Raw genomic sequence first — 115343 nt, forward strand, 5'->3', positions numbered from 1 at the left:
GGGATGGATATTTCTTATAAAGGGATATGGGGCTATGCTCCTTTGATTGTCTCATTGAATAGAACCCGCGAACCCCTTTACATTGTCAATCGATCAGGAAATGCGCCATCTCACCTTGGATCAGCCCACTGGATTGATAAAAGCCTTGACCTTGTTTGCCCTGATTTTGAAAAAGTGATACTGCGCGGGGATACAGATTTTAGCCTGACCGGCAATTTTGACAGATGGGATGAAAGGTGCACCTTTATCTTTGGTATGGATGCCAAAAAGAATTTGATAAAAAAAGCCTGTGATATCTCAGAAACAGAATGGCAGTTGTTCAATAAACCTCAGCGGGTGATAAAGACTCAGGAACGTGAAAAACCGGAAAACATAAAGGCCCAGGTAGTAAAAAATAGAAAATTTAAAAATCTTCAGACCGAATGCGAATTTTTTGCTGAATTTGAGTATCAGCCGGGAAAATGCCAGAAATCATATCGAATGATCGCTATCAGAAAAATAATCAATGTCTCAAAAGGAGAGGAACAACTTTTTGATGATTGTCGATTTTTTTTCTATATCACCAATGACCAGGTCAAAAGTACGGAATCATTGATTCATCTTTATCGGGATCGGGCAAACCATGAAAACGACATTGAACAGTTGAAGAATGGAGTTCAAGCCCTGAAAGCGCCTTCAAACACACTGAATTCCAATTGGGCCTATATGGTCATAGCCGCCTTGGCATGGGATCTCAAAGCATGGTATGGAATGTTGATGCCTTACCGGGTTCTGGGGAATCAGATTATGAAAATGGAATTTAAGCGATTCATCCGTACCTTTATTAATATCCCATGTCTGATTATCAAAAAATCCAGAAAAATTATATATCGGGTTGTCGGCTATAACGATCAAGTGAAACATGTTTTCAATTTCCTTTTCCTTTTGAAAAAATTTGAATTTTCATAATCAAGGGATAAACGGACAGCCATTTCAAATGGGTTGAAATGGTGAGTCATAACCCAATCATAGCAAAAGGAAGGCTCCAAGTGATCATAGCTAAAAATTGTAACACAAATATTTCTCAGGAAGAGTTGCGCCCTTTTTTTTCTTATTTTTTTCAATTATGCTACAAAGGTATCCTTTTAAGAATATCGAAGCTGTCCGCGATCGAACTTTAATGAACACGCTTGTTTTAGGGCTAAGGCAGAGCCGCCCCTCCGATGGGCAATAGGAACCGGACAATTGAGCTGTCTACAGTTTCGGTCCGGGACCATTGCCCATCGGGGGGGCGGCGGTATAATACCATTTGGCTCCGCGTCTACGACCCTATATTTGTTGTGTCCGCCAGGACATGTGGGTTATATTTAATTATGATATTTTGACTCGGGAGATGTCATTGAAACATTGTTTTAGGCTCACACTTTTCCTGCTGCTTTTTTTACATCCGTGCATGTGCTCTGGAAACGAAAAAGCTTCCCAGACGGCAAAAAATCTGCACCCCCCAGGTCATGCCCTCCCTGTGCCCCCTGTCCTGCGCATGGGAATCCATGTTTCAAAATTTAATACCCTGGACCCCCACAAGGCAGCTTCCACCAGTGATCGAATTCTGGCGGACATGATGTACAACGGGCTCATTCGTTTTAAACCGGGCAACTCCCGACAGATGGAACCGGATCTGGCCGTGGAAATTCCAGAACCCGTCATGGTCAGGGGCAAACAGACCTGGACCTTTCAATTGAAAAAAAACATTTTTTTCCAGCAATTTCCCGGCGAAACAGCGGAAAAAGTCACGGCCCTTGATGTGTGCAAATCCTTTATCAAAGCTGCTGATCCCCAACGATCTGCCTATGCCGGTGGCTATGAAGGTATTTCCGTGACGGTCACCGGCCCCCATACCCTTAAATTCACAGTGGATCCCCCCCAGTCTCCATTGCTTTTTCTTCCCAAGGTGATTAATTATGCCGGGGGATTCATTGTAAAGGAGACCGTTGATGAAAAGGGCATGCTGCGCCTTAAGGGAACCGGTCCCTTCTACTTTATCAATGAACCGGATGAGACCCATCTCCTGCTGCGTGCCCATGATACCTATTTCCGGGGAAAGCCCCTTCTGGAGGGCGTGGATATTCATTTTTTCCCCGATGCGGATCACCGTTTATCAACCATTGTGGACAAAAAAATGGATATTATTGTGGGAGAGGTCAATGCCAGATGGCTCCAGCGAATCAAGGACAAAAAGGATCTCAGGCTGGACAGTTTTGGGGTGTCGGAAACCGTGAATATCTATTTCAATACCCAGAACACCCCTTTTTCCGACATCCGGGTAAGAAAAGCTGTGGCCTATGCCGTGGACCGTGATCGATTTTTAACCCTTTTTGGACCGGGACTGGTTCACCCTGTATTTTCCCCCATTCCCCCATATATGCCCGGGGGATTAAAGGAAAAAGAGATAAAAGCATTGGGACTGGATTATAAAACTGACATTGATAAAGCCAGACAATTGATGGCCAAAGCAGGCTTAAAAGAGGGATTCAGCATAGATGCGGTGATGTCCGAGGTGGGGTCTTTTTCCAATAATTATAATACCCTTAAAGCACAACTTGCTGCCATTAACATCACCATGAACCTGCACCTTGTGGATCATGCCGTCATGTATCGCCTCATCCGCCATGATTTTAATCCCATTGTGATTTACAAAGCCTTTCGACCCAACACCGACGAACTTTTAAGCCGATTTTTCCATTCCAGCGCTGCCATATCGTCAGGAAAAAGCCCTGCCACTAATTTCAGCCATTACAACGGCATTGATCAACTCATTGAAAAAGCCCGGCAGGAACGCATCACCTCCCGGCAGATCAAACTGTGGGAATATGCCCAAATCAAGCTTCTGGAGGATATGGTGGTTTACCCCCTTCACCATAAAAATCAGATTTTTGTTCGCTGGAACACCGTGGATTACGGTCATCCCATTGTGTCCACCATGGCCCTTTATCCCCAATTCACAGAATTGACAACCCTTCATTCCCGGGAAAACATTGATTAATGAAAATTCATCATAAATTATTGGGGGTCACCCTGCCCATTGCCCTTGTTGCCCTTCTCATGGGTTCCTATGCCACATTTCATCTTTCCCGGCAGGCCCTGCACCAAATTGCCCAACGCTGGCTGGAAACCCGTCTGGATGAGGCCATTTCAGTTATCCATCGCCAGGAGACATTTTTGAGAATGTACGGCATCACCAACATCCACGCCGGAACCCACAAGGCCCAATACGATGCCAGGCAGGAGGTGTCTGCCATCCAGATCGGCGAACGCGGTTATGTTTATATTCTTGATCTTAAGGGAAAACTTCTGTTCCATCCCAATGCCGAACTCATTGGCAGCTCCATGGAGCAGACCCCGTGGTTTTCCCTTATTCAACAACAAAAAAAAGGAAAACTCAACTATACCTGGCAGGGGGAAAAACATCTGGCAATGTTTGACTTTTTTGAGCCCTGGGGATGGTTTATCGTGGCAACAGATCCATACAATGAAATTTATGGATCACTGAATAAAACAAGGGACTATCTTCTGAGCATGGCCCTGTGGGGGTCCATACTGATTTCTCTTTTCATCATTGTCATGACGCGAAATATTTTCAACCCCCTGCAACTCCTTGTAAAGGGCGCGGAAATGGTGAAAAAGGGAGAACTTGACATTGAAATTCCCGTTAAAAGCAATGATGAGATGGGCAATCTCACCCGGATTTTCAATGCCATGGCCCAGGAGTTAAAAAAAAACCTGGAAACCCTTCAATCATCGGAGCAGCAACTCCATTACCTGAATTCGCAACTGCTCACGGCCCAGGAGGATGAACGAAAAAGAATATCCACGGAACTCCATGACGAGGTGGGACAGTCCCTCACTGTGATGAAGCTGAAAATGATCATGATGGAAGAGGGATTAGCCCCGGAAAATCATGCCATAAAAAAAGAGTACGAGGAGATGGTTCAATACATTGACATGACCATTGAAAATGTCAGGCGTCTTTGCCGGGATCTGACCCCCACGGTGATCACTGATCTTGGCCTGGCAGCAGCGCTGATGTGGCTCATTGAAAACATGGAGCACCATTTTGATATTTCCGCAGACATTGACCTTAGCAATGTGGATGAGATACTATCCCTGGAGCGACAGCTTCTGGTGTATCGCATTTTCCAGGAATCACTGTCCAACGCAATGAAACATGCCCGGGCCACCCGGCTTGAACTTGCGGCCACCCAGTCCCGGCACCAATTGATCTTTTCCATTAAAGACAACGGTAAAGGGTTTGACATGGGCCGGGTGCGATGCAGAAACTTTGAAGAGCGGGGCCTGGGCCTTGCCACCATGCAGGAGCGGGCACGCATGCTGGGGGGCAACATGGAAATAGAAACCCGTCCCGGATACGGAACCCGATTGCAATTTACCGTACCTGTTGATAAAGGAAGTAAACATGGAAACCTATAACATCATATTGGCCGACGACCACAAACTGCTGCGCCACGGCATCAAGCAGATCATTGAAAAAAACAAAGCAATCAAGGTCATTGCCGAGGCCGGTGACGGACTGGAACTTTTAAAACTGCTGGCCACCCATAGCCCGGACATGATTGTTCTGGACATTGCCATGCCAAAGCTGCGGGGCATTGAGGCGGCCATTGAGATTAAAATGCTCCATCCCCACATCAAAATTCTCATCCTTTCCATGCACAAAAGCCTTCAATATCTTCACCATGCCCTGTCCGCCGGGGTGGACGGGTATCTGTTAAAGGAGGATGCCCCCCGGGAGCTTTCTTCGGCCATTGACACCATCCGCAACAATGACACCTATATTTCGCCTTTAATGAGTAAAGAGCTTAACAATGACATTGCCCAATCCTACCGCACAGGCAAATCATCCACCCCTTTTGAGCCTTTGACCCTGCGGGAGCGGGAAGTGCTTAAACTGATCTCAGAAGAAAAATCCAACAAGGATATTGCTGAACTTTTGAACATAAGCCTGGCCACGGTGAAGCACCACCGGGCCGCCATTAAAAAAAAACTGAATATAAGAAAAACTGCCGGGCTGGTTAAATATGCCATTCGAAAAGGGCTTACCACTCCGGGATAAAGAATGGTCACTTGTGACCATGCCGCTTTACACACAAATGCCCCCACATCTTTTATCCTTTTAGTGAATTTACAATGAACACCCAATTCATGTAATTTGCATGAAAGGATCAGAGCAGAAGATCCGGCCACACCTTTGTGGTCTGGAAACGTGGGAGACTTCCCACCCCATATTTTTCGTAATGGCGTTACGATATGTTTAATAAAATTTGAGTGTACCTTTTTTCGAGTACCCCACTGATCCAGCTATATTTTATATGGGCATATGGTTCCATGCGGTGAAACAAAACCCGGGAACACGGAGGTACCTCTCCCAAAAATAAGACAGAAAGTTGACATACAACCAAGTATGATTTTGCAGTTAACCCTTAATTACCCCTTAGTAAACAGGAGAACTTTTAGTATGAAAAAAATCAGTCTCATCATCTGCACACTGTTCTGCATGACCCTTTTGACCTCTGCAACTGCTTTTTCCGCAGGTCGAATCTTTTTTGGCATCGCCACCGGCGGCACCGGCGGTACCTACTACCCCCTGGGCGGCATGCTGGCCCAGATGATCTCCAACAAAGTGGTTATCGGCGATAAAAAACTGTCTGCCACCGCAGAAACCGGCAATGCTTCCGTTGCCAATGCCACATTGTTAAGCCGTGGCGGCATTGAATCTGCTTTTGTGGCTGCGGATATTCTGGATGCCGCTTATAAAGGTATCAAACAATTTGAAGGCAAAGACCTTAAAAACATCCGTGCACTGGGTGCTCTTTATCCCGAAGCCGTTCAGATTGTTGTACGCAGCAACTCCGGTATCAACAGTTTTGCAGACATCAAGGGTCACTCTGTCTCTTCCGGTTCTCCCGGTTCCGGTCAGTGGCAGCTTTTGGGCGATCTCATGGTGGCCCATGGAATGGATCGTAAATCCCTTGCCGAAGATTATTCCTCCTTTTCACAGTCCGTTGAAAAAATCAAAGACGGTAACCTGGATGCCTCTTTAATCACCGCCGGTACCCCCACAGCTTCCATCATGGAACTTGCCAATTACCATGACATCAAAATTATACCCCTCACCGGTGCCCCCATCAAAGAGCTGCAAAAGGTTCAGCCTTACTACGCTGACACTATTCTTCCGGCCAATACGTACAAAGGCCAGACTGAAGATGTGAAAACCATTGCCGTTCGTGCCATCTGGGCCACCCATGCAGACCTTGATGATGCCACTGCCTACAATGTGGTCAAAGCATTGTATGAAAACACAGATACCCTTGCCAAGGTTCATGTAAAAGGAAAAGAGATCTCTTTGGAAACCGCCCTGGAATCAGTATCTGTTCCCCTGCATCCCGGTGCTGAAAAATACTATCGGGAAAAAGGGCTGATCAAATAAGATGAAGTCCATGTTTACAGGCGCCTTTGTGAAAACAGCCCTGCTTTTGCTGCTATTCATGACCAGCGCCTGTATTCCGTCATACACGGAAACCAACACCACCCACATGCCGGGGTATTGTCTGACCGTCAGACAATACCCCGGCATGGACATTCTGGCATCTTTCCCCCTGGAAAAAGAAACCCGATTTGCCCTGTCCTTTATTCATTCTGTTACGGTTACACCTGTGCGGGATAACTATGAGATAACCCCGGAAGGTATCTGTCAAACATCTGAAATTTTTGAATCCCATTGTGCAGGCCTGCCCTACAGTGACCGGGAAACCAATGCCACAAAATGGGAACAGAAAAACGGCAAATTCATCCTGCACATGGAACGAAAAATCCCCAGACTGGTAGTGCGCACGGATAAAAACTATAAAAACAGGCTGCACCTGTCAGGCCGGACCATAGATCTGAATCAATGGGAAGATCAGGCCTTGCTGCTGGACGTTACACCGGTTGATACACACTATAGAAGAGGAACACAATTATGACTGTGGATGTTAATAATCATCTAAAAAAAGAAGGACCGCCGCCGGTGGAAGAAGAGCGGCTCATGGATGCCTCGGATGTGGAGGCCATTGTAAAAAAATATGACGCAGAATCCAATTTCCGAAACCTTGGCGGTATCACAGCCAAAATAACCGGGGTTCTGTGTATTTTGTTGAGTCTTTTCCATGTCTATACGGCAGGCTTCGGTCTGCTCAATGAGGTGATCCACCGCACAGTGCATCTGACCTTTGTGCTGGGCCTGGTGTTCCTGGTATTTCCCCGGAGAAAACCTGGCAAACTTGTACATGATTGGGGCTTTGGCCTCAGTTTTGCCGCATTTTACCTTTTCCTTGCCTGGCAGCTCATCAACAGATTTGACGGGGACCTCTCCCCCCTGGCCCAGGGTGGCATATCACTGATGATCGGTTTTATTGCCCTCACAGCCCTTCCCCTGCGTCAGTTTAAGGGAGAAGGGGATGAACTGTCCTTTGCCGACTGGCCCCTGGCCATTGCCGCCGCAGGCATCTCCCTTTATCTCATTGTTTTTTTCAAACAGATATTCATCGTCAACATTGGCTTCCCCCAGATTGAAGAGTATGTCATGGGACTTCTGGCCATCATCATGGTCACCGAGGCCTGCCGCAGGGTCATGGGCAACACGCTTCCTGTTATTGGCGGTATTGCCATGCTGTACGGTCTTCTGGGGCCCTGGCTCCCCGGCGTGCTGGGCCACCGGGGATACGATATCGTTCGCATTGTGGAGCACCTCTACCTTGGCACAGAAGGTATCTATGGCGTGGCCGTGGGTGTTGTGGCCACTTATGTATTTCATTTTGTACTCTTTGGCGTCATGGCCCAGGCATCGGGTCTTGGGCAATTGTTCATTGATCTTGCCATGATTCTTGCCGGTAAATATGCCGGTGGACCTGCCAAGGTCTCTGTTGTTTCTTCGGGTTTCTTTGGCATGATTTCCGGTTCCCCCATTGCCAACACCGCCACCACAGGCTCCTTTACCATTCCCATGATGAAGAAAAACGGTTTTTCCCCGGAATTTGCATCAGCTGTGGAAGCATCCTCCTCCTGCGGTGGCCAAGTCACCCCCCCCATCATGGGTGCATCGGCCTTTGTCATGACGGAAATGCTGGGTATTCCCTACAATGAAATTATTCTCATTGCTATTATTCCGGCCCTGTTTCACTATCTTGCCTGTTTGAGCATGGTGCACATGGAAGCCAAACGTCTGGGCCTTAAAGGGATGGCAAAGGAACAGATCCCCCAGATACTCCAGGTTCTGAAACGCTCCTGGCACTTGATGATTCCCCTGACTGTCATGGTGACCCTTTTATTGATGCAGTTCACCCCCTATCTTGCCGCTTTCTGGGGCATCATTCTCACGGTGGTCTGTTCCTGGATTCCTCCACTTACCAAAAAAATGGGCTTTGGGGATCTGGACGACTCCAACACATTGACCCCCAGACGTATTGCCGACGGTCTGGACGAGGGTGCCCGGTATGCCCTTGCCATTGGAGCCGCCTGTGCCTGTGTGGGATTTATTCTGGGCATGATCACCCTGACCGGCATGGGATTTAAATTTTCCGGTGCAGTGCTGCAGATTGCCTCGTCCATGGGAGCTGCCCTTTCTTCCTGGGTACCCTTTGGTTTGATCACGGCCCATGGCTCCACCCTGTTCTTTGGTTTGATCATGGTGGCCATTGCCTGTATCGTCATGGGTGCCGGTATTCCCACCACGCCCTGTTATATCATCCTTGCTTCCATTGCCGGGCCTGCCCTTGACAACCTGGGGGTTCCCCTGGTGGCCACCCACTTTTTTGTCTTTTATTACGGGGTGCTGGCCGATGTAACACCGCCTGTGGCCCTGGCAGCCTATGCCGGTGCAGGCATTGGCGGGGCAGATCCCATGAGAACCGGGGTTACGGCCTTTCGCCTTTCCATGGGTAAGGCCCTGGTACCTTTCATGTTTGTCTATGCCCCAAGCATGCTGTTCATTAACTTTACCTGGATGGAATTTTCCCTGGCCATCATCAGTGGGGTCCTTGGGGTGATTGCCCTGTCTGCTGCCTACATCGGTCACTTCAGAAGTGAAATTACCTTCTGGGGAAAGACCATGCTCACTGTGGGGGGGCTCCTGCTGGTCTCCAGTGATGTAAAGGTTATTATTGTGGGTTCCATTATGGTTCTTACCGTGCTGATTCCCAAATTCATGAAAGCAGAATCCACAGCCGTCATGGAAACAGCTTAAAACATGGTGCAATGTCAAATTGCGATTTCAGAACAACTGATTTTATTTAAATAGAACAAAACGGCAATGCTCAGATTCAGGATGATGCATCATCCTGAATCTGAGTTTAATTGTGCAATGATTGATTCAGCACAAACATGCCGGAACAACCCAGGTAAAACAAAATGGGCCATAATCTGAAAATTCAGATCATGGCCCATTGATATTTTGGCATCGGCCAAAGGAACTGTATGATCAATGATCATTTTTTTTTATTCTAACGGATAAGGCAGATCTTAAAATATGATCAAACAGACAGATGCTGAATCCAAATTCAATCTAATCAATTTAAATTATAGATTTTTTTTTATTTTAAAACAAATTGATTTAAAAATTAACAAGGGCATGCCCAGGCTCGGAATATAAATTTCAATTTCGTGGCTGTTTCAGCACAAAACGTGGCACAATCACCACATAGAGCTATAAAGCCAATATTATCAACAACTTGCTATCACACACCTTTTCAAGGGTGGCGATTTGACCACATTCCATGTTTTCATTCTTTCTGAACAAAATTCATACAATAAAATTATTATATCAAAAAAAAGACTGAAAATAAAATACCTTATGATTTTTTTTTATTTCATGGCATTCCCATTGCAATAGACAGTAAGAGAAAGAGACACCCGTCTGACCATAAAAACAAAGCATCCTTATTATGCTTGCTATGCAAAATTAGAAACAAGAGATTGATTCGCAAAGTGTGATGAACCCAACGGCGATCCACCGGAATCAGCAGAATAAAATAACGCCATCGCAATAGGAGAACTTATCGTAATGAATTTTTCATCAAAAATTTCCAGGGAATATCAGAGCAAACTAACAAATGCTGAAAATGCAGTTCAGGTGGTTAAATCCGGCGATTGGGTTGATTATGGTGCATTTGCTACCAATCCGGATCTATTGGATGCCGCATTGGCAAAACGGGTGGATGAACTCCAGGATGTTAAAGTAAGATCCGTGACATTTCCGGGAAAAGCCAAAGTCGCCACGGCGGACAAGGGCCAGGGGAGTTTCATCTATAACAACTGGCATTTCAGCAGTGGAGATCGTATTAACCATGACAATGGAAATGGCTATTACATTCCCTTTGTATACAACGAAGGGCCGTCCCATTATGAAGAGGAAGGAACCCTCCGCACCGATGTCTGCATGATGCGCACCACCCCCATGGATGCCTTTGGTAACTTTAATTTTGGTGTGGGAAATTCATTCCAAAGGGCTATCCTTGAAAATGCAAAGACCATTATTATTGAAACAAATAACACTCTGCCCCAGTGCCTGGGCGGCACTGGAGAATCCATTCATATCTCCGAAGTGGATTACGTCGTGGAGTCAGACAATAAACCTATTTTAACCCTCGGTGCCCCCCCCATCACTGAAATTGACGAAAAAATTGCAAATTATATTGTGTCAGAAATCCGCGATGGTGCCTGCATCCAACTCGGTATTGGTGGATTGCCCAATGCCGTGGGAAATTTAATTTCCCAATCTGATCTCAAAGATCTGGGGGTACACACAGAAATGCTGGCAGATTCCTATCTGCAAATGTTCAAAACGGGCAGGATCACCAATTTAAAGAAAACACTGGACCCGGGACGCATGGTATACACCTTTGCCCTGGGAAGCCAGGACCTTTATGATTTTATAGACAATAACCCCAAATGTGCCAGCTATTCCGTGGGATACACCAACAATCTGGCCAATATTTCAGCCAATGACAATGTGGTGTCCATTAACAATGCCATTGAAGTAGATCTTTATGGCCAGGTTTCTTCAGAATCTTCAGGTTTCCGTCACATCACCGGTACCGGAGGACAATTTGATTTTGCCTATGGGGCCTATCACTCCAAGGGAGGAAAATCCTTTATTTGTCTCTCTTCCACAGTAACCGGTAAAGATGGTGTGGTCAAATCCCGCATCAGGCCTATTTTTGATCCCGGCAGCATAGTTACATTGCCAAGGACCATAACCCAGTATGTGGTTACAGAATACGGCAAGGTCAACCTCAAGGGTAAATCCACCTGGGAAAGAGCCGAAGCCCTCATCAGCATTGCCCATCCCGATTTCAGGGATGAACTGATCCGGGAAGCCCAGGATATGAAAATCTGGGTCAACCGCAATCGCAAGGACTGTATCAACGCAGCAGCATAATTGCCACAGACAGATCCTGTTTTGATGTAAATCTTAATTCTGATCCGGCTTTGCCCAATCTGACAGACACAACGAATATTGAAATACGCCTCTGATTTTCGGAGTATTTCATATAAAACTCAACTTTCGGTGTTCGCATTTCGTGGTGGGGTCAGGCTTTCGTTATTGACATTATCGAGGCTTTTTTCGTTGGCAAAGGCCTTGGTCGATAACATCAATAACAAAAGCCTGACCCCGTCGGCACACTGACCCCATCGGTACATTTAAAAATGCCAGCTTTGAAATGAAGCCCGAAAGTTGAGATATAAAAAAAAACATTAAACTAACATACTAATATTCCAACGTTTTATGAGGAAGGAGCAAGTAATATGGCGCAACTAATCGCAGACAGAAGAGACATTGATTTTGTACTCCACGAACAACTGGAAGTTGAAAATTTAACAAAAGCGGAAAAATTCAGCGAATTTGGTAAAAAAACCATTGATCTCATCGTGTCTGAAGCCAGGAATCTGGCGGTGAAAGAGATGCTCCCCCTGCAGAAACCCAGCGACGAAGGATGTGAATTTAACAATGGCGAAGTAAAAGTTCCCGAAGGTTTTCACAAAGCCATGGAAGCTTACAACGAAGGCGAATGGCTTGCCATGACCGATGATCCCCAATGGGGTGGACAGGGCATGCCCAAAAGTGTGGGCATGGCAGCCAACGAATATTTTTACGGTGCCTGTAACTCTTTTATGCTGTACAATCTGTTGACCCACGGTGCAGCCAAGCTGGTAGAAACATTTGGTACTGACGCACAAAAAGAGACCTATCTTAAAAACATGCTTTCCGGAAAATGGGCAGGTACCATGCTGCTCACAGAGCCCGATGCCGGATCTGACCTGGCGGCTGTATCCACCATTGCAAAGGACAACGGCGACGGCACCTACTCCCTTGAAGGTAATAAAATATTTATTTCCGGCGGCGAGCACAACCTAACGGAAAATATTATCCATCCTGTGCTTGCAAGGCTGGAAGATGCGCCTGAAGGCATTAAAGGAATATCTCTGTTCCTGGCTCCCAAGTTTCTGGTAAATGAAGACGGCACCCCTGGGGAATTCAACAATGTGGTGTGCACCGGTATTGAAGAAAAAATGGGACTCCACGGCTCCTCCACCTGCTCCCTGGAACTGGGGGGAAAAGGTCAGTGCACCGCCACCTTGCTTGGAGAAAAAAACAAGGGCATGGCAGCCATGTTTCTGATGATGAACGAAGCCCGTCAGATGGTGGGTCTCCAGGGATTTGCCAATGCCTCGGCATCCTATCTCTATGCCGTGAATTATGCCAGGGAAAGGGTACAAAGCAAGGGGCTCACAGATCCTGTGGGTTCCAAGGCCATCTCCATCATTAATCATCCTGATGTGAAAAGACAATTGCTCATGATGAAATCCTGGGTGGAAGGTATCAGAAGCCTTATTTATTATGGTGGATTATGCCATGACCGCATTGCCATTTCATCGGATGATGCAGAAAAGAAACAGCTCTCCACATTGCTTGAGGTGTTAACGCCCATTATCAAAGGATATGTGACAGATAAAGCCTTTGAGGTATGTAACCACGGCATCCAGATTTATGGCGGTTATGGATTCATAGAAGAATTCCCCGTGGCCCAGCTGTTAAGGGATTCCAGAATTTTCATGCTCTATGAAGGCACCAACGGCATTCAGTCCATGGATCTCATGGGCCGTAAACTGACCATGTACAACGGAGAACCGTTTAAATATTTTCTGGAACAGGTTCAACGGGTGATCTCTGTATCCAAAACAGTGGATGAAGTGGCCCCCATGGCCGACAGCCTGGAAAGCTTTTTTGCAGAATACACAGAACTTGCCCAGCATCTTGCCCACATGCCCCAGTCGGGTAAAGTACTTGATGCCTTTGCTTTTTCCCATCCTTTCATGGAAGTAACAGGCGATCTTGTCATGGCATGGATGCTGCTGTGGCGGGCAGGTGTGGCAGCACCTAAAATCGGTAAAAAGAAAAAAGACACCGCCTTTTATCAGGGTCAGATTCAAACGGCCCGATTTTTTATCAACACTATTTTGCCCATCACCCGGGGACGTCTTGATGCCATCCGCAGGGGTGACGCCGTTGCCGCAGAAATGGAAGACGCGGCCTTTGGGGGAAAATAAAACCGGATAAATTTTCAACATCGGCTATGGGCAGGCCAAGGTCAAAATAAGGTCTGCCTGTGGCAGTTATAAATAAATGGGGGCAGATTTGCATTATTGGTATTGTGATCCCAAACTCATGGAAATCCTGGCAAACAACAATAATCCCAATAATGCAAATCCAGGCCCCCTACAAATTCGACCCTCATTTCCCATCCGCAATATATAGACCCACACACAAAAAAACAGAGCAACATATTGTGGATAAAATTTTACAGACTGACTTTTTACAGGGGCATCAACCTTAACTCTTGATTTTATAAAATGACGTGTTAATTATGTTAATTATGAATAAAGATTTGAAACATAACACCGCCCCTGAGCATGACCTGGAAGCATTTGTAAAAGCCCGGACAGAAGTCCTTCGTCAAGAAAAAGAGATGTATCGAAGTGTCTTTGAAAATACGGGCACAGGCACCATCATCATTGACAATGACATGCTCATCCTTTTTGCCAATGCCCAGTTTGCGGCCCTGACCGGGTATGAAAAAAGCGAAATTGAAAATGCCATGCGCTGGTCAGAATTTGTCATCCCCGAAGACAATAAAAAAATGCAGTATTACCACTATGGCCGCCGCAAGGGAAGCCCAGACATCCCCACTGAATATGAATGCCGCATCTTTAACAAAGATGGAGATATTAAAAATATCTACATGAAGGTGGGCATGATTCCCGGAACCACCCGCAGTATTGCCTCTTTCATGGACATCACCCAGCGAAAGGTGGCTGAAAAACGCTTAAGTGAAAGCGAATCCCAGCTCAAAAGTATTGTCAGTGCCTTTGAAGGTTTTATTTTTACCCTTTCCTGGGATTATAAAATCACATTCATGAACACCACTTTAACGGCCCGGGTGGGATATGATGCCATTGGTGAAAAATGCTATCGCGTGGTCCATGGCCTGAAATTTCCCTGCCCCTGGTGTCAATTAAAGGATGTCTTCATGGGGGAGGTATCCAAAAGAGAAGATAAAAGCCCCCGGGACGGGAGATGGTACTCTGTAATTCAATCCCCGAGTTACAGCCGGTTTGACAAAGTTTCCGGGGTCCAGACCATCATGATGGACATCACCGAGCGAAAACAGCAGGAAGAAAAAATAGCAGAACATGCCAATTACTATCGAAGTGAAAATAAAATACTTCGTTCTGTGATGAAAGACCGGTACCGTTTTGGGGAAATCATCGGAAAAAGTGCCCCCATGCAAAGCGTATATGACCTTATTTTAAGGGCTGCTGCCAGCGATGCCCATGTGATTATTACCGGTGAATCAGGCACAGGAAAAGAGCTGGTTGCCAGCGCCATACATAAATTAAGTTCCCGTTCCAAGCATAAATTTGTTCCAGTCAATTGCGGTGCCATCAGTGAAAATATCATAGAAAGTGAGTTTTTCGGATACCGCAAAGGTGCATTCACAGGCGCAGACAAGGATAAAAACGGATTTCTGGACACAGCAGACAAAGGCACTTTGTTTCTGGATGAAATCGGGGACATTGGCCTTAACATACAGGTTAAACTGTTAAGAAGTATTGAAGGCGGCGGATTTACCCCGGTGGGGGGCAATGAGTTGAAAAAACCGGACCTTCGCATTGTGGCGGCCACCAACAAAAATCTTAAGAACCTGGTAAAAGAAGGCCTTATGAGAGAGGATTTTTTTTACAGAATTAATATCATCCCCATTAAGCTGCCTCCATTAAGGGAACGGAAAGAAGATCTGCCCCTGTTGATTCGCCATTTTCTATCAAAATATGATAAAAATCTGATCCCCCCCATGGACAAACATGTCATGGATGCCTTTATCAACCACAACTGGCCGGGCAATGTCAGAGAACTGCAAAATACCCTGGATCGGTATGTGACTTTAAATGAATGTGAATTTCTTGATACCTTTGCAGAGCCGGAACCCCATGGGGATGAGAGTTTACATCCCCAGGACATGGAAGCCGGACCGGGGGATAAAAATTTAAATGAAATTCTGGCCACAGTGGAAAAACGCATCATCACCAAGGCCCTGGAAGATAACAGATGGCTGAAATCCAAAACCGCTGCCTGCCTTGGCATCCACAGAAAGACCCTGTTCACTAAAATGAAAAAACACCGTTTGGAATAAATAAAGCTCATAACGCTTAATCGTTAAAAACCTGTCCCTGACAAAAAGATCACACAACAGACCTGTATGTGCTTTTCTGAAAACAAACCTTTTCAGTGGCATCCCCCCATTTTTTACCCTGCTCCAGCAGCTGAAAAAACAGCTCACTGTCTTTTACCACACGTCCCCCCACCACATCCACCCCCCGGGCAAACACAGGATCAGGAAAATAGCCTGCCGTGGGTCCCACAATGGAGACAAATGCCCCGGGATCACAATGTGTCATGATATTATCCAAAGAATTGTTTAATATGGTGGTACTTGTGCAGAGTACTTTATTGCATGTTTTCAACTCTCTGGGGTCCAGAGTGATGTTCAAACGGGGGAATTTTTCCTTTAATTCCGGTTTTTTTTCCAGAATCACAAGATCGGCCCCTGTTTTTTTAATGGCCCCCATGAGCGGCATGAAAAGCCCCACCATACCGATGCGATCCCCGGCACAAAGATTCAAAAGCCCCAGAGAATCACTGGTGCTGTCCACTTCAACCCCCATCTTCACCATGGCAAAATGAGAAATGGCATTGATGGCAGCCAGGCTGATCATCTCTTTAACCGGATCATCAGAGCCAAACTCCAGGGCAAAGGCAACAGGGTCTTTACCGATGAATTGGTCCGGATGCAGTTTATTATATAAATCAGCCCCCGTTGCATCCCCAATCAACACAAAGCTGATACCTGCTGCCCCCTGCCCAAGCCCCATGGCCATGAACTCGGCGTTTCTGGGTTGCCCGCCCCGGTACAGGGGAGGAAAAAACATTTTGTCAATGGGCGGAACGGAAAACCGATCTGCCAGGGTTGTTATAATTTTTCGAAATTCATCTTTCATAGCCATTATATTATCTCCCAACTCCACATAAATTATGATTCTTCCGCAGCGCCTTAGGCAGCCCTGCTCTGTTTGTTTTGTGTTATCGATCATTTCTCTGACAAAGTCAATTCTTGCAACTCAAAATTATTCGCTTGACTAAATTTAATCAATCGTATAGATTTCATAGTGATAATGAATCACATTCACCGGCCAAGGAGCAATATGGGTACCTACGCGAGCAGTAAACAGACCAGAGAACTCTTAATCAATGCAGCAGGAGAACTGGTGGCACAGCTGGGGTTCAGCAATGTTTCCACCAGAGCCGTTGCTGATAAAGCAGAACAGAACATCGGCAGCATCCATTACCATTTCAAATCAAAGGACAACTTGTTCCAGGCCATGATCAAAAGCGCCACCCAGCCGGTTCGAAACAATCCCCTGGCCGGTATTATCAAGGCCCATGAAAAGGACTTGGACTCCCCGGAGGGGCAGTCAAGGATGCTGCGCCGCATCATCCATTCCAAGATCAAAGAAATTTTTAACTCCCAAAGACCCTGGTGGCATAACAAAGTTATTTATCAAGTCCTCCGGGCCGAGGAAAATCTCTTGAAAATCATGCGGGATGAGGTGATCAAGCCGGAACTGGCAGCCCTGGAAAAATTGTTTTTATCCATTGATCCCACCATGGACAAAGACGACGCTTTTGTGCAGACAGTTCTCACCATGTCCCCCATCATCTACCACGCTGAAAATGCAGAAAATATTTTAAAATTCATGGGTAAAAAAATCTATGCAGACCATTATCTTCAAAAACTTGAGGATAAAATCGTACGTCAGAACCAGCTGCTTCTGGGATTGCCCCCGGATGGACAATAACGGAAGTGGGGTCGGCCTGCCAATGATTACGGGTGCCCCAATTATGACCAAGCTCGATAATGCAATGGCATGATGGGTCCCGTGACTGCCCTTGGCAGAACCGTGGGGGCCATAATACCATTTTCAATATTTGTTGTGTCCCCCAGGACATGACCAGGATAAGAACCCCATCAAGGAAAATCTCATGAAAAAAACAATATTTATTCTGAGCACCCTGGCAATTGTCATGCTTGCCTCGGGGGTGGCCTTTACCCAGAAAATTAAAAAAAATGCATCCGGGGAGCCCACAGGCATTTCCCAGGTAACACCGAACTCGGTACCACAGATATCCCATAGCGTTATCCTGGAAAAACTCACCATGATCCAGATGGAAAACAGCAAACAATATCCCGGAACCGTAAAGGCGTGTAAAGAAACCCGCCTGGCTTTTCGGGTGGGGGGGCCTTTGATAAAAGTTAATGTCAAAGCCGGGGACCGGGTAAAAAAGGGGGAGATCCTCATGCAGATTGACCCCCGGGATTTTAAGGATAAAATCGGTGTACTGAATGCACAGCTGGGCGGTGCCCTGGCCCGTCTGGATAATGCCCGCCAGGATTTTCGTCGCATGAAACAGCTCTTTGATGAAAAGGTGATTCCCCAGGCGGATTTTGACCGTGTGACAACGGGCAAAGACACGGCAGCATCCGGGGTAAAAGCCATCCGGGCTCAATTGAACATTGCCCGGCATCACCTGGAATACACCACCTTAAAGGCCCCTTACAACGGCATCATTACCCAGACCCACATTGAAAATTTTGAAATGGTGGCACCGGGCCGGGTGATGGTGGGGCTCCATGATATTTCAAACCTGGAAATCAACATCAATGTGCCGGAAAACGAAATCATCAACCATCCCCTGGAATCGGGCAAAAAGGCCTGGGTGAGATTTCCCTCCCTGGGTCAACAACAGTTTTCCGTAACTTTAAAGGAATGGAATACCACAGCGGACAGAGCCACCCGCAGCTATGGCACCACCTTTACCCTGCCCCGGCCCCGGGGGATTCAGATTTTCCCCGGCATGACCGCAGAAATTCAATGGCCGGGAAGCAAGGATCAAAATCAAACCCTCACCATTCCCTCCAAGGCCGTTGTCAATGACAGCACAGGCACCGCCCATGTGTGGAGATTTGACCCCAAAACCGCCATGGCCGCTAAAACCCCTGTGATGCTGGGAGCCCTTTACGGCAGCTCACGGGTGGTGGTTAAATCAGGATTGATGCCCGGTGATCTCATTGTCACCGACGGGATGGATTTCATCACCGATACAATGAAACTTTCCCCCACCCTTGCCAACACCGGCACCGCCCGGACAAGTTCACAGGAGCGCATTCAATGAACTTTGCCGCATTTGCCCTGCGAAAACAGACCCTCATGGTGGTGCTGACCATCATGGTTGCAGGTATGGGACTCATCTCCTTTGAAAAACTGGGACGCCTGGAAGACCCCACGTTTACCATTAAAACAGCATTAATCATCACCCCCTACCCCGGGGCAAGCCCCCTTGAGGTGGAAGAAGAGGTCACCCAGACCATTGAAGAGGCCATCAAGGCCATGGGCCAGGTCAAAGAGATCTACAGCACCTCAAAGGAAGGATTGTCCTTTGTGTATGTGGACATGAAAGACACCTACACAGCCCCGGAACTGCCCCAGATCTGGGATGAACTTCGCAGAAAAATCAATGATGTGCAAAGTGCCCTTCCCCCGGGGGCCGGCCCCTCCATTGTCCGGGATGACTTTGGGGACGTATACGGCGCATTTTTTGCCATCAGCGGAGACGGCTGTTCCCAGGCCCAGCTCCGGGATTATGCCCAGTTTCTGAAAAAAGAGCTGCTGTTATGTAAAGATGTGGCTAAGATTGATTTCTGGGGCATTCAAAAGGAGGCTGTTTACATTGAATTTGAACGGGCCAGAATGGCAGAACTTGGCATTTCCCGGGATCTGATTTACAGAACCCTTCATCTTCAAAATGTGGTGCAGCAAAGCGGCCATGTGGATGTGGACACCGAATACATGCGCATCACCCCCACGGGTGAGTTCAAAGATGAATCTGCCATTGCAGATCTTCTGGTGGGGGGCCCCACCGGCTTGATCCGCCTGGGGGACATTGCCACTATTTACCGGGACTACATGGACCCGCCCCGGAACCTGATGCGTTTCAACGGCAAACCTGCCATTGGTCTTGGCATATCCACCGTGGCCCGGGGTAACGTGATCACCATGGGGGACTCGGTTGCTGAAAAACTTAATCAATTAAAAAGCAAGCAGCCCCCCGGCATGTCCCTGGATATTATCTATTACCAGAGCCGGGTGGTTACGGCATCGGTGAATGCCTTTTTAACGAACCTGGCCGAAGCCGTGGCCATTGTCATTGGCCTTTTAATGTTGTTCATGGGATGGCAAAGCGGGTTTCTCATCGGCATCACTCTGATTTTAACCATCCTTGCCACCTTGATCGGCATGTTCGTCATGGGCATTGATCTTCAAAAAATTTCTCTGGGTGCCCTGATTCTGGCGTTGGGTATGCTGGTGGACAATGCCATTGTGGTGGCCGACGGCATCCTGGTGCGGGTCCAGGGGGGAAGCCGCAGACGGGCCGCTGCCATTGATGTGGTCCATGACAATGCCTGGCCCCTTTTGGGCGCCACCCTTGTGGCAATTCTTGCCTTTACGGCCATTGGGTTTTCTCCGGGCAACGTGGGGGAATTTTGTCGCTCACTGTTTGATGTCATGGCCCTGTCCCTTTCCATCAGCTGGATTGTGGCCGTCACGGTTACGCCACTGCTTTGCATCTGGTTTTTAAAGGTGCCCGGAGAGTTTGACCACAAAAAGCCCCATGACGGCCCCATTTTTCGTATATACCGCACCCTGCTCAGGACCACCATCCGCTTCAGGTTTGTGACAGTGTTCATCACACTTATAATCCTGGCAGGTGCCATGATGGGATTTTCCCGCATTCCCCAGGCCTTTTTTTCTCCGTCCACCCAGAAATATTTCTTTATCAATTATTGGAAACCCCAGGGCACCCATATCCAGCACACCTCCCAAGACATGAAAAAAATTGAGGCCACCGTTTCCCGGATGCCAGGCGTTAAAAATATAACATCATTTGTGGGGGAAGGGGCCATGCGCTTTATTCTCTCCTATGATTATCAGGTGCCCAATTCAAGCTATGGGCAACTGGTGGTGGAGGTGGACGACTGCCTTCTCATTGATGATTTAATCCAAAAGACAGAAACCTATTTAAATGCCAATTTTCCCGATGCCGAACCCCACTGCCTGAAAGTGATCTCCGGACCTCCCATTACCTATCTTGTGGAGGCCCAGTTCCGGGGACCGGACATTGCGGTTCTCCAACACATGGCAGCCCAGGCCATGGAGATCATGCATGACACCCCCAACACCCGGGATATCAGAACGGACTGGCGCCAGCAGGTACGGGTAATTCGTCCGGAATTTTCCGAGTCCCAGGCCCGGCGCATCGGGGTCTCCCGCAGTGATCTTTCCCAGGCCCTGCAATGGAATTTTGGGGGTGTCATCACCGGGGTTTACCGGGAAAAGGATGAACTGATTCCCATCATCACCCGCCCCCCCCGGCAGGAACGAAACTCCGTGGACAACCTTAAAAATGTCCAGGTATGGTCTTCCCTTGGTCAATCCTTTGTGCCCATTGGCCAGGCCATCACAGATGTACGGCAGGAGTGGGAATGGCCCCTGATTAAACGTCAAGATCAGCAGCGGGCCGTCACTGTAAAGTGCAATCCTGTTCAAGGCAATGCAGAGCCTTTACGCAGCGCCATGAAAGAACGCATGGCCGCCATTGAGCTGCCTGCGGGATATACCATGACCTGGAAAGGTGAATTCAAGGAATCCAATGACGGCAGGGAGCCCTTGAAAAAAATATTTCCCCTGTGCATTCTTGGCATGTTCATCACCGTGGTGGGGCTTTTTAACTCCATCCGTCGGCCGTTGATCATCTTTCTCACGGTTCCCCTTTCCATCATCGGCATTGTCGCAGGCCTTATTCTGGTGGGCCTTCCCTTTGGCTTCATGGCCATCCTGGGATTTCTTGGGCTTTCTGGCATGCTCATTAAAAATGCCATTGTGCTGGTGGAACAGATTGAAATCTGCCTGCGATCGGGCATGGCACCTTTTGCGGCCATTCTTGATGCTGCCATGAGTCGCATGCGGCCGGTGTTCATGGCATCGGGCACCACCATTCTGGGCATGGCTCCCCTGGTCTATGATCCCATGTTTTCTGCCATGGCTGTGACCATCATGGGCGGGCTTTTGATCTCCACCATATTGACCTTGATTATTGTGCCGGTGTTTTACAGCATTGCCTATAATATTAAATGGAAACCTGACCGAAATGCTTAAAACAACCCAGGAGTGATGCCGCATTGGTTGGATGGCTATACGGGTATGGCCTGTGGGACACACCGGATGTAGGGTCGTAGACGTGGAGCCAAATGGTATTATACCGCCGCCCCCCCGATGGGCAATGGGCCCGGACCGGAACTGTAGACAGCTCAATTGTCCGGTTCCTATTACCCATCGGGGGGGCGGCTCTGCTGGGGTTGCCTTGGAGGTTCTATTTTCTAATAAAACCCACATGGCAGTAAGCACCGGCCACAACGAAGATAGAAAATGGCTGTATGCCGCCCCCGGGGAGGGGTAATGGAAGCGACCCGGAACTGTTAGACAGCCCAATTGTTCTCTTCCATTACCCCTCCCCGGGGGCTCTGCTGAGGTAACCTTGGAGGCTATCTTTTCATATAAAAAAAAAGCTACAATACAAAATGGAGGCGGTAATTCTTTCCATGGGCTGAAAAACCCAAGGGTTCTTTGCCGAATTTTTTATGAAATATAATATACTGATTACGATAATTTTTATTTTCCAGGCAGCCTTGGCCCAGGCCGGGGGCACCCCATCCGCAGACCCTTTACAGCTTCCCCAGGGAAAATTGACCCTGGAGCGGGCCTGCGAAATCACCCTGAAAAACAATCCCGGCATGGCACAGGCAAAGGAGCGCATTAAAAGGGCAAAGGCTGTGCTTCGTCAGGCAAACTCCGCATGGAAACCCACCATCACCGGCAGTGCCGGAGCCATTGCCATCCAGGCCACAGATCAACCGGACTGGATGCAGACCGTACGGGTGGATGAAGCCTTTAATGAATATTCTGCCGGTATTCAAATGGTATGGCTGCTGTTTGACGGATTTTCCCGGGAGGCCAATATTCTGGCCTCCCGCCATGCCATTGAACAATCAAAACAAGGGCTTCATGAGGTTCAAAGGCTTCTGATAAAGGCAGTATCCGCCACCTTTTACCAGGCCCGGCTGGCCCTGGAAAAAATGACCATTGCCCGGCAAAATCAGCAATTCAATGAAGTCCTGGAAAAGGATGCCCGGATAAAATGGCGGGTGGGAACGGCCCCGGAGGCCGAAGTGATGAACTTTTCGGTGAGGGCCCTCCAGGCCCGGAGTGATTATCTGGCGGCCCAAAGGGATTTTAAACTCACCTGCACGGCCCTTGCCCGCCTGATGGCCCTACCCCAAAAAAGGCTTATAACAGCAAAGATGTTTCCTGAAACAAAGGCCCAGGTCATTGAGAAACATACACAAACCTATGAAAAAGCATTGGAACAGGCCATGGTTTCCCGGCCGGATTTAAAGGCCGTGGATGCAGGAATCATGGCGTTAAAAGAAAAACTCCGGGCGGAAAAGGGGAGTTATTTTCCCAAGGTCTATTTTGTGTCCGGTTTAAATTACCTATACCAGCAGGACAAGGTGTTGGTGGATGAAGAGGAGCATAACACCTATGCCGGGGTGAATTTAAAATGGGATCTTTACACCGGGGGAAGACGCCAGGGAAAGGTGGAAGCTCTGGCCGCTGATCTCAGGGGGCTTGAAGAAAAACGGCGGGAAATCCTCCTTACCGTGGATGCGGAAATACAGCAGGCCCTGGACGTGGCTGATACCGCTTACAATACATGGAAAAACCAGGAACAGACAAGGACCCTCACCGAAAAGGTCAGAAAACATGTGGAAAAAGCCTACCGGGCCGGTGTGGCCACCCTCACCCGTCTCAATGAGGCCCAGACCGATCTTGTGCGGGCATCGGGGGCTGCGGCTGCCAGCCGGATTCTTTATCGCATTGCCCTGGTTGATTTGAATGCGGCTGTGGGGGGTGTGCCCTTGAAAAGGTAAGGTTACAGATCATGCGCGTCCGGTGAAACGCTTGGTGTGCAATTTTTTTCTTAATGCTCGTTTTTTGGTTACCTTAGTGTACCCCAAGCTATCAGTCAGAAAAATCGAAATCAGGATAATATTTTTGAGCACATTCCGGGCAAATCCCATGACTGAATTCTGCATCGGAATGATTATGAATATACGCTTCGATCTGATTCCAATATCCCTTGTCATCACGAATTTTTTTACAATGTGAGCAAATCGGCAAAAAGCCACTCAATGTCTTGACCTTGGACAACGCTTTTTTCAGATCCGCCATGGTATGATGCAATTTGATGTGCAGATCCACCCTGGCCTTTACCATTGGCGGATTCAGTGGTTTTTGTATAAAATCCACAGCACCTGCTTGAAATCCCTTTGCAGCATCCTCTATTTCACTGATCGCTGTTACAAAAATAACGGGAATATTTTTTGTTTTTTCATTGGCTTTAACTCTTTCACAAACCTCATATCCGTCCATACCGGGCATCATGATATCAAGCAAAATCAAATCCGGCAGTATATCTCCCTGTAGCTTTTTAAGGGCCTGTTCGCCGTCCTTGGCAGGAATAAAGCGGTAATTGTCGCCCAGAGTTTCCATGAGTGTATGCAAATTTGCCGGGACATCGTCCACAATAAGCAAGGTTGGTTTTATGGGGTCTGTTTCCATCAGTTGATTTCCTTTTTCAACCCGTCGGTAATAAGTTCTCCTGTCATTTGGTCAGGTCAATTATGAGAACTCAGGACTCTTGGGTTTTTAATTTAAGAATTAATTTTGTTATATAATTTAACGCGTTGTCATCTTCAAAATCATCCATCATTTGGCATATTCTTTCCATGTCCGCCTGGAACGGGGTGCCTGAAAGAAGACTTAAAAGACTCTTGATTTTCTCCATGGCCCTGGCGTAATCGGTTCCGACCTCCTTTTTGACGTCAATTAAAATGGCCTGGACGTTTTTCATTTTAATCGTGCCTTCCTGCCTGTTTTCACCCGTGGATGCACAAACCGTTCTCCATTGGTTTGCCAAAGGGGTAAGGCCCAAGACAATTTCTTTGAACTGACGCTGATAATCCAACCATTTGTCGGGGTCAACGGCACCGGCCAGGGCAGCCTTTTCTAATTCACTTGCCGCATCAGACAGGCCGTTTAAGCCCAGATTTCCGGCCACCCCCGCCATGGAATGGGCTTCGCTTCGTAACCTATCCATATCCGAAGCAGCAAAGGCAGATTCCATCTTTCCATTGATATCGCTCCGATTATGATAAAACTTCATCAGCATACGCCAATATCCATCCGGGTTATCCCTGAATCGACTGAGCCCACCTTTAATATCAATGCCCGGAACAGGCTCAGTTAAAAAATCCGATTCTGCTGTTTTTTTAACTCTCAAAGGTGATTGTGGCAGTTGTCGTTTTTGGGGAACAATCCACTTCACAAGGGTTGAAAACAGCACCCGGGGATCAATGGGTTTGGAGATAAAATCGTCCATGCCTTTGGCCAGGCAGCGCTCCCGGTGTTTTTTCATGGCATGGGCCGTCATGGCGATAATGGGAACTTGACGGACAAGTGGAGACAATTTTCGGATTTCCCCGGTGGCGGTATAACCGTCCATTTCCATCATTTGGACGTCCATAAGTACGGCATCGAATTGATGAGATTCACCCCTGTTTATTATGGTTTCAAGGGCTAATTTTCCATTCTCAACCGGGGTTACAAAAAATTGTTCATGTTCCAGCAGTTCCACAGCGATCTGCCGGTTGATTTCATTATCTTCCACAAGAAGAATATGAGCCCCCCGAATCATGTCCAGACCCTCCACTGTAAGGCCCTTCATCTCCTTCGTATTCCGGGGAACTGAAAGCTCTTTTTGGACATGTTCATGCCGCCCAAAGCATGCCGTAAAGCTGAAAGTGCTTCCCCGGCCCAATTGACTGGTCACCGAAATTTCACCATCCATCATTTCCACAAGTTTTTTGCTGATGCTCAGGCCCAGTCCTGTGCCCCCGTATTTTCGGGTGGTGGACATGTCTGCCTGGGTAAAGGAGTGAAAAAGCGCCTGGGTCTGTTCAGGATTCAAGCCGATGCCGGTGTCTATGATGTTGAACTGCAGCGTTGTTTTCCCATACAAGTCCCTGTGTTCCGGTAGCACACCTGAAATTTTTTTCATATCTCCCCGGCATCGCACCTGAACAATGATCTGACCCTTTTCAGTGAATTTAACTGCATTCCCGGTGAGATTGATCAAAATCTGTCTCAACCGCAAAGGATCTCCCACAAGTCCCCGGGGGACATCTTCAGCAATGTCAAAAATGACATCCAATCTTTTTTTCCGGGCTTCCCAAAGGATAAGATGGGATAATTCGTTAAATGTATCCTCCAGATTAAATTCAATGGACTCCATTTCCATATGCCCGGCTTCGATCTTGGAAAAGTCCAGGATGTCGTTAATAACTATGAGCAGGGCCCGGCTTGAAGATTTTATTTTGGAAATGTAATCCCTTTGCCTGGTGGACAGGGATGTTCGCAGGGCCAGGTCAGACATGCCCATAATGGCGTTCATGGGCGTTCGAATCTCATGGCTCATATTGGCCAGGAACTCACTTTTGGCCTGGTTGGCCATTTCAGCGGCTTCTCGCTTTTTATGGGCGGCTTCGTTTGCCTTGCGTTCTGAAATATCCACAAGGGAACCTTCAAAAACAGGATGCCGCCCTACCCGGTCATGCACGCTATGGGCAGATAACATTGCCCAGAAGATATCCCCGCCTTTTCGGTAAATCTGCGCCTCAAACCCGTTGACCCTGCCCTTTTTCTTTAATAATGCATAAAAGTCATCAAAGACCCGGGGGGTAACAAACATATGCCGGGTGATGCCCTTGACTGTGCATAACAGATCATCAATGGAAAAACAGCCCATTAACTTTACCAAAGCAGGATTGGCATCCATAAATTGACCCTGCTCATCCACTTGGAAAATACCTTCCATGGCATTTTCAAAAATACTCCGATATTTGTTCTCACTTTTTTGTAATGCATGGGTACGTTGTTGTACCAGATCTTCCAGGTTCTCATTAATGGTTTTCAACTCAAAATTGGCATCTTCCAGGGCACGGGTTTTATCATTTACCTGGATCACCATGCCGTTATATGCCTCAATTACCTGACCTAATTCATCCATGGAGGAAACAGGTACAGTTCCATTGGCCCGGTCCCCCTGAAAATTCCGGATATACCACAAAAGATTTTTCAACGGCATCCCAACGGTTTGTCTGTACGCAAAAACAACACCGGCAATCACCGCCATGATAAGCAACAAAATCAATGCACAATCCCTAAGAATGGATGGAATCATTGCCTTTAGAATACTGGCTTCCTCCGTACAGACAATCAGGGTGCCAAGCCTTGTCTTATCGGGATCTAAGTAGTGAAGAATGGGCATTTCCAGCAAACAGAGATCATCAGGAAAAGCATTGTCCCTTGATAAACCAAGTTGAAATGATCGGTCTGAGCCGGAGACATTGACTGAAATGCCGGAAAGAAAGGGATGTTTAATCATTCCCTTTAAATAGATTTCAAGCTCTTCATAACGCATGCTCCACAGCATATCTCCAATGGCAAAGGACTGGGCTGCGGCATAATCTTCTACGGCCTTTATTCTTTGTTGCTTTTTTTCCTGAAAAGAAAAAACGGTGGTTAGCACCATAAAAACAAAAGCGATGATAAACACAGAGGGCAGGACGGCCAACAGAAATTTTGTCTGTATATTTTTTACATTCTTCAACATGAAATCAACAATCTCTTCCACAGGGAAGATATTTTTTCATGATTTTTTCAATCACCCCTCTCTCAACCAGGTTAATGACTGCCTGATTGATTTTGCTTAGAAGCTCAAGGGCTCTTGGAGATTCCTTTGATATATAAATCGGGAATCCCCCACTTTTAGCACCGGGAAGCCGTTGAAATGTGACTTCCTCAAAAAGAATATCCTCGCCGGTATATTTATATCCAATGGGCACCGCCGCATTGACCAATAAAATATCCCCCCGGCCTGCTCTGAGCATTTCAAAGGCTGTTTTTAAATCCCTGGCGCTTTTATCAATACCGCCAATGCCTATGAATTCATCTTTATCACAATAGTGGTAGTCGCTGTAACTATAGCCGTGAACCCCCAGAACTTTATATTTTTTAAGATCATCGGCCTTTTTGATATTCGGTCCGTCAGGAAACTGTTTTTTGGAGTACCAGTAACTGGCTGTTGTAAAATATATGGGAGATGTCATCCAATAGTCTTTTGCACGGCTTTCGTTCCATGATCCATTGAATATTTCAAATTTTCCGTTTTTGCCGTAATCTTTTACTTCCTGTAGGCAGCGTTTCCAGGGGCACAGGGTCAACTTGAATGTAAATCCGGTTTCCCTGGATAGTGCATCCAGCACATCAATAAAGGCTCCCTGGGGTATTTTTTCTCCATTTTTTTCAACCAGGAAAAGATAAGGCGGCCACAGTGCTTCATCATCGCAGACATTTACAATTAAATCGGTTTCAGTGTTTTGGTCAGCAAATGCGCTGTGATAACAGCAGAACAGAGACAAAGCGATTATCCAAAATATTGATTTTTTCATTTTAATTTCCTTTTGGACTTGAGAGCGGGGCATTTTAAGCTCGCTTTGATACTAAAAATAAATTATTGCGTTAAAAGACGGGAGGGAACAACGGCTGCCGGAAGATTTTTTGAGGTTGAACCAAGTGACGTATTTAAATTTTTACTGGATAAAATGGATTATCCGGCACGACCGGGAAATTGTAAAAATCAGTTGCTTAGAGGTTGGTGGGCGACGTTAGCACCAACCCCGGTAGGTGTATCTGAACTTACTCAGTCCAGTTATCCTCTAATAACCACAATAAGCAAAGCCTGACCCCACTGATGCGGTTAGTGTGCACCAAGCTCTTTTTCTATGCGCTCAGCAAGAAAGATTTTTAAAAGCGATTGATATGGAACATCTCTCTTGTTTGCTAAAAGTTTGAGTTCCTCAATCATAGTTTCCGGAAGTCGAAGAGATATTTTTTTTACTGAAGGCTTGAGATTGGAGAATATTATTTTTTCAGCTTTATCCCAGTTAACGTAGTCTGTAGAATCATGCGTTGCCCAAAACTCTCTTTCTTCATCTTCGTTCTTAAATTTTGGTATTTTTTTACTCATTAGCATACACCTCTCTTTCTTTTCGACTCATGTCTCGCGCTGAAATGACGCGAACACGGTTGTTTCTAACAGTAAAGGCGATGAACAGGGTTCTTTTTGAGTCTGTTCTTCCAAGTGCATAAAATATTTTTTCTTCCTCTGAATGTTTTATGTCATCTTGGATTACAAGCGGTCTGTTAAAAAATATCTGCTCGCATTCTGCAGGGCTAACTTTATGTTTCAGCCAATTTTTATTTATATTGCCATCATCCCAATCAAAACCATTACATTGTTTCAATATTTCAATGTATATCTTATCCATGTCTTAAGTATATATTCAGGATGCACAATTTTCAAGTTAAAATATTTATTATGAGGCCTAATGCCGAATTGAGGAGTGAGTCTTATGGTTTGTCTGCTCCAAGATCAAAAGAATGTCGTAGGCCACGTTTACCGGGCCAGCTTTGCCAAGATGATTTAAAACGCTTGGTGTGCATTTTTTTCGAGGCTCAAACACTTAGTTGACAAAATGGCATAAAACTTGATATTTTGTCAACCAGGAGGTGATAATCATGATCAATGAATTCGGCAGACGACTATACTCTGCAAGAAAAATGGCAGGTTTGAGTATGGCGGCCTTGGCAGAAAAATCCGGGGCTGTGGTAAGCAAGCAGGCCATCAGCAAATATGAGAAAGGGCAGATAAATCCCGGCAGTGAGGTTCTTATAGCCCTGGCTAAGACCCTGGACGTCAAAGTGGATTACTTTTTTAAACCATCACAAATAGCCATTGCCGGTCTGGAGTTCAGAAAAAGATCCAAATTGACCAAAAAGGCAGAAGAGCAGATCAAATACAAAACGCTGGATTTCCTCCAGAAATATTTGGAAGTAGAAGAGATTCTCAATATCCGGACCCCTTATGTGAATCCTGTAAGCCAACCTCTAATAAAAACTCAAGCCGACATTGAAGCGGCGGCACAGGAGATACGTGAAAAATGGAAATTGGGGCAAGGGCCGATTCCCCATCTGATTGAACTTCTTGAAAACAAAGGGTTCAAGGTGTTTGAAGTCTGTGATTTTGAGCATTTTGACGGTCTGTCCGGTTTTGTATCGGAAATTGATCTTCCGGTGGTAGCGGTTTATAAAAACAGCAACTTGGTTCGAAAACGGTTCACAGTGGCCCATGAGCTGGGACATCTGCTTCTGAATTTTTCTCAAGCTGAGGGTCAGAATGTAGAAAAACTCTGCCACTCCTTTGCCGGTGCCCTGCTGCTGCCCGAGGCGGTCATGCGCAAGGAACTGGGGCAAAAGCGATCCAAGATCACCCTGTGGGAACTAAAAAAATTAAAAGGGGTTTTCGGAATTTCAATCCAGGCCATCATGGCCAGGGCCAGGAGCCTTTCCATCATCTCGGCCACCACCTATAAGTCTTTCTGTATCTATGCCAGAAAAAAAGGATGGCACAAGGACGAGCCCGGGGAATACCGAGGCAGGGAGGTGGCCAATCGTTTCAAGCAAATAGTGTACCATGGGACTGCCGAAGAAATTATCAGTTTCAGTAAAGCTGCAGGCTTTTTAAATAAATCTGTTTCTCAATTGGATCAAGAGGTAAAATTTATCGTATGATTGTCTTGGTAAATGATGCCAATATTTTTATCGACCTTTTGAAAATTGACCTGATAGACCTTTTCTTTAAGCTGCCATGCGAGTTTCACGTCACGGACCTGGTTTTGGCCGAAATTCATGAGGCCAATGTTGCGAAGCTGGTTGTATATATTGATGATGGCACGCTGCATAAAAAAACATTTACCTTTGAAGAATTGATGCAAATTCAATCTCTTGAGTCAAAATATAAAGCCCTTTCGGTACCAGACTGTTCATGTCTGTTTCAGGCTAAAATTTTATCCGGACGGCTTTTAACCGGAGACGCCCCTTTGCGAAAATATGCATCAAAGGATAAAATTCCTGTTCACGGAATCCTATGGATTTTTGATCAACTCTTGGAACATAATATTATTACACCGCATCATGCACATGACAAATTGACAGATTTGATTAACCGAAATGCACGGTTACCAAAAGCCGAATGCCGGAAAAGGCTAAATAAATGGAAATAACAACCCAATGATCCCGTCTGTACTCACCTTAAACGTTGAGCAAGGTATTAAAGAATTTTACTGCTCTCTCCGCTCTGCCTCCCCCTAATCCGTTATAATCAACAAAATTGGCATCTTTCAGGGCACGTGTTTTATCATTTATCTGGATATCACCATGCCATTATATGCCTCAATTAGCGGCCCTAATTCATCCATGGAGGTAACAGGCACAGTTCCATTAACTTGGTGAAAATTCAGGGCATACTCCCGGGTAAATATATAGACCAAAATCGAAAGCAAAACAGATCTGACTCCACCCAGGATTGCCCCATGTTGCGATCAGGCCTTTTCTATTTCACGGCACCTGACATCTTTGGGTCTACTTGCCGGACAATGCCCCGACAGCTGCCGTGCAGATGGCCACAGCAGATTCGGCATTGTTGGCTGAGAATTCCTGACCATCCTTGATAAAAACGGCAGACCACTGGGTCTCGTTCAGGCTTTTGGGACAAAGGTCTTTCAGCCGAAAGGAAAATCCTTTGGCTTCCAGTACTTCAGATAGTTGCAACGCTGAGTGAATGTCATGGGCCACGTTTGCCGGGACGGCTTTGCCAAGGTGATGTTTAAGCTGTTTTTCCAGTATTTCGGGTATGGAATCGGACATTGTATTCTCCAATATGGTGGTTTTGGGTTCATGTATGAAGCATGGATATCCATGCATGGTGGATATTCAAACACTGGAGGCTGTCCGGGTCAATGCTTTTAAAAATTTTATTGAATCAGAATTCGAATGGGATGTAAATCAAAGGCAAAACCGGAGTACCATTTAAGAGCGCCCCCCAAAAATGACAATAAACTACCCGCAAATCAATACAACCATTGTTATTTCTTTTTCTGTTCCCATCAATGGCAACGGCAATAAATTCCAGATAATACCAACGTCCTCTTTAACAGGCAAAACCTCTAAAAGTGATGTGCAATGGTTAAACATATACGGAATATTATTGTCATAAAAACATACTAAAACAGTTCCTGAGTATTCAATGATTTCTCCTGGTAATTGTTTTTGAATCTGTTTTTCCGCGCTATTTATGATTTCTGATTTGGAGAGAGTTGGCTCCATGGGAATGGTTATAACCCCCAAATGTCCACGCCCTTTTTTGCGTAAAAAACACCGCATTTCATCAAATTTGAGATTTATTACTCCATGCAAGGCAGGCATCATGGTTATTGATACCATTGCGGTGAGATTACGAAGCAAGGATTCATCATCGTCTAAAAACACATATAGATCGGTTGCATGGACCAACCGCTGATAATCTTTAACACCAAAAAAATTATCCTTTCCGATCACAATACCGACGCGTAAACAATCATCCCAATATTCGGAAATTAATGAATCATAAATGTTTTCTTTTATAAAATTATCTTCAACAGATACAATGAAAAATAAAACATCCATGCCATAGTAAATTATACCCCGAGACTCACAAAAATTATTTCCTTTTTTATCCTCCAGAGTTTCAATAAAATGCCAGATTAGAGAATATGCGTTGTTTTCTGTCAATTGCCTTACGGCAGGATGATGGATGGCTTTTTGCCCCAATATTATTCCCTTTCCATCGGCTTTTTGATAGTCATCGTTAGTTTCTACAAAACAAAAACTCATTTATTCTCCTGAAAACTTATTGCTGCAATGACGGGTATTCTTCATTCCTGCTTTACATCTTCATAAGGTGATACCCATTTAAATTAATGCATCAAAAGGGCAGCATGGCAATCATTTCCGAAAGACTTTTTACAAGTTGTCCCCGGCCTTGATTGATATATATACCCATCTGGGCGATAAAAGAATAGGCAATTGCAAATTGTGCCAGTGCGAAGACGGCCAAGGTAAACTGACTGATGCTGAAAATACCGATGCCAAATTGAGACAGGGTAAAAACACCGCAGGCAAATTGGCCAATGGCAAAAATCCCCTTTGCCGGTACAGGCATTTTATTGGGTCTGAACTTAAATGAGATGTGAAGCAGAGGCAAACCCAGCAGAGTTGCCCTTGATTTATACTCAAACCCCCAGCCGTCCCATTTATCATGAGAAGGATAAGGCGCCCCACACTGGGGACACATTAGGGCCTGGTCTGAAATAGTGTGTTGACATTCTCTGCAAGGTTTCATAGATCTCCTGTCAAATTAAGCAATGACAGCTCAATTGGCCGGTTCCTATTGCCCCTGGGGGGGGGCTCTGCTGAGGTTGGCCGGAAGTTCTGTTTTCTAATAACCGCCACAGGCGAGCCGTGTTCTGATCTCGTTGTGCCCATAACAAAACATGAAAGATTGTCATATTTATCTACCCTTTCATATAAAAAAACTCAACAGCATTGGAGAAATTCATGAAAATAATATGTCATGGCGACAGCCTCACCCAAGGGGCAGATCTTGAAAAAATGTATACTTGGACCTCATTTCTGGAACGAAATTTCAGGGTTCCAGTGTTAAATCATGGAATCGGTGGAGACACCACAGCAGGGATGTTAAGCCGATTTTCCCATGAGGTGATTCAGCAGCAACCGTCCCTGGTGATTCTCATGGGCGGCACCAATGATTTATGGTGGGATCTGGAAATAAATTTGATTCAGGCCAACCTGTCAGCCATGGTTTCCCAGGCCAAGTACCATGAAATTGCCCCGGTAATAGGACTTCCCTTGCCCATCTGTATTGAAAAGGTTGAAAAACAGGATTGGGAACCGCCGGCCAAAGGATATGAACATCTGTCCACCCAGATACACAAACTGGTAGAAGCCTTGAAAGCCGCAGCCGTGCAATGGGAGATACCGATATTGGATTTTAACCGTCCATTTTTAGATGATGAAAATACAGTAAAAAACGATTTATTTCTGGACGACGGCGTCCATGCAGCAAAGGAAGGACACCGGATCATGGGCCTTTATGCAGCCACGCGTTTAAGGGAATTGTTTCTTTTCGCCTAAATACGTATGCAACACCTCAACCCGGTCGGTCATTACTTCGATGTTCTTCAGTAATAAAAGGAATTTAAAAATTCGGTTCTTCTGATCGTTCAACCAAATAAATTCCCTATAAAATCAATTGGAAGGTTCGAGTTATTTAATGCTGCCCTGCCAACAATGTATCAATATTCTATTGGTCCGACCATTATAAGACGTTCTGCTATTTCAGACACAAACCACCTATTTTATTCCTTGACAAAGTAATTTTTGTTTTTAATTATGCAATATTTTTATGTTTATTTTTTTTAAAAGGATTTGACTTACATTTAAAACCAAAATAGGTATAAAAATACTCACTGAGTCACAGCTTAAAAAAAGAATGGATGTGTAAATGGAATGAAGGTGATGGGCTTTGCGATTCTTGCCATGATCGGTGATATTGTAGGCTCATCGGAATTTTTTCTGGGATTGCCGGTGTTTCTGACTCAAATGGCATACTCCAGAGGTTTTGAGCGTGAAGCAGATGACTATGCCTTGCAACGGCTCCGGCAAAAGAGCATCCCCACCGAGCACTTCGTCCGACTCATGGAACGGATAGATCAGAAAATGGCAAAGATAGCCAATACGTCGAATAAAAAATGGTTGAATTATCTGTCAAGCCATCCCGATACAAAAAGACGGCTTGAAGCATTCCGGAACGAAACCAGATGATTTATCAGACAACAAGAAAGGAAAACAGATCGTGCGAACTCAACACTCCGAAATAGAACACTTTTTCAAACAAAGCATAAGGGAATCACAGGTTGATTGGCCGGTTCTTGTTACCCCTCGAGGGGGCTCTGCTGAGGTTGCCCGGAAGTTTTGTTTTCCAATAAAAAAATTACGAACGGATCATTTCAGGGCTTAAACAATTTTTACCGCCAAATTTTAAGAATTGTTTGGTTCCACCGTTGTTTTCAATGACATCCAGCACCCGGGAGTCATTTTTTTCAAAGGTGGCACCAAAAATCATTTTGATATTTTTATACTGTAGCATTTCCGGCAACATAATGGATGAGGGCCCCAGCATATAGATACGGCATCCTTCCGGGGTGGCATTAACTATGTCAAGGAAGGTATCAGAAAATACAGAAGTGGAGGTGAGGATCACCACATCTGCTTGTTGTAAAGTATTCTTCTGATCTTCCATGTCCGTCAGCCGATGATCTGTTTTGATCATATCAAAAATTGTAAGAGGTATTTTGGCTTTTTCAAATTTCTTTACAATGGGCTTGAACAACCCTACCATGACAATATTCTTTTCTTTGCTAAAGTCCAATATATCCCAGATATCATCTTCCTTGGACTCAAACCCATGGTAATTATGGCAGGCATTGAGATAAGCTGTATAAATGATACGATGAGAAATTTGTGAAAGGTCCGGAGAAGCAATTTTTAAATCTGGAATAACCGCTGTAACATCGTTGCCAAAATTAGCGCAAACTCCGATGTGGCCGTTTGTTAGAATAACTGCTGTGTATTTGTTACCGGAAACGATGTTCTTAATGGCCTGGCAATCATAGCCATACAAGTTTATGAACTGTGAGAGTGGTTCTTTTTTAAGTGTCATTTAGTTCTCCTTTTTAATTTCAGCTTGGGATGGGGACAAATATAATTAATATAAATTTCTGGCTCTCCGAGCTTTTCCGTGGTTGACAATATCATTGTTTTGTGACTATGAGCTCCGCCCCTAAAGTATCTAATAAAATCCGTTGCCTCAGGTGCTTAATGTTGAAAATTCCATAGTATCTCCGTTTGACAACTTCGATTTTATTGTTAAAACCCTTCACAAAACCACTGTTGCAACGGTTGTTAAAATAATTTTCAATCTGGGCCTGGAATGAATTTAGAGTTTTCAAAAAGGTATCATAACAATTCAAATCGTTTTGCATTACCTTCTCTTCCAATTCCTTAAAGGCTGCGATGGCCTCCTGTTTTGTATAGGACTTTTCAAAAATGTCAGTCATGGCATTTTTGAGTTGATAGGCTTCTTTCAAATCCGGACTATACCCAAATGCTATTTTGAAAATGCCTTTTTCTGTTTCCGTTAGTTTGTCAGGGTTCTTTCTAAGGGAGTCAGATCTTATTGATTTACCATTTTCAAAACTCAGACCACCATATCTTATGAATGGCATATTGGATAAACGGTAAATTGAAAACTGCTGAGTCCCTAAAAGCCCATAATAACCCTTTAAGCTGTTTGTAATCATCCACAGCCCAGCTCTTTTTTGATTCTATATGCTTTTCTCCTAATCTTTCCTTCAAACAGACATCTTTGATGTTACTGTTTATCAAAAATTGCAATACATGGTCTTGATATGTTTTTGTATAGGATTTTCCAGGAGCACGCCATGGAAACCTTTCCGTTGTTGTTGGCTCATTGTCACAATCTAAGCATTGATAACGGCGTGGCCGAATTTTTAGATACACTTCTCTTCCAAGAATCGGTAAATGTCGGATCATAATCCATTGATCATATCCTCTGAAGTGGCGAATTTTTTTTCCGCATTTTCGGCAAACTCCACTTTTTTTTGTGCTGCGGAGTTCAATGACATAATCCCCGTTATTGTCACGAGAAACACTCAAAATTTCAACATCTGGAAGTTCTAAATCCAACTCAATCCCCATAAGCCCTCCGTTTATAATTGAGTTGCAAAATATAAGCAAAGTATTATCCGTGAACAGTACTCAAATTACAATCCCGGAAATTATCGGAGAGCCAAATTTCTTGGCAGCATTCATTGGTCGAAAAAATGAGAATGCGTCTTAACCAGCTCATGTTTCAATCCTTGTTGTTATGGATCAAGGTTTGACGGAATTTAACACCTCAAACAATTATTAGCAACCGCTCGTTTTAATCCTTATTGTGGTGGATCAAGGTCTGACGGCGGACCCGGATGCATAGACACAGCCGCCCTCTGTCGTGGTTTCAATCCTTGTTGTCGTGGATCAAGGTCTGACGGGCCAGCAGTTTTTTGCGTGTGGTGATGCCGTTGTTGTTTCAATCCTTGTTGTCGTGGATCAAGGTCTGACGGCCACTTATACCTCCACCAGTTTGATGGCATTAATCCGGGTTTCAATCCTTGTTGTCGTGGATCAAGGTCTGACGGGGAGCCACAATGGAAGCCATGCACTCGCAGTCAATGGTTTCAATCCTTGTTGTCGTGGATCAAGGTCTGACGGGCTTCAATCTGCTTTTGGAGGTTTTTAATGTATCAGGGTTTCAATCCTTGTTGTCGTGGATCAAGGTCTGACGGGTCATCAGCAAACACAAAAGCCTTAAGTTGGCAAAGTTTCAATCCTTGTTGTCGTGGATCAAGGTCTGACGGGTGATACCCAGGCCAGGGCCACCACTCTGAGCGTAATGTTTCAATCCTTGTTGTCGTGGATCAAGGTCTGACGGATAGAAAAACAGTTGGACACCATGAAAGACGGCATGGAGTTTCAATCCTTGTTGTCGTGGATCAAGGTCTGACGGTGTGATATCTGATTTCAGGATCAAGCCGTCGTCATTGTTTCAATCCTTGTTGTCGTGGATCAAGGTCTGACGGAACAGCATTCATTCCCTGAACAACGGCCCACTCAAGTTTCAATCCTTGTTGTCGTGGATCAAGGTCTGACGGCACGCAAATAACGAAATAACAATGTCTGATTTCTTAAGTTTCAATCCTTGTTGTCGTGGATCAAGGTCTGACGGATCACCGCCCCCGGCTGTTGCGGCCGCATTCCAAGGGTTTCAATCCTTGTTGTCGTGGATCAAGGTCTGACGGAGTATCTGTACCTGTCTGCTCCCAGTCATAGCCGTGTTTCAATCCTTGTTGTCGTGGATCAAGGTCTGACGGCCAAAACCGAATGCGTTATTTCGGATTCCCCATGTGAGTTTCAATCCTTGTTGTCGTGGATCAAGGTCTGACGGTTGGATGTTTGCAGCGGTGGGCAGGTGTTCTTGAAAAAGTTTCAATCCTTGTTGTCGTGGATCAAGGTCTGACGGGATCCTCATTTAAGCTGGCTTGTGCCTGCCGAAACATGTTTCAATCCTTGTTGTCGTGGATCAAGGTCTGACGGAACACAAGACGAACCAGCGACATGGTCTATCTATGGTTTCAATCCTTGTTGTCGTGGATCAAGGTCTGACGGAAAATACCATAGGTGCAAGTTTTAGAGCGCATCGAGGTTTCAATCCTTGTTGTCGTGGATCAAGGTCTGACGGATTGTGCCGTTGGGCCTGGCTGTAATCTCATCTGTAGTTTCAATCCTTGTTGTCGTGGATCAAGGTCTGACGGGGAATATGGAAAAATAGGGCATTATTCAAATACCCTGTGTTTCAATCCTTGTTGTCGTGGATCAAGGTCTGACGGGATTTAATGATTTCCCGGAAACCTTCATTCCGTTCTTGTTTCAATCCTTGTTGTCGTGGATCAAGGTCTGACGGTATCTGATTCGGAACCGGAAAATCTTGACCCGACAGAGTTTCAATCCTTGTTGTCGTGGATCAAGGTCTGACGGATGGAAAACTTACCGGGAAAAGCAATAAATACAAGCAGTTTCAATCCTTGTTGTCGTGGATCAAGGTCTGACGGAATCAATATGTGCCTTGCTGTGATCCGGGAAAAAATGTTTCAATCCTTGTTGTCGTGGATCAAGGTCTGACGGTTATGTTCAGATCGCCTGATACGTCTGCTGCGTTAGTTTCAATCCTTGTTGTCGTGGATCAAGGTCTGACGGGGATGGGCCGGTGAAGGGAAGTTTTGGGCATTGAAGTTTCAATCCTTGTTGTCGTGGATCAAGGTCTGACGGGTTAATGTGATTGATTGATTGTTCTCACCCTCATCGTTTCAATCCTTGTTGTCGTGGATCAAGGTCTGACGGTTATTTTCATGCCATTATCATACATGATGAGGCCAGTTTCAATCCTTGTTGTCGTGGATCAAGGTCTGACGGGATGTTGAACATCATGGACGAATATATCAAGTTTGTTTCAATCCTTGTTGTCGTGGATCAAGGTCTGACGGCCGAACCATCCCATGCAGAGTTTGCAACCCTGATTTTAGTTTCAATCCTTGTTGTCGTGGATCAAGGTCTGACGGACCTTGTCCCGTCTGCAAGCTTGCCCCAGCCAGCCTGTTTCAATCCTTGTTGTCGTGGATCAAGGTCTGACGGAAACTCCCCAAGGATTCCCAGTCACCTAAGTTGTCAGTTTCAATCCTTGTTGTCGTGGATCAAGGTCTGACGGCCTCCGTGTGCTTCACTATTCGAAAAGGCCGGGATGTTTCAATCCTTGTTGTCGTGGATCAAGGTCTGACGGCAGACAACGGGTTGGCAGTCGTGCTTGAGAAATTGGAGTTTCAATCCTTGTTGTCGTGGATCAAGGTCTGACGGCCCGTATCTTCCGTGGCTGAAATGGTGGGCACTTTTGTGGTTTCAATCCTTGTTGTCGTGGATCAAGGTCTGACGGCTCTCAGCCCCATTACATACGCCCCCAGCTCCTGGCAGTTTCAATCCTTGTTGTCGTGGATCAAGGTCTGACGGTTTTGTATGTGGGCATTTGATGACCTCCACTTATTTTTTGTTTCAATCCTTGTTGTCGTGGATCAAGGTCTGACGGACACCCAATCACTGTGTCATCAGTGGTGGTATCAGAGGTTTCAATCCTTGTTGTCGTGGATCAAGGTCTGACGGACTCCGCTTTCTGAACCATCCCCTACTAACAGATCAGTTTCAATCCTTGTTGTCGTGGATCAAGGTCTGACGGATTGAAAGAGTTCTAAGCCCAAGAGCATCAATTTTGTTTCAATCCTTGTTGTCGTGGATCAAGGTCTGACGGATGTTTGATATGGGTGTGCCTTTCAACCAGCTAAAGTTTCAATCCTTGTTGTCGTGGATCAAGGTCTGACGGCTTGGACAATTACAGATAGAGTTTCTTTTGCATCTTGTTTCAATCCTTGTTGTCGTGGATCAAGGTCTGACGGATTCTGCGAGCGTCAGTTTGCGTTTGCGCTTCTGGAGTTTCAATCCTTGTTGTCGTGGATCAAGGTCTGACGGTTCTATTGAAATACCAAAAGAAAACGAAGAGGTGAATTGTTTCAATCCTTGTTGTCGTGGATCAAGGTCTGACGGTTCACCGCCACTGGCATCCAGGTCCCCCTGGAGGAGTTTCAATCCTTGTTGTCGTGGATCAAGGTCTGACGGAAAAAGAAAAGACGCTTGCGGAAGCCGGTGTTAAGGGGTTTCAATCCTTGTTGTCGTGGATCAAGGTCTGACGGAAGACATGATCACCGAGCTGGGCGGCCAGGTGAATCGGGTTTCAATCCTTGTTGTCGTGGATCAAGGTCTGACGGTCATTACAGAACCTCTGCCTCGATAATGGATTCCGCGTTTCAATCCTTGTTGTCGTGGATCAAGGTCTGACGGGGTCCACGGCCCCGGCATACACACGCCCTGTTCCATGTTTCAATCCTTGTTGTCGTGGATCAAGGTCTGACGGTTACGCCTGGCTTTGCCTGGCGGGGCAAGAGGAACTGTTTCAATCCTTGTTGTCGTGGATCAAGGTCTGACGGTCAAGGATACATACCCCCTTGGCGGGGCAGCCCCGTGTTTCAATCCTTGTTGTCGTGGATCAAGGTCTGACGGTGCCTCTGAAAATTGATGATCTGCTGCGGCCTATGGGTTTCAATCCTTGTTGTCGTGGATCAAGGTCTGACGGTAGATACAACACCCTCGCCTATTTGTGCTGCAATGTAGTTTCAATCCTTGTTGTCGTGGATCAAGGTCTGACGGCTGGTAGGGCTTGGGAAAGTTGGAAAATTATTTGCGTTTCAATCCTTGTTGTCGTGGATCAAGGTCTGACGGCACCAGAACAGAAGCTCAAGAAACAACGTTTTTCTGTTTCAATCCTTGTTGTCGTGGATCAAGGTCTGACGGGGGGTGATTTGTTGTCATGGTAGGCTCCTTTTGTATGTTTCAATCCTTGTTGTCGTGGATCAAGGTCTGACGGTTGGGAAAAAAACATAGCCAAAAAAGGAGATTCTTTAGTTTCAATCCTTGTTGTCGTGGATCAAGGTCTGACGGGGTGGGCCTCTCCCTGCCAAATCCATGGTTAAAGTGTTTCAATCCTTGTTGTCGTGGATCAAGGTCTGACGGTTTAGCATTCCCGGGGATACGCCCTCCGACTGAAGTTTCAATCCTTGTTGTCGTGGATCAAGGTCTGACGGCAGCTCGAACAGGCTTTCGTCTATGAGCCATGGGGTATGTTTCAATCCTTGTTGTCGTGGATCAAGGTCTGACGGAAGATGACCAGGGACCCCGACAGCGGTGGACCTTTCAGTTTCAATCCTTGTTGTCGTGGATCAAGGTCTGACGGGGCGGCGGTCATTTCTGAGAGTACCGGGATTTCTATGTTTCAATCCTTGTTGTCGTGGATCAAGGTCTGACGGAGGCGGCGGTTGCCGGGGTTACGGACACCAAGACTGCTGGTTTCAATCCTTGTTGTCGTGGATCAAGGTCTGACGGATTCCTGGACTTCTTCTTTAAGTTCCGGATTGTTTTGTTTCAATCCTTGTTGTCGTGGATCAAGGTCTGACGGCTTGTAAATCAGACAGAGCCATTCCTTGTTCATTTAGTTTCAATCCTTGTTGTCGTGGATCAAGGTCTGACGGCTTTATAATGAGGGTTGCACAAAAAAAAGAACTGTAGTTTCAATCCTTGTTGTCGTGGATCAAGGTCTGACGGCCCAGCCCCGGTGTTTGCCGGGAAATTAATCTAAAAAGTTTCAATCCTTGTTGTCGTGGATCAAGGTCTGACGGACATAAAATCACCAGGCTGTTGAGCCAAATGATCAATGTTTCAATCCTTGTTGTCGTGGATCAAGGTCTGACGGTTGCCCCGGCGGGCCATACCAAGTTACTGGTGGTGAGTTTCAATCCTTGTTGTCGTGGATCAAGGTCTGACGGAAAAGGCAGCATGGTATGAATGTAGCCACTGCCAGAGGTTTCAATCCTTGTTGTCGTGGATCAAGGTCTGACGGTGACGAGGCATGACCGATAACATGGGGGTAAGAGGTTTCAATCCTTGTTGTCGTGGATCAAGGTCTGACGGGTTACCGGATCGTCAGATGACCTTGGTTCTGGCAGTAGTTTCAATCCTTGTTGTCGTGGATCAAGGTCTGACGGCGGTAGCTGACGGCCCCTCTTTGTTGGTCTTTACCAAAGTTTCAATCCTTGTTGTCGTGGATCAAGGTCTGACGGGGGCTCCTCCACCGCAATGGGCACAGTAGTAAATCCGGTTTCAATCCTTGTTGTCGTGGATCAAGGTCTGACGGCACGAGACACACCACCTATTCCGGTCTTTTCTAAAAGTTTCAATCCTTGTTGTCGTGGATCAAGGTCTGACGGTGGCTTAATCAGATCAAGGGAGGCTTTCGACAAGAGTTTCAATCCTTGTTGTCGTGGATCAAGGTCTGACGGGATTGCGACCTCCCTTGTGTCGGAAAAATAAAATGTTTCAATCCTTGTTGTCGTGGATCAAGGTCTGACGGACGAACTCACAAAACGTGGCTATCGATACATAGAACAGTTTCAATCCTTGTTGTCGTGGATCAAGGTCTGACGGAGAATTAAACAGGCACTCGTCAAGGAAATAGATATCAAGTTTCAATCCTTGTTGTCGTGGATCAAGGTCTGACGGCGGGGCTGTGCAGGGCGGTCAAGACGCGAGGGTGGTGGTTTCAATCCTTGTTGTCGTGGATCAAGGTCTGACGGCCCCATCCCCAGGCTTGCGGGAATTGGGCAGTGGGGTTTCAATCCTTGTTGTCGTGGATCAAGGTCTGACGGGGTGATGTAACGGCAGGCAATATAGCATCTGGGATGTTTCAATCCTTGTTGTCGTGGATCAAGGTCTGACGGAGGTTGAAGTGTGGCTGATTGATCGGTATGTGATGTTTCAATCCTTGTTGTCGTGGATCAAGGTCTGACGGGGCTCTTTAGCAATCATGGCATTTGAACCCCGAGCAAGTTTCAATCCTTGTTGTCGTGGATCAAGGTCTGACGGAAACGGCTCCTAAAATTATTGCTTCCTTGCAGTCCGGTTTCAATCCTTGTTGTCGTGGATCAAGGTCTGACGGGGAATGACCACATCAGGTCAACGCTCAATCTTGAGAGTTTCAATCCTTGTTGTCGTGGATCAAGGTCTGACGGCTATATTTGATTTGCTTGGGTCCAATTCCAAAAAATGTTTCAATCCTTGTTGTCGTGGATCAAGGTCTGACGGTTCAAGGCCGTGAACAGGATATGTGGTGTTAAACATGTTTCAATCCTTGTTGTCGTGGATCAAGGTCTGACGGACAAACCACGGCCTTAAAAACGAGCTCGTAACGGGTTTCAATCCTTGTTGTCGTGGATCAAGGTCTGACGGTAAGGGGATACCGCAATGGACACGGATCCAAAGAAAGTTTCAATCCTTGTTGTCGTGGATCAAGGTCTGACGGCTTGGGCTCGGCAAACTTCACTTCCTGACCAGGCTTGTTTCAATCCTTGTTGTCGTGGATCAAGGTCTGACGGCGTTGTACCTGACCCCAGAATTACTCCCCCCTAAAAAAGTTTCAATCCTTGTTGTCGTGGATCAAGGTCTGACGGGAGAGATGAAGAGCGCGATGGCGGATGGATCAATGGAGTTTCAATCCTTGTTGTCGTGGATCAAGGTCTGACGGCGGCTGCGCGAGGTGATCAAACGCATGGAAAATTTGGAGTTTCAATCCTTGTTGTCGTGGATCAAGGTCTGACGGCGTAATGGTTACGCTCACAAACACGGAGGCCCACGCAGTTTCAATCCTTGTTGTCGTGGATCAAGGTCTGACGGAGAGGATCAAAAAATTAGGTACCGATCTTGTAACTTGTTTCAATCCTTGTTGTCGTGGATCAAGGTCTGACGGCGCTGGGCAGTCGTGTCTTCCCGGTATATCCGCATGTTTCAATCCTTGTTGTCGTGGATCAAGGTCTGACGGTTCTGGTTTCGAGTTCTCATCAGCATCAACTTTCACGTTTCAATCCTTGTTGTCGTGGATCAAGGTCTGACGGTTTACTTCTGTTGACATTGCGACCTCTCCTTAATGAGTTTCAATCCTTGTTGTCGTGGATCAAGGTCTGACGGTGAGCCACCACAACACGCCCAATTCACAACCAAAGAATGTTTCAATCCTTGTTGTCGTGGATCAAGGTCTGACGGTCCTTTATTGCTTGATCTCAAAATGCACCAGATCGTGTTTCAATCCTTGTTGTCGTGGATCAAGGTCTGACGGGGTGCAGGGAACATCTTGAGCCGTTGCTGAAACTTTGTTTCAATCCTTGTTGTCGTGGATCAAGGTCTGACGGCGTTTACATCTTGATTGATCTGATCCAGCTTGGAGTTTCAATCCTTGTTGTCGTGGATCAAGGTCTGACGGAAAATCAATGAAAGCCCGGTTTTACTCTGCTAAAAAGTTTCAATCCTTGTTGTCGTGGATCAAGGTCTGACGGGTTGGACTTTGCCTCATTGGCCGCATTCACTACATCCAGTTTCAATCCTTGTTGTCGTGGATCAAGGTCTGACGGTTTGCTTGTTATTTGATTGTTCTTGACGCGGTTTGCTGTTTCAATCCTTGTTGTCGTGGATCAAGGTCTGACGGTCCATTTTGAGATTATTCTTTTTGAGAATAGCATGTTAAACAAATTTTCAAAGAACAATATTACGTTTAGATCTGATAAGCTCATATATTTTACCTTAATTTCATAAGCAGTAAAGTAAAGATATTGTATTGTGTTTATAGAAGATCTCATTTTTTTTTAATTTTCGCAAATATTTCTATAGCAACAGTCCACACATCTTTTCTTTGACGATGTTTTTTTGGGATAATATCCCGTGATTATAATATTAATAACTTCTTTGATCTGTTTATCAAGATTCTTTCTATCTTTATCGTTGAAATTCAAATCTATCAATTTATTTTTTGACCGAGTATAAACGATAAAAGCTTTATTTGCCTTTTTCTGAAAATTATCCTCAATGAGAAGACAGTAGCATAATGCTTGTATTTTATGGGTTTTATAATTTATCTTTTTGTATTCTGCATATTTAAAATCAAGTGGGGCCATGGTATTGTCTGAAAATGTGAGCACCTCGTCAATGACTCCCCGGAGTTGATATTTAGCTGATGATAGATATACATTGGACTGTTTTTCAACAACTTCAAGTTTTTTACGTAAATATGATTTATTAATCAGCGTTTTTTGCTTATGAACTTCTCTACCTTTTAAAACTTTGAAACGATTTCCTTCTTTTTGGGGAATCGACAAGGTTTCCATAAAATAAATGAATCTTGGACAAAAAGTATGTTCTATTAATTGTGAAGGGGTTATGGTTAGCATAGCTTAAAAATTTATTAAAAGGGTTTCTTCGCCCAGCCATCCCCGGGATAGGGAATACTTTGATTCGTCTTGGACCATTTGATGGGGACAGACTTTAATTGGAACCAAAATGTGAAAAGACTGCAAATCTTCTGTTTCTTTTTCAGAAACGTTAATGGTGTATTGAGAAATTTTTTTTATTTCATCTTTCAGCTGGCTTTTATATCCCATTTTTTTATTTAAAGAAAGATTTTTATCCTGAAGTTTATCATAAATATCATCTATCCTATTAAAAAATGAATTATATATGCCTTTTTCAGCTTCAATGAATACTTGGGTAATTAACGGGATTTCTTTCATAAAATGATCAGAGAACTTAGCATAAACTGTCTCAAAATTTAATTTATCCATTTCGGGCTTCAGCAAATAATCTTTTGATGTCCTGTCAAAAGCAATATGAAAGTACTCTTTCAAAACAGACAATAAATTATTTTCCTGAATTTCGGTATGGAAAAGAGCCAGAACTTCATTTTTTAAAAGATCTTTGGCATGATACGGGCAGAAACCTATTGTATCGGTTACCAGTAACTGCGCTGTTTTATTCATTCCCTCCCTATTTTCCCGGTTAATCCTACCGGCGGTTTGAATCATGGAATAAAGAGGGGCAAATTCCCGTATTCCATAATCAAAATCCAGATCAACACCTGCTTCAACCACCTGGGTTGAAACCAATAATGTTTTTAGACCATCTTCCAATCTTTTTTTGACATTTCGGATGATATCGACCCTATGCTTTGGTATAAAATTGGTGTTTAAAAAGAACAATTCTCCTGTTTCTTTTTTGATTTCAAAATCATCTTTCAAATCAGAAAACACATTGAGGGATAATTTTTTTGAATTTACCACGCATAAAAGTGAGCTGTTTTTCTGATAACATGATTTAACTTCTGAAATCAGACCCTCGTACTGATTAATATCCGGGTTTACCCGAATGGAATACCTATTATTAAAATCCAAGGAAAAATATCTATTATCAAGCAACTGTGCAATCAGTTTTTTGGGAAAAAACCGGCTGATTTCGGGCAAGGTTGCAGACATTAAAATGAAATCGACATTAAAATTCGTTGCTATAAACGTCATGGTTTCAGCAACATCCCGGATCAGGATTCTGGGAACTGCCTGGACTTCATCTACAATAACTACCGAATCCCTGATGGTCCAGAATTTGATCAAATCTCTATTTTTATTAGAATAAAAAAGGTTGAACAACTGATTAAACGTCGTAACAATGATGTTGTCTGAAGACCATGACATAGCCAAAAAATCATTTTCCTGACGGGAGAAGTATTTTGTCTCATTTTGTCTCTCTTTTTCATGTAAAAATCCATACACCTTTGACCGGGTCAAATGATGAAACTTGAGAAGTTCTGATTCACCGGTAACAGCTGAGTATTCTTCATAGGTCTGATCAATTATGGACGTCATGGGCAGAGCTGTAATTAACTTTTTTTTACCTTTACTTTGACAGATAATCAGAGCCAAATGAAGGGCTGAAAATGTTTTTCCAATACCCGTAGGGGCCTCTATAATAAAAATTTGTTTATTTTTATTTGCTTGGTATTTATCAAGGATTTCCTGTCTTGCCCGGTTCCTCAGATCTGCCATTTCATTGTTTTTGGATGCGATCAGAGTCACAAGATTGTTTTCATATTTTTTCCAATGATGAACAGTACTCTCAGTATAAGATCTTTTAAAAATAGCCTCGTACTTATCTGAAAAAATCAATCGGGAAAAAACTTCCTTTATCAGAAAATAAGTCTGAATACCAGTCAGTCCATTTTCACTCAGGAAGTCCCCTTGACCAAACAAGTCACAGATTGCCTCTATATCCGGCTGTTGCAGACCACCCAATCGTTGGCATATTGTTTCAAGTCGCTTATCCAAATTCGGATACATATCTTCCAAATCATCTACATCCTGGAATTTATTGTAAAAATAGATTTCAGTATCTTCCAGGTTTCCGTGGTGTTTTATTATGGCATAAAAAGCCGCGAATATTTCAGGGGTCAACTCAAATTTTTTATTTTCCAAAAAGATAAGAGCACTCTCAAGTGCATGGGTGGTGAAAGATTTCTTTCCTTCACTCTGGATATAGCTTTGAAATTCCCGGGTCAATTTACCGAGATCATGAAACCAAGCAGCTTCCTTGTGGAGAATATCTTCAAAGGAAGCTGCTGAATGTCCCAGGTGATTCTCCAGTGGATAATCTGGATGTGAGTAATAATCTGAATTGATTTCAAATAAATTCACAATGGAATTGTCCTTCCCGGCAGTCCATACAATACACAGGTGTTTCTTTTTTCATCAAAATCGGGTTGTCACAGATAACAATATGCTGATAATTTCTATATTCCCTTTGTCCACAACTTCGGGTGGCCATGAAAACCGTGGTGTATTTTTTGTCTGCTTCAAACTGAATATCTGTTCCCTTGGCAGTAAAAGAATGTCGGGTGTCAGATTTTATTTTTTTACAGGTATGATGAATAAAACCATAATTTGCAGGGAATTCAGAATTGCCCATATAAAATGAGAAGGAAGTTTCATGGTTTTTCAATTTTGAAATAATTTGCTTTTCATATTTGAAATCTTTGATAAAAATCAGGTATTCAGGATCCATGAGTAACTCCCTGAAAATAGGTTTCGGTGATCGGAACCCCTTTCCCATGATCTGTGCGCATTTGTCCATGGATTTATCCACAACTGTTTTTGCCGTTTGAATTTTATCCCCGGCAGTAGAAAGAAACCTTTCTTCTGCCTTGGTTGGTTCTTTTTTCTCCTCTAAAAAGGTCTGCTTTTCAACAAGAGCCTTATATTTATTCTGTTTTTTCCCGTAATCGGCAATGGCGTTAAATTTAATTTCAGATCCTTTTGTATAATCGGCCACATAGTTCTGGGCAAAACTTTTTTTTCGGATGGGCCGGGTCATAATCAGAGAATAGGAAAAATTAAAATATTCGGGATCATTAAAATAATCTGAATAATCAATCCCGAGAACAGCAGCCAACATCCCACCAACAGTTGTCTTTGGCGGAATGGGAAAACTTAAGTTCTGGGTGATGGTTAAAGGATCTCTGAAGGCCCCAAACCGGCTCCATATTTTTAAACAAAACATAGACCCTCCAGTTTATCCCTTTTGAATTCCCTGACTGGAAAAAACAACTTCGTCCACGATGTTCACTTTGGGAATTTCTGACAATGCTTCCTGATAAGATGACAAGGAATCATCAAGAACAATGTCCACGGACTCGATAAACAAATCTGCTTTGGTAATGGCGCTGGCCAGGCCGGAAAAGTCCAATTCAGCATCAGATATCCGACGGATCATTTGAGAATCTTCATTGCCCAAGGCCACTAACTCATCCAGAAGACCTATAAAGTAAGAGGATTCTTCCTTATAAATGATGCGTATCATCATTCTGGGTTTCTGTCCCTGCTTGCTCCGGGTATTAAGAAGTTTGGTTCCGAACCAGAGTGAATCCAACATCTTCTGGATATCTTCTTCTGTGGTGGATGCTTTAAGGGCCTGGAGTCGATTAACCGTTCCATACATGGCAAACAGGCCATAAGGGATGTAATTATCCGCTCTGAAGGTTTTGCTGTTTTTTTCCTGACCGTCCTTTCCTTTCGTTGCAAATGCCCCGGTTCCCGGTTTCAAAACAGTCTCTGTTTTGTTCAGGGATTTGGTCCAGGCAAACTGAACCGGTCCCACCAGTTGAATATTACTTTTGGGGGCTACCCCACCAAACAGGCGGTTATCTATGCAGGTCAAAAAAACATCCCGCCCGTCTTCCAGATTGCTTTTATCCTTGATCTGGTCAAACCGTTCTTCTGCCTGGAGACCACCTGAAATAATTTCTTCGTTGTTTATATAAATCAACTCCTTTTTCCGGTATTGAAGATCGTCCCGGACGGTGCGCTTTATACGGACATCGCTGACAATGGCTTTTTCATCCACATCATCAAATCTGGGAGCATTGTCACTGCCCATATCGCCGTTAGGATTACACATCCTGGCATCCCAGAGAAAAAGCAGTTCACTTTGTCTGGCGCAATTATTCATTCTTTTGTCTCCTTTTCCACTGATTTTTTTTGTTCTTCTTTTGAGTATTTACCGTAATCATCAAATCCTGCAACAAAGGCAAAGGATATTTTTGCACTGGACATGCCGGCCGCCTTGTCAACCGGTGTTTCATGGGCCAATTTTCGAACTTCGGACTGATTCCGGATGTTCAGTTTTAATTTTTGTTCGTACCGAAATGCGATTTCGAAAATTCGCTCAAGATTACGATAATTGATAATCTGGTTTGACAGCCAATTTTTGAAGGTGGTGTTTTCCCGGCTTACCCTGGAATAAAAGGATGAATTGATCACTGCCTTGGAATAGGCACCTATATAATAGGCTTTCCGTATGGCCGGGGTTGCATAATATCCTGTTTTGTCGGCATCTTTCCGCCTCAGGAAATAGTCTTTGAATGAGCTTTTTTCCTCGGGCATGTGCTTTTTTTACTCCTTGATTTTGTTTAATTGTTGAAAAAAAGACAGGATGCTCTGTTCCTGCTGTGTATAGGTACTGGAGTAATTAATCCAGTCTCTGACACCATTGTTAATTCTTTTTTTATGGGCATAATCATATTCCCGGTTGAATTCAAACCGCTTCATCAGATTTTCCATGGAAATTTCTGCATCGGTGAGAAGTAGACGGGCCAAGTGAAGACGCTCCTGCAAAATTCGGTTTCCGTTGTGCTTCTGGGTTTTGCTCAGGACAAAATACAACTCATCACGGTTAAAATAATCCTGGAGATAGGTCTTGTTTTTTATCTTGGCTTTGAGTTCGATATTTTCATTAATTTTTTGTTCTCGCATTGCGTTCACCACCAGGGACAGTCGGCTGGGCATGACGTCCTCAATGGAACCTTTTACTTCAAAAGAGAGATTGGTTCGGTTGATAACCGTAAAAATAAAATCCAGGGTAACGGCATTTTTCAATTCAGCCAAGTAATCTGCCTGGATCTTGAATTCCGTAATATACCCTGTGTCCATCTTCTCAATGGTCTGGGCCATCTCTTCACAGTTCTTTTCAAGCTCTTGAATTTGTTCATTCAATCCGGCAACAGGTTTCTTTTTTCCCTTTGGAGGTCGCCGAAGTTGCTCCAAATTTTTTAAAAGGTTCTTTTCTTCCGTTCTCAATGCCTGTAATTTTTTGGGTTTTCCTTTTGTCATGGCATTGGCCTTGACCAACCGGGATATAATTTGCCTGAGACTTTCATCATCATCCATGATCAAATTGGGAAGAAGTATGTACTCCAAGCCCTTATAATAAAAGACCAATTTTTCCAGAATATAGATCCAAGCCAATTTAATTTTTCCGGCGCTTTCAAATGATAGTGGGAAATTGTCCCGGACCCGATGGTTCAGAGAGCCATGGTATTGGTCATAGGAAAAAATCTTAAATTCCGGCCTGAATCCCACAATGGTCTCTTTCCCCGAGAAACTATCATATCCAGGAGCGGCTTCTTTCAACTGGGTAACCGGCAATTCAAACCAATTGTTCCAAACTTCCGGCATAAGGTCTGGCAGAGTCTTGCCGTTTATTGATATCCAAAACCAGAATATCCCGCCTTTTATCTCATTAAGCATTTCCAAAACGGGATGTTCTTTGTTCATTTCAAAAAACTCCACAATAATCAGGGCCAGGGATTGATTCTCTTCCCGGGAAAATTTAAGGATACTGCTTTTCAATGTGTTGGTTAATAAAGATAATTTGGAAGCAAGGGTTTGTTTGTCTGTTAATTTTAGCACCAAATTCGGGTATAGATAATAAATACCTCCACCGGCTCCCCCCAGTTTTTTGGTGAAAAACATGCTTTCTTTTGAAACGGAAGAACGCCGAAGATCCAGGCTGATATTATTGTCAGTGGAAATCGTAAAATTAAGATTGAAATATTCAGGCTCATCTCCGGGCTTTAATATTGTATCCGGGTTACTTCTGATGACCCCTTTGATATCGTCTTGGGTTAGGACATTTCCGATTCTCCAAAGTTTATATGCCAGGCTCATGGTGTGATCCCCTTAAATAAAATTCATATACATTTTTTAATGCAACCGTAGCCCCTTGATACTGACTTTCCGATACCAGTGTGATCAGGAAGTAAAAAATTGGTTTTGAACATCCCCTCAAACCCAACCATGGATTTTCCCTTTAAGGTGGCTTTTGCCTGCCTGAAATTCAGAGTGGATTGAATCCTTTGGTCCTGTTCCAGATGACAGCCCAGGTACTTGGCCATGGATAGAATATTTCCTGTCAGTATCCGTTTTAACAGGGCTCTTTTATCTTCAATTGTTTTCATGTCCTTAAATTTTCCATAATTGCGTTGGTTCAATGCAATCCAAGGTGTAATAAATTCATACACAAAAGTCTCCTTAGAAAATCCGAAATCCACATTTTCAATTTTAATATCCTTTTCGTTGATCGGGATTATTCGTCCTCCAATATCAATTTCGTCGAGGGTCAAAAAAATTTTTGTAAACACCTGTACCGCTTTTTCAGTCAACGCAATAATGCAGGGAGTTTTGTCAATAATTTTGAATTGGATCAATGGATACCGGTAAATATACTTGCCGGTATCAAGATCATGGTTGTGGATCAGATCGTACTCTGAAAAAACATTGCCGACATAACCTCTCAGTTTATGAATTTGAGACGGGTTGAGGCGGATGTTATTGAAATATAAGGTCGCTTTTTTCATTTTTAAAAATTCTGCTTTTCTACATTAGAATGGAAGTGGAGGTCATCGGCCAAATCATCTGTTGCCGTGATCGCATTGTTTTTGTCTGGCACGATTGAGCTGTCAGGATGGATAAATGATTTCATCTTTTTCACCCCTTCAGTTATTATTTCCAATTTACATTACAACTAAAGTGATATTTTATATATTAGTGGTCAAGCCTCGATAAAAAAACTTGCATTTTCATGAAATACTCTCATATTAAAGGCTATCCAGTATGTTAAGGTTGAAACAAATGTTGTCATGCATATTGGTTTTATATCCATAATAATAAGGGCCGCTAAACCGATTTAAAAGAACTTAGACAAAATTTCATCATTCACTAATTTTTTATCAAACCCCTGTCCTAAAACCTGGATGCGGCGAAAGTCATCCTGGCAGAAGGGAAATAGATAGACGCTGTCCGTGTCCTCATCCATAAGGTCCAGGCAGAGTTCTGCCAGTTCATCGAAACGATTGGTGTCCAGGCGACCGAGGAAGATGCTGTATTGAACCCGGGTGAGGCCGTATTTTTTGCACACTTTGGCAATTTTGTTCCGGGCTTTGTCTTCGACAATGTCATACATGATCCAGGCCAGGATGGAACTCATGTTAAAACTCCTTTATTTTGAGCCAGTCGGGCCGGGCCATGCCTGAATCTTCAAGAAGGATATTGGCAAGGCGATGGGCCTCGTGGCTGATCAGATGTTTTCTTTTGACATTTCTTCTTGCGTACCGGACTTTTTCTTCCAAATGTTTGTTAAGGGCTTCGATCACCTGGGGTTTACCTTTGATATTCAGGGTGCAGGAGCGTTCCTGAATATCAAAGTATTCATCCTTTGCCTTTTTCCCCGTAAAAAAATAGACTGCCACTTGATCGGCGAAAATCCGGAATGGCTCAATCAAGTCGAAAACCATGGATTTTTTATTATAATTATCCGTATGCATGAACCCGACAAAGGGATCAAGGCCTGCAAGGATACAGGCCTTTTCCACCCGGGAATAGAGTACTCCGTAGCAATAATTGAGCACTGCATTGAAAGGATTCAGAGCTGGCTGCCTGGAGCGTCCTTTGAATATGTATTTTTCCGGCATTAATTTTGCTATACAGGAAAAATAAGCCCGACCGGCCGCCCCTTCAAGTCCCATGATCATGGAGCGGGATTCTTCAATATCAGTCCAGTCTTCGTCCAGAGATTCAAGGGATCCTTCAATGGTGTGGATAGGAGCTTCAAATTTTTCTTTTTTATCCGGCCTGGCGTATTTGAGTTTTTTAAGAAAGGCGATCTGGTTGTTCAATTTTTGTCTGATCATTCCGATTACTAATGATAGACCTGTTTCGTCTCCTACAGCCTCCAGTTGTTTCCGGCGGATCATGGCAGTGGAACCCATTTTAGCAAACCAGACTCTTCCCATGGGGAATCCATATTTATCAAGGAAGATTATGTCAATATTATGTTCTAAGGCCAGCGAAATGGCGGGTGTGGAAATCATGGCTTGATTGGAAATCACGATGGATTCCAGTTTTAAAGGAGATAACTCAAGCTTATTATCCTTGTTTTGGAACAAAAAAATTTCGTTCTTCTGTTTGATCAAGGTACCTGGGGAGTTGACTACAAGTTGGATGGCGGATCTCCTTAAAATTCATGTGTCACACTTTGCCACAATGTCAAATTGAGAATAAAAAAACTTCAACATATAAAACAAACAATGAATAATATATATTCAAACAATTTGTCAACCCCGACATTCAATTACATATATAACAACATTGGAATTAATACTTTACAGCCTGCACCCATCTTTAACTGGCTTCAAGAAAAGTAATTATGGCTAAAAAAATATTATACCTCATATGCCCCCAAAAATGTTTTATACTTTTTAAAAATGATCACCGAAAAATGGGGATTCCCCCTGTGAAAGTGTAAAATAGAAATGAAAGGTGATATTTTTTGTCTTTTTCCACTTGACTTTTATGGGGTCTATGTTAGATATGCAGGCTTTCTACGGCTGTTGTAACTGAATCAACAATCGTAAATTATTCATTAACAGTTGTTTAGTTTCTATCCCCTGATCGCAGGTTTGTGCCGCTCTTTGTTCGACCTTTCCACGACATCACTCGATATCCAACTAAATACGTTTTTTTTTAAGGAGTCTGTTATGGGTTTCAAAATGACCCCGGCGTCTTTATGCGTGTTTAAAGAGCCTTTTTGCCAGAACACATTGATAAATGACATTATTTCCGGCATCATTGTCGGCATTGTGGCCCTTCCCCTGGCCATAGCCTTTGCCATTGCATCCGGGGTCAGCCCGGAACAGGGCATCTACACGGCAGTGGTGGCGGGTTTTCTCATATCAGTTTTCAGTGGCAGCAAGATTCAGATCGGTGGTCCCACCGGAGCATTTATCATAGTTGTTTTTGGTATTGTACAGGAATTTGGATATTCAGGACTGGCCGTGGCCACCATCATGGCAGGCGTGTTGCTGGTACTTATGGGACTTACACGCATGGGACAGGCCATACGTTTTATTCCATATCCCATGACCATTGGATTTACCAGCGGTATTGCCCTCATCATTTTCACCACCCAGGTGCAGGATTTCCTGGGCCTGAGCATCCCCAAAGGATCAGCAGGTTTTCTGGATAAATGCCTTGCCTATGCCCATCATTTTTCCACCCTGGATATCCAGACAGCTGTGATTGGGGTGAGCAGCATTTTAATCATGACATTTTGGCCCAAAGTGACCAAAAAAGTCCCAGGATCGGTGATTGCCATTCTGGCCACCACCGTTGCCGTCTCCCTGTTCGGGCTTTCCGTTGATACCATTGGCAGCCGGTTTGGCGCCATTCCCACCGCCTTGCCCACCCCTGCCCTTCCCCATGTCAGCTTTGAAATGATCCACAAATTAAGTTCGCCTGCCCTTACCATTGCCCTGCTGGCCGCCATTGAATCTCTTTTATGCGCAGTTGTGGCAGACGGTATCACAGGAGATCACCACGACTCCAACATGGAACTTGTGGCCCAGGGTATTGCCAACATCGTGGTGCCCATGTTTGGCGGTATTCCTGCCACCGGAGCCATTGCCCGTACAGCAACCAATATTAAAAGCGGAGGGAAAACCCCTGTGGCAGGCATTGTTCATGCCGCCACCCTGCTGTTAATCATGCTCTGTTTCGGCAAATGGGCCACCCTGATTCCCATGGCCACCCTGGCGGCCATCCTCATGGTGGTGGCATACCACATGAGTGAATGGCGCTATTTTGTCAAACTGTTTAAAAGCCCTAAAAATGATCTGCTTGTCATGCTGGCCACTTTTTTTCTCACCGTATTTGTGGACCTTACCATTGCCATTGAAGCAGGTGTGGTATTAAGCGCCATTTTATTCATGAACCGCATGTCCCAGGCCACTGTTATCCGCAGAAACACCCAGGATTTCAAAAATGACCGGCATGCCCTTAAGGACCGGGATGTACCGGAATCGGTGGAAGTTTTTGAAATCCAGGGACCATTCTTTTTCGGGGCTGCCAACCGCTTTAAAGATACCCTTCAAATTGTGGGCAAAACCCCCAAAGTACTGATTTTAAGATGCCGTCACATTCTATTTATTGATGCCACAGCCCTGCACGCCCTGGAAGAACTGGTGGAAAAAACCCAGAAACAAGGCACATTGATCCTGCTTTCCGGCATCCATGCCCAGCCCCTGATCACCCTGGAACAGTCCGGGCTTTATTACACCATTGGTGAAGATAATATTTTCGGCAACATTGATTCAGCCTTAAACAGAGCCCGGCAGGTCATGGGACTTCCTGAACTTCCCCCGCCAGAACCTTTTATTCCCACTGTTGAAAGGGAACGGGTTGAAAAACCCACCTGCAAAACAAGAAAAAAATTGATTTTGGCAGCAAACGAATAGACAAAGTTTGTTGTGGGCAGAACCGAATCAGAATACGGTCTGCCCGTGGCAGTTATATGAAATACTCCGAAAATCAGGGGTGTATTTCAAATTTCGTTGTGGGCGGAGCGGGATCAGAATACGGTCCGCCCGTGGCGGTTATATGAAATATCCATTTTGCCCTATTTATCAAAGCAATATTCGAACAACTATTTAACTCAACTTTCGGGCTTCATTTCAAAGCCGGCATTTTTAAATGTACCGATGGGCTCAGTGTGCCGACGGGGTCAGGCTTTTGTTATTGATGTTATCGACCAAGGCCTTTGCCAACGAAAAAAGCCTCGATAATGTCAATAACGAAAGCCTGACCCCACCACGAAATGCGAACACCGAAAGTTGAGTATTTAAGCTGTCATCCAATATTCAATTATAAAACAAGAGTATAGACAGTCACTGGCATTTGAATTCCCTTTACTTGAGTTTCTTTCATGGGTTTCAAAAAAAATTCACCCTTTACGGACTGTGCCACATCATGGCTGACCAGGATATCTGTTTGGAATTTTTTGTTTAACCCCTGGATTCTTGATGCCATATTTACCGTTTCTCCCACCAAGGAATAGGCCATTCTGTCCCGACTTCCAATGTTGGCTGCCAGGACTGTGCCCGTATGTATACCAATGCCGTGCTTCAGGACGGGAAATCCCATTTTCCTGTGTCGGCGGTTCAATTTTTCTAAGCAGGACTGCATATCAATGGCAGCCCTGAGAGCGGAAGCTACATGATCTGATTCATAAACCGGAGCACCAAAAACGGCCTCGATCTCATCCCCGATAAACTGGAGAATCAATCCTTGATGAGCCTGAATGCATCCAGACATCTCATCAAGATACCCATTGAGAATCCGAATAAGTGTTTTAGGCGGTGTGGTGGCTGCCATGGGAGTAAAATCTCTTAAATCCGCAAAAAGAATGGTGGCCTCTTTTATCTCTCCATCCAGAGGGATATTCCCGTTAAGAATTTCATCTCTCACCCGCCTGTCAATGTATTTTCCGAATGTATCTTTTATAAGCTCTCGTTCACCAAGCCCCTCTGCCATGGCATTGAGGGTTTCTCCGACAAACCCAATCTCATCATTAGTGAGAACTTTTGCCCTGGCCGTGAAATCTCCTTTTTTAATACGGGTCATTGTCTGAATAATTTCCTGAAGAGGTGCTCTAAAATTTTTCACAACCAGTATTGAAAGCCCCACAGCCAGCAGAATAAATAAGGAGCTTTCCATGATCAGGGTAAATTGAAAATGCTCCAGCAATTCTCCCGGATTTGTCTTGCCTGCTTGTTCCTGCTCTCTGAACCAACGTGTAGTAATATAAATGTATGACAGCGGAATAATCGACACCGCCAAAAGCCAGGCTCCGATACGAACCCCCAGGCCCAAGGTTTTGGCGCCTTTTACCTTTGCAAGGCCTCCATCCGGAAAAAAAATGGGAATTAATTTTTTTTGGGACACATGCTCTACCCAAAAAAAAGCCAGTATAACGGTTACCATGCCGCATGCGACCCCGATATGGGATGCTTCACTCCCGATGAGCCAGAAAACAAAGGTACCCACAGTCCATATTAAAATATTGAGAACAATTATCAGATAAGGCTCGTTGAGCAGTCGCCTTTGTGCTTTTTTCATCATTTCAGGATCACATCGTCTACCCTTATAAAAACTTTTTAAGCAATTTCGCACGGGAGACTCATAAGACACAATAACAACAATAGCAATAATACAGGCAATTATTAAATAAAACATATCAACAAACCAGATAAGGGTAATAAAATCCTGGGAGAATCCGGTGTCGCGGTTTGAAAAAAAAATACGGGTAATCTGGTCTCCAAGAATATTTGCGATCAAGGTTCCCAAAAGAATATCATTTGCCAGACGGTAATAATGAAATCTGTTTTTAATCATATCAAGCAACCTTTTTATATTTACAAACAATGAGAACCATTATTTTCATTTTTTTGTGGACAGCACTAAATCAAAATTAGGATATGCCATGGTATGTCTGACAAACTTTTTCCTCAAAACCAAAAAAATATATAAACTTTACCATAGCTGAACAATTATTACTCGTATAATGATGACATATACAAACCGATTTCATGCTGACAGACATCACATGAACATTATGAACACAATACCCAAAAAAAATAAAAAAACCTTTAATTCCACAAGATTTACCTTATCCCATCAACAAATTATAGTACGATTCAAGAGCTGCAAATAAGGGTTTGCGGACAAAACACATTATCGACAAGGAAAGGAAAACCATCATGCTTTATATTCAATTTTTGTTTCTGCTATTGATACTTTATCTTGGAAGTCGTTACGGAGGAATCGGCCTTGGTGTTGTTTCCGGCATCGGTCTTGTGGTTGAAGTTTTTGTTTTCCAGATGCCTCCCACTTCTCCCCCCATCACGGTCATGCTGATCATCATGGCAGTGGTGACCTGTGCGTCCATCCTTGAAGCGGCAGGTGGTTTGAAATACATGCTGCAACTTGCGGAAAAATTGCTCCGCTCCAACCCCAGAATGGTTTCTTTATTAGGCCCTCTGGTCACCTATATCATGACCTTTATGCTTGGCACCGGCCATGCTGTTTATTCGGTGATGCCCATCATTGCCGATGTGGCCCTTAAAAATGATATCCGTCCGGAACGCCCCATGGCAGCGGCGTCTGTTGCCTCTCAGTTGGGCATCACGGCAAGCCCCATTTCAGCGGCTGTTGTCTACTACCTTTCCCAATTGACCAATGTCAGTTCAGAACTCACCCTTTTATCCATTCTCGGGGTGACAGTTCCAGCCACCCTGGCAGGGGTTATTGCCATGTCCTTGTACAGCATGCGCCGCGGGGTTGAACTTGCGGATGATCCAGAATATCAAAGACGAATGAAGGACCCCACATGGAGAAAACGAATTGAGGAAACAACAAGCACAACCCTGGATGAAGCTCTGCCTGCATCGGCACGTCAGGCCGTAATTTTGTTTGCCATGGCATTGATCTCTATTGTCATCATCGCCATGGTCCCAGAAATCCGAACCATTGGCGACAGCCCCAAGGCCATCAAGATGTCAGTTATCATCCAAATGATGATGCTTGCCTTTGGCGGGTTGATTCTGCTGGTAACCAAAACCAAAGCGTCCCGGGTTCCGGACGGTGTGGTTTTTAAATCCGGTATGGTTGCCGCCATTGCCATCTTCGGCATTGCCTGGATGAGCGACACTTATTTTAAATTTGCCCTGCCAAGTTTCAAGGCCGGTATCATTGACATGGTTCAAAATTATCCCTGGAGTTTTGCCCTGGCCATGTTCACCGTTTCCGTGGTGGTCAACAGCCAGGCTGCCACCTGCCGGATGATGCTGCCCGTGGCCATGGGCATGGGGCTTTCCCCGGCCCTGGTGATAGGTATCATGCCTTCTTGTTATGGGTACTTTTTTATCCCCAACTACCCTTCAGATATCGCCACTTGCACCTTTGATGTTACAGGAACAACAAAAATAGGAAAATACTATTTTAACCATAGTTTTATGGTGCCCGGTCTCATCGGGGTCATCATCGCATGTGCCGTGGGGTACCCCCTGGCACAGGTTCTCATCTAATAATTTTGAAATTTCAGCTTTGAAATACGGGGTCCGGCCCTTTGCCTGACCCCATCCACTTATCCTTGTTGTAAAAAATAACGACGCTCGGGTCGACCAACACTTCCATAAACCAGATCCGCCTTTAGTTCACCTGTTGTAATCATATATTCCAAATATCGCCGGGCCGTGGAACGGCTGGCCCCGATTTCTTCTCCCACCTCTTCCGCACTGAATCCTGATGCCAAATTTTCAGTAAACACCTGCCTGACTTTGCCCAATGTCAGCACATCAATTCCCTTGGGAACCTCATCGGAGCCAGACGATAACTGATGGGGATGGCGTAGTTGATCAATATCCCGCTGTGCCAATGTCTGGCCCTGCCGTAATTGACTATGGTAGGCAATAAAACTGTTCATTGCTCTTTCAAAACGAGAAAAAATCACCGGTTTAACCAGATAATCAAAGGCACCGGCCCGCAATGCCTGCTGCACGGTATCCACATTCCTGGCCGCAGTGATCAAAATCACATCAACCGCCTTGCCCTGCCCTCGCAATTGATGCAGGATGTCCATGCCGTGCCCATCGGGCAGATAGAGATCAAGTAACAGCAGATCAGGATCCAGAAGCGTTACCATTTCAAGGGCTTCTCCCAGGTTTAAGGCGATGCCCACCACCTCAAATCCCTGTACCTTCTCAACAAAAAACCGATGCATATCTGCGATCCTTGCATCGTCTTCAATAATCAATACACGTATGGCTTTCATCTTATGCCTTTTTAACGTTTTTTTTGGGCAGGATCAGAGTAAATAAAGCCCCTCCCAGATCACCGGTTGACAAGATTAAATCTCCATTTAAATATTCCACATGGCGATGCACCAGGTAAAGACCGACCCCATGGATATCCGGTTGAGCAGAATTCGATGTTTTGCTTGAATACGCTTTGCTGAAAATTTTATCTTGAATTTCCAGGGGGACACCCGGACCGGAATCTTCAATTTCAAAAATCAGATCATGTCCAATATCGGTCATGAAAAGCTGAATGCAGGGGGAGCGCTGTTTCTGGCAGCACAATGCGGCTTCAAGGGCGTTGTCAATTAAATTCCCAAGGATGGTCACAAGGCTGTTAAAATCATAATCTCCTGGAATTTGTCCCATGGTACTGTCCGGATTAAGCAAAAATTCCACCTTCATTTCCAGGGCTCTATTGTATTTTCCCATTATAATGGCTGCCAGGGTTGGATTCGGTACGGCCCGGGAAAGAAACTGGATAAGACTCTGGAGCCCGGAAGATTCCCGGGTCACAAGATCCAGGGCCTCCTTATAGGCCTCCATCTGTAGCAAACCTGCCAGGGTATGCAATTTGTTAGAATATTCGTGGGCCTGCACCCGCAACATTTCGCTGAATTGCCGAGTCTGCCGCAACTCCTTTTGAAGGCGGTACAAATCCTCTATGGGTCGAAAACTTGCAACCACACCAGTTTCGTTACCTGAATATGCGATGGGGACGCTGGTAAACAAAAATTCCTGGCCGTCCACGTGTATCTCGCGAAAAGACTCTTTGGCATCTGAATTCAAAAGCATACTAAAATCGCTATGGGCAAAAACAGCGGTGCTACTCTTTCCAATGAGGTCTTTGTCTGACTCAAACCCGAAATACTTCAATGCCACCTGATTGATCAGACTGATATTTCCCGAGCCATCCACTGCAACGATTCCGGTTTGGATGGATTCAAGGATTGCCTGTCGTTCCAGATACAAGGAGGCGATCTGTCTGGGTTCCAGGCCCAATGTCTGCCGTTTAACATAACCGGAAATCCCGGTGGCACCCAATAAAACCACCACAAACAGCATGAAAATAAGTGTTGCCGGTTCGCGCTGGTATCCCTGTACGGTCTGCATTATTTCCCTTTGCAGATATCCAACGGCCACAAAACCGATCACGCTTCCCTGACTGTTGAAAACAGGAACAATACTCCGCAGGGAAGGACCCAAAGTACCTATGGCTTCAGATACATATGCCTGTCCCTTGGTCAGGGCCAGATTTTCATCTCCCCCCACAAAATATTGACCTATTTTTTCAGGATTGGGATGGGAAAACCGCCTGCTGTGTCGATCGGCAACCACCACAAACTCAGCCCCTGTCTGCCTTCGCACTGTTTCTGTAAATTGCTGGATACTGCCCTGGGGATCATCTCCGCTTTCAAGTATCCGGTGTATAAGGGGAACACTGGCCACGGTGTGGCCGATATCCAGGGCACGCTTATTAATCTGAGCCTTGGATGTATTGCCAATAAAAGTCGCAAAAATCGCTCCACTTATAAACAACTGGCCAATCACCACCATGGAAACCAGTATCCGCATCTGTCCCTGGAGACTGACTGGACAAAAAAAAGTAAAAACCCATTTTATAAAATTAAGCATGTCAACAATCCTTTGGTACCTTTTACATATTTTGCGGTACATTTTCAAGCTAAGGATTGTTTTCAGGCCCAGCTGGCCCCTGGTACAGATATTTGATCAATATCAAATTGCCTGGTTCTCATCCATAGAAAATGCAGAGAGCGACAAATTTCAAAGACAAAAAGAGCTCCACCATTTTTATAAAAAAGCGTAAATAAGACTATTTTTGATATGGCTACGCTGAAATGTCAACACAACCTAACACTGTTTCGTACTTCGTTGTAAGCAGAACGAGATCAGAATAAAATATACCCGTGGCAGTTTATATGAAATACTCCGTAAAACAGGGGTATATTTCAAGCTTTGTTGTGGACGGAGCGGGATCATAATACGGTCCACCCGTGGCGGTTATATACAAGGTAGCCTCCAAGGCTACCTAAGGCAGAGCCCCCCCCGAGGGGCAATAGGAAGCGGCCAATTGAGCCATCTACGTTTCCAGGCCGGACCCATTGCCCGTCGGGGGGGCGGCATCATACCATTTTCAATATTCATTGTATCCGTCAGGACATGCCAATTTTTACGAAATAAGAACATCCCGGGTTCGTTTAACCGCACAGAACTCCCCGCACATGGTGCAGACAGTTTCTTCTTCCGGCTGGGAAGAAGCTCTGTATTCCCGGGCTTTTTCCGGGTCCATGGCAACTTCAAACTGTCCTTCCCAATCCAGCTCAAACCGAGCCTTGCCCATTTTAATATCAGGGTCCATGGCACCGGGGATACCATTGGCAATATCAGCGGCATGGGCTGCAATGCGCGATGCCATGATCCCTTCTTTTACATCGGAAAGCTCAGGCAGGCGAAGGTGCTCTGCCGGGGTGACATAACAAAGGAAATCCGCCCCGTGCATGGCTGCCAAAGCCCCTCCAATGGCAGAAGTTATGTGATCATATCCCGGGGCAATGTCTGTGACAAGGGGCCCCAGCACATAAAAAGGCGCATTGTGACAAAGCTTTTTCTGTAGCTTCATGTTCATTTCAATCTCGTTCAAGGGCACATGTCCCGGCCCTTCAATCATCACCTGCACATTTCTTGCCCAGGCTCTTTTTGTCAGCTCTCCCAGGGTTATCAACTCCTCAATCTGGGGGGCATCTGTGGCATCTTTTAAGCAACCGGGGCGCAGACCGTCCCCAATGCTGATGCAGATATCATTGGCTTCACAAATATCCAAAAGCCTGTCAAAATGCTCATAAAAAGGATTTTCTTTGTTATTTTTAATCATCCATTCCATGAGAATGGCCCCACCCCGGCTCACCACCCCGGTCAGCCGGGGATTGGTGTGGATACTTTTTACCACTTTCTGGGTTAAGCCGGCATGAATGGTGATAAAGTCAATGCCGTCGGCGGCATGGATTTCAACGGTTTCAAACCACTCTTCAAGGGTAATATCATACCCTTTTTTACCTGTGCGGGTGAGGGTGTCATAAATGGGTACCGTACCGATCATCACCGGCATCTTTTCCACAAGCTTTTGACGAAAGGCCCGGGTATCCCCGGACACAGACAGATCCATCACAGAATGGGCCTTCATATCCACAGCCATGTCTGCCTTTCCAAGTTCCAGATCAAAATCACAGCAGTCCTTGGACACCCCAAGATTGACATTTACCTTGGTGGTAAGGCCCTTGCCAATGGCAATGCCCTTAAGATTTTTATGATGAATATTGGCAGGCAAGGCAATTGAACCTGCGGCCATTCCTTTAAGAAGTTCTTTTTCGGAAATGGTCTCCATTTCAAGCACATCTTTCATCTGGGGAGTAATAATCCCTTTTTTTGCTGCATCCATCTGTGTGGTATATGTTTTCATATTTTTTTTATTCCTTAAACTGAGTTTTTATATATTGTTTTTATTTCCCGGATGGTTTCCGGAATATCCTCTGCGCCCACAATTTCCGTGACAAGGCAGACGCACCGGGCACCCTGGGCCAGAACATCTGCAAGATTATCCTTTTTAATACCGCCAATGGCCACAAAGGAAATTGTATGCCGGGCGGCCACGTGGTTCAGATAGGAAAACCCCACGGCATCACACACATTTTCCTTGGTCTGGGTGGCAAAAACAGGCCCCACACCAATGTAATCGGCCCCGTCTTCAACGGCCTTTGCCGCCTGCTCCGGGGAGTGGGTGGAACAGCCGATGATCATCTCTTTTCCCACCAGTTCCCGCAACGCTGTCACCGGCAGATCATCCTGTCCCACATGGATACCATCGGCTTTTACCATCAATGCCAGGTCCACAAAATCATTGACTATAAAAGGAATGCCCGCCTCCCGGGTGATTTTTCGTATGGCCAGGCATTCCGCATACATCTCCTGCATGCTTTTTTCATGACGCTTTTCCCGGTATTGGATGAGATCAATGCCCCCCTCTATCATGAGTTGAGCCACAGTGACATTATCCCTTCCCCGGGAAAATTTTTCCGCCAATATCCCATAAATACCATTGGGCAATGCCCAGGGCCTATGGAAAGAAACCGTTTCATTGCTTTTCATATTTATATTTCCCTGCTCATGAATCATAAGTTCCCATCCCCCCTGTGAACAGGGCCGAAACATAACCCACCTGCCATAACCGGCAGGTGGGTTCAGCGTAAGATCCGGGAACTTATGATTTAAATTTTACACATGAGCCTTGTTGGACCGTTTAAGAATTTCACCGGCCATAAGGCATGCCACCATGTGAACCTTGGGAGGAAAAAGCAGATTGTCCTCTTCATCGGTGATAAAATCGCCCACAATGGTGATGTTACCCATGGATTTTATCCCAATGCCGGTCAAATCTTCCCCTGCAATGCCCGATGCACAAATCACAGGAGTGGATGTTCCGGCAAAGGCCTCCACCACCTGTTTTTTTGTTTTTTTATCGTCCACCCCCTCCACAATGATGTCACAACCATGGAATCGGGGTTTGATATTATGGGCATCCAGTTGTTCACAAGCCATATCAACGCTTAAACCGGGGTTTATTCGCTTAAGGTTCCGGGCCAGCATTTGCGCTTTATCCATGCCGATCTGATCATGAAAATAAAACTGCCGATTAAGGTTGGAAGCCTCCACCCGGTCAAAATCAACCAGGGTTAAATGCGTTATCCCGGAGCGAACCAGCACATGGGCCACGCTGGACCCAATCCCCCCGACACCGGCAATACCGACCTTGAACTTACCATTTTCCCGGAAGGTCATATCCGATCCCAATCCTTGAACACAGGCTGATATCCATTACTTTCAATCATGGCCACCACCTGTTCCACATTGCGCTCATCTGCAATGTCAAACTGGGCACTTTCATCCTTGGGTGCTGCGGCATAGCCTCCCACATCGGTTTTAGAACCCGCAGAAAGCCGGGTCACTCCCAGATGCAGCAATTTATCCCTGAAATCAGCACCCTCCCGGGTGGAAATACTCATGCCGATGCGGGGCAGATAGATGCGAAGGGCCGTCATGAACTGCACAAATTGAAAATCTGACAAAATATTCCGGGGGGAGATGGCACCGGTGGCGGTTCTCATGCGGGGCATGGAGAGCCCCACCTCCACATGGGGATATTTTTTCTCCAGATATCTGGCATGGCAGGCTGTGATAAACACCTCCTGACAAAGCTCCCCCAGACCAAACAAAGTGCCGATGTTCACCGATCGGAATCCGGCCCTGGCACCCCGTTCCGGTGTTCCAAGGCGATAGGCATAATCGGCCTTTTTGCCGGAAGGATGAACTTCCCGGTACACTTTTCTATTGTAGGTCTCCTGGTACACCGTCAATGCATCGGCACCGGCACGGTTCAGCACTTCATAGTCTGCCTGATCCATGGGAAAAATTTCCAATGAAATGGAGGCAAAATGCTTTTTCATTATCTTCACCGCCGACTCAAGATAATCCAGGGGTGTTTTTAAAGGGGCCTCACCGGTGAGCATCATGGTGTGACGAATGCCGGTGGCGGCAAGTATCCGGCACTCCTGTTCAATCTCCTCCAGGGAAAGCTTGGTGCGCTTAAAACGATTGCTTGCATTAAATCCGCAATACACACACCCGTTGGAACAATAATCAGAAATGTAGATGGGGGCATAAAGCCCCACGGTGCGTCCAAAATATTGGATGGTCTCTCTTCTGGCCCGGGTGGCCATCTCTTCTAAAAAGGACTCTGCTGCCGGGGATATCAAATTTAGAAAATCAAACCGATTGAGCAGCGGTTTATTAAGAGATCGTTTCACCTGCTCCGGTGTAACTTTTTCCAGAAAGCCGTTAACATCAAAGGCAATAAGCTCATCAACCTGATCCAGAAACATCATGCTGTCTCCCTTAAAAAGCCGGTCAGAGGTGAAGAGGCCTGGGCCTGGTTTGTCTGTGCTGCCATATCCGCACAAAAGGCCATGCGCCCCGCAGCCACACCCATGGCAAAGGCCCGGGCTGCCATCACAGGATCAGCACTTGTGGCAATGGCTGTGTTCACAAGCACCGCATCTGCACCCATTTCCATGGCTTGGGCCGCCTGGGAAGGTCTGCCGATACCGGCATCCACAATCACGGGAATATCCATGGATTCAATAATGATGCGAATCATCTCTTCCATCTTTATGCCCCGGTTGGACCCAATGGGGGAACCCAGTGGCATCACGGCAGCAGCCCCGGCATCCTGGAGTCGATGGGCCAGGGTGAGATCCGGCATGATATAGGGCAACACCTTGAACCCTTCTGCCGCCAGAGTTTTCGTGGCGTTAAGGGTTTCATAATTGTCAGGCATCAGGTATTTCATCTCGGTGATCACTTCAATCTTGATGAAATCGCCACACCCGGCAGCCCTTGCGATGCGGGCGATGCGCACAGCCTCTTCAGCGGTTCTGGCTCCGGATGTATTGGGCAACAATGTCACCCCTTTGGGAATGTAGGACAAAATATTTTTTGCCCCGGCATCGCCATCCACCCGGCGAAGGGCCACGGTGATCATTTCTGAGCCACAGCCCTCCAGCATGGGGGCAATGATCTCTCTGGAAGCAAATTTGCCGGTGCCTGTGAGCAGTCGGCTGTTAAAGGTTTGGCCCCCCAGACAAAACGCATCATCCATTTTCATTGTTTCATTATTTTTTCCGGTCATTTCCATTCATCCACCTCCCACAAAACTTAACAATTCAAGGATATCCCCCGGACGGACAGGGGTTTTATCCCAGACATCTTGTTTAATTACATTTTTATTGTATTCGATAATTACAGAGCCTGGATCAAGGCCCCGGGCTTTAACCAGAGCCATGACATTGGGAGCAGATGTGGTGATCAGCTTCCCGTTTAATTGAATTTCCATACAATTCTCCTTGTTGGTTAACAAAAAGAACCTTGACGGATCTGACCTTGTCAGGTCAGTAAATGGCGATGTGAATGGAGTGGATTTCTCTTGGGATAGAACGTGAAGTTATTTCTGAGAGCGTCCATAGCTTCCCTACGCCGGTATTAACCGTGTCAGGTTCCAAGGGTCAGGTTTTAACCTTCTCAGCTTTTTAAAGCTCCCCCAGCAAACAAAATTTTGAGCGAGTATGGATTTTTTATATGAGTTTGTCAATATTTTATTTGAGCATAATCAATTTTTTTAAAATGCATGGCGAGCTATTGGGTTCAGACTTGAATTCGCATAAGACCAATGGGTTGAAATCAAAATTAAATTTATCATAACAACTTTATATGATATAATATTTTCAACATATCAACCCCGCAAACTCAACACGCTGAAAGCACTCAAAAAAGGGCGTTATTACACAATAGACACCCCTGTTTCCACATAAAAGGAGATATCTGCCATGACAAAAACATCTGCCATCATAATTCCATGGGCCTTGCTTTTTGTATTTGTATCCGGCTGTGCCAGACTCCCGGAAAATAATTTGTCGTTATATCAACGCTCCATGATTATTAATAATACCCGGATGGAAGAAAGCATTCTTTCCAAAGCATCTTTAATCGAAAGCAATGATCCTTTGGTGAACAATCTTAGAATTCTATATCTTAAAGGGACCCCTTACGAAATGGGATTTCAGCATGGACGATTGTTGAAATCACAAATACAGCAATGCATTAAACGGGTGATGGGCCTTGCGGCCCATTATTCTTCATTTGAAATGATGGACGAAGTGTATGATCTCATGGCACCCTATATCCCCAGAAAAGAAAAGGAAGAAATGCGGGGACTTGCCCATGGTGCGGATTTGCCTCTGAAATTGATCCACTGGTTTCACACCATTCCTGCCGTATCAGAATACAAATACAAAAAACAATTTTTTAAAAAATTCAAACCCACCACCTGTAGCAATATTGCGGCCTTTGGCAAGGCAACCAAAGATGGAGAGATGTATCAAATGAGGGTGCTGGACTGGAATCGAAAAATGGGGGTCCAAAAATGGCCGGTACTTCTTGTGCATGAACCTGATGTGGGAAACAGATCCGTCACCTATGGCTTTGCCGGATTCATCGGCTGCGTCACAGGAATGAATGATCAACAGATGGCCTTTGGAGAGATGGGATATGGAAACCCACCCGGTGAAAGCCTTGAAGGTATTCCCTTTGTGTTTCTTTTCCGTAAAATGATGCGGGAGGCAAATACTCTGGACCAGGCCGTGGATATGATTAAAAATGCCCGGCGGACATGCTCCTATGTCTATTTAATCAGCGATGCCAAACGAACAGAAAAAGAGATCAATGCATTGTTGTTCATCACCGACCGTGGCCGGGTTCTCACATTTAAAGAAAACATGCCCCTTTCCGATGAAAGGGATGAAGATGTCTTTCCTGCCCTGGACGATGTTGTCTATGCCGGCGCAAAATCAAAAAAGTTGTACAGCGCGTTAAAAGCCGATTACGGCACCATTTCTCCCCAGGTTCTCATGGAAATGTCAAAACAGGTATCACTCAAAGGAAATATTCAAAATGTCATCTTCAAGCCGTCCACCCTGGAGAGCTGGGTAACCTATGCAACCACCACCGATAAAAAAGATGAAAAAGGAAAAGCCTGTAATCAAAAATGGTTTTATTTTGACCTCAAGGCCCGGCCTGGGAAATTATAAATTTTCTTCTAAAAAAAGATAAGGCTTTGTATTGAATGTATGGCACATAAATAATGGAAGAGTAGTGCCCACCCAGAAGATAAATGGTTTCCGGTTTTCCCATTTTTTCCCTTAGCTGCAGCCCCTTGGAAAAAGGAACTACCCTGTCAAAAACAGCAAGTACCATTAAACTGTTTTCTGCATTAATATAATGGGCATAATGCAGGGGATCACAGGTAATGTTTTTTTTTAACCCAATGTAAAATTGTTCCTCGGACAACCTATTTTTTTGTAAATACCGCTCTCTTTTTTTTTGGACACCTTTGTCTGTTGAATGTCTTAATATATAGGGGATATCCCCCCCTGCAAGCACAAAAACAGATGCTTTAATACGTCTGTCAAGGGAGCTGACAAGGGCCGCCTTGATCCCCCCCATACTCACGCCAAACACACCGATATTGGATAGATCCAGTTCTTTTCTTGTTTCAATCCAATCCAATACCTGCATGTGATCAAAAACAATCTGACGCAATACAGTATCCATGGAATCAACCTCCTTGATTTTTTTGTAGGCTTTATGACGATGGACAATGAGCGCAGCCATGCCGTTTTTCGCAAACCATCCGGCAAAGAGTTCAGCCACGTTATTTGATCCGCCCAGAATCGGAAGCACCATGACCAACGGTTTTTTCCCCGGCCCCTTGATTGCATAATAATCCATGGTAATGTGACCGGCCGACGGAATGATGTTTTTTGTTGAAGTAAGTTTAATCTGTTTAATGGAATAATCTTGATTTTCATGAAGAAGAACTTCATCACAGCTGCCCCGGTAAGGCGCATAGGCATATTGGGCTTTAATGGAGTCAGGGATATTATAAGGCCCGTTATAATGGCTATCCAGGGGCACATGAGCACATGAGAAGAGAAAAAAAACACTGAATATAGAAATATAAAAAGTCTTGGTCCGCATATATCCCCCATCACTGCCACGGGCAGACATTATTTTGATCCGGTTCTGCCCACAACAAAGGCACTAAAATCCGTAAATATTCGGCCAGCACCCCATCTTCACCCATTTGGGCCTGCTCACATAGCAATAGTATGCTACGCAGTCCCAACTAAGCAAATATGGGGCACCGGCCAAACATTTACAGAACCAACCCGAATATTTACTAAAATCCAAATGAAATTTTAACCATACTGGACACTTTGCCCTCACCGGTTACAAGCTCAAGACTGGTTCTGCCACCCAGGTAAGCATTGAGTAAATGACTTGTCACCTCCATGCCGAACTCTCCATCACCGGGGATAAATTCCATGTTGGTGCTGATGCCGTAATAGCTTGAATTAACCGCCATGGAACAAGCGACTGTGGTGCCGGGCAGGTGGTCATAAAGGTGGGCAGAAAAAATAATTTCATACAATTTTTTCTGTTCATCAGGCTGGGACTCCAGATCCTGGCCGGGCAGGTAAAACAGGGCTTTTTCGTCCCTGCCCGGTTTTATATATCGCATTCTCAAATGCCGTGATATTTGCTTGGCAAGTCTATCAATTTTTTTGGCAATCCTGGTTTCCATGAGCACTTTTTCTGTCATTTTAAAAGTATATTTTTCCGCCATTTTTTCCCTTATATAACGGATTTCCTTAAATTTTCCCTTGTAAAGTTCATGCTCCAGAACACCTGGCCGGAAATAGGCTCCCTCTTCAAAAAGAGCGCCGTTGTTCCAGTGTAAAAAACGATTTTCGTCAATCACCTTGGACCATAAAAATTCCAAAGGCGTATAAGCGCCTTCATCTGCCAGGGGCATTTTACTTTGAAACTGGTTGGAATACGCTTCAAATGAAGCGTCAGAATCAGGCTGGAGGGTGAGGGATAGTGAGTCAGCTGCCAGAACGGCGCCAATGGACAAAAGGGATATTAAAGCCATGATACCGGCCGTCACCATGATTTTTTTAAGGTTAAAGATAATGGTCATGGAGACCTCCTTTCTCTTCGGAGATATGGCCCGCATTGAATAAATTTATGAAGGGCCGTCTCGGTTTTTTTCCTCAAAATGCAAGGGCAATGCTTTTTTCATTTTTATTCCGTTTGTTATTTTTTTAGATAGGGTATTAATTTTTCCGGCTTGATTCCAACACCGATTCCAGGTTACAGGCTCAATGTTGGAATCAAACCTAATTTTTACTAACTGTTTTATTATAATACAGTTTTGCCTTCACAGCAATTATATTCTAAGCCTTGTGAAGCTGTGCCCAGACCGTTTCAATCTGTTTTTCAGTGTGTGCCAGATCTTTGGTATTATCCACCACAAAATCGGCAAACTGCAATTTCTCATCTATGGGCAGCTGGGCTTTGAGAATATTGGCAGCCTCTTCTTCAGTTATGCCGTCCCGGATGGCCAGGCGTTCTATCTGCACCTGGGATGGTACATGAATCACCAACAATTTATCAAACAGATACTGCAGGTTCAGTTCAATGAGCAAAGGCACGGCCACCTGGATAACGGCCTTGGGATCTTTTTCAATAATCTGTGCCACCTGCTCAAAAAAGGCCTCATATATGGGGGGATGGGTAAAACCTTCAAGTTTTTTTCGTTTTTCCATGTCACCAAAAACAATATCTGACATCTTCTTTCGATCCAGAGCCCCCTCTTCATCCAGCACCTGGCGACCAAAGTAATCCACAATTTTTGCCAGTCCCGGGGTGCCCGGTTCCACCACCTGCCGGGCAATGAGATCAAAATCAATCAATGGGGAGCCTAAGTTTTCCAGCATTTCAGACACCGTACTTTTACCGCTGGCAATGCCGCCGGTGACCCCCAACAGAAAATGTTGCCCATCTCCTTTAACTTTTTTCATCATATCATCAAGGCCCAGATAGGTGGGGGGAAACACCTGGGTAACATCACATTCTGCTCCGGCAAAACTGATGGGGTAACGTACCCCCCGTCGATAAAGGGCCTCCAATCCGGAAAGGGTTTTTTCCATCAAACCGGCAGGCACCGCCATCACCATTTCATCATCCTGGGCATGGCCATAACGACGCTCTCCATAGCATGGAATGCCCACCGACGGTTTTCCACTCTCATAGCAGCGAACAATGGCATCGGAACAGGAAGACTCCCCCACACAGAAAAACTGCATCACTTCGTAATCACAAAATTGCAATGCATTGATCATCATCATGATCTGGGCCGGATTGGCATAAATCAACACAATATCCGGTGTAAAAGGATTGTAAACCAGGGGTGCCATGGCCAGGGCCTGATATTTTCCCAGGGGTAAACGGGGAATGGCTGCTTCAAATTTTTGACCGTCAGCCTTGGTTGCCACCCACACAATGTTTCTGAATGTACCGTTCTTATGGGTTTCGGGAACTTCCCTTAACCCCAGAATGGAAGAACAGGAAGAGAAGAGAAAATCCTCCAGATCCGCCCCCACACTCCAATCAAAATTACGCACCAGATTAATCATCTGGCACATGGTCATTTTGCTTTGGGGACGTCGAAGAAAGGGAATTGTTTCAAGGCTTTCCTTTTTCTCCAGCATTTTAAAGGCCACGGGAAATGATTTTAAACGCAACAGCAGTTCAAACCGTCTGATTATTTTTTCCCAATTTTTTTTATCCTTAGTTTGCATACTTAAAGCCTCCTTGACCACCGGTAAGACGAAATGATGCGGTGCTTTGTTTGAAATCTTATGAGATATGGCATGCTTCATTTATGGTTTACACTTTCCAAAACAATGTCCCCATTTTGAGGAGAAATTTTCAAAAAAGTGTAAACTATTTTTTGACTCATATATTGGCTCATATAATGGATGCCTGAGATATAACAATTTCGCCATTGGCATTATTGATGAAATGAGGTGTTAAATCTTTAATATTATAAGGTATTTTGCTATCCCCCATAAGCCATGGAAGAGATCCCATGGCCTAACGAAAAACCACCGGATGGTACTTGCCCTGTTTCAATGCGGCCAGCAAAGACGCTTCACTGTCAATGACCTCATCAAAGGCCGTTGCATATACCCCCACAGTTGAGATATCGTGGGCATCACTGCCCCCTGTTGACGGTAGCCCAAGTCCGTTGGCCACATCCCGGGCCATGTTATTTTCTGTCTCTGTCACCTTGCCGTTCAAGGTTTCCACCCCGTCAACCCATTTAAACAGTTCCCGGGCCATGGCACTGTCCGGTGTCAAACCCACATCATCGGCCCCAAAGGTTAAAAATCCGCGAAAGGGATGGGCCGCCACAATAAAGCCCCCCACATCAGCCACCTTTTTCTTAAGGTCTGCAAGTCTGGTAATGCCCTGGAGATTCTCATAAAAACCAAAGGTCAGTATATCGCCCTGTTCCGTGATAATCTCATTGGCCCGCAACACCAGAAAATCATGTTTTTCACTCAACGCCTGCACCGCTTCTGCTGACCACACATAATTATGATCCGTAAGACAGATCCCTTGCAACCCAATACGTCTGGCCTCTTGGATCATGGCGTCCACAGAATCAGATGCGCAGGGCGATGCCGGGGAGGTATGCACATGCATATCAATAACAAACTTACCTTTTTTTGCAGAAGGGTTCCCCAAGGACCCGGCATTTCTTTTGTGTTCAGTTTTTTTAGGGGAAGGCTTATTTGTGCCGGAAGGAGAAGATAACTCTTTTTTTTCATTGTCCATGCCGGGGGATGACTCAGCCATGGATGCTGTTTCATCATTGCGCATGAATTGTTTAAAGGTAATTTCCGGATTCTCTTTTTGAGCCGCCTCCCAATTGAGTAACTTCACCGTTTCCCGCACGGCATGTCCACACTCAATAAAAAGGTTGGCAAAATGTCGACAGGATTTACGACCAATGGTTTTATGAATCTTATTATCAATCCCGGCCTTGAGGCAAAATCCTTCAGCCTCATGGAGAAAATCTATGGCCCGGGGACATTCCGGTGTTGTCCAGCGTAGCCATCGTCCCTTAACCCCGGAGCAGATCAAATCGCTGATATTAACCTTGAAACAAAGCTCCAGACTATAAATGGAATCATCCAGAATACCATGCACCTCAAGGGTTTCCCGGTCCAGACGCGCCACATCAACCACTTTATTACGCATAAAATCAAACATCACGCCCCTCCTTTGGCCTTTTCTGCTTCAAGTTCAGCAACCAATGGAGTTCCCTTGGCAAACGCTGCACACCGGTCATAAAGACGGATACTTTTTTTGACCATATTTGAATAAAAGGAGACCTTACCTGCCTCATCATCCGGAGCCTTTAAAAGCACCTTCCGGGTCAAGGTCAGGATCACCCCGTGGCAACACTCTTCCACCATGTAAACAATCTGTTGAATTTTTTCCTCTTCTCCCATGAGTCCTTTGATGATTTTCAGCATACCCGCAGCCACCCGCACCCCCATCACGGCCTGCAGGCGCCGGTCAAGATCTTCAATCTCACCCCAGCCAGCATGTCGAAAATAACCGGATATGGCACAAATCTCCATATCCGGCATTTTCACCTCAATCACCACTTCGGCATCGGTGAAGGTGTCACGCAACCGGCACACGGAACGCAGGTTGCCGCCATTGATTTTTTCAACACTGGTATTGCGATTCATGGCAAATTTAAGAATATTGTTTGACATGGAAAGGTCTCCTCCTTTTTATTCAACAGGCATTCTAATCAACAACCGTGAACTTCCAGGCACAGAACCACTCTTCGGGATGTTCATCCGGGGGACAGCCCACACATTCGGTGACAATGCGCGAATCAATGGTGCTGGCAAAATAGGGATATTCCACCAGTCCCACAGATTTGCAGGGATAATCTGCAAGTCCCTTTCGCTTTCTTGCCACCTGAACCCGGCACTCATTCATGCGAAAAATAATGCAGTTTTCATTCACATCTTCAATGGACTGCTTGTTTATCAAAGCATACATTCTAAAGGCCAATGCTTTTTTCAAAGCAGGGATACCGCCTTGTTCCGGCAATTCAAGCAACTGCTTGATCCGCTCTGCCTCAAAGGGAGAGTAGCGGGTCCAGCAGGAGTCATTACAGCGTTTGGCATCATTCATGCCATATTTTTTTTCCACTGCCTGGAACCAGATGCCATCGTTGGCCAGCCAGTTAACCCCGAGATTTTTAAGCAGATCAATCAACTCCTCCCGGGAAAGTGTATGCAGATGGGCAGGCATTCCGTCTTTGATTTCAAAACCAAAAATCTTGGACAATCGCTTTAACTGGTTCTGGAAACTGGCACCCCACACATCAGCCTCAACATCCATGGCTTTTTCCATGCCCAGCTGGTGCTCCACCTGGGCAAACCATTGTCCATAATGAACCATGGTCCGCCGAAAGGAATCCACAACCCTTTTTCTCAACAATGCATCATCAGCTTCTCCAATAATCTCATCAATCTCGTTCATTGTTCGCTTTTCCTTTCTTGTGTTAAACATATGCGATGTCGTCAATGGCTCTCTCAAGCCAGGACATCGCCTGTAAAAGTTGATTTTTGTTCATCATACCCCCCTGTGAACAAAACACAACACCAAATATATACCGGGAAACTACCGGCAAAAAACCGGTAGTTGAGGCAATTAGTCGTAATTTTTTGACATTTTCAACATAATTTTAAAAGTAGTTTACACTTTTTCATCAGATTTCCCCGGGAAATGAGTAGTACATAGTCAAGACTAAAATTTAGGATTGAACATACCCAGCCAATTACAACCATGGCATATTTGAAAACGGACAATCCTAAAATCAAAATTTGACACTGTAGTAGTTCTTTTTGAGAAGTGTAAACTGGGAAATGAAGCATGCCAATTTTTTAAAATAACAACAGTTGCGACCTTAAATTGACCTTTTTGTTCACCAGACCGATCTTTTTCCTGATGTTTTCCCGATGAAATTCCACCGTGCGCAAAGCGATATTAAAAAACCGGGCAATTTCTTTATTGCCACGCCCCTCTTTAATGAGGTTGGCCACCTGGATTTCCCGGGGTGTCAAATTAAGTAACGGGGATGAAAGACGTTGGGAAAAGGGAGAAACAAGGTCCTCCAGATTGGCCTGTAAAGCAGACACACAGGCGCGTTGTGATTCGTCCAGGTGACTCATACTCAGTTGTTCCAGATAGGGGAGAACCAGCTTTTTCATATTGGCCAGAACTTTATCTTCAAGCTCGTTTTTGTCATCTTCCCGTGCCCTTAGGATAACCCGTAAAGCGATATTTGCTTCCTCAAGTGTCTTGGATTTCAGATCAAGTTCGGCACTGCGTCTGATTAAACCGGTTTCTGCTTTTTTTCGCTCGGCAATCTCAGCGTACAGGCGTTCATTTAAGATGGTCAGTTCCCGGGTTCTTTCGGCCACACGGGCCTCAAGTTGTGCCCGGACTTGAATTAAGGCATTTTCAGATTTTTTACGATCCGTAATATCCTTGGTCACATGGACCATACCCACAATATCGTTATTATCATCAAATATGGGAGAGGCAGAAATTACAAATGTTTTTCCCATTCGCCGGTTTTCCACCTCTATGGTATGGGTTTTAAGATCGTGCAGCACCTTCTCCACTGGACAAATGGCACAATTTTCATCCCTGTCCCACAACGCTTCATAACACTTACAGTTGGCAATGCGACTCAGTTCAACCTGGAACCCCTCAAGCAAAGAATGGTTAGCAGAAATAATCCGTTTATCAAGGTCAAGGATGGTGACATAGTCATCTATGGCATCAAAAACTCTCCAGCACTGCCCCAGAATTGCGGTGGTATCTTTGTCTTCTATGTTTTCAAAATTTTTCCAAGCGTCATAAGTATCCATAAGTGGTTATACTTTTGGTTCCATTGATAGTTTTTTTGACATTTATAACTCCCGGGGTATGGTGCACACGGGTATGGGAATCATCTTATGTTCATTGGCCCGATGAAAGTCCCTGTAAATTTCCAATACCTCTTTTTGGCGGGAAGTTATCTCCAGCTCATTTCCGGCATTTTCTTCAAAAGACATGGCCCATTCCAGCTCGGGATAGGTGGCGCCTATCTGGGATTCGTCCGTGCGATCATCTTCCCACAATCCATCAGTGGGTGCTGCCGATAAAATACCGTCATCCACCCCCAAAAAACGTCCCAGGGCATACACCTGGGTTTTAAACAGGTCGGCAAGGGGAGACAAATCCACCCCGCCGTCGCCATATTTTGTATAAAAACCCACCCCGAAATCTTCCACCTTGTTTCCGGTACCTGCCACCATCATGCGGTGGTGGGAAGCAAAGGCATACAAGGTGAGCATGCGCAGGCGGGACCGGGTATTGGCCATGGTCAACCCGTCCTGGATATCCCGGGGAAAAGTGCTGCCCAGGGCCTGGAAGGAAGGGGTAAGATCCACGGTGATTCCGGTGACATTATCATATGTTTCTTCCAGCCATTTAATGTGCCCGGTGGAAAGGGTCACTTGTTCAGGTGCCTGGTGAATGGGCATGTTCAACACAATTACCTTTTTGCCGGTACGTGCGCAAAGGGTGGAGGTCACTGCAGAGTCAATGCCCCCGGACACCCCCACCACAAAACCTTCAAGACTTGCTGACTCGCACTGGGTGGCAAGCCAGTTTTCAATATATGCTGCTGTTTTATCCATTTTTTCTCCTTGATTTAACACTCCTGAGCCTCCGGGTCCAGGGGACCTTCAAAGGTTAATTTTCCCCCATCCTGATATTCTGTCAACATTTTTTCCAGCACCGGGGCATCATGGGCCTCCACTGCCACCCCATGGGTCACTTGCTCCGTATAATCCGTTTCAGCAATAACCACTCCCAGATTATTTAATTGATACAGCAAGGTATCATTAAAGGCATAGGGCAATGTAACCCGATAGCTGTTTATCTTCACAAGCTTCATGAGCTTTTCCAGGGCAATGGCAGATTCCACAGCCTCGCCATAGGCTTCAATGAGCCCTCTGATACCAAGTTTAACCCCACCGAAATACCGGGTGACCACAGCCACAATCCGGGTCATGTGATGACTTTGCAGCACATTGAGCATGGGTTTTCCGGCAGTTCCGGCAGGCTCGCCATTGTCAGAGCAGTGAAAGGTCTCCCCTTTATCCCCCACAATATAGGCCCAGCAGTTATGGGTGGCGGTTTTATGTTCCGATGCCACAGAGGAGATAAAGGTTTTGGCTTCTTCCATGGAGTCCACCCGGCAAAGGGCGCAGATAAAGGTGGAACGTTTAATTTTTATCTCCCGGGATCTTGGTGTTTTTACTGAATAGAAATATTCCATGGCAGTTCCCTTTATGAAAACCCGGCAAGTCCACCGGTTTTTACCCCGGGATTGATTGACTTGGACGGCGTTGGTTTTGAAAAATCAGCCCTTGTCCAGCTGAAAGTAAATATTCGAATGATATTAATGTCTGGCCGGTCCCCCGTATCTGCTTATCCGGTACTGCCCGGCATATTAATTGTCAGGCAAGCAGCCCCCAATGAATGAAAATGGGGGAGCAGCCGAATATTTACAGCTGAAATCAAATATGTTCTTTTAAAACAGCCGGAACAGAAAAGCAACAAAAAGGGGGGAGCCATCTTTAATCATGATGGTTCCCCCCAGATTGACCTAACATATATGTGCGGTAATTTTAATTTTGGCCCAGGCTCCGGACGTCAAAAACCTCCCGGGCTTTCAAAATAAAATTTAACCGATAAGGGCCAGAACAGCGTCCTTGGCCACAGAATCACCTGATCCAAAATTAATGGCAGTGATCTCACCGTCTGCCGGAGAGGGCAGTGCATTCTCCATTTTCATGGCTTCCAGGATAACAACAATATCCCCTTTTTTCACAACATCCCCCACGTTCTTTTCATACTTAATGACCATGCCCGGCATGGGGGCTTTTACGGGAACGCCGGAACCGTCGGCTGCGGCAGCCGGGGCCGGGGCTGCGGCGGGTGCAGGTTTACTGGGTGCGGCCGGGGCCGGAGCTGCTGCCGCCGGGGCCGGGGCTGCCGGGGTCGGAGCTGCTGCCGGAGCCGGAGGTGGTGGAACAACGCCCGGAGCCGGGGCCGCCGGAACCGGAGCCGCAGGCGCTGCAGCGGCCGCCTCGGGGGCCGGAGCAGGCTGGGCATAGGCAATCACCGGTGCGCCACCCACTTCATCCACGCCCACCTCAAAGTATTCACCTTCCACAAACACATTAAAGGTACGAAGGGCATCGGTTTTTTCAGGAGCGTCTCCAGAGGGTTTCTCCACCAGCTCCCCTGCCTTTGCCTTGCGAAGGATCTCATCCCGACGGGCCACTTCTTCCATGGTGATGGCTTTCATGGACTCCGGCACTGCTTCTTTGCCGTATTTAATCTGGAGAAATTTCTTACCCGTCACAGGAAACAAGGTGTAGAGAAGAAGATCATCATCATCCACAGCCAGTTCACCAATGACTTCCTTGGCAGCTTCCAATTCCGGCTTAAGTACTTCAGCAGGTTTGCAGGAGATGGCTTCCTCACCACGCTCATAGCCCTTAAGTGCTTTTTTCTGAAGTTCGGGATCAATGGGCACAGCGGTTTTTCCATAAAGCCCGTAGCAAAGATCTTTTACCTGGGCCGTGATCATTTTGTAGCGCTCTTCTTTGGTATCAAAAAGAACGTTGTTAACGGTCTGGGTTCCCACAATCTGACTGGTGGGAGTGACCAGAGGAATCTGACCCAGCTCTTTACGCACCTTGGGCAGCTCTTTGTACACATCCCCTATTCTGTCCAGGGCGTCCATCTCTTTTAACTGATTCACAAGGTTGGAGAGCATGCCGCCGGGGGTCTGATGGAGCAGAACATTGATATCAATCACCGACACCTTGCTGTCATCCAGCAGATGTTTGTATTTGGGCAAAATCTCTTTTTCCAGGGTTTCGTTGATGGAGGCCAGGGTTTCAATGTCAAATCCGGTGTCTCTGTCTGTACCGATGAGGGACATGACCAGGGGTTCCAGAGCCGGATGGGATGTTCTGTAGGCATAGGGAGTCAAACAGGTATCCAGAATGTCAACCCCAGCTTCCACAGCCTTAAGATGGGTCATGGCAGCCATACCCGATGTAAAATGGCTGTGCAGATGAATCAAAGGTTTAACATTTTCTTTTAAGGCTTTGATCAATTCATAGGCATCATAGGGAGCCATGAGCCCTGCCATGTCTTTGATACAGATACTGTCAGCGCCCATGGCTTCCAGCTCTTTGGCCTTTTTGATGTAATAATCCAGTGTATACACCGTACCGCCCATGCGGGGCTCTGTGAGGGAGTAGCAGATACATCCCTGGAAATGTTTTCCACAGGATTTAATCACCGGCGCCACACACTCAAAATTACGGTAATCATTCAATGCATCAAAGGTACGAAATACATCCATGCCGTTTTCTGCAGCCCTTTTAACAAAAAGTTCTGCCACATCATCGGCATAATTTCGGTATCCCACCAGATTTTGACCCCGGAGCAGCATGGAAAGGGGGGTTTTCTTAAAATAACGTTTCAGGGTACGAAGGCGTTCCCAGGGGTCTTCGTTTAAGAATCGGTGCATGGTATCAAAGGTGGCACCCCCCCATACTTCTGTGGCCCAGAATCCGATTTCATCCATGCGTTCGGCCACGGGGATCATATCTTCGGTTCTTCCCCTTGTGGCAAAAAGGGACTGGTGACCGTCACGAAGTGACAGGTCCTCAATCTTAAGAGGATTCTTAGCAGCAGGTCTCTCTTTTTCACAATTCAATTCGCACATGTTGATTTTGCCGTGTTCACTCATTTACGATCTCCTAAATTATTTTTATCTGACACCCTTTTAATTTAAAAATATGGTCAGTTTTTTTACAGTCTATACCCAGCGATTTTCTGGAACAATATTTAAGAACGCCAAGGGCAATATCCATGTTGCCCCATAAAGTGACAAACCGGGGTGACACCGGGCCTGTCCTGCGGCTGTTCATATGAAATACTCCGCAGATCAGGGGAGGTATTTCAAACTTTGTTGTGGGCAAACCGGGGTGCAATAAAAGGTCTGCCCGTGGCAGTTATTTAAAGGCCCGTGCCTGCATCAAAAAACGCCCTTGCATCTGATCATTTCGTCCTGCAGCTCCCCAGGCATTGAACTGGACCTGGGGGCCGGCGGCAGGGGCAGCCACCGCTTCTTCCTCCGGAGCCGGACCGGCGGCGTAGAAAGCCGCCTCCTCCTGGGTTTTTATATAGGTAAACACTGCTGCCGTGGCTGCAGCGAGTTTTTTATTCTCCATCATATGGGCTTGCCTCCGGGTTTTTCAATTGTTTACACTGGAATGTTACCATGTTTTTTGGCCGGTCGCATCTCACGCTTGCTGCCCAGGGCTTCCAGGGCATCAATGAGGCGCATGCGGGTCTGGGCAGGCTGAATCACGGCATCCACAAATCCACGGCTGGCCGCACAATAGGGATTGGAAAAAAGTTCTTCATACTCTGCAATTTTTTCCTTGCGCTTGGCAACGGGATCTTCAGACCCTTTGATCTCCCTGGCATGGATGATATTGGCAGCCCCTTCGGCCCCCATGACGGCAATCTGGGCACTGGGCCATGCAAAAGCCATGTCTGCCCCGAGATGTTTGGAGCACATGGCAAGGTAAGATCCGCCATAATCCTTACGGGTAATCAGCAGCATCTTGGGTACGGTGGCTTCTGAGTAACACCACAGCAGTTTTGCACCATGGCGGATGATGCCGCCCCACTCCTGGTCACTGCCCGGAAGATATCCCGGTACATCGGCAATGGTGAGCATGGGGATATTAAAGGCATCGCAAAATCGAATAAAACGGGTGGCCTTGTCCGAGGCATTGATATCCAGACATCCGGCCATGAAAAGGGGCTGGTTGGCAATAATACCAATGGGACGGCCATTGAGCCTGGCAAAACAGGTCACAATATTTTTTGCAAAATGGGCATGGGGTTCAAAAAAATCGCCATCATCCACAATGGAGCTGATAACAGCTTTAATATCATAGGCCTGGTTGGGATTATCCGGTATGAGCACATCCAGCTCGGGGTCCTGACGCCGGGGATCATCCGCTGTGGGCTTCAGCGGCGGATCTTCCATGTTGTTGGAAGGCAGATAAGACAAAAGCTGTCTGATCTCTTCCAGGGCATGGGCATCGGAATCACAGGCAAACTGTGCCACACCGCTTTTTTCATTGTGGGCCATGGCACCGCCAAGGTCCTCAAAGGTAATTTCTTCGCCGGTGACAGATTTTATCACCTGGGGGCCTGTGATGAACATATAACTGGTGTCCTTGACCATGAAAATCCAGTCGGTCATGGCAGGTGAGTACACAGCGCCTCCGGCTGTGGGTCCCATGATGGCAGAAATCTGGGGCACCACACCGGATGCCGATGCGTTGCGAAAAAAGATTTCACCATACCCAGAAAGGGAATCCACGCCTTCCTGGATGCGGGCGCCGCCGGAATCGTTGATGCCCACCACCGGGGCACCGGCCTTCATGGCCAGATCCATTATTTTACAAATTTTCTTGGCCTGCATTTCCCCCATGGAACCTGCCCGGGAGGTGAAATCCTGGGAATAGGCAAACACTGTCCGTCCCTCCACAAGACCATGGCCTGTGACCACACCGTCTGCGGGGATTTCTTTTGTTTCCATACCAAAATTAGTGCATCTGTGGGTAACGAACATATCAATTTCGCGGAACGTTCCCTGATCAAACAGCAAGTCAAGCCGTTCCCTGGCATTGAGTTTGCCCTGTTCCCGTCTTTTGGCAAGGGCTTTTTCGCCCCCCATGCCAAGGATCTTTTTTTCCCGTTCCTTAAGATCCTTGATTTTGTCAGCTACAACTCCCATAATATCACCCTTTCTTTTGATAGATGTTAATTTTCCATCCTGTCTTATTTTACTTCCGTGAACCGGAAAGCATAGTGAACTACAATTCCATTGAATCTGTCAACAACAAAACACGACTCACCTTCCTGATTCTGATTCAAGGATGTTCTTAGACTGTTCTTTTGTCAAAAAAAACTGTGCAACCCATCGGTTTTTCAAGCTTTGTTGTGGGCAAAACAAAGTTGAATACAACTGCCGCGGGCAGACCTTGTTTTGATTCGGTTCTACCCACAACAAAGCTTGAAATACACCCCTGACTCACGGAGTATTTCATATAACACCCACATGTCCTGTCGGACACAACGAATATTGGGTCGTAGACGCGGAGCCAAATGGTATTATTCCGCCGCCCCCCGACGGACAATGGTCCCGGACCGGAACTGTAGACAGCTCAATTGTCCGGTTCCTGTTGCCCGTCGGGGGGCGGCTCTGCCTTAGCTTGCCTTGGAGGCTGCCTTTTCATATAAAAAAAGAAAAAATAGCCTGGTGCTATCCATTGCATTGATAATACGAACGAAATAATTTCCCGTCTAAAAATCGTGCAGCACTGTTTTTCAGACACAGCACACCATGAAATGTACAGGTTATTCCAGCTGTCTTTTTTAAAAAAAGACTACAAGTGCATAAATTAGAGATGACTCATGTTGAATTCCAGAACCTTACCCGGAGAGGGAATGGTTGGAAAATATTTTGTCAAAGTTGTAAATAAAAAACAGATCCATGTCAAGTTAAGTGAAGGAAAAAGGAGATTTATATAATGAAGAAGATTTTATAACACCGCCGGGTTTGGCTCCATGCCCTATTTTTTCAATACAAGAACATAAATAGATCCCAAATGACTCAAGTGCCCGGCGGTGAACTCGGCCCAGGGCCCATGGCCACAGAAAAAATCCACCCGACCCGGCCCTTTGATGGCACCGCCGGTGTCCTGATTTAACACAAATCCGGACACACGCCCCCATTGATCTGTGGAACTTTGCGGGGAATTGATGGAGGGCATGGATGTCTCCACAAAACAAAGTGCCCCCCGGGGAAAAACAGACCTGTCCGTTGCAATGGACCGAAGGGGGGTCAGGGGCACACCGATACTACCAAAAGGCCCGCCTTTTTCCGTGCGGAAAAAAACAAAACTGGGGTTATGATGAAACACCTCTTTCCGGCGATGGGGGTTGGCTTTGAGCCATGCCCGAATGGCCTGCATGGACATTTTTTCCCGGGGAATTTCCCCTTGGTCAATGAGATACTTCCCAATGGATCTATAAGGATGACCGTTTTTGCCGTCATAATGGACCCGCAGCAGTCCACCGTTTTCCAACTCCACCCTCCCCGAGCCCTGAATCTCCAGGAAGAACCGATCTGTCAGGCTGGACACCCAGGCAATGGGATGGGCCTGGAGATAAAAATCTTTGCGTCCGTTTATTTCGGCCCTTGTAAAATAGGGCACCACCTTATTATTTTTGGTGATCCTGGCCGAAAGCGTGGGTTCACCCTTATATCTGGATGAAAACCGGGGCAGATCAATGCGTACCAGATCCCGGGGAAAACTATAAAGGGGAATCGGATATTTTTTTTCATCACGGGTCAGGCTTCCCTGTAATGAGGGTTCATAATATCCAGTGAAAAGCACCTCTGCTTTTTCATTCCGACCCCGGGACTGAAACAGATCAAAATATTTCTTAATAAAAACCGTCAGTTCATCCAGTGAAGGCTGTGTCTGGATAAAGCCAAGAAAAAAAACCAACGAGCGCTTCATGTGGGATGCAGAGTAAGAGTATTCCCCCAGTTTAAACATCCGATCCCCGGGAATTTTTCCATAATAATGAATACTCTGCTCCAGTGCCCGGGCAAGTGACGGGTTGGCAAGGGTGTCTTTAAATAGAGGGTATTGTTTTTCAGACAGTTTTACAAAGGGTTTACCAGGCAAGGTTTCCGGAGATTTTGAAGAAAAAAGGCAGCCCCATACCGGGAAGAAAAGCGTGCCCGCCACAAACAACGTCATCCACTTTTTAAAAACTTGTTTTATCATAAAAAATAAACACCCTTGAAAGCCTGTTTAAAAATTTGAAAAAATCGGGCAGCCTATTTCTGATATCTCCGGGCCAAAAATTTTCCGCTTTTACCGCCTGTTTTGCTTTTTAAATGAATATCAGAGATAATCATGGCCTTATCATAGGATTTGCACATGTCATAAATGGTCAAGGCAGCCACAGACACTGCGGTCAACGCCTCCATCTCCACACCGGTCTGTCCGGCCAGGGAGGCACTGGCTTCAATTTCCAGGGTATTATTATCCGAATCAGAAAAAAAATCCACACTGACGTGGGTAAGATTCAGGGGATGACACATGGGAATGAGATCTGCCGTTTTCTTGGCAGCCATAACCCCTGCAATGCGGGCCGCTTCCAGTACATTCCCTTTTTTAACAGTGGCATCCATTATACGGGCAAGTGTATCTCCGGTCATGGTGACGCACCCCCTGGCCACGGCCACCCGTTTGCTGATATTTTTATCCGCCACATCCACCATTCTTACCCGGCCATCTTGATCCAGGTGTGTAAAATCTGTCATAACACTCTCCTTTATTAATACCTTCACCAAATTTTTATATGAAATACTCCGCAAACCGGGGGCGTATTTCAAGTTGTGTTGTGGGCAGAACCGAATCAGAATAAGGTCTGCCCGTGGCGGTTTATATGAAATACTCTGCAAAACAGAAGCGTATTTGAGCATAAAAAAAAGGGGTTATGGTAAGAAACCATAACCCCTTTGATATCAGTTGGTCGGAACGGCTGGATTTGAACCAGCGACCACTTGTCCCCCAGACAAGTGCGCTACCAGACTGCGCTACGCCCCGATCGCTTAAAAACAAATAGGGTTTACCACCGATGCAGATAAGTGTCAAGCGCTTTTTTAAAAAAAGAAATAAAAAGCGCATCAGCCGCCGGGACAGCCCTCCCAGGCCCTGTCACTGATTTTTAAAAAGGCCGCCACTGCTTCTGGATCAAACTGCTTTCCAGACTCCTCACGAATGATGCCAATGACCTTAGCTTTACTCATTTTTCTTCTGTAAGCCCGATCCGAAGCCATGGCATCAAAGGCATCTGCAACGGACAAAATTCTTGCAAGGCGTGGAATTTCATTCTCCCGTGCCCCCATGGGGTAGCCATTTCCATTATAATGCTCATGGTGATGGCGGATAATATCCTGTTCTTTGGTCCACAGTCCCAGTTGCCCCACAATATCAGCACCGATAACGGGATGCTCTTTTATTTTTTCATACTCTTCATCATTGAGACGGCTGGGTTTAAGAAGAATATCATCCCGGATGCCTATTTTACCGATATCATGGAGGTGACCGGCAAATTGAAGGACATCCAGTTCTTCATCTGTGCAGCCAAGCTCCCTTCCAATCATCACAGAAACCTCTGCCACCCGTTTTGAATGTTGCTGGGTATAGGGGTCCCGGGCCTCCAAAGCCGCCACAAAGGCATAAAGGGTGGCAAAAAGATTATCATAAATATTTTCGTAAAGAGCTGTGTTTTCAATGGCCGAAGCCGCTTTATGGGAAATAAAATTGAGTAGAAAAATATCTTTTTCCGTAAAATGTGCATCACCATGTGAAATGGAAGCAGTGACAATACCAAACACCTTGTCACGGATTTTCAACGGAGATGCCATAAAGGAACGGGCACCGTAAAAAAGGCCCGGGTGTTCGGTGGTGGAAACCAGAAGGGGATCGTCCTCGACCATGGTGGTTAAAAGCAGATCTTTAAAAGGACCCTCCATATTTTCCCCAAGCCTTTGCTCGATATTGGAACAGGCCATGGGAAACAGAATATTTCCACTCTCAGAATATATATAAAAAGAAACCTCATCGGCCTTGCTGACCTCAAGGCTTAAGGCCACCACATGATTGAAAATATCGTGACTGGAATTAAATGAAGAAAAATCATCCATGATTTTATTCAGGAGATTGACCTCTTCCACCTTGGCCACAAGTTCCTCGTTCAGCGCCTTGATGCGTTCCTGCCGCTTAACCTCTTCCCGGAGAAGCAGGTTTTCCACAAACAATCCACGCTCCCGCAGTATCCGCCGCAGGGCCAGCTCCATCTGCTCCAGATTCACAGGTTTGATTAAATAGTCCACCACACCGTTTTTAAGGGTTTCAATGGAATTTTCCAATGACGGAAAACCCGTCATAACCACCACCGGCAAAGATGCATCTTTTTTGCGAATACGCTCTGCCAGTTCAAGGCCATCCATGACGGGCATGTTAATATCTGTAAAACAACATCCTATGTGGATGCCGGTATCAATAATGGCCATGGCTTCTTTGCCATTTCTGGCTGTGAAAACCTCATATCCTTTGCGTACAAAATACTCTTCGGTTATTTCAAGGATACCTTCCTCGTCGTCCACCACCAGAATGGTGGTCTGGGTGCCGTCATCCATCATGCGCAAGAAATCCTGTTTATTTTCATATCAAGTCCATGCCTGGAGCAGATGCATCCATGGCCCTCTGGAAATTTCCATGATAGTTATTATCAACATCCTTAACATCATCCCCAAATAATTAACTCTTTTTTTAAAGGGGACTTCCCAAGATGAAGCGATGTGTTGAGAAAGTATCAAGGATTGAACAGACAGGGATGTCTTAATTTCCATTGGTGAATTTAAACATACTAAACTGTTGATCTTTAATCAATGTAAAAGAACACCCCTTTGCAGCACTTTTTATTTGGATTTCACACAGATTTTACCCCTCCAAAATTCGTGGTGGGGTCAGGCTTTCGTTATTGACATTATCGAGGCTTTTTTCGTTGGCAAAGGCCTTGGTCGATAACATCAATAACAAAAGCCTGACCCCGTCGGCACACTGAGCCCATCGGTACATTTAAAAATGCCGGCTTTGAAATGAAGCCCGAAAGTTGAGTTACAATATTGGTACGCCTCACAGTTAACGGGCCATATTGTGACCAAGGCACACGCTTTAATTCAGGAAACGACATTGCCTGCACCACGGGGGTTGAACATACCGAATTTTTGATATCGCCACTTTATAACAGAATATAATTCTGTATTTTAAAATAAAAAATGAATTTTAATCTAAAAATAGACTAAAAATAAGAATATTATTCTTGACAAAGAGCCACTAAAAGAATATTTTCAAAAAAAGTAAGACAATTGCTTTATACCGGGCATCCACTGCCGCCCACAACAAAGTTTAAAGGAGTGTCAGAACATGACCGCTATTGGAAAAAAACACCATGGATCACATTGATTTTAAAATTCTCAAAATTCTCCAGACCAAGGCAAGGATTCCCAACGTTGAGGTGGCCAGAGAAATAGGCATGGCCCCATCGGCGGTCCTGGAACGTATAAAAAAACTGGAGGCCCAGGGAGTCATTGATGGATATGAAGTGCGTCTCAACCCCGATCAATTCGAGGGGTCACTCATTGCCTTTCTCCATGTCACCCTCACCCGGAATGCCCGGATAAAAGAGACAGCCATGGCCCTTGCCGACATGGCATCCATCCAGGAAGTCCATTACATTGCCGGAGAAGACGGCCTGATGCTCAAGGTCAGAGTTGCCGATACTTCGGCCCTGGAAACACTTTTGACCACCCGAATAAATCCCATGCCCTCCGTGGCCCGGACAAAAAGTTCTATTGTTCTTTCCACATTTAAAGAAACGGCAAAAATTCCTTTGCCGGAAACATATCACACCACCCCCTAAATTTAAGGAGACTTACCATGCCCATGTCCCAGGCATTTGAACAACGACTTTCAGCGGTAATAGATAAAACCATCCAACAGTTTGGCACCCCTTTTCACATCTATGATGAAGCAGGCATTAAAGAAACTGGAGAACAGGTTAAGCAGGCCTTTGCACGCATGGAGGGATTTCGGGAATATTTTGCCGTAAAAGCGTTGCCCAATCCCACCGTCATGACCCTTATGAAGGATATGGGGTTTGGTTTTGACTGCAGTTCATCCCCGGAACTGATGCTGGCCCGGCAGATTAACAGCCGGGGTGACGATCTGATGTTCACCTCCAATAATACCAGCCCGGAACAATTTTTAACGGCAGCGGAAAATGGAGGATGTATTCTGAATCTTGATGATATCTCTCTTATAGATAAGGTACCGGAGATGCCGGAACTGATCTGTTTTCGCTATAATCCCGGCCCCCGGAGAAAGGGCAATAAGATCATTGGCAATCCCGTTGAAGCAAAGTACGGTGTAACCCACGAACAGATTGAATCTGCTTATCAAAAAGCCATGGACAGGGGTGCCACACGCTTTGGCATGCATACCATGCTGGCTTCCAACGAACTTAATTTTGAATACATTGTGGAAACCACACGCATGCTCCTTGGCGTGGTGGAAGAGATATCACTTAAACTCAATATAGAGTTTGAATTCATTAATATCGGGGGTGGACTTGGCATTCCCTATCGCCCGGAACAGAACAAAATAGATGTAAAAGCCATGGGAGAGGAAATTTTTGAACTCATGGAGTTGTTTAAAAAGAAAAACGGCTGGATTCCCCGCTTGTTCATGGAGAGTGGAAGATACATGACAGGCCCCCATGGTGCCCTGGTGACCAAAGTGATTAACCACAAAGACATCTATCGAAAATATGTGGGTGTGGATGCTTCCATGGCAGCCCTCATGCGGCCGGGTATGTATGACGCTTATCACCACATCCATATCCATGGTAAAGACGAAACCATGGACACCGAAGTGGTGGATGTGGTGGGACCTTTATGTGAAAATAATGATAAATTTGCCGTCCAGCGGGCGCTTCCGGTGACCCGGGAAGGGGATATTCTCATCATCCATGACACCGGTGCCCACGGCCATGCCATGGGATTCAACTACAACGGGCAACTCCGACCCCAGGAATTACTGTTGCGCACCGACGGCACAGTGGCACTCATTCGAAGAAAAGAGACGGTGGAAGATTATTTTGCCACATTGAAGTTTGATGCGCTGAGTGTCTAAACCGAACACTTTTTTGACCATGGGCGACTTTCCGGTTTCCTGCTGTAAAAAGATATTGGATTTGTGTGCTCCTTGACGGCTGACCCAGACCGGCGGTCAGGGACTTTTTTATAACTGCCACGGGCAGAGTGTATTCTGAGCCTGCTCTGCCCACAACAAAGCTTGAAATACACCCCAGATCTGCGAGGCATTTGATATAACGGGCATCTCCTGTCGGACACAACGAATATAGACAATGGTATTATACCGCCGCCCCCCCGATGGGCAATGGTCCCGGACCGGAACTGTAGACAGCTCAATTGTCCGGTTCCTATTACCCATCGGGGGGGCGGCTCTGCCTCAGGTTGCCTTGGAGGCTGCATTGTATATAACTGCCATGGGCAGATCATATTGGGATTTGACCTGCCCACAACGAAAAATGAAACTCTAATTATTACAGCTCTTTGGATGGAGTTTTATATAAAAAACCAACATGGCTGTAAGCACCAGCCACAACGAATAATGAAAAAGTAGTTGCTGTGAGCATCCAGAACCTAATACCCAGCATCCAGTACCGACTTTTTCATATCAAAAACAAATACAAATATTTAGACAGACTATTCTTTTATGAATAAATCCAATGTTTCAATGAAAACTGCGTCCTCTTTTTCCATCACTTCTATAATAGCTTTGTGCATGCGTTTTTTGTGTTCACCGAAAATACCCCTTTTTTTATGAAATGTGGCTGCAAAGCCCAGGGCATCGCTCATGAGCTCTTCCACATTGGCACTTGCCTTTTCAATAATATGGTGCACTTCCATCTCATCGGCCCCCACCCTTTTACCGGTGAGTTTTAATTCATTGAATTTATATTCCGGTATGGCTTTTCTAACAAAGGCAATCATCCCGGGCAAAAAGGGAATGCTGATATCCACCTCAGGAAAACAAAAAAATCCCCGATCTCTTTTCATGAATCGAAAATCACAGGCACAAGCCAGCATGGCCCCATTACCAAAGGCATGGCCGTTGATGGCGGCAATGGTGGGAATGGGCATTTGAAGCAACCGCTTAAAAACACGATTGGTGGTATACATAAAGGCTTTCATGGCGTCAAAATCATTTTCTTGAAGTCGTTGGCCCAGCCATTCAATATCAACCCCCTGGGAAAAATTCTTCACGTCATCGGAGGTTAAAACCAATGCGTACACCCCGTCGTCCGCCAGTACTTCATCAAAAATTTCATTGAGCCTTGTGGAAAAATCAAGATTTTGCAAATTTGCACCATTGGACAGGGTAACAACGGCAACGGTTCCTTCTTTTTTCCAGTTTGCAATGGCCATATCATCTCCTTGGATTTCATGTTGACGTTATTTTTAACGTTTCAGCTGATAAACATTGTTCATGATACTTATCTCAATTCATCGCAGATATCAAGACAAAACACCTTGACACCCATCAAAAATTAGATTGACAACCCAGGTTTTTTCTGAGTATCTTCAACCCAAGCTATTAATGGATAATAAGATATCAAGATGCGCGGATTTTTATTTGTATTCAGGCATCTTTCATGCAACTTCAAAGGTAGTTTCCATTTTTCAGTCAAGTTTTCCCGGGGAATTGGGTATCTCTGTCTGAAAATTGTAAAGCTAAAATGAAAGATATCCGTATTCAAAATGCATTTTTGCGGCACAATGGTTTTCCATGTATGAAAACCTCCAGCCCGGAAGATGAATAAAAAAACAAGCAGCCAGGTATATTATTACCCTAAATCGTCTTTATTTCTTTGAATCGTTTTAAACTAAAGAGGTTCCTGCAGCACATCACAAGCGGATGCCATACACCCTTCCATGGCGTGACAATTAAAACAAACGCTGAATACTGTATCAAGCACTTAAATGCCGGGAACAGTTAATCATGATATTTCCATGGTACCGGCAGAACCATGAAATGGTGTGTCCAGGAACTCCGGGAATGGATAATGATCATTGGACTTGATGTTGGCGGAACGCATACAGATGCAGTTCTTTTAAGTAAACAGGGACTTGAACGACAGATAAAGGTACCCACGGATACGTCAAATCTCTTTGAAACCGTGCTCACCGGATTCAACCACCTACTTGAAGATATTCCCATTGGCAAAATTAAAAGAGTGGTTATCAGCACCACTCTCACCACCAATGCCATTGTTCAAAAAGAATTAAACACCGTTGGCACCATTGTTTCTTCGGGTCCCGGCATTGATCCTGAGTGGTATCGCACCGATGAAAATTACCATGCCGTGGAAGGCTCCATTGATCACCGGGGCAGAGAAAGAGAACCCCTGAATCATAAGCAGATCCTTGCCATTGCAAAGAGCATGAAGGAAAAAGATATCACCACCCTTGGGGTCATTGGTAAATTTTCCGTGCGTAATCCAGCCCATGAACTTGAAATCCGGGATCTACTCAAAGATCAGTTTGACACCATTTTTCTGGGGCACCATGTGTCCGGCAACCTTAATTTTCCCAGACGAATCGCCACGGTTCATCTCAATGCAGCGGTTTACGAAATGCACCGGGATTTTTTCCATGCCGTTAAAAACTCACTGGAACAGAAAGGACTTCAAATTCCCATACAGATTCTCAAGGCCGACGGGGGTACCATGAACCTTGAATCTTCCATGTCATTTCCGGGACAGACCATTCTTTCCGGTCCCGCCGCAAGTGTCATGGGCTCCATTGCCTATGCGCCGGGGGATATGGATGCCATGGTGCTTGACATCGGGGGAACCACCACGGATATTGCCATTCTGGTGGATAAGGTTCCCCTGCTGGAGCCCCTTGGCATCCGGCGTGGGAAATATAAAAGCCTGATCCGATCTCTAAAAACCCATTCCCGGGGCATTGGCGGTGACAGCCATGTCCGGGTGGATGGCAACACCCTTAAAATCGGCCCCGAAAGACTGGGGCCTGCCATGGCCTTTGGCGGCCCTGCCCCCACCCCCACCGATGCCCTTGTATTTCTGAAGAAAATGAATTCCGGAGATCAACAGCTGGCCCAAAAGGGAATGGAGAACATTGCCCAGGCCCTGGGTAATACCCCGGAAGCAGCAGCCCGGGCAATTTTCAAACAGACCTGCACCATGATTCTGGATCAAGCCCGGGATCTGGTGCATCGCATCAACAGTAAACCTGTCTATACCGTGCATGAATTTCTGGCCGGATATGCCATTGAACCCCAGAAAATTTTACTGCTCGGCGGCCCGGCATCCTATTTTGCCCAGGAGATTGAAACCCTGTCCGGTATCTCCACCGAAGTGGTACCGGCAAGTGCCGTTGCCAACGCCATAGGAGCAGCCCTGGCCAGAACCACCTGTGAGATTACCCTGCTTGCCGATACGGAACAGAAAAAAGCCATGGCCCCGGAAGAGGATTTCACCGCCCCCATTTCCCATAAATTCACCGAAGAAGATGCCGTGGAAACCACCCATGAACTTTTATTGAAAAAGGCCCTGAAATCAGGGGCCGACACCGAAGACATGGCCGTGGAAATCATTGAATATCAACAATTTAATATTGTACGAAATTTTTCGCCCCGGGGCAAAATATTTAAAGTCAAGATGCAGGTAAAACCCGGACTGATCAAAGCCTACGAGGCCGTTTGTCACCACTGCACCATCAACCCGGATATAGAAAAGGGGATATAATGCTCAAGGCAGCACATAAAACCGGTCTGGTCTTTTTTCCGGCCTTTGACTGGGCCATTGATCCAACCCACCCGGAACGGGAAGAGAGACTGTTGTACACCCAGGACCAAGTCACCGAAGAGGGAATTTTTGACATTGAAGGCATATTGGAGCTGAAGCCGGATCTGATCAACAATCAGGACATTCAGCGGGTCCACTTCTGCCTCCCCGATGAGGAAAGCATCACCACTGAATCCCATCTTATCAGTGCGGGGGGGGCTGTGGCCATTGCCCAGGCTGTCATGGAAAAAAGGGTCAAACGGGGATTTGCCCTGGTGCGTCCTCCGGGACACCACGCCATGCGCATCAGCCATGGGGGAAGGGGATTTTGCCACATAAACATGGAAGCCATCATGGTGGAGTATATTCGGCGGCACTACGATGTAAAACGGGTGGCCATCATTGACACGGACTGCCACCACGGAGACGGTACCAATGACATTTACTGGCATGATCCCGACACATTGTTTATCTCCATTCACCAGGACGGCAGAACCCTGTATCCCGGTTCAGGGTTCACAGGGGAACTGGGGGGTCCCAATGCCCTTGGTTCCAATTTAAACATCCCCCTGCCCCCGGGAACCGCCACACAAGGCTATCTTTATGTCCTTGAAAATACAATTCTTCCGGCCATTGAGGCGTTTAAACCTGATATTATCGTTAACTCTGCAGGACAGGACAACCATTACACAGATCCCCTGACCAATATGAAATTCTGTGCCCAGGGCTATGCCGATCTCACCCGCCTTTTAAAACCGGACATTGCGGTTTTAGAAGGGGGATATGCCATTGAAGGTGCCCTGCCCTACGTCAATCTTGGCATCATTATGGCCTTGGCAGGCCTTGACTATTCCCGGGTTGTGGAGCCCAATTACAATCCTGAAAAACTGCAACAGGCCCCCCATGTCACAGAAAAAATAGAAAAAACCGTGGAAATCATCAATGCCCACTGGAACAATCGCCATCACCTGCGCGAATCTGCCGGGTCTCCAGGGGATATTCAGGAACGCCACCGGGAAATTTACTACGACACCGACAATATCCTTGAACGTCAGCAAGAAAAAATTCGAATATGCCGGGAATGCGGCGGAACATTTCAAATTGAATCCACCGCCATGCCGGGCTCCCGGGTGCTGGCCGTTCATATTCCCCAATATGCCTGTCACAGTTGCCGGGAAAAGGGATATGAAATGTATGACGCTGCCCCGAAAAAAAAATATGACAAGGTAATTCTCCAAGACAAACCCCAGGACAGGTATGTTATAAAATCCTGAGGTAATAGAGTAGATAAAATGCAAAAACAGAAACATTTCTGTCTAAGAATGCGTGCCCGGATAATACAGGCCATCCGGGCATTTTTTATTAAAAACGGATACCTTGAGGTGGAAACCCCTTTAAGGATACCTGCGCCCATTCCAGAAGCCCACATTGACGGATTTGAATCTGAAGAGTGGTATCTTCAATCCTCTCCGGAAATCTGCATGAAACGCATGGCAGCCATGGGATATGAAAAAATATTTCAAATCTGCAAATGCTTTAGAAAAGAAGAGCGGGGGGATCGGCATCTCACAGAGATGACCCTTCTGGAATGGTACACCAAGGGGTTTACCTATAAAGAACTCATGGCACAAACCGCAGAACTGATCCGATATGTGGGTCTTGAGACCGGGGGAACAAAACAACTCATATATGGAGATAAAACCATTTTTCTGGACAGGCCCTGGGAATACATCACCGTGGCCCGGGCCTTTGAAACCCACGCAGATATCTCCATGGAAAGGGCCATGGCCAAGGGGATCTTTGATGAAGTGATGGCCTTTGACATCGAACCCGAACTGGGAAAAAACCGTCCTGCCTTTCTCTTTGACTATCCTGCGGCCATGGGGGCACTGGCCCGGCTCAAACCCAATGATTCGGGCATTGCAGAACGCTTTGAACTTTACATTGCGGGCATGGAGCTGGCCAATGGGTTTTCTGAACTCACCGATCCCCAGGAGCAGCAACTGCGATTCAGCAATGAACTTGCTTTGAAAAAAAACGCAGGAAAAAAATTAACGCCCATGCCCTGCAACTTTCTTAAAGATCTTGAACATCTCCCGGATACCGCCGGCATTGCATTGGGCGTTGACCGCCTTGTCATGCTCTTTGCCAATGTGGACACCATTGACCAGGTGGTGGCATTTACGCCGGAAACCCTGTGAAAAATTCCAAAATCAGCATGGTTCATTGCCGCGTTACGCTTTCAAGAGCAATGAACCTGTTTTCAGGGATAAACTTTTCAAAAAGTGTCAACCGGTTGCGGATCATATGAAGGATGCCAAAACATCAGGCATTTTTTAGACGAACAATATCCCCGGAACCGCAGGACGGACATTTTTCAGGACGTCCGGTTCCCGGGGCCTCTTCCCACTCATGGCTGCAATCCTCGCAGTTGAACAATCTGGGGCTCTCCACCATTTCATAGGTACCGCCCTGGATATTAATGGCCTTTCCAGAAATAATGGCATCGGCAATGATGCGGCGGGCATTTCTAAGAATCCTGCCAAACGTGGCTCTGGAAACCCCCATGAGTTCTCCGCCCTCTTCGTGGGAAAGGCCCTGGAGATCCGCCAGGCGAATGGCCTCCCGCTCATCCACAGTGAGGACAATCTCCTCAAGATCCAGCATGGGAATCCCCCTGGGTTTAAAATAGCTGACTTCCGGATTAAAACCTACTTTTCTGCTTATTATGGGTCTTACCATTTTCTTTTCCAGTAATTATTTTAAATAACTATATTTTTTATATGAAAAGGCAGCCTCCAGGGCAACCTCAGCAGAGCCGCCCCTCCGACGGGCAATAGGAACCGGACAATTGAGCTGTCTACAGTTCCGGTCCGGGCCCATTGCCCGTCGGGGGGGCGGCGCTATAATACCATTTGGCTCCGCGTCTACGACCCTATCTTTGTTGTGTCCCACAGGAAATGCCCATTTATATGAAATATTCCGAAAATGCGGGATGTATTTCAAGCTTTATTGTGGGCAGAACAAAAAAGAGGGGTTTCCATTTTGCAGGAAAACCCCTCTTCATATTTTAGCACTCAGATTTCAAACAAGTCGGTCCTACATCTTTGAACCTTCTGCATGGCTCTGGAGCTTAACTTCAACTTTTTCTGTGAGGCTTGCATAGTATTTACGCAGGATAACAAGAACTTCTTCACGGCCAAAGTGATCCACAACTTCCTCGTTGTTGGAAAGTGCGTGACGCAGTTTTGTACCGGAAAGGATAACTCTGTCATCTTTGCCGTGGGGGCAGGTTCTCATGGAAGCCATACCATCACATTTGTGGCAATAGAATGTCCAGTCAATTTTCAAGGCTTCGCACAGAAGGGCTTTACCTTCTTCTTCAGGGGTCGGGATGGTGTCAAAAATTTCCTGGGCTTCGAACAGTGTATAGAAATCACCAACGCCGGCATGGTCACGACCGATGATCATTTTGTTGACACCGTAGTTTTGACGGAATGTGGCATGGAGAAGACCTTCACGGGGACCGGCATAACGCATATCAAGGGGATATCCGCCGTTGACCACATGCTCGGGAACAAAGTAACCTTTGATCAGGGTGTCAATGCACTCAATACGAACCTCTGCCGGAATGTCGCCGGGTTTGAGGTTACCGATGAGAGAATGAATCAGAACGCCGTCACATACATCAAGGGCGATCTTGCAAAGATGCTCATGGGAACGATGCATGGGGTTACGAAGCTGCATGGAAGCAACATTGGCCCAGCCTCTTTCGTCAAAGATGGCACGGGTTTCTTTGGGGGTCAGGTAAACACCCTTGAATTTCTCGGGGAACTCGCCTTCGGAAAGAACTTTAACAGGACCTGCCAGGCAGAACTCTTTTCTGGCCATAACCATCTGAACACCGGGATGATCTTCCATGGCAATTTTCCAGAACACGTCATCAGCAGATTCTTCGCCATGTCCCTTATAAACTTTTTCACATTCCCATTTTTTGTCATCTTCGGTCATCTCAAATTTTTCAGTGACCTTCATGGTGGCATAGATTTCACCGTCTCTTTCCAGGGTAATCTCATCACCAAGGTTAATGGCATCGGCATCATCTTTTGCAGCATCCAGCATCACGGGAACAGGCCAGAAGGTCCCATCGGCAAGGAGGAAGTCGGCGCAAACGCCTTTCCAGTCGGCTTGTGTCATAAACCCGTTAAGGGGGCTGAAACCACCGATACCCAGCATGATCAAATCACCCTTTACCTGGGAGCTGATCTCAATTTTCTTAAGGTCTGCGGCTTTTTTGAGTTCTGCTTCAAGTTCAGCGCCTTCGAGTTTACAGCAAACAAGTCCTTTTCCACCATGGGGGGCAACTAATTTAGACATAACTACTAACTCTCCTTAATATAATATTAACCAAAATAAATGTTTGTACCAAACATTTATACAAATTCCATCAATGATGCTGTGGGCAGTTTTTCGACCCCGGCCTTTTGTGCAAATTACAATCCGTTGGCAAAATAACTACCATGAATTAATAATGATTGGACTTTTTGTCAAGAATAATTATTGTTTTATCCCGACTATCTCACCAATACGTGCCATGGAGGTGACATGGAAATCAGCTTCAAGGGCTTTGTTTTTAAAGGCGATAAAGGGTACACCGGCCGTACCGGCGGCCATTTGATCATATGAAGAATCCCCCACAAAAAGCATTTGTCCGGGGACAAGGGAATACCTTTTCATGATGGCATGCAGTTGTTCCGGCGACGGTTTGGGATGTTCAACATCAGCGGCGGTGACCACCATGTCAAAGGCGTCCTCCAGTTCATGGGCATTGAGAACAGCCTGCATGGTATTGGTTCTGTTGGTGGCAACAGCTCTTATCAATCCCTTTTCTTTAAGGGCGGCAAGCAGTTTTTTCAAGCCTTTTTCCCGGGCCATGTGAGGAATGAATTGATCATACCCCATGGTACCCATGAAGTCATACACCGGTGTCAGGGATTCCAGCTCCGGGAAAAGATATTCAAGGGCCTCCTGCACAGTGAACATGTGCACTTTGACAAACTGCTCCCGGGTCAATTCCGGTTTACCAAAATGGGAAAGAACCATATTATAATACATCTCATTGGCACCCGAGGTGTCAAACATGACCCCGTCACAATCAAATACCACTGCTTTTATGGATTCCATATTTAAATTCATTCCAGAATATTTCCAAACACATTAATCCTTATCTCCGGTTGAATGGTGCTGTCCGTGACAAGGGTGATCATATCAAAATATCTGCCCGGCCGGGTCTGCTTATTGGTGACCTTGATATTCCAGGCAAATGCATTTTCTTCAGATGGCTGTAGCTCCACAGCCACTGTTTTCTTATTTTTAACGGAAATATTTTTTATGGTAAAGGGGTATTTCTCCATGGCCAAAACCTTTACTGTTGAGGTTATTTCCCCGCCGACTTTTCCGGTGAGACGAACCACTTTGGGCTGTATGTTTACCATTTTTTCCACAGCCCCTGAGACCTTTAAAGAAATGATTTTATGGTCAGGATCATTGGTATACACCTGAATTATCTTGCTTAATGTCTTACCGCCATATCCAGAGGTGGAAACTGCTAAGGTCACTTTACCTTCCCCACCCGGGGGAATTGTTCTGTCATAGGAGACAGCTGTGCACCCTCAACCGGTTTTGACCCTGAGTACCTCCAGGGGAGCGTTTCCCTTGTTATGAATAACATAACGGTGGGTCACCTCACTTCCTTCGGGAACCGATTCAAATTGAAATTCCGGCGCAGAAACTTCGGCCACAGGTACGGCATTCCCATCTTTGGCTTCAAGGGAAGTGGCAGGGGTTGAAAAAGCCATTATCACAAGGGCAGCAAAAAAAATATTTTTTATATTTTTCACGTTTTTTCTCCCATAATTGAATGATCTCGTAAAATATTTACCCCACAAATGCTTCCAGCATATCACATGGCGATTTCAAAAATCCATGGGGTCAATTTTACGGGTTCATCATGGTTAATTGTTTAACTCAACTTTCGGGCTTCATTTCAAAGCCGGCATTTTTAAATGTACCGATGGGGTCAGTTTGCCGACGGGGTCAGGCTTTTGTTATTGATGTTATCGACCAAGGCCTTTGCCAACGAAAAAAGCCTCGATAATGTCAATAACGAAAGCCTGACCCCACCACGAAATGCGAACACCGAAAGTTGAGTTGTTTAAAATACCATCAGGCATCATCCAGCCAATAATTCAGACGACGACAATGATCTGTGGCAGGCACAAAGGTATGGGCGTCAATGGAAATCACCGGTACAATGCCCATGAGGGCATTGGCTGCACACACATGTTCCATGGCACAAAGCCCATGCACATCCAGTTTTTTAATCTTCACATCAACCCCCTGTTTTTCCATAAACGACACAGCCTTCTGCACTGTCACCCCGGGAAGCACATGGGGAGAAGTTGGCAAATAAAGGGTATTGCCCTCCAGGGCAAAAAGGGCACAGGTGTTGGTTTCAGACACAGACCCGTCAGTGTTTAAAATCAAAGCTTCATCCCCGTGATGTTTTCTTGCGTATTCCCCGGCCCGGTCATAAAATAAATAATTCAGAGTTTTATGATCTGCCAGGGGAGTTTGACGTCCAAAGGGGTAAGAAATCAGACGAAGGCCGGGCTGTTGAGATGCTTCCAGACGATGAACATAGGGCCGCACAAAAACCGCCAAAAAATCCCTTCTTCCCGATGCGGCCCCCAAGGGCCCCCGGCCCAGGGCCGCCATGATTTTAACGGCGGCCACTGTCCCTCCCAATCCGTTGAGATCCACCAGATTGTCTATGATGGTCTTCCAGGAGATATCCGGGGGGGATGTGTGAAAAAGGGCTTGCCAGCTTGTGTTGAAGCGGTGAATATGTTCAGATAAAAAACAGGGTTCACCCCGGTTGACCCGAAGGGTTTCAAAAAGTCCGGCACCATACTGTGCCCCCGGGGAAAGGGCATCAAGCTTTGCCAGGTCCTGGGGTATTATTTCCCCATTCACCCAGGCAGACAAAGGGGCTTCAGGGGTAGTAGAACAACCCTTTGACATGAGAATGTCCATGAGGGTTTTACCCTTGTGCAAGGTCTCTTCATATTCCTTTTCCGGATCGGAATCAAAAACAATCCCCCCCCCCACAGAATAGTTGATTCTGCCATTGGCAACGGTGGCTGTACGAATGGCAATGGAAAGATCCATGGTGTCATGAAAACTGATATAACCCAGAGAACCCGTGTACACATGGCGCTGCACCGATTCCAGCTCATCAATGATCTCCATGGCACGAATCTTGGGACACCCGGTGATGGAGCCGCCGGGGAAGGTGGCCCGGATGACATCCACGGCATCCATATGATTGTCCAGCACGGCAGTGACATCAGAAACCAGATGAAATACATTATCATAGGGTTCCAGGCGCTTGTGGGCCATGACTTCAACGCTTCCGCCCCTGGCCACCCTGCCAAGGTCATTTCTCATGAGATCCACGATCATGGACAATTCAGCATCGTCCTTGGTACTGCCGGTAAGTTCCCTTGCCAGGGCCTGATCTTCCTCCGGGTTTTTTCCCCGGGGAAGGGTTCCTTTGATGGGTCGTGTTTCCAGCCGGTGCCCGGCCCGGCGAATAAATCGCTCCGGGGAGGTGGATACAATTTGATGGTCACCGGCGTTGATAAAGGCAAAAAAAGGGGCAGGATTCCGGTGGTAAAGATCTCGAAACAAGGTATAGGCATTTCCTTGAAATCCGGTTTCATATCTTTGGGACAGGTTTACCTGGTAAATATCCCCGGCCCGGATATAGGACAAAATACGATCCACCGCCGCCATATAAGATTTCCGGGTAAAGTTAGAGGTGAATCCACAGGAATCAATGGAATAGTCTTCCCTAAGCTCACCGGTTCCCCGGAAAAGGGTGGCGCCATTATCATTTGACATTTTATTGCACTTCTGCCCACCGTTATCATGGGCAGCAGCCAATATCTCTTTTCGATGCACCTCAATAAAAGACGAAATGTGGCTGAAATCTGCACCCGGGGATAAAACAGGAGAAAAAAGTTCCGTTGTGGCGTTTAATTTATCATGGACCACCACCACCGAGGGAAGCACCAGAAAAAGATCGGGAAGATTCCGGGGGGAGCAGGTGCGTGGGAGGTCTTCAATGCGATCTTTAAGATCATAGGAAAGATACCCAAAAAGCCCGGACATCACCGGTGAAAAAACCTCCCGGGGAGAGGAGATCTTAAAAAAGGAAACAAGGGTGGAAAGGGCTTCAAAGGGATCCATGGAAAAGGAAAAGGATTCTTTGGAAACCGTCACTTCAACCTGAGTTCCATGACACATCAGGGTCAACCACGGTTCTGCTGCCAGGATATGGTATCTTGCACAATCCATGGTACCGCCGCTGAGCAGCACCACTGTCCCCGGCCGGGCTGCCAGGGGAGTGGCAAAGGATTCCAGTGACACCGCAAGGGAAAGGGTATCCCGTTCAAGGGAGGAAATCTGAGGAAGTCGCTTTAGTAATTCATTTAACGATGCCATCACGCTTGTATCAACGGCCTCCTGTTCAACGGAGAAATGGATTGCTCTGTTTTTCTCTGCCAATGGAGGTTTCCGGCCCGTGGCCGGGATGGACCATGGTATCATCGGAAAAGGGGAATAATTTCTGGCGGATATTATCAATTAACTGCTGATAATCACCACCGGGCAGATCTGTTCTGCCAATGGAACCGGCAAATAAGGTATCCCCCACAAAAAGATGGCCTTTGGTATAAAAACAAACCCCCCCCAGGGAGTGGCCGGGGGTGTGGACCACTGTCAGGGTGATATTGCCAAAGGTGATTTCATCTCCTTCCTTGAGATAGGCATCGGCTTTGGGGGAATTTTCCGCAGCAAGGCCAAAGGAAGAGGCGGCTTTATTAAGATCTGCCAGCATGGGTTCGTCTGCTTCATGGATCATGAGCAACGCATTGGTGGCATCCTTCATTTTTTTATTTGCCCCCACATGGTCAAAATGTCCATGGGTATTTAACAAATATTTAACTTTAAGATTGAGAGATGCAAGGGTGGTCAAAATAAGATCCGCCTGGTCACCCGGATCAATAACCACAGCTTCCCGTGTATCTTCACACCCCAGTATATAGCAATTGGCCATGATGGGGCCCACTTCACGTTTTTCAATAATCACAAAAGAGTCCTCCAGTTAAAAAGTCCACAGATCTTGATGTTAATACAGGGGCTGCACATGCCTGTCGCCCCTTTTGAATCATACCTTAAGAACAGGGGGGAGATTCAATTTGCTCAGCCAGACGGATGCGGTCCAGAACACCGTTGACAAAAGGCCCGGTGGCCCGGGTACCAAATCTTTTTCCAATATCAACCGCCTCGTTAATGGAAACCGTGGCAGGAATATCCCGGCAGTTCAAAAACTCAAAAATGGCCATGCGAAGCACATTTCGATCCACCACAGACATGCGGTTCACCCGCCAGTTGGTGGCATACTTATCCAGCAGCGTATCAATGGTCTCCCGTGATTCACAAACACCTGTTACCAGCTGAAAAAAAAGGGGGTTCACCGATTCTGTGACGGAACCTGCCAGATGTTCACAAAACAGATCCAGTATTTCTTTTGGGTCCCCCTTATCCACATCAGCATAATAAAGGGCCTGAAGGGCGAGAATCCTCGCCTGCCTTCGCTCTCCCATGTTTATTCAGTCCCACCCATATCAGACATAAGATTTGCCATTTCAATGGCAGCAACCGCACAGTCAAAACCTTTATTACCGGCTTTGGTCCCGGCACGCTCCACAGCCTGCTCTATGGTGTCTGTGGTGAGCACACCAAAAATCACCGGCACATTGGCGTCCAGGCTCACCGTGGCAACCCCTTTGGACACTTCTGCACACACATAGTCATAATGGGAGGTTGCCCCCCGGATGACGGCCCCCAGACAGATGATGGCATCAAATTTACCCATATCTGCCATTTTTTTTGCAATCAATGGAATTTCAAAAGCACCGGGCACTTTGACAAGGGTGATATCTTCATCTGCCGCACCACTTCGCTTCAGGGCATCCACCGCACCGTTTACCAGTCTTTCGGTGATAAAATCATTAAATCGTGCTGCAATAATTCCAAATTTTTTACCACCGGCCACCAGTCCGGCTTCAATTACATGTGGCATTGTCCATCCTCATATCTATTTGAAGGGGATATTTTGTCCCCAACCGAATTTATACCTATAAAATGGGCATCCTTTAAATATCATCCCCCCAAACGTTATAAGCGGAAATGTTTCCCGGCAACCACAAGGTGTTTTTCAACACCTCAGACCGGGAAGTAAAGGATGCCGGAACATGTTTTATTCATCAAGATCAGGGGTGCACATTTTTAGCAAGTGCCCCATTTTTAATTGCTTGCAGCTCAGATAATCCTTATTGAACTCATTGGGCCCCACTTCAATGGGTACCTGCTCTTCCACGCTCAGTCCATAGCCTTCAAGCCCCACCATTTTAGTGGGATTGTTGGTCATCAGGCGCATTTTTCGAACACCGAGATCCGCAAGCATCTGTGCACCGATACCGTAGTCACGCATGTCAGCATCAAAACCAAGCTTGAGATTTGCCTCCACAGTGTCACATCCCTGACGCTGGAGTTCATAGGCCTTAAGTTTATTCACAAGGCCAATACCCCGTCCTTCCTGGCGCAGATAGAGAATCACCCCGCTGCCCTCTTTTTCCATGATTCCCATGGCCTTGTGCAGCTGATCTCCGCAATCGCATCGCATGGAGCCAAAGATATCTCCGGTCATACACTCTGAATGCACCCTGACCAGAATGGCTTTTTCAGGATCAATTTCACCTTTAACCATGGCAATGTGGGTGAGATTATCCAGATCATTTTCATAGGCAATGATGCGGAATTCTCCACCAAATTCTGTGGGAATAAGTGTTTCCGCAGCCTTTCTCACAAAAGACTCGGTTTTCAACCGGTAATTGACCAAATCCGCCACAGTGCAAATGCCGATATTATGTTTTTCACTGAATTTTTCAAGGGAGGGCATGCGTGCCATGGTGCCGTCATCATCCATGATTTCACAAATGACCCCGGCAGGTTTACATCCGGCAAGGGTGGCAAGATCCACCGAGCCTTCGGTCTGACCCACACGGACCATCACGCCACCGTCCCGGGCCCTGAGGGGGAAAATATGACCCGGACGGACAAGGTCACTTGCCGTGGCACCGTCTGCAACGGCCACCTGTACCGTGGTGGCCCTGTCAGCAGCAGAGATACCGGTGGTGACCCCCGTCTTGGCCTCAATGGAAACCGTAAATCCGGTTTCATAGGGAGAGGTATTGTCCTCCACCATCATGGGCAATCCCAGTCGATCTGCGATGTCACCGGCCAGTGAAAGGCAAATCAGGCCACGACCATGGGTGGCCATGAAATTAATGGCCTCCGGGGTCACAGCTTCGGCAGCCATGGTCAGATCACCTTCATTTTCACGGTCTTCATCATCCACCAGGATCACCATGCGGCCGGCCTTTATGTCTTCAATGGCCTGTTCAATTGTAATAAGAGGCATTTGCGAATATTTTCACTCCTTTTAACTTGTAGATGAAGCGTGTGTATGCCATCCATTGTGGACATAACCGGCACTTCAATCTTCGTTATGACAATGTGCACTGTCATATATTTTTTTTATATGAAAATCCGTCCAACGACCTGTAATGGTTGGAGTTTCATTTTTCGTTGTGGGCAGGTCAAATCCCAATATGATCTGCCCATGGCAGTTATATGAAATACTCCACAAATCATAGGCGTATTTCAAGCTTTGTTGTGGGCAAACCAAGGGGCAACAAAGGAGCGCCATGGCAATCATAAAAACCCGTTTTTTGCCAGCACATCCATGCTCAGCCCCCCCCCGGCGGGCTTTGTCCCGGAAACGGCACCTGCTTGAAGAAACCGTTTTACATATTTTCCAAGCATGTCAGTTTCAATATTGACCATATCCCCCACCTTCATATACCCAATGGTTGTGATCTTTGCCGTATGGGGAATAATACTCAACTCAAAGGCATTGTCCATCACTTTATTAATTGTCAAACTGATGCCTTCAATGGCCACAGAGCCCTTTTCTATCATCTCACCCGCAAGTTTCTCAGAAACCCCGATGGTGAGGATAACGGCATTGCTCAACTTTTGAATGGATAGAATGGTCCCTGTGCCGTCAATGTGACCCGACACAAGGTGTCCGTCAAGGCGATCAGAAAGCCGCAGGGCTCTTTCAAGATTCACCCGGCTGCCCGGCACTTTTTTTTGAAAGGTGGTCCTGGCAACGGTCTCCGGTGCCATATCCACGGAAAAACTGTTTTTCTGAAGGGTAACCGCAGTGAGGCAGGCACCGTTCACGGCAATGGAATCTCCGATTTTACACTGGGAAAGGTCCATGTCTGCGTCAATGGTCAACACCTTTCCCTGACCATGGGTTTTTATCCCTGAAATGGTTCCCACCGTTTCAATAATGCCTGTAAACATTTTTCTCTCCGGTTGTGTCAAATCCCCGGCCAAATGACCGGTATCAATATTTTTTATGAAATACGCCTCAAATAAGGGCTGTATTTCAAACTTTGTTGTGGGCAGCACCTGATCAAAATAAGGTATGCCCGCAGCACCGGTCAAAACAAAACCCAATCTTAGTTAAGATAACCCTGGATGAGAATGTCATCATCAAAGGGCACCATGTCAACCCGCTTCAGGGAAAAAGAATCTTTCATCAAAGAAGGTCCTTTTCCCCGGCACACGGAAACACCGTCATCCCCCCCCAATATTTTGGGTGCCAGAAAAAACATCACTTTATTCACAACCCCTGCTGCCAGGGCCGAACCCACCACAGTACCGCCGCCCTCAATAAGAACACTCATGATATTCATCTTCCCAAGAATCCCCATGACAGCAGCAAGATCCAGGCCCCCGGAAACAGGGCACCGGGGAACAGCCACCACAGTGACCCCCCTGGTTTCAAGTATCTTTTTTTTATGGGAAGGGGCATCCAAAGCAGTCATTACAATGGTATCTGCATTGGAAGGACCTGTGATAACAAGGGCATCGGGATCAATGGACAGGTGAGAATCCAGAACAACTCGACGAGGATCCCGGGTTTCCATGCCATCCACCCGGGAGGTCAGGGAAGGATTATCAGCATGCAAGGTGCCGGAACCGATGAGAATGGCATCCACCCGATGGCGCAGCAGATGAACATGTGCCCTGGATTTTTCATTGGTGATCCAGCGGGAGTCACCGGTACGGGTGGCAATGCGGCCATCCAGGGTTGAGGCGCATTTAAGTATCACAAAGGGGCGTTTCTGATTCTTCACAAACCAGATAAAATCCTCAATCAGGGTTTCTCCGGCCTGTTGGCACACGCCGGTTTCAACAGTAATACCTTTTTCCCTTAAAAATTCAATTCCCCCACCCTTTACAAAGGGATTGGGATCCACGACAGACACAAAGACACGACAAATACCGGCATCAAGGATTTTCCGGGTACACGGAGGGGTTCTGCCAAAATGGTTGCAGGGTTCCAGGGTCACATAAATATCGGCCCCCTCGGCCTCTTTTCCGGCATCATCAATGGCGTTGACCTCTGCATGGGCAAGGCCGGGACCTTTGTGCCATCCTTCTCCCACGATGCGGCCATCTTTGACCACCACAGCTCCCACCATGGGGTTTGGGGAGGTAAATCCCCGCCCCTTTTCAGCCAGGGCAATGGCCCGGCTCATGTAGGCTTCTTTATTTTTCAATTCAGTTGTCCGTTTTGTCCTTACCGGGAGTCAGACGTTTTAATTCATTGATAAAGTCATCCACATCCTTGAATTCCCGGTACACCGAAGCAAACCTGACATAGGCCACATCATCCATGGCATGGAGACGTTTCATGATCTTTTCCCCCAGTTCCCGGGATGCCACTTCTTTTTCGTTATTATCCCGCAGGTCCCGTTCTATGTCGTCAACCACTCCCTCCATTTGATCAATGGAAATGGTCCTTTTTTCGCAGGCCTTTTGAATGCCGGCCAAGATTTTCCCCCGCACAAAATTTTCCCGGCGTCCATCTTTTTTAATAATCATCACCGGGACATCTTCCACTTTTTCATAGGTGGTGAAACGGCGGAGACATGACTGGCACTCCCGCCGTCTGCGAATCTCAAGTTCTGTTCGACTCAACCGGGAATCAATGACCCTGCTGTTCAATTTTCCACAATAGGGACACTTCATTTCAAGACCTCACATAGTGCATACAGTTTAGAAAAACAGCACACATTTAATTTGTTGAAAGTTGCACCAGCTCAATCCCGGCCTGGTTGAACATTTCAAGGGACATGGCATCATTGTACCCGTGACGGTAATACACCATGACAATTCCGGCATTGATAATCATTTTTGAACAGATTGAGCAGGGCTGATGGGTACAGTAAAGTGTAGCACCCTGGACAGAAATTCCATGGCAAGCGGCTTGAATAATGGCATTTTGTTCAGCGTGAACCCCCCGGCACAGCTCATGTTTTTCCCCGGAGGGAACATTGAGCTTTGCCCGGAGACACCCGGTCTGATCACAGTGGGCAATGCCGGTGGGGGCACCGTTATACCCACTGCATAAAATGCGTTTATCCTTTACCAGTACTGCCCCCACCCGACGCCGGACACAGGTGGCACGGGTGGAAACAAGCTCAGCAATACCCATGAAATAGGTATGCCAGGAGGGCCGGGCAGTTATGATATCATCCATGTTCACCGGTTTTCATACAAAGGGAACTGTTGACACAATTCCAGGACCCTGGGTTTAATGCTTCCGGGGTCCACATGTCCGTCAAGCACATCGCAGATACAACGGGCCACGGTTTTCATCTCTTCTTTTCCCATGCCCCGGGAGGTGAGTAAAGGGGTTCCCATGCGCACACCGCTTGTGATCATGGGGCCTCTGGGATCATTGGGAATGGCATTTTTATTCACAGTGATACCGGCAAGACCCAGCTTATATTCCGCATCTTTACCGGATATATCTTTATTGGTGAGATCCACCAGCATGAGATGGTTATCGGTTCCACCGGACACCAATTGAACATCATTGGCCATCAATGTCTCGGACAGCACTGCGGCATTTTCCACAACCTTTTGCTGATACACCTTAAATGCGGGATCAAGGGCCTCTTTCAATGCAACAGCCTTGGCGGCAATGATGTGCATCAAAGGTCCTCCCTGGATACCGGGGAAAATCTGACTGTTAATTTTAGCGCCCAGGGCTTCCCGGGAAAGAATCATTCCCCCCCGTGGCCCCCTCAGGGTTTTGTGGGTGGTGGAGGTCACCACATCGGCAAAGGGTACAGGGGATGGATGCAGTCCGGCGGCCACAAGACCTGCAATGTGGGCCATATCCACCATGAACAGTGCATTGTTATCCGCTGCAATCTGTGCAAACCCTTTAAAATCAAGAATCCGCGGATAGGCACTGGCACCTGCCACAATCAGGCGGGGTTTGTGCTTTGCCGCAAGGGCTGCCACTTCATTGAGATCAATGCGCTGGGTGGTGGCAGAGAGCCCATAATGAACAAAATTAAACAGGCGGCCGGAAAAGCTCACCGGGCTGCCGTGGGTCAGGTGTCCGCCATGGGAAAGGTCCATGGCCAGCACTGTATCACCGGGATTTAGAAGTGCAAAATAGGCTGCCATGTTGGCCCCGGAACCGGAGTGGGGCTGTACATTGGCATGCTCTGCACTGAAAAGGGATTTGGCTCTATCAATGGCAAGGGACTCAGCCCTGTCAACATTTACACAACCGCCGTAATATCTTTTGGCCGGATAGCCTTCGGCATACTTATTGGTCAGAACAGATCCCTGGGCTTCCATAACAGCACGGCTTGCAGTATTTTCCGAAGCAATGAGCTCCAGCCCCTGCTCTTGACGCAACAGTTCATCGGCTATTATCCCGGCCACATCGGAATCAACCGCTTCAATGCAGGACATTATTAACTCTCCATTTTTTCACAATTTTTCATCAAAAGTTTAATGGCCTCATTAAAGGCCATTGTGTATTTTCTCCCTGGATCACAGTCACCGCCGAAGCATCAGGGAAAACAGCATGAGGTATGGGCATCTTGCATACATTTTCAAAAGTAGTTTACACTTTTTGATTAATTTTTCCCGGGAAATGGGTATATTTTTCTGAAAAGTGTAAACTGAAAAATGAAGCATGCCAAGGTATGCCCGTGACAGTTATCAAAAACTCATGATTCGGTCCAGATGTCGCCCCCCTTCAAAGGGGGTTTCAAGCCATTCCCGGACCAGCTCACAGGCAAGGACATCCCCCACCAGACGTCCCCCCATCACAAGGATGTTGGAATCATTATGGCAGCGGCTCATGCGCACAGAAAAAATATCACTGCACAGGGCAGCTCTGACGTTGGAAAAGCGATTGGCCACCATGGACATGCCAAGTCCGGTTCCACACAGTAAAATACCCCGGGCATAGGTGTTATCCGATATGGCCCCTGCCACTTTTTTCCCAATATCCGCATAGTTCATGGATGTTTCATCATAGGTACCGGCATCTTCAACTTCCAGACCACGCTCCTTAAGAAACGTTTTTAACTTTTCTTTGAGCTCAAAGGCAGCATGATCACTGCCGATAATGATAACATCTTTTTTTTCACCCTTTTGCGGGGAAGCCGTAGTTGCGCAGGTCATGATTTTCCCTCAACATAGGCCACAATATCTTGTACTGTCACCATTTTTTCAGCATCATCATCATCAATTTCCATGTCAAAGGCCTCTTCCATGGACATGATCAACTCAACCAGAGCCAGGGAGTCGGCGCCAAGATCATCCACAAGAGATGCGTCAGAAACCACATCTTCAAGGTCAATGCCGGAAAGTTTTTCTGCGATTATCTTCTTTACTTTTATTGCAACACTCATGGGGTTCAGCAACCTCTTCTTTTTCCTGGGTGGCGAAAAAACAGCAACAACACAACCCTGAAATTATTCTTCAGATTCAACGGCCTTCACATTGTTTCCCTTGTATGCGCCACACTCGGGACAGGCGGCATGGGGAAGCTTAGCCTCTTGACATTCGGGGCACACAGAAATTGTGGGAACAGCTGCTTTCTGATGGGTACGTCTTTTTCGGCCTCGACTCTTGGATGATTTTTGTTTGGGTACCGCCATTTCATACTCTCCTAACTATCTAATTTGTCTAAAAATTTATATATTATACCATTATCACAGTAAACAAAATTATTTAAATCAAATCCATCAAATTGTCAAGCAAATAATCATTTGACTTTATTCCGGCTTGCCCAAAGCCCCCTGTTGTGTTAGAAAAATGCCGCGTACCCATGGGCGCAACAACATCGTTAATACCCATGTCCTGACGGACACAACAAATATTGAAAATGGAGATACAATGGACACAATCATCACACGATTTCCCCCCAGCCCCACGGGATATCTGCATATCGGCGGGGCACGCACAGCCCTTTTTAACTGGCTTTACACACGGAAAACCGGCGGTAAATTTGTCTTGAGAATAGAAGACACCGACCAGGCCCGTTCCACCAAGGAATCTGTGGATGCCATTTTTGAATCCCTTGAATGGCTGGGCATTGACTGGGATGAAGGTCCTTTTTTTCAGACCCGGCGATATGACATTTATAAGGAATACATCCAGAAACTTGTGGATTCAGGCCATGCCTATTATTGCAACTGCACCTCCGAAGAGGTGGACGCCATGCGAGAAGAGGCAAGGGCTGCCGGAAAAAAACCCATGTACAATGGAAAATGTCGAGACAAAAATCTTACCCCCGGACCCGGCATGGTGGTGCGGATCAAGGCCCCCAGAACAGGTTCCACCGTTGTGGAGGACGTTGTAAAGGGAAACACCTCCTTTCCCAACAGTGAACTTGATGATTTTATCATCCAGAGAAGTGACGGCAGCCCCATGTACAATCTGGCCGTGGTGGTGGACGACCTGACCATGGGCATTAACACCATCATCCGGGGGGATGACCACCTGGTGAACACCCCCAAACAGATCCTGCTGTACAAGGCATTGGGCGCAGAGCTTCCCCTTTTTGCCCATGTGCCCATGGTGCTGGGATCAGACAAGGCCCGTCTGAGCAAACGACATGGCGCCATGTCCGTCAGTGAATACCGGGACATGGGGTACCTGCCCGATGCCATGCTCAACTATCTGGTTCGATTGGGATGGTCATTCGGGGATCAGGAATTTTTCACCAGAAAAGATCTCATTGAAAAATTTTCCCTGGACCACATTGGCAAATCACCATCCATGTTTGACATGGATAAGCTCACAGCCCTTAATGCCAAACACATCCAGGCTGCAACACCAAAAGAACTGGCTGTAATGTTAATTCCTTTTCTTGAAAAACAGGGAATCGCAGTGGCACAAGGCCCGGCCCTGGAACTGGCCATTGAGACCCTCCAGCCCCGGAGCAAAACATTGGTGGAAATGGCTCAAAGTGCAGTATTTTACTTTAAGGAAGAGGTGGAACTGGAAGAAAAAGCCGCAAAAAAATTCCTGAAAAAAGCCACCCTTCCCACACTGGAACTCACGGCCGGATACATGGAAGCCCTGGATGAATTCACCCAGGAAAACCTTGAGGATGCATTAAAAAAGGTCATGGAAGAGGCAGAGCTTAAATTTGGAAAAATTGCCCAGCCCCTGAGGGTGGCACTCACCGGCACCACGGTCAGCCCGGGAATTTTTGAAATGATCCTGGCCCTGGGAAAAAACAAAACCATCCACCGGATCAAAAAAGCCATGGATTACGTTGAATCATTGCCCGAATAACACGCCTGTGTACCCCACAAAATCGGTGCCGGGACTTTTGTCATAACTTGTGGCGTAGTCCAGCCTCATTGGCTTGACTGCGCCCATGGCCGTGGCCGCAGCCACTGTTGCGGCCACAGCACCGGCACAGCACATGTTCCGGTGTTTCTCTCCCTGGTAAAGGATCTTGTCCCCGTCCATGGACAAAATGGCATCAAGGGCCTTGGCATCATTTTCCTTTTCCATCCATTCCAGGGATTCAGGACCGGTACCCACCGGGGTAAACCCAAAGTTTTCACCATAATGGGTTAAATCTGTGGAGCCCAGCACCACCGTATCAAGACCCATGTCTGCGGCAACTGCCACAGCAGCTCTGCCCAGTTGTTGGGCAACAGGTGAAGGCGGCACACCCACAGGTACCATGGTGGCATTGGGAAAAAAATATTTAATCAAAGGCAGCTGCACCTCAATGGTGTTATCCCCGGGAAAGGTGTGGGGGGTATCCTGTTCAAATGCCACTTTCTTTGACAATTCCCGGACATAGGACTCATGGACGTCAAGGGACCCCAGGGGCGTTTCCCATCCCCCCCGGGCCAGAATGCGGGGGGAGTCATGCCCGTGCATGTGCATACCAAAAACAAGCACCAGGTCCGGCCGGTTGCTTTTGGCCAGGGTAGCCATCACCCGACAGGCAATGCCGCCGGAAAAAAACCACCCGGCATGGGGCACAATACCACACTGAAAATCTCCTTCGGGAACCGTTTCACACTGAACAAACGCTTCAATTTCCCGCTGACATTCTCTGGCACCAGACGGATACCACGAACCTGCAAACTGTGCTTTTTTCCGCATCATAAAAGCCCTCCTAAACATTATTTAAACTTGAGAAACTTAAATTGTTGGCAAATAAGCGAGGGGGTCCTTATCAGTCGCTTTTATAAATTTTCCTTTCTGAACGTATCAATACCCAGGTGAATCATTAATACTTAGGACCGCAAATCTTATAACTTGAGCGAAATAGCTTGCCTTTTGGCCCATCAAAGGCCAAATAGGCTTACCTTTAATGCGCCTTGTAGATGAACCAAAATTCTGCGCTATTTCTACTCAAGTTATTTCATCTGCGATCCTTATCCTTTTTTTGCCACAGAATCCCTAAGCCATGCCACCCAGGGTTCCATCCCCTCTTGGGTTTTGGCGGACAGCTCAAACACCGGCAGCCCCGGATGAACTTTTTTCATGTTATCCACCGCCTCTGCGGCATTAAAATCAAGATAGGGCAAGAGGTCAATTTTATTTAAAATGGCAATGTCTGCCACCTGGAACATCAGGGGATATTTTAAAGGTTTATCCTCCCCCTCGGTGACACTGAGCACAACAGCCTTGGCATTTTCACCAATGTCAAACTCTGCAGGACATACCAGATTCCCGATATTTTCAACAATAAGAAGGTCCAAAGCCTCAAGATCCATGGTCAGGGCCGATTTTTCAATGAGATGGGCTGCCAGATGACAATCCCCGCCAAATTCATCGGTGTTAATTTGAACAACGGCTGCCCCTGTGGCTTCCAGGCGATCAGCATCATTGCGGGTGCAAATATCCCCCACAATGACGCCTGTGGCCACTTCCGGCATGAGACGTTGCAATGTTTTACAAAGTGTTTCGGTTTTTCCAGAACCCGGAGAGCTCATCATATTCAGGACAAACACCCCTTTTTCCCTGAACAGACGTCTGTTTTTATCTGCCATACTCTCGTTGGCTTCCAGCACCCGTTTTTGAATATTAATTTCCATATAACAACGCTCCTTAAAGAACCCATGGGTCCGAAGTTCTCATTTTTCATACCATGTGCGATCTGTTCAATTTCAAAGAAACACATAAAAAGAAACACATAATATGATGACAAACTGGAAAACCTGTGACCAACGAGTCAAAAATTTAATCGGCAAGCTCCAGGGATGCCACTTCAAGCTCCCTGCCGGAAAGCACTTCAATCTCACCTCTTTCACATGAAGGACAGGTAAACACCACATCTTCAACCTCCCATTCATGGTGACATCGGCGACATCGTGCCTTCACCGGCACCGTTTCAATGACAAGCTTTGCCCCTTCAAGACAGGTATCCTTTGATATAATCTCAAAGCAGAATCGCAAACTGTCCTCCACCACTGCTGCCAGTCGCCCCACCCGCAAATTCATTTGTTCCACCCTGGGATCCGGCAAATCTTTGGGGATGGCCTCCAGGGCAATGGAGATCATCTGCTGGGCAATTCCCATTTCATGCAAAGGAGATCCTCCTTAAAATTTTTCCATCACCCGTTTAAAGGCGGGAAGTGAATTTTCAATCACCTCATCGGCCACACAAAAAGCCAGCCTGAAATGCCCGGGTCCACCAAAGCCCCTTCCGGGAACGGCAAGGATCAACTCATCCTGCAACGCCTTTACAAAGGCCACATCATCGGGCACAGGAGAGGAGGGAAAAATGTAAAATGCCCCCGGGGGAACAGTGAAATTATATCCGGCATCGGTGAGGCCGTCACAAAAAATATCTCGTTTGCGTCGATAGGCATCAATGTCCACACTGGCATCCTGCAAAAAGGGCAACACCCGCTGCATCAGGGCCGGGGCATTG

The 115343-nt window shown here is 46.1% G+C and carries 97 protein-coding genes, 1 tRNA gene, 1 CRISPR repeat array and 1 riboswitch (1 of these 100 running past the window's edge); of the genes, 27 read left to right on the forward strand and 71 right to left on the reverse strand.

Annotation, left to right across the window (positions count from 1 at the left end; all coding sequences use genetic code 11):
* The 8 genes from B9A32_RS10325 to B9A32_RS10360 form a co-directional block, all read left to right on the forward strand.
* On the forward strand, positions 1-948 hold a 948-nt coding region (locus tag B9A32_RS10325), incomplete at its 5' end, for an IS1380 family transposase (protein ID WP_139795786.1).
* A 430-nt stretch (positions 949-1378) separates the two neighbouring features.
* Positions 1379-3022, forward strand: coding sequence for an ABC transporter substrate-binding protein (locus tag B9A32_RS10330; protein ID WP_170923786.1), 1644 nt, complete (start codon positions 1379-1381; stop codon positions 3020-3022).
* Positions 3022-4467 (forward strand): ATP-binding protein, encoded by a 1446-nt coding sequence (locus B9A32_RS10335; RefSeq protein ID WP_084069146.1) that lies wholly within the window; start codon positions 3022-3024, stop codon positions 4465-4467. The genes B9A32_RS10330 and B9A32_RS10335 overlap by 1 nt, the downstream gene beginning before the upstream one ends.
* Positions 4454-5110 carry a response regulator gene (locus B9A32_RS10340; RefSeq protein ID WP_084069147.1) on the forward strand — a complete coding sequence of 219 codons (657 nt, stop codon included), beginning with the start codon at positions 4454-4456 and terminating at the stop codon, positions 5108-5110. The genes B9A32_RS10335 and B9A32_RS10340 overlap by 14 nt, the downstream gene beginning before the upstream one ends.
* Positions 5111-5512: 402 nt before the next feature.
* A complete protein-coding gene (locus tag B9A32_RS10345) occupies positions 5513-6484 on the forward strand; it encodes a TAXI family TRAP transporter solute-binding subunit (protein ID WP_084069149.1) in 972 nt (323 codons plus the stop codon).
* A 1-nt stretch (position 6485) separates the two neighbouring features.
* Positions 6486-7019 carry a DUF1850 domain-containing protein gene (locus B9A32_RS10350; protein WP_084069151.1) on the forward strand — a complete coding sequence of 178 codons (534 nt, stop codon included), beginning with the start codon at positions 6486-6488 and terminating at the stop codon, positions 7017-7019.
* Positions 7016-9277, forward strand: coding sequence for a TRAP transporter permease (locus B9A32_RS10355; protein ID WP_212637891.1), 2262 nt, complete (start codon positions 7016-7018; stop codon positions 9275-9277). The genes B9A32_RS10350 and B9A32_RS10355 overlap by 4 nt, the downstream gene beginning before the upstream one ends.
* Before the next feature lie 816 nt (positions 9278-10093).
* Positions 10094-11470, forward strand: a complete 1377-nt coding sequence (locus B9A32_RS10360; protein ID WP_084069153.1) for an acetyl-CoA hydrolase/transferase family protein — start codon at positions 10094-10096, stop codon at positions 11468-11470.
* Here the strand turns inward: B9A32_RS10360 and B9A32_RS22355 are convergent.
* A complete protein-coding gene (locus tag B9A32_RS22355; protein ID WP_269749017.1) occupies positions 11454-11582 on the reverse strand; it encodes a hypothetical protein in 129 nt (42 codons plus the stop codon). The genes B9A32_RS10360 and B9A32_RS22355 overlap by 17 nt on opposite strands.
* A 256-nt stretch (positions 11583-11838) precedes the next feature.
* On the opposite strand from B9A32_RS22355, the gene B9A32_RS10365 reads away from it, so the two are divergent.
* Entirely contained in the window at positions 11839-13641 is a 1803-nt protein-coding gene (locus B9A32_RS10365) for an acyl-CoA dehydrogenase (RefSeq protein WP_084069155.1), read from the forward strand.
* A gap of 338 nt (positions 13642-13979) precedes the next feature.
* Entirely contained in the window at positions 13980-15785 is a 1806-nt protein-coding gene (locus B9A32_RS10370; protein WP_232367119.1) for a sigma 54-interacting transcriptional regulator, read from the forward strand.
* A 49-nt stretch (positions 15786-15834) separates the two neighbouring features.
* On the opposite strand, the gene B9A32_RS10375 is transcribed toward B9A32_RS10370, so the two are convergent.
* Positions 15835-16656, reverse strand: coding sequence for a Rossmann-like domain-containing protein (locus B9A32_RS10375; RefSeq protein WP_084069369.1), 822 nt, complete (start codon positions 16654-16656; stop codon positions 15835-15837).
* A 198-nt stretch (positions 16657-16854) separates the two neighbouring features.
* On the opposite strand from B9A32_RS10375, the gene B9A32_RS10380 reads away from it, so the two are divergent.
* The 4 genes from B9A32_RS10380 to B9A32_RS10400 all read left to right on the forward strand — a co-directional run bounded on the left by B9A32_RS10380 (position 16855) and on the right by B9A32_RS10400 (position 23756).
* Positions 16855-17508: a TetR/AcrR family transcriptional regulator gene (locus tag B9A32_RS10380; protein ID WP_170923788.1), complete on the forward strand. Its 654-nt coding sequence runs from the start codon at positions 16855-16857 to the stop codon at positions 17506-17508.
* 184 nt (positions 17509-17692) lie between these two features.
* Positions 17693-18883 (forward strand): efflux RND transporter periplasmic adaptor subunit, encoded by a 1191-nt coding sequence (locus B9A32_RS10385; RefSeq protein WP_084069161.1) that lies wholly within the window; start codon positions 17693-17695, stop codon positions 18881-18883.
* On the forward strand, positions 18880-21924 hold the full coding sequence (locus B9A32_RS10390; RefSeq protein WP_084069163.1) for an efflux RND transporter permease subunit: 3045 nt from the start codon (positions 18880-18882) through the stop codon (positions 21922-21924). The genes B9A32_RS10385 and B9A32_RS10390 overlap by 4 nt, the downstream gene beginning before the upstream one ends.
* A gap of 482 nt (positions 21925-22406) precedes the next feature.
* Positions 22407-23756 carry a TolC family protein gene (locus B9A32_RS10400; RefSeq protein WP_084069166.1) on the forward strand — a complete coding sequence of 450 codons (1350 nt, stop codon included), beginning with the start codon at positions 22407-22409 and terminating at the stop codon, positions 23754-23756.
* A gap of 91 nt (positions 23757-23847) precedes the next feature.
* Here the strand turns inward: B9A32_RS10400 and B9A32_RS10405 are convergent, their stop codons facing one another.
* The 5 genes from B9A32_RS10405 to B9A32_RS10425 form a co-directional block, all read right to left on the reverse strand.
* A complete protein-coding gene (locus B9A32_RS10405) occupies positions 23848-24447 on the reverse strand; it encodes a response regulator (protein ID WP_084069167.1) in 600 nt (199 codons plus the stop codon).
* Between the two features lie 70 nt (positions 24448-24517).
* Positions 24518-27580: a response regulator gene (locus B9A32_RS10410; RefSeq protein ID WP_084069169.1), complete on the reverse strand. Its 3063-nt coding sequence runs from the start codon at positions 27578-27580 to the stop codon at positions 24518-24520.
* Positions 27564-28397 carry a substrate-binding periplasmic protein gene (locus B9A32_RS10415; RefSeq protein ID WP_170923789.1) on the reverse strand — a complete coding sequence of 278 codons (834 nt, stop codon included), beginning with the start codon at positions 28395-28397 and terminating at the stop codon, positions 27564-27566. Before B9A32_RS10415 ends, B9A32_RS10410 begins: the two co-directional genes overlap by 17 nt.
* 308 nt (positions 28398-28705) lie before the next feature.
* Complete coding sequence (locus tag B9A32_RS10420) at positions 28706-28975, reverse strand: BrnA antitoxin family protein (RefSeq protein ID WP_139795788.1); 270 nt, start codon at positions 28973-28975, stop codon at positions 28706-28708.
* Positions 28968-29276 (reverse strand): BrnT family toxin, encoded by a 309-nt coding sequence (locus B9A32_RS10425; RefSeq protein WP_084069175.1) that lies wholly within the window; start codon positions 29274-29276, stop codon positions 28968-28970. The genes B9A32_RS10420 and B9A32_RS10425 overlap by 8 nt, the downstream gene beginning before the upstream one ends.
* A 250-nt stretch (positions 29277-29526) precedes the next feature.
* On the opposite strand from B9A32_RS10425, the gene B9A32_RS10430 reads away from it, so the two are divergent.
* Entirely contained in the window at positions 29527-30579 is a 1053-nt protein-coding gene (locus B9A32_RS10430) for a helix-turn-helix domain-containing protein (protein WP_084069176.1), read from the forward strand.
* Entirely contained in the window at positions 30576-31070 is a 495-nt protein-coding gene (locus B9A32_RS10435; protein WP_084069178.1) for a PIN domain-containing protein, read from the forward strand. The genes B9A32_RS10430 and B9A32_RS10435 overlap by 4 nt, the downstream gene beginning before the upstream one ends.
* Before the next feature lie 358 nt (positions 31071-31428).
* On the opposite strand, the gene B9A32_RS10440 is transcribed toward B9A32_RS10435, so the two are convergent.
* The 3 genes from B9A32_RS10440 to B9A32_RS10450 form a co-directional block, all read right to left on the reverse strand.
* The gene (locus B9A32_RS10440; protein WP_170923790.1) at positions 31429-31713 is read right to left on the reverse strand and encodes a hypothetical protein; all 285 of its coding nucleotides are present in this window, start codon (positions 31711-31713) and stop codon (positions 31429-31431) included.
* Between the two features lie 192 nt (positions 31714-31905).
* Complete coding sequence (locus tag B9A32_RS10445; protein WP_084069182.1) at positions 31906-32718, reverse strand: hypothetical protein; 813 nt, start codon at positions 32716-32718, stop codon at positions 31906-31908.
* A 91-nt stretch (positions 32719-32809) separates the two neighbouring features.
* A complete protein-coding gene (locus B9A32_RS10450) occupies positions 32810-33226 on the reverse strand; it encodes a zinc ribbon domain-containing protein (RefSeq protein WP_084069184.1) in 417 nt (138 codons plus the stop codon).
* 215 nt (positions 33227-33441) lie between these two features.
* Here B9A32_RS10450 and B9A32_RS10455 point away from each other — a divergent pair, with 215 nt between their 5' ends.
* Together B9A32_RS10455 and B9A32_RS10460 are read left to right on the forward strand one after the other, a co-directional pair.
* On the forward strand, positions 33442-34038 hold the full coding sequence (locus B9A32_RS10455) for a GDSL-type esterase/lipase family protein (protein WP_084069186.1): 597 nt from the start codon (positions 33442-33444) through the stop codon (positions 34036-34038).
* A 384-nt stretch (positions 34039-34422) separates the two neighbouring features.
* Entirely contained in the window at positions 34423-34728 is a 306-nt protein-coding gene (locus tag B9A32_RS10460) for a M48 family metallopeptidase (RefSeq protein ID WP_170923791.1), read from the forward strand.
* Between the two features lie 169 nt (positions 34729-34897).
* Here B9A32_RS10460 and B9A32_RS10465 read toward each other — a convergent pair whose 3' ends face one another.
* The 13 genes from B9A32_RS10465 to cas1 form a co-directional block, all read right to left on the reverse strand.
* On the reverse strand, positions 34898-35626 hold the full coding sequence (locus tag B9A32_RS10465) for a Rossmann-like domain-containing protein (protein ID WP_084069190.1): 729 nt from the start codon (positions 35624-35626) through the stop codon (positions 34898-34900).
* Between the two features lie 91 nt (positions 35627-35717).
* The gene (locus B9A32_RS10470; RefSeq protein WP_170923792.1) at positions 35718-36191 is read right to left on the reverse strand and encodes a transposase; all 474 of its coding nucleotides are present in this window, start codon (positions 36189-36191) and stop codon (positions 35718-35720) included.
* Positions 36157-36684 carry a transposase family protein gene (locus B9A32_RS10475; protein WP_084069193.1) on the reverse strand — a complete coding sequence of 176 codons (528 nt, stop codon included), beginning with the start codon at positions 36682-36684 and terminating at the stop codon, positions 36157-36159. Before B9A32_RS10475 ends, B9A32_RS10470 begins: the two co-directional genes overlap by 35 nt.
* Positions 36685-36835: 151 nt before the next feature.
* Positions 36836-44713: a CRISPR direct-repeat array (repeat unit 37 nt; unit sequence GTTTCAATCCTTGTTGTCGTGGATCAAGGTCTGACGG).
* Positions 44714-44870: 157 nt separating this feature from the next.
* Positions 44871-45452, reverse strand: a complete 582-nt coding sequence (cas4, locus tag B9A32_RS10480) for a CRISPR-associated protein Cas4 (protein WP_084069196.1) — start codon at positions 45450-45452, stop codon at positions 44871-44873.
* Between the two features lie 3 nt (positions 45453-45455).
* A complete protein-coding gene (locus B9A32_RS10485; RefSeq protein WP_084069198.1) occupies positions 45456-47741 on the reverse strand; it encodes a CRISPR-associated helicase/endonuclease Cas3 in 2286 nt (761 codons plus the stop codon).
* Positions 47728-48603: a CRISPR-associated protein Cas5 gene (gene cas5, locus B9A32_RS10490; protein WP_084069200.1), complete on the reverse strand. Its 876-nt coding sequence runs from the start codon at positions 48601-48603 to the stop codon at positions 47728-47730. The genes B9A32_RS10485 and cas5 overlap by 14 nt, the downstream gene beginning before the upstream one ends.
* A 12-nt stretch (positions 48604-48615) precedes the next feature.
* Positions 48616-49551: a type I-B CRISPR-associated protein Cas7/Csh2 gene (gene cas7b / locus B9A32_RS10495; RefSeq protein WP_084069202.1), complete on the reverse strand. Its 936-nt coding sequence runs from the start codon at positions 49549-49551 to the stop codon at positions 48616-48618.
* Entirely contained in the window at positions 49548-49985 is a 438-nt protein-coding gene (locus tag B9A32_RS10500; RefSeq protein WP_084069204.1) for a hypothetical protein, read from the reverse strand. Before B9A32_RS10500 ends, cas7b begins: the two co-directional genes overlap by 4 nt.
* A 9-nt stretch (positions 49986-49994) precedes the next feature.
* Positions 49995-51548 carry a TM1802 family CRISPR-associated protein gene (locus B9A32_RS10505; protein WP_084069206.1) on the reverse strand — a complete coding sequence of 518 codons (1554 nt, stop codon included), beginning with the start codon at positions 51546-51548 and terminating at the stop codon, positions 49995-49997.
* A 23-nt stretch (positions 51549-51571) separates the two neighbouring features.
* On the reverse strand, positions 51572-52237 hold the full coding sequence (locus B9A32_RS10510) for a CRISPR-associated endonuclease Cas6 (protein WP_084069208.1): 666 nt from the start codon (positions 52235-52237) through the stop codon (positions 51572-51574).
* A gap of 2 nt (positions 52238-52239) precedes the next feature.
* Positions 52240-52362, reverse strand: a complete 123-nt coding sequence (locus B9A32_RS22360; protein ID WP_269749019.1) for a hypothetical protein — start codon at positions 52360-52362, stop codon at positions 52240-52242.
* Positions 52363-52566: 204 nt separating this feature from the next.
* On the reverse strand, positions 52567-52866 hold the full coding sequence (cas2, locus tag B9A32_RS10515) for a CRISPR-associated endonuclease Cas2 (RefSeq protein ID WP_084069210.1): 300 nt from the start codon (positions 52864-52866) through the stop codon (positions 52567-52569).
* 1 nt (position 52867) lies between these two features.
* Positions 52868-53899 (reverse strand): CRISPR-associated endonuclease Cas1, encoded by a 1032-nt coding sequence (gene cas1 / locus B9A32_RS10520; protein WP_332308508.1) that lies wholly within the window; start codon positions 53897-53899, stop codon positions 52868-52870.
* A 516-nt stretch (positions 53900-54415) separates the two neighbouring features.
* Between cas1 and B9A32_RS10525 the strand changes: the two genes are divergently transcribed.
* Positions 54416-56170: a SulP family inorganic anion transporter gene (locus tag B9A32_RS10525; protein ID WP_084069214.1), complete on the forward strand. Its 1755-nt coding sequence runs from the start codon at positions 54416-54418 to the stop codon at positions 56168-56170.
* Between the two features lie 406 nt (positions 56171-56576).
* Here B9A32_RS10525 and B9A32_RS10530 read toward each other — a convergent pair whose 3' ends face one another.
* Positions 56577-58106, reverse strand: coding sequence for an adenylate/guanylate cyclase domain-containing protein (locus B9A32_RS10530; protein WP_084069216.1), 1530 nt, complete (start codon positions 58104-58106; stop codon positions 56577-56579).
* A gap of 365 nt (positions 58107-58471) precedes the next feature.
* Between B9A32_RS10530 and B9A32_RS10535 the strand changes: the two genes are divergently transcribed.
* Positions 58472-59797, forward strand: a complete 1326-nt coding sequence (locus B9A32_RS10535) for an anaerobic C4-dicarboxylate transporter (RefSeq protein ID WP_084069219.1) — start codon at positions 58472-58474, stop codon at positions 59795-59797.
* A gap of 59 nt (positions 59798-59856) precedes the next feature.
* On the opposite strand, the gene B9A32_RS10540 is transcribed toward B9A32_RS10535, so the two are convergent.
* The 8 genes from B9A32_RS10540 to thiS form a co-directional block, all read right to left on the reverse strand.
* Complete coding sequence (locus B9A32_RS10540) at positions 59857-60543, reverse strand: response regulator (protein WP_084069220.1); 687 nt, start codon at positions 60541-60543, stop codon at positions 59857-59859.
* 1 nt (position 60544) lies between these two features.
* The gene (locus B9A32_RS10545; protein ID WP_170923793.1) at positions 60545-62200 is read right to left on the reverse strand and encodes an ATP-binding protein; all 1656 of its coding nucleotides are present in this window, start codon (positions 62198-62200) and stop codon (positions 60545-60547) included.
* A 556-nt stretch (positions 62201-62756) separates the two neighbouring features.
* Positions 62757-64043 carry a phosphomethylpyrimidine synthase ThiC gene (gene thiC, locus B9A32_RS10550; RefSeq protein WP_232367122.1) on the reverse strand — a complete coding sequence of 429 codons (1287 nt, stop codon included), beginning with the start codon at positions 64041-64043 and terminating at the stop codon, positions 62757-62759.
* A 14-nt stretch (positions 64044-64057) separates the two neighbouring features.
* Complete coding sequence (gene thiE / locus B9A32_RS10555; RefSeq protein ID WP_084069373.1) at positions 64058-64729, reverse strand: thiamine phosphate synthase; 672 nt, start codon at positions 64727-64729, stop codon at positions 64058-64060.
* A 126-nt stretch (positions 64730-64855) separates the two neighbouring features.
* Positions 64856-65419: a sulfur carrier protein ThiS adenylyltransferase ThiF gene (gene thiF / locus B9A32_RS10560; RefSeq protein ID WP_084069224.1), complete on the reverse strand. Its 564-nt coding sequence runs from the start codon at positions 65417-65419 to the stop codon at positions 64856-64858.
* Complete coding sequence (gene thiH, locus B9A32_RS10565; protein ID WP_084069226.1) at positions 65416-66522, reverse strand: 2-iminoacetate synthase ThiH; 1107 nt, start codon at positions 66520-66522, stop codon at positions 65416-65418. Before thiH ends, thiF begins: the two co-directional genes overlap by 4 nt.
* On the reverse strand, positions 66519-67331 hold the full coding sequence (locus tag B9A32_RS10570) for a thiazole synthase (RefSeq protein ID WP_269749020.1): 813 nt from the start codon (positions 67329-67331) through the stop codon (positions 66519-66521). Before B9A32_RS10570 ends, thiH begins: the two co-directional genes overlap by 4 nt.
* Entirely contained in the window at positions 67332-67529 is a 198-nt protein-coding gene (gene thiS / locus B9A32_RS10575; protein WP_084069228.1) for a sulfur carrier protein ThiS, read from the reverse strand.
* A gap of 115 nt (positions 67530-67644) precedes the next feature.
* Positions 67645-67745: riboswitch (TPP riboswitch) on the reverse strand.
* Between the two features lie 274 nt (positions 67746-68019).
* Here thiS and B9A32_RS10580 point away from each other — a divergent pair.
* Complete coding sequence (locus B9A32_RS10580; protein WP_084069230.1) at positions 68020-69279, forward strand: C45 family autoproteolytic acyltransferase/hydrolase; 1260 nt, start codon at positions 68020-68022, stop codon at positions 69277-69279.
* On the opposite strand, the gene B9A32_RS10585 is transcribed toward B9A32_RS10580, so the two are convergent.
* The 17 genes from B9A32_RS10585 to B9A32_RS10660 all read right to left on the reverse strand — a co-directional run bounded on the left by B9A32_RS10585 (position 69254) and on the right by B9A32_RS10660 (position 87587).
* Positions 69254-70228 (reverse strand): alpha/beta hydrolase family protein, encoded by a 975-nt coding sequence (locus tag B9A32_RS10585; protein WP_084069377.1) that lies wholly within the window; start codon positions 70226-70228, stop codon positions 69254-69256. The two genes, B9A32_RS10580 and B9A32_RS10585, sit on opposite strands and share 26 nt — an antisense overlap.
* Before the next feature lie 202 nt (positions 70229-70430).
* Positions 70431-71234 (reverse strand): hypothetical protein, encoded by an 804-nt coding sequence (locus B9A32_RS10590; protein ID WP_084069232.1) that lies wholly within the window; start codon positions 71232-71234, stop codon positions 70431-70433.
* A 256-nt stretch (positions 71235-71490) separates the two neighbouring features.
* Positions 71491-72897, reverse strand: a complete 1407-nt coding sequence (gene coaE, locus B9A32_RS10595) for a dephospho-CoA kinase (protein ID WP_084069234.1) — start codon at positions 72895-72897, stop codon at positions 71491-71493.
* 295 nt (positions 72898-73192) lie between these two features.
* A complete protein-coding gene (locus B9A32_RS10600; RefSeq protein ID WP_084069236.1) occupies positions 73193-74377 on the reverse strand; it encodes a PHP-associated domain-containing protein in 1185 nt (394 codons plus the stop codon).
* Positions 74377-74892 carry a hypothetical protein gene (locus B9A32_RS10605; protein ID WP_084069238.1) on the reverse strand — a complete coding sequence of 172 codons (516 nt, stop codon included), beginning with the start codon at positions 74890-74892 and terminating at the stop codon, positions 74377-74379. Before B9A32_RS10605 ends, B9A32_RS10600 begins: the two co-directional genes overlap by 1 nt.
* A 34-nt stretch (positions 74893-74926) precedes the next feature.
* Positions 74927-75673, reverse strand: coding sequence for a DUF6125 family protein (locus B9A32_RS10610; protein WP_084069239.1), 747 nt, complete (start codon positions 75671-75673; stop codon positions 74927-74929).
* A 404-nt stretch (positions 75674-76077) separates the two neighbouring features.
* Complete coding sequence (locus tag B9A32_RS10615; protein WP_084069241.1) at positions 76078-77070, reverse strand: LuxR C-terminal-related transcriptional regulator; 993 nt, start codon at positions 77068-77070, stop codon at positions 76078-76080.
* 42 nt (positions 77071-77112) lie between these two features.
* Positions 77113-77883 (reverse strand): NAD(+) synthase, encoded by a 771-nt coding sequence (nadE, locus tag B9A32_RS10620; protein WP_084069243.1) that lies wholly within the window; start codon positions 77881-77883, stop codon positions 77113-77115.
* Between the two features lie 14 nt (positions 77884-77897).
* Entirely contained in the window at positions 77898-78527 is a 630-nt protein-coding gene (locus B9A32_RS10625; RefSeq protein WP_084069244.1) for a YigZ family protein, read from the reverse strand.
* 408 nt (positions 78528-78935) lie between these two features.
* Entirely contained in the window at positions 78936-81023 is a 2088-nt protein-coding gene (locus tag B9A32_RS10630) for a pyruvate carboxylase subunit B (RefSeq protein WP_084069246.1), read from the reverse strand.
* A 265-nt stretch (positions 81024-81288) separates the two neighbouring features.
* Complete coding sequence (locus B9A32_RS10635) at positions 81289-81510, reverse strand: hypothetical protein (protein WP_139795790.1); 222 nt, start codon at positions 81508-81510, stop codon at positions 81289-81291.
* Between the two features lie 29 nt (positions 81511-81539).
* Positions 81540-83093: an acyl-CoA carboxylase subunit beta gene (locus B9A32_RS10640; protein ID WP_084069248.1), complete on the reverse strand. Its 1554-nt coding sequence runs from the start codon at positions 83091-83093 to the stop codon at positions 81540-81542.
* Between the two features lie 148 nt (positions 83094-83241).
* Positions 83242-83406: a hypothetical protein gene (locus B9A32_RS21690; RefSeq protein WP_212637892.1), complete on the reverse strand. Its 165-nt coding sequence runs from the start codon at positions 83404-83406 to the stop codon at positions 83242-83244.
* Between the two features lie 525 nt (positions 83407-83931).
* Positions 83932-85158: a murein transglycosylase A gene (gene mltA / locus B9A32_RS10645; protein WP_084069250.1), complete on the reverse strand. Its 1227-nt coding sequence runs from the start codon at positions 85156-85158 to the stop codon at positions 83932-83934.
* A 53-nt stretch (positions 85159-85211) separates the two neighbouring features.
* Positions 85212-85700 carry a cyclic pyranopterin monophosphate synthase MoaC gene (gene moaC / locus B9A32_RS10650; RefSeq protein WP_084069252.1) on the reverse strand — a complete coding sequence of 163 codons (489 nt, stop codon included), beginning with the start codon at positions 85698-85700 and terminating at the stop codon, positions 85212-85214.
* Positions 85701-85909: 209 nt separating this feature from the next.
* Positions 85910-85986 (reverse strand) — tRNA-Pro (locus B9A32_RS10655).
* A gap of 80 nt (positions 85987-86066) precedes the next feature.
* Positions 86067-87587 carry an HD domain-containing phosphohydrolase gene (locus tag B9A32_RS10660; protein ID WP_232367123.1) on the reverse strand — a complete coding sequence of 507 codons (1521 nt, stop codon included), beginning with the start codon at positions 87585-87587 and terminating at the stop codon, positions 86067-86069.
* 812 nt (positions 87588-88399) lie between these two features.
* Between B9A32_RS10660 and B9A32_RS10665 the strand changes: the two genes are divergently transcribed.
* Both B9A32_RS10665 and B9A32_RS10670 read left to right on the forward strand, forming a co-directional pair.
* Positions 88400-88870: an Lrp/AsnC family transcriptional regulator gene (locus B9A32_RS10665; RefSeq protein WP_084069382.1), complete on the forward strand. Its 471-nt coding sequence runs from the start codon at positions 88400-88402 to the stop codon at positions 88868-88870.
* A 17-nt stretch (positions 88871-88887) separates the two neighbouring features.
* The gene (locus tag B9A32_RS10670; protein ID WP_084069254.1) at positions 88888-90141 is read left to right on the forward strand and encodes a diaminopimelate decarboxylase; all 1254 of its coding nucleotides are present in this window, start codon (positions 88888-88890) and stop codon (positions 90139-90141) included.
* A 596-nt stretch (positions 90142-90737) separates the two neighbouring features.
* On the opposite strand, the gene B9A32_RS10675 is transcribed toward B9A32_RS10670, so the two are convergent.
* Positions 90738-91460 (reverse strand): enoyl-CoA hydratase/isomerase family protein, encoded by a 723-nt coding sequence (locus tag B9A32_RS10675; protein WP_084069255.1) that lies wholly within the window; start codon positions 91458-91460, stop codon positions 90738-90740.
* A 602-nt stretch (positions 91461-92062) separates the two neighbouring features.
* Between B9A32_RS10675 and B9A32_RS10680 the strand changes: the two genes are divergently transcribed.
* From B9A32_RS10680 to epmA, 3 genes are read left to right on the forward strand one after another with little or no spacing between them, the layout of a single operon-like run.
* Entirely contained in the window at positions 92063-93805 is a 1743-nt protein-coding gene (locus B9A32_RS10680; protein WP_332308505.1) for a hydantoinase/oxoprolinase family protein, read from the forward strand.
* The gene (locus tag B9A32_RS10685; RefSeq protein WP_084069259.1) at positions 93805-95118 is read left to right on the forward strand and encodes a histone deacetylase family protein; all 1314 of its coding nucleotides are present in this window, start codon (positions 93805-93807) and stop codon (positions 95116-95118) included. The genes B9A32_RS10680 and B9A32_RS10685 overlap by 1 nt, the downstream gene beginning before the upstream one ends.
* Positions 95119-95136: 18 nt before the next feature.
* Positions 95137-96045, forward strand: coding sequence for an EF-P lysine aminoacylase EpmA (gene epmA / locus B9A32_RS10690; protein ID WP_084069261.1), 909 nt, complete (start codon positions 95137-95139; stop codon positions 96043-96045).
* A 124-nt stretch (positions 96046-96169) separates the two neighbouring features.
* On the opposite strand, the gene B9A32_RS10695 is transcribed toward epmA, so the two are convergent.
* The 17 genes from B9A32_RS10695 to rpmF all read right to left on the reverse strand — a co-directional run bounded on the left by B9A32_RS10695 (position 96170) and on the right by rpmF (position 111090).
* Complete coding sequence (locus B9A32_RS10695) at positions 96170-96586, reverse strand: DUF134 domain-containing protein (RefSeq protein ID WP_084069263.1); 417 nt, start codon at positions 96584-96586, stop codon at positions 96170-96172.
* Positions 96587-96943: 357 nt separating this feature from the next.
* Positions 96944-98221, reverse strand: a complete 1278-nt coding sequence (sat, locus tag B9A32_RS10700; protein WP_084069265.1) for a sulfate adenylyltransferase — start codon at positions 98219-98221, stop codon at positions 96944-96946.
* Positions 98222-98401: 180 nt separating this feature from the next.
* Entirely contained in the window at positions 98402-99040 is a 639-nt protein-coding gene (locus tag B9A32_RS10705) for an HAD family hydrolase (RefSeq protein WP_084069267.1), read from the reverse strand.
* Positions 99037-99744 carry a DUF1573 domain-containing protein gene (locus B9A32_RS22365; protein WP_268815264.1) on the reverse strand — a complete coding sequence of 236 codons (708 nt, stop codon included), beginning with the start codon at positions 99742-99744 and terminating at the stop codon, positions 99037-99039. The genes B9A32_RS10705 and B9A32_RS22365 overlap by 4 nt, the downstream gene beginning before the upstream one ends.
* Positions 99745-100069: 325 nt before the next feature.
* Positions 100070-102475: an aminodeoxychorismate synthase component I gene (gene pabB / locus B9A32_RS10720; protein WP_170923794.1), complete on the reverse strand. Its 2406-nt coding sequence runs from the start codon at positions 102473-102475 to the stop codon at positions 100070-100072.
* The gene (locus tag B9A32_RS10725) at positions 102438-103058 is read right to left on the reverse strand and encodes an MBL fold metallo-hydrolase (RefSeq protein ID WP_084069272.1); all 621 of its coding nucleotides are present in this window, start codon (positions 103056-103058) and stop codon (positions 102438-102440) included. The genes pabB and B9A32_RS10725 overlap by 38 nt, the downstream gene beginning before the upstream one ends.
* A gap of 85 nt (positions 103059-103143) precedes the next feature.
* Entirely contained in the window at positions 103144-103575 is a 432-nt protein-coding gene (nusB, locus tag B9A32_RS10730) for a transcription antitermination factor NusB (RefSeq protein WP_084069274.1), read from the reverse strand.
* Between the two features lie 2 nt (positions 103576-103577).
* Entirely contained in the window at positions 103578-104054 is a 477-nt protein-coding gene (gene ribH / locus B9A32_RS10735; protein ID WP_084069276.1) for a 6,7-dimethyl-8-ribityllumazine synthase, read from the reverse strand.
* A 177-nt stretch (positions 104055-104231) separates the two neighbouring features.
* On the reverse strand, positions 104232-105455 hold the full coding sequence (locus B9A32_RS10740) for a bifunctional 3,4-dihydroxy-2-butanone-4-phosphate synthase/GTP cyclohydrolase II (protein WP_084069278.1): 1224 nt from the start codon (positions 105453-105455) through the stop codon (positions 104232-104234).
* A gap of 293 nt (positions 105456-105748) precedes the next feature.
* Positions 105749-106408 (reverse strand): riboflavin synthase, encoded by a 660-nt coding sequence (locus B9A32_RS10745; protein WP_084069386.1) that lies wholly within the window; start codon positions 106406-106408, stop codon positions 105749-105751.
* 158 nt (positions 106409-106566) lie between these two features.
* Positions 106567-107673, reverse strand: a complete 1107-nt coding sequence (gene ribD / locus B9A32_RS10750) for a bifunctional diaminohydroxyphosphoribosylaminopyrimidine deaminase/5-amino-6-(5-phosphoribosylamino)uracil reductase RibD (protein ID WP_084069279.1) — start codon at positions 107671-107673, stop codon at positions 106567-106569.
* 1 nt (position 107674) lies between these two features.
* Complete coding sequence (nrdR, locus tag B9A32_RS10755) at positions 107675-108145, reverse strand: transcriptional regulator NrdR (RefSeq protein ID WP_084069281.1); 471 nt, start codon at positions 108143-108145, stop codon at positions 107675-107677.
* A 46-nt stretch (positions 108146-108191) separates the two neighbouring features.
* Positions 108192-108656 (reverse strand): deoxycytidylate deaminase, encoded by a 465-nt coding sequence (locus B9A32_RS10760; protein ID WP_084069388.1) that lies wholly within the window; start codon positions 108654-108656, stop codon positions 108192-108194.
* A gap of 2 nt (positions 108657-108658) precedes the next feature.
* Entirely contained in the window at positions 108659-109891 is a 1233-nt protein-coding gene (locus B9A32_RS10765; RefSeq protein WP_084069283.1) for a serine hydroxymethyltransferase, read from the reverse strand.
* 252 nt (positions 109892-110143) lie between these two features.
* Positions 110144-110611, reverse strand: a complete 468-nt coding sequence (gene rpiB, locus B9A32_RS10770) for a ribose 5-phosphate isomerase B (RefSeq protein WP_084069285.1) — start codon at positions 110609-110611, stop codon at positions 110144-110146.
* A complete protein-coding gene (gene acpP / locus B9A32_RS10775; protein ID WP_084069390.1) occupies positions 110608-110841 on the reverse strand; it encodes an acyl carrier protein in 234 nt (77 codons plus the stop codon). Before acpP ends, rpiB begins: the two co-directional genes overlap by 4 nt.
* A 63-nt stretch (positions 110842-110904) precedes the next feature.
* Positions 110905-111090, reverse strand: a complete 186-nt coding sequence (gene rpmF / locus B9A32_RS10780) for a 50S ribosomal protein L32 (RefSeq protein WP_084069287.1) — start codon at positions 111088-111090, stop codon at positions 110905-110907.
* A 238-nt stretch (positions 111091-111328) separates the two neighbouring features.
* Here rpmF and gltX point away from each other — a divergent pair, with 238 nt between their 5' ends.
* Positions 111329-112735 carry a glutamate--tRNA ligase gene (gene gltX / locus B9A32_RS10785; protein WP_084069289.1) on the forward strand — a complete coding sequence of 469 codons (1407 nt, stop codon included), beginning with the start codon at positions 111329-111331 and terminating at the stop codon, positions 112733-112735.
* Here the strand turns inward: gltX and amrB are convergent.
* The 4 genes from amrB to B9A32_RS10805 form a co-directional block, all read right to left on the reverse strand.
* Complete coding sequence (gene amrB / locus B9A32_RS10790; RefSeq protein ID WP_084069291.1) at positions 112721-113569, reverse strand: AmmeMemoRadiSam system protein B; 849 nt, start codon at positions 113567-113569, stop codon at positions 112721-112723. The two genes, gltX and amrB, sit on opposite strands and share 15 nt — an antisense overlap.
* 272 nt (positions 113570-113841) lie before the next feature.
* Positions 113842-114504 (reverse strand): hydrogenase nickel incorporation protein HypB, encoded by a 663-nt coding sequence (hypB, locus tag B9A32_RS10795; RefSeq protein ID WP_084069293.1) that lies wholly within the window; start codon positions 114502-114504, stop codon positions 113842-113844.
* 145 nt (positions 114505-114649) lie between these two features.
* Entirely contained in the window at positions 114650-114988 is a 339-nt protein-coding gene (gene hypA / locus B9A32_RS10800) for a hydrogenase maturation nickel metallochaperone HypA (protein WP_332308506.1), read from the reverse strand.
* 21 nt (positions 114989-115009) lie between these two features.
* On the reverse strand, positions 115010-115343 hold the end of the coding sequence (locus tag B9A32_RS10805) for a pyridoxal phosphate-dependent aminotransferase (protein ID WP_084069297.1). Its footprint extends 842 nt past the window's final position; the window shows 334 of its 1176 coding nt (coding positions 843-1176); the start codon falls outside the window, past its right edge; its stop codon occupies positions 115010-115012.

Origin of the sequence: Desulfocicer vacuolatum DSM 3385 (genome assembly GCF_900176365.1) — a bacterium.
Classification (GTDB): Bacteria; Desulfobacterota; Desulfobacteria; order Desulfobacterales; family Desulfobacteraceae; genus Desulfocicer; species Desulfocicer vacuolatum.

Excerpts from the sequence above, each read along its gene's own strand:
- B9A32_RS10335 (WP_084069146.1), top strand. The coding sequence starts at position 3,022 with ATGAAAATTCATCATAAATTATTGGGGGTCACCCTGCCCATTGCCCTT.
- B9A32_RS10340 (WP_084069147.1), top strand. The coding sequence starts at position 4,454 with ATGGAAACCTATAACATCATATTGGCCGACGACCACAAACTGCTGCGC.
- B9A32_RS10345 (WP_084069149.1), top strand. The coding sequence starts at position 5,513 with ATGAAAAAAATCAGTCTCATCATCTGCACACTGTTCTGCATGACCCTT.
- B9A32_RS10350 (WP_084069151.1), top strand. The coding sequence starts at position 6,486 with ATGAAGTCCATGTTTACAGGCGCCTTTGTGAAAACAGCCCTGCTTTTG.
- B9A32_RS10355 (WP_212637891.1), top strand. The coding sequence starts at position 7,016 with ATGACTGTGGATGTTAATAATCATCTAAAAAAAGAAGGACCGCCGCCG.
- B9A32_RS10360 (WP_084069153.1), top strand. The coding sequence starts at position 10,094 with ATGAATTTTTCATCAAAAATTTCCAGGGAATATCAGAGCAAACTAACA.
- B9A32_RS22355 (WP_269749017.1), bottom strand. The coding sequence starts at position 11,582 with ATGAAATACTCCGAAAATCAGAGGCGTATTTCAATATTCGTTGTGTCT.
- B9A32_RS10365 (WP_084069155.1), top strand. The coding sequence starts at position 11,839 with ATGGCGCAACTAATCGCAGACAGAAGAGACATTGATTTTGTACTCCAC.
- B9A32_RS10375 (WP_084069369.1), bottom strand. The coding sequence starts at position 16,656 with ATGGCTATGAAAGATGAATTTCGAAAAATTATAACAACCCTGGCAGAT.
- B9A32_RS10380 (WP_170923788.1), top strand. The coding sequence starts at position 16,855 with ATGGGTACCTACGCGAGCAGTAAACAGACCAGAGAACTCTTAATCAAT.
- B9A32_RS10385 (WP_084069161.1), top strand. The coding sequence starts at position 17,693 with ATGAAAAAAACAATATTTATTCTGAGCACCCTGGCAATTGTCATGCTT.
- B9A32_RS10390 (WP_084069163.1), top strand. The coding sequence starts at position 18,880 with ATGAACTTTGCCGCATTTGCCCTGCGAAAACAGACCCTCATGGTGGTG.
- B9A32_RS10400 (WP_084069166.1), top strand. The coding sequence starts at position 22,407 with ATGAAATATAATATACTGATTACGATAATTTTTATTTTCCAGGCAGCC.
- B9A32_RS10405 (WP_084069167.1), bottom strand. The coding sequence starts at position 24,447 with ATGGAAACAGACCCCATAAAACCAACCTTGCTTATTGTGGACGATGTC.
- B9A32_RS10415 (WP_170923789.1), bottom strand. The coding sequence starts at position 28,397 with ATGAAAAAATCAATATTTTGGATAATCGCTTTGTCTCTGTTCTGCTGT.
- B9A32_RS10420 (WP_139795788.1), bottom strand. The coding sequence starts at position 28,975 with ATGAGTAAAAAAATACCAAAATTTAAGAACGAAGATGAAGAAAGAGAG.
- B9A32_RS10425 (WP_084069175.1), bottom strand. The coding sequence starts at position 29,276 with ATGGATAAGATATACATTGAAATATTGAAACAATGTAATGGTTTTGAT.
- B9A32_RS10430 (WP_084069176.1), top strand. The coding sequence starts at position 29,527 with ATGATCAATGAATTCGGCAGACGACTATACTCTGCAAGAAAAATGGCA.
- B9A32_RS10435 (WP_084069178.1), top strand. The coding sequence starts at position 30,576 with ATGATTGTCTTGGTAAATGATGCCAATATTTTTATCGACCTTTTGAAA.
- B9A32_RS10440 (WP_170923790.1), bottom strand. The coding sequence starts at position 31,713 with ATGTCCGATTCCATACCCGAAATACTGGAAAAACAGCTTAAACATCAC.
- B9A32_RS10445 (WP_084069182.1), bottom strand. The coding sequence starts at position 32,718 with ATGAGTTTTTGTTTTGTAGAAACTAACGATGACTATCAAAAAGCCGAT.
- B9A32_RS10450 (WP_084069184.1), bottom strand. The coding sequence starts at position 33,226 with ATGAAACCTTGCAGAGAATGTCAACACACTATTTCAGACCAGGCCCTA.
- B9A32_RS10455 (WP_084069186.1), top strand. The coding sequence starts at position 33,442 with ATGAAAATAATATGTCATGGCGACAGCCTCACCCAAGGGGCAGATCTT.
- B9A32_RS10460 (WP_170923791.1), top strand. The coding sequence starts at position 34,423 with ATGGGCTTTGCGATTCTTGCCATGATCGGTGATATTGTAGGCTCATCG.
- B9A32_RS10465 (WP_084069190.1), bottom strand. The coding sequence starts at position 35,626 with ATGACACTTAAAAAAGAACCACTCTCACAGTTCATAAACTTGTATGGC.
- B9A32_RS10470 (WP_170923792.1), bottom strand. The coding sequence starts at position 36,191 with ATGCCATTCATAAGATATGGTGGTCTGAGTTTTGAAAATGGTAAATCA.
- B9A32_RS10475 (WP_084069193.1), bottom strand. The coding sequence starts at position 36,684 with ATGGGGATTGAGTTGGATTTAGAACTTCCAGATGTTGAAATTTTGAGT.
- cas4 (WP_084069196.1), bottom strand. The coding sequence starts at position 45,452 with ATGCTAACCATAACCCCTTCACAATTAATAGAACATACTTTTTGTCCA.
- cas5 (WP_084069200.1), bottom strand. The coding sequence starts at position 48,603 with ATGTTTTGTTTAAAAATATGGAGCCGGTTTGGGGCCTTCAGAGATCCT.
- cas7b (WP_084069202.1), bottom strand. The coding sequence starts at position 49,551 with ATGAATAATTGCGCCAGACAAAGTGAACTGCTTTTTCTCTGGGATGCC.
- B9A32_RS10500 (WP_084069204.1), bottom strand. The coding sequence starts at position 49,985 with ATGCCCGAGGAAAAAAGCTCATTCAAAGACTATTTCCTGAGGCGGAAA.
- B9A32_RS10505 (WP_084069206.1), bottom strand. The coding sequence starts at position 51,548 with ATGAGCCTGGCATATAAACTTTGGAGAATCGGAAATGTCCTAACCCAA.
- B9A32_RS10510 (WP_084069208.1), bottom strand. The coding sequence starts at position 52,237 with ATGAAAAAAGCGACCTTATATTTCAATAACATCCGCCTCAACCCGTCT.
- B9A32_RS22360 (WP_269749019.1), bottom strand. The coding sequence starts at position 52,362 with ATGAAATCATTTATCCATCCTGACAGCTCAATCGTGCCAGACAAAAAC.
- cas2 (WP_084069210.1), bottom strand. The coding sequence starts at position 52,866 with ATGAGTTCCATCCTGGCCTGGATCATGTATGACATTGTCGAAGACAAA.
- B9A32_RS10525 (WP_084069214.1), top strand. The coding sequence starts at position 54,416 with ATGGGTTTCAAAATGACCCCGGCGTCTTTATGCGTGTTTAAAGAGCCT.
- B9A32_RS10530 (WP_084069216.1), bottom strand. The coding sequence starts at position 58,106 with ATGATTAAAAACAGATTTCATTATTACCGTCTGGCAAATGATATTCTT.
- B9A32_RS10535 (WP_084069219.1), top strand. The coding sequence starts at position 58,472 with ATGCTTTATATTCAATTTTTGTTTCTGCTATTGATACTTTATCTTGGA.
- B9A32_RS10540 (WP_084069220.1), bottom strand. The coding sequence starts at position 60,543 with ATGAAAGCCATACGTGTATTGATTATTGAAGACGATGCAAGGATCGCA.
- B9A32_RS10545 (WP_170923793.1), bottom strand. The coding sequence starts at position 62,200 with ATGCTTAATTTTATAAAATGGGTTTTTACTTTTTTTTGTCCAGTCAGT.
- thiC (WP_232367122.1), bottom strand. The coding sequence starts at position 64,043 with ATGAAAACATATACCACACAGATGGATGCAGCAAAAAAAGGGATTATT.
- thiE (WP_084069373.1), bottom strand. The coding sequence starts at position 64,729 with ATGAAAAGCAATGAAACGGTTTCTTTCCATAGGCCCTGGGCATTGCCC.
- thiF (WP_084069224.1), bottom strand. The coding sequence starts at position 65,419 with ATGACCTTCCGGGAAAATGGTAAGTTCAAGGTCGGTATTGCCGGTGTC.
- thiH (WP_084069226.1), bottom strand. The coding sequence starts at position 66,522 with ATGATGTTTCTGGATCAGGTTGATGAGCTTATTGCCTTTGATGTTAAC.
- B9A32_RS10570 (WP_269749020.1), bottom strand. The coding sequence starts at position 67,331 with ATGGAAATGACCGGAAAAAATAATGAAACAATGAAAATGGATGATGCG.
- thiS (WP_084069228.1), bottom strand. The coding sequence starts at position 67,529 with ATGGAAATTCAATTAAACGGGAAGCTGATCACCACATCTGCTCCCAAT.
- B9A32_RS10580 (WP_084069230.1), top strand. The coding sequence starts at position 68,020 with ATGACAAAAACATCTGCCATCATAATTCCATGGGCCTTGCTTTTTGTA.
- B9A32_RS10585 (WP_084069377.1), bottom strand. The coding sequence starts at position 70,228 with ATGCGGACCAAGACTTTTTATATTTCTATATTCAGTGTTTTTTTTCTC.
- B9A32_RS10590 (WP_084069232.1), bottom strand. The coding sequence starts at position 71,234 with ATGACCATTATCTTTAACCTTAAAAAAATCATGGTGACGGCCGGTATC.
- coaE (WP_084069234.1), bottom strand. The coding sequence starts at position 72,897 with ATGCAAACTAAGGATAAAAAAAATTGGGAAAAAATAATCAGACGGTTT.
- B9A32_RS10600 (WP_084069236.1), bottom strand. The coding sequence starts at position 74,377 with ATGTTTGATTTTATGCGTAATAAAGTGGTTGATGTGGCGCGTCTGGAC.
- B9A32_RS10605 (WP_084069238.1), bottom strand. The coding sequence starts at position 74,892 with ATGTCAAACAATATTCTTAAATTTGCCATGAATCGCAATACCAGTGTT.
- B9A32_RS10610 (WP_084069239.1), bottom strand. The coding sequence starts at position 75,673 with ATGAACGAGATTGATGAGATTATTGGAGAAGCTGATGATGCATTGTTG.
- B9A32_RS10615 (WP_084069241.1), bottom strand. The coding sequence starts at position 77,070 with ATGGATACTTATGACGCTTGGAAAAATTTTGAAAACATAGAAGACAAA.
- nadE (WP_084069243.1), bottom strand. The coding sequence starts at position 77,883 with ATGGATAAAACAGCAGCATATATTGAAAACTGGCTTGCCACCCAGTGC.
- B9A32_RS10625 (WP_084069244.1), bottom strand. The coding sequence starts at position 78,527 with ATGGAATATTTCTATTCAGTAAAAACACCAAGATCCCGGGAGATAAAA.
- B9A32_RS10630 (WP_084069246.1), bottom strand. The coding sequence starts at position 81,023 with ATGAGTGAACACGGCAAAATCAACATGTGCGAATTGAATTGTGAAAAA.
- B9A32_RS10635 (WP_139795790.1), bottom strand. The coding sequence starts at position 81,510 with ATGATGGAGAATAAAAAACTCGCTGCAGCCACGGCAGCAGTGTTTACC.
- B9A32_RS10640 (WP_084069248.1), bottom strand. The coding sequence starts at position 83,093 with ATGGGAGTTGTAGCTGACAAAATCAAGGATCTTAAGGAACGGGAAAAA.
- B9A32_RS21690 (WP_212637892.1), bottom strand. The coding sequence starts at position 83,406 with ATGAAATACTCCGTGAGTCAGGGGTGTATTTCAAGCTTTGTTGTGGGT.
- mltA (WP_084069250.1), bottom strand. The coding sequence starts at position 85,158 with ATGATAAAACAAGTTTTTAAAAAGTGGATGACGTTGTTTGTGGCGGGC.
- moaC (WP_084069252.1), bottom strand. The coding sequence starts at position 85,700 with ATGACAGATTTTACACACCTGGATCAAGATGGCCGGGTAAGAATGGTG.
- B9A32_RS10660 (WP_232367123.1), bottom strand. The coding sequence starts at position 87,587 with ATGATGGATGACGGCACCCAGACCACCATTCTGGTGGTGGACGACGAG.
- B9A32_RS10665 (WP_084069382.1), top strand. The coding sequence starts at position 88,400 with ATGGATCACATTGATTTTAAAATTCTCAAAATTCTCCAGACCAAGGCA.
- B9A32_RS10670 (WP_084069254.1), top strand. The coding sequence starts at position 88,888 with ATGCCCATGTCCCAGGCATTTGAACAACGACTTTCAGCGGTAATAGAT.
- B9A32_RS10675 (WP_084069255.1), bottom strand. The coding sequence starts at position 91,460 with ATGGCCATTGCAAACTGGAAAAAAGAAGGAACCGTTGCCGTTGTTACC.
- B9A32_RS10680 (WP_332308505.1), top strand. The coding sequence starts at position 92,063 with ATGAAATGGTGTGTCCAGGAACTCCGGGAATGGATAATGATCATTGGA.
- B9A32_RS10685 (WP_084069259.1), top strand. The coding sequence starts at position 93,805 with ATGCTCAAGGCAGCACATAAAACCGGTCTGGTCTTTTTTCCGGCCTTT.
- epmA (WP_084069261.1), top strand. The coding sequence starts at position 95,137 with ATGCAAAAACAGAAACATTTCTGTCTAAGAATGCGTGCCCGGATAATA.
- B9A32_RS10695 (WP_084069263.1), bottom strand. The coding sequence starts at position 96,586 with ATGGTAAGACCCATAATAAGCAGAAAAGTAGGTTTTAATCCGGAAGTC.
- sat (WP_084069265.1), bottom strand. The coding sequence starts at position 98,221 with ATGTCTAAATTAGTTGCCCCCCATGGTGGAAAAGGACTTGTTTGCTGT.
- B9A32_RS10705 (WP_084069267.1), bottom strand. The coding sequence starts at position 99,040 with ATGAATTTAAATATGGAATCCATAAAAGCAGTGGTATTTGATTGTGAC.
- nusB (WP_084069274.1), bottom strand. The coding sequence starts at position 103,575 with ATGGGAGAGCGAAGGCAGGCGAGGATTCTCGCCCTTCAGGCCCTTTAT.
- ribH (WP_084069276.1), bottom strand. The coding sequence starts at position 104,054 with ATGCCACATGTAATTGAAGCCGGACTGGTGGCCGGTGGTAAAAAATTT.
- B9A32_RS10740 (WP_084069278.1), bottom strand. The coding sequence starts at position 105,455 with ATGCCTCTTATTACAATTGAACAGGCCATTGAAGACATAAAGGCCGGC.
- B9A32_RS10745 (WP_084069386.1), bottom strand. The coding sequence starts at position 106,408 with ATGTTTACAGGCATTATTGAAACGGTGGGAACCATTTCAGGGATAAAA.
- nrdR (WP_084069281.1), bottom strand. The coding sequence starts at position 108,145 with ATGAAGTGTCCCTATTGTGGAAAATTGAACAGCAGGGTCATTGATTCC.
- B9A32_RS10760 (WP_084069388.1), bottom strand. The coding sequence starts at position 108,656 with ATGGATGATATCATAACTGCCCGGCCCTCCTGGCATACCTATTTCATG.
- B9A32_RS10765 (WP_084069283.1), bottom strand. The coding sequence starts at position 109,891 with ATGTCCTGCATTGAAGCGGTTGATTCCGATGTGGCCGGGATAATAGCC.
- rpiB (WP_084069285.1), bottom strand. The coding sequence starts at position 110,611 with ATGACCTGCGCAACTACGGCTTCCCCGCAAAAGGGTGAAAAAAAAGAT.
- acpP (WP_084069390.1), bottom strand. The coding sequence starts at position 110,841 with ATGAGTGTTGCAATAAAAGTAAAGAAGATAATCGCAGAAAAACTTTCC.
- rpmF (WP_084069287.1), bottom strand. The coding sequence starts at position 111,090 with ATGGCGGTACCCAAACAAAAATCATCCAAGAGTCGAGGCCGAAAAAGA.
- gltX (WP_084069289.1), top strand. The coding sequence starts at position 111,329 with ATGGACACAATCATCACACGATTTCCCCCCAGCCCCACGGGATATCTG.
- amrB (WP_084069291.1), bottom strand. The coding sequence starts at position 113,569 with ATGATGCGGAAAAAAGCACAGTTTGCAGGTTCGTGGTATCCGTCTGGT.
- hypB (WP_084069293.1), bottom strand. The coding sequence starts at position 114,504 with ATGGAAATTAATATTCAAAAACGGGTGCTGGAAGCCAACGAGAGTATG.
- hypA (WP_332308506.1), bottom strand. The coding sequence starts at position 114,988 with ATGGGAATTGCCCAGCAGATGATCTCCATTGCCCTGGAGGCCATCCCC.